The organism is Streptomyces sp. AHU1 (assembly GCF_045343905.1).
GTDB lineage: Bacteria > Actinomycetota > Actinomycetes > Streptomycetales > Streptomycetaceae > Streptomyces > Streptomyces triticiradicis.
Map to the genome: position 1 here is coordinate 5,136,312 of NZ_CP174283.1, position 112,034 is coordinate 5,248,345.

Consider the following 112,034-nt stretch of genomic DNA (forward strand, 5'->3'; position numbering starts at 1 on the left):
AGCCGTTCTCCAAGGCTTCCTGGGGTCAGAACCTCAAGGCTCTCAAGCCCGGCAGCGGAAACTTCGGCTTGGCGAAGAACGAACTCGCGGCTCGCGGAGGCAGAAGCGCCTTCAAGGGGCTCGGGAAGTCCTTCTCCATCGCGGACCCTGGAGTGGCGTCCGATCTCAAGTCCGTCAAATGGGGCACTTCGGCGCTGCACGGTCAGTTCGACGCCCATTCCCTCAACAAGATTTCCAAGGCAGCCACCCGACTGTCGGTGGTCGGTAGTGGGATCACGCTGGGCGGTCTGGGCCTGGACGACAACATCAACCCGCTTCTCTGAAGCTCACAACCATGCCTCGGCGCGAAAGGAAGGACATGACCACTCCGGACGAGGGCGCTCCCCTGGTGGAGGATTTCGAGTGCTGCTTCGAGTTCCAGCCCGGATGGATCGATCTGACCCTCCGCGAGGGGACCAAGGCCGAGGCCAAGGCACTGGCCACCCAAGTCGTGAACAGCCTGAACCCGCTGGCGCTGGAGATCGAGAAGAGCGCCGTCTTCGATGACATGGTCGATCGGGCCGTCGACCTGAACGACGACGCCCCCACTCTCGCGGCGGCCTACTACACCGAGAGCGGTGAGGCTCTGGCCAACCTCATGGTCGACTCGTACGGCGACGAGGGCGTGGAGCGTCCTACCCGGGAAGAGGTCCAGCCACTTTTGCTGGAGTGGGCGAACGGCGAGGTCACGGGGGATCCGCAGGTCTCCTATCTCGACCTGCCCGCCGGGCCCGCCGTGCGGGTGCAAGCGATGCTCCAGGTGAAACGCATGCTCGGCTTCGGTCGGAAGCTGACCGAGTTCATCAAGTACGCGGTCTTCCCGCCCGGTATGAAGAGCCTGGTCGTCATCACCGTGACGTGGGAGGCGATCGCTCGTACGGAGGAGATCGCCGAGCTCGTCGACGAGGCCGTACAGACACTCCGGCTCACCCCTCTCGCCACGGGTGACGGAGCGCCGATCACCGATGGGACCACCGAGTGAAGCGCGCAGCGGACTTCGCCTCCCCGCCGCAGGACTACAACATCGTCGTGCCGGACGGGTGGTTCCGACTGCGGCTCGATCCTGACGACCGCGACCGCGGCATCGTCGCTCTCGCCGAGCGCACGTTTCGAGGGGTGGACAACGCACCCCGCCTTCGGGACCAGTTCATGCGGGACTTGCAGCGCAAGGCCAAGGAGGCCCACAAGGTCGGCGGCATCGAGCTCTACCTGTCCACGCTGACGATCGGACCAGTGCCACTGGCGTCCTCCCTGTTGATCAGCCTTCCTGCCCCGGGCGAGTGGCCGGAGTGCGAGGACGCGGACGAACTGGCGGAGCATCTGGCCGACGGTGACGTGCGGGAGGACGCCGAACTGGGCGTCGTGGAGTTGGCGACGGCTGGAAGGGCGGTACGACACCGGCATCGTGAAGCCGCCGACCCTGCAACGCAGATGGGTAACACCCTCCCCACCACGAACCTGTCCTACTACGTCCGGATTCCGACGACGAAGAGCTGGTTGCTGCTCAACTTCTCCACACCCGTCGATCCCTTGGCTGATCGCATGGTGGAGCTGTTCGACACGGTTTCCGGAACGCTGCACTGGGCGTGAACGGCTTCAGGCACCGTCCGCGCACACCGCAGTGGCGGGTCACCGGTTGACCGACTGGATCTCCTGCACGGTGATGTCCTGGGTGGTCCCGAAGGTCCCGTCGGGCAGGTCGCCGCCGGCGCCTCCTGTGCCGGTCCAGGTGACGTTCCAGGTGATGGTGGCCCTGAGCTTGTAGGTTCCGTCGCCGGACGAGCGGAGGTATTTGATTCCGCAGGGCGGGGTCCGTCCGGCGTCGCCCTTGGCGTAGGGCTCGCCGATGGAGTGGTCGTCGTTCAGCCGGCACTCGCCGGAAGCCGGGTAGGTCTCGGCGTCGCTCGTGCCGGGCTCCAGTTCGAGCGAGACGGGTTTGGCGGTGGTGGTCGCCGAGATATTGAGCCCGGCGACATCGAGGGACGCGGTGACGGACACGTCCTTGAAGGTCGCCTTGTCCAGCCAGGCCCAGGTGGGGAGGTTGACCTTGGTGGTGTCCTCGGGGGCGAGAGTGACCTTGGTGTCGGGCACCTTGATGCGGCTGTAGGCGAGTTGGGCCAGGATCTCCGGTGTCACCGCATTCTTCACGGCCGGAGTCTCGCCGTTCTCCACCCAGAAGGTGGCGGTGTCGCAGGCAAAAGCGGCGGGGTCGCCGGATTCCTCGCGGCTCCGGTCGCGGACCGCGTCCCACCACATGCCCTTGCCCGTCTCCGACTTGTTGAAGTCCTTGTAGGGCTGCCCGTTCTTGTAGTGCTCCTCGGCCAGGTCGTGCGCCTCTCCGACGCCACTGGAGTGCGGGATGTCCCACTCCTTCTGGAACTCCTCGGCGAACTCGTCCGGTGTCCACTTGGGCTCGTACCAGCAGGCGGGAGGAGACCAGTCGCCGACAGGAGTGAATCCGCTGGAGCGTGTGCCGTGGGAGCCACCGGTGGAGCCGCTGTAGACGATCCGCGATTCGAGGGTCTTGCCGCCGTCCTGCTGGTTGCTGCCCTCGACATCGAACTGGGATCCCCCAGGACCCTTGGCGAAGGCCGTGGTGGGCACGGACAACGCGCAGGCGATCGCGAGCGCTCCGGCGGTGACGACCGTGCGGCGCCTGATCAGCGGACGCACGTCTTGCTCCCCCGGACAGAGGTTCCGTCGGACGTCTGCCACACGCCCCGACCGGTCTTCTCCAGGCGCGTGTTGTACAGGACGTAGGCGTCCTTTCCTGCGGGCGTCCTGTCGACCTTCTTCGTCTTCCGGTCCTTGTTGTACGCCTCGGTCTCATCGGCACAGTACGAGACACCCGCGGACTTGCTGTCGAAGATCTCGACCTTGGGGCTGTAGTAACGGGTGGTTCCCGTGTACGTGATGCCCGAGTCCAGCCATTTCTGCACCCATCGGGTGGAGGAGCTCAGCGCCTTGCCCTTGTAGTAAAAGGCCAATCCAGGGGTGTTCGGCGTGCCCTTGATGATGGCGTCGTTCGTCGCCGTCTGTGCCCGTCCCGCGTCCGCGAGGATCGCGTCCTTCGTCGCGTCCCCCGTCTTCCACCCCTCGAACTCGTCCTTCACGTCGCCCGGAAGGGTGATGTCGGGCCGGTCCGCGTCCTCCGAGGCGCTCGCGTCGGGGGAAGCCGAAGCGGGGGCGCTCGTGTCCGCTCCCTTGATCTTGTCGTTCGCCTTCGGGGTGCCGTCCCCGCCGCCACAAGCCGTCAGCAGCAGGGCTGTCGTCACGGCGAACGCGGTAGCAACGGGCAAAGAGCGGCGCTTCACAAAGGACTCCCCGTGGGACATCGGTTGAGCGAAGTCGGTCAAGGGCAATGACGGTATCCGTGGGGCTCCTGGTTTCGCCAGGCCGAAACCTCCTTCCGGACAGGGGCATATGGGCCTGTTCCCGCGCGAACCGGCGCTCCTCCGTCGCCCGATCGTGTTCCTGGCCACATCGGTCCGTGCGGTGACGGACTCGTCTCCGCACCGCACCCCCACTTTGCGTTCGGCACCTTCACGGGGTTCCGCGGGCGTGAACCTTGTGATGATGTCCTTCGTGAACTCCGAGCCCCTGGCCGTGTACCGGCTGATGCCGAGCGCGCGGAATCTGCGAACCCTCCGTCCGGACGACTCGCTCATCGACCTCAAGCGCTGGCAGTTCCAGGGCGATCGGGTGCCGCGGCCCACCGGGTTCGCGGCCGAGTGGACGGGTGACCCGAGGGCCCGCGAAGCCGAGTTCGCGTCCGACTGTCCCGGCGCTCCGATCCTCGGCGCCGGGCTCGCGGACCGGCTGCGGGAGGGCCTGGAGAAGTCGGGCGGCCTGCTTCCGGTCCGGGTCGAGGGGGCGCCCGCGGACGCGTACGTCCTCCATCTCGTGGACCAGGTCGTCGACTGCGTCGACATCCGTACGTCGTCCCGGCCGAAGAAGGCCACCGGCGAGATGCGGAAGACCGTCTTCAGGCCGGACGCGCTCCCGCTCGCCCTGCCCTCCTTCCGCGTGCCGCAGTTCCCCGTGGCGGTCCAGTGGAACGGCTGGGCCGTCGCGCGTCTGGTCGAGCTCCTCGGGTGCGACATCGAGGCCCGCCTCGTCTGGTCGGAGGATCCGGCCGCCGAGCCCCATCCCGATCCCTGGGGATTCTGAGCCCGGTCACTGTCACCGTCGACAAGGATTCGGTGTCCTCGTCCTGGTGTGGCCCGTCCCCCGTGTGGCTGAAAGATCACGTCCCGGCGGGCCCGTCCGTAAGCACCTCGTGCAGGCCTCGTGCGCACCGGGTGACGGACCGTCGGGAATGGGCACGTCAGAGATTCGCTGGCGCACAGGTGACCAAGCGGCCGGTTGCCGGTCTCAACGCGGAACCGAACAGGCCTCGTTGCGCGTCGATAACGTCGAGTCGCGTGTGCTTCAGGGGGCTTGAGGTGCCTTGAGGGGCTTATGCGCGGCTGATACGGTGCCATCGCTTGACACTCGCCCCGGCGCTGGCTATCCGGCCAGGTCGCGCGGTACGTCCCGTAAAGGGACCCGGGGGCGAAGTGTCCTGAATGGCAAGTGAATTGACAGGCATTTTCTTGGGTGTACGGGGAGCGGTCGCGTGAAGATCCAAGAGCGTACGGGGGCGGGCGACAACCGTTCCGTCACGTCGGCCCACCCGGCGACGGGTGAGCGTCTTCCCACCCCGCCTCGCGAGCGCAAACCCGCGCTGGCCGCCCTCGCGGTGCTCCTCATCCTCGTCGGCGCGCTCGGCGCCACCATGCTGGTGCTGCGCGCCGGCGACCGCGTCGAGGTCGTGAAGGTGACGAGCGACATCCAGGCCGGTGAGTCCGTGGGCGACCACGTGACCTCCGTGCTGGTGGCGGACGACTCCTCCATCCACTACGTCGGGTGGGGCCAGCTCGGGGAGCTCAAGAAGCTCAAGGCCAAGTCCACGATCTACAAGGGGACCGTGGTCGTCGGCGAGATGTTCGCCGAGGGCTCCTCGCTTCCCGCGGGCAAGGCCTCCGTGGGCGTCTCCCTCAAGGAGGGCCAGTACCCCGCGGGCATCAAGTCCGGTGACACGGTGGCGGTCTACCGCGTCGGTGACGCCGCTTCCGGCGGTCGCGGTTCGTCGGGTTCCCCGGGTTCGGGCTCGTCGAGCGCGGACGGTGCCCCCATCGTCGAGCGGGCGAAGGTCAGTTACGTACAGGACCAGGACGACAGCACGATCGGCAGCACCAACCTCCCGGTCACCCTCGTCGTGGACAGCGGCCAGGCGGCGTCCGTCGCCGCCGCGGCCTCGGCGAACCAGGTCGCCCTCGTCATCGTCCCCGGCAACTAGAGGCGAGTGAGTAGACGGACATGGCGCTCATCGCCCTCGCCGCAGACAAGGGTTCCCCCGGAGTCACCACCGCCGCCGTGGCGCTCGCGGCGGTCTGGCCCCGCAGGGTCCTGCTCGCCGAGACCGACCCGGCCGGCGGCGACCTCGTGTACCGCAGCGCGGCGGCCCACGGCGGCCCGTTGAACCCGAACACCGGCATGCTGTCGATCGCGGCGACCGCCCGGCGCGGCCTCGTCCCCGACCAGCTCTGGGACCACGTGCAGCCGTTGAGCGGCGGTCTCGACGTCCTGGTCGGACTCGGGATCTCCGAGCAGGCCGCCGGTCTCACCGGACTCTGGCCCACCCTGGGCCGCGCGTTCGCGCAGCTCGGTGACTCTCCGAACGCGCCCGCCGACGTCATCGCCGACTGCGGCCGGATCAGCGGGGACACCCCGGTGACCGAGCTGTTCCCGCACGCCGCCCTGGTGCTCCTGCTCGCCCGCACCGAGCCCGAGGCCATCGCGCGCGTCCGTGACCGTGCCGCCGCCCTCTCCGCCAAGCTGCACGGCGGTCCGCGCGGCGCCGGCGGACTCGCCACCCCGTTCATCGGCGTCATCCTCGTCGCCGACCCGGGCGACTCCGCCAAGCTCGTCCACCAGGTCAACGACATGCTCGTCGCGGCCCGGACCGGAGCCCTCGTCATGGGCACGATCGCCGACGACCCGGCGGGCGCCGCCCAGCTGGCCGGACGCAGGCGCGGCCGCCTCGACAAGTCGCTGCTCATCCGCTCGGCCCGCAAGGTGACCGCGGACCTGTACCAGCAGTACGGCGCCGCCTGGTCCGTACCCGCGGACGGACCCCGTGCCGGGCAGGGGCAGCCCGCCGCCGGAGCCGGCCGATGACCGCCGTCGACCACCAGCTGGTCAAACGGTTCCGGCAGGACGCCGGTGACCGCATCTCCGAACAGCGCCGCGAGGACCAGGTCCGCGGCGTCACCCCGATGTCCGGCGAGGACGAACGGCACTACGCCCGTGCCGTCATCGCCCAGATACTCGAAGACCACGCCCGTACCGAGATCAACCTCGGCCGCACCCCGCTCGACGCGGAGACCGAGGAGCAGTACGCGGCCGCCGTCCACGCGGCGCTCTTCGGCGTCGGCCGTCTCCAGCCGCTGCTCGACGACCCGGAAGTCGAGAACATCGACATCAACGGGTGCGACGAGGTCTTCATCGGCTATGCCGACGGCCGGGAGACGAAGGGGGACCCGGTCGCCGAGACCGACGAGGAGCTCGTCGAGCTGATCCAGGTCCTCGGCGCCTACTCGGGCCTGTCGTCCCGGCCCTTCGACTCCGCGAACCCGCAGCTCGACCTCAGGCTGCCGGACGGTTCCCGGCTCTCCGCCGTCATGGACGTGACCCGCCGGCCGGCCCTGTCGATCCGTCGCGCGCGCCTGGGCAAGGTCTTCATGTCCGACCTCGTGGGCAACGGCACCCTGACCCCCGAGGTCGCGCACTTCCTCGCCTGCGCCGTCCGGGCCCGCAAGAACATCATGATCGCGGGAGCCACCAACGCGGGCAAGACGACCCTGCTGCGCGCCCTCGCCAACGAGATCCCTCCGCACGAGCGCCTCATCACCGTCGAGCGCGCCCTGGAACTCGGCCTCGACACCTTCGCCGAACTGCACCCGAACGTCGTCGCGTTCGAGGAACGGCTGCCCAACTCCGAGGGCCAGGGCGCCATCACCATGGCCGAACTGGTCCGCCGTTCGCTGCGCATGAACCCCTCGCGCGTCATCGTCGGCGAGGTCCTCGGCGACGAGATCGTGACGATGCTCAACGCGATGTCGCAGGGCAACGACGGCTCGCTCTCCACGATCCACGCGAACAGCTCCAGCGAGGTCTTCAACCGCATCTCCACGTACGCGCTGCAGGCGACCGAGCGGCTGCCCATCGAGGCCAGCCAGATGCTCATCGCGGGCGCGGTGAACTTCGTGGTCTTCATCCAGCGGCGCAACGGCTACGAGTCCGGCGGACGCCTCCAGCGCATGGTGACCTCCGTGCGCGAGGTCAACGGCGTCGACGGGCGGGTGCTGTCCAGCGAGGTGTTCGCCGAGACCCCGGACGGCCGGATCGTCCCGCACGCGCCCATCGCCTGCCTCGACGAACTCGTCGCGCAGGGCTACCGGCTGCCCGGCAGCGGGAATTGGTGATGACGATGACCCAGGACATGACGGCGGCCGTGACCGCCGTGGTGCCGCACCCGACGGCGGCCGTGGCCCCGGGCGGGACCCCGGCCGTGACCCCGGGCACGACGGTGCTCGCGGCGTTCGACCCGCTCGGCTCCACGGGCGGACTGTTCTCGCTGCCCGTGCTGTACGCGCTCGGGTGCGGGATCGCCGTGGGCGGCGGCCTCGCGCTGCTCGTCGTCGCCGTGCGCGGACTGCCCGCCAGGCCCGAGCACGAGAGGCAGAGGGCGAGCGAGCGCGCGAACGAGCTGATCCGGTTCGCCGGACAGCGCGGATCGATCGCCGCCATCGCCGGTCTCGCCGTCCTCCTCCTCACCCGCTGGGCCGTCGCCGGTCTCGCGGTCGGCGTCCTCGTCTTCTTCTGGGACAAGCTCTTCGGCGGTGCCTCGGAGGAGCGGGCCGCGATGCGCCGCGTGGAGGCACTGGCGTCCTGGACCGAGTCGCTGCGCGACACCATCGCGGGCGCGGTCGGCCTGGAGCAGGCCATCCCGGCCTCGGCGCGCGCCTCCGCCCCCGTACTGCGACCGCATCTCGACGCGCTGGTGGACCGGCTGCGTTCCCGGACGCCGCTGCCCGAGGCCCTGCAGCAGCTGGCCGACGAGATCGACGACGCGTCCGCCGACATCATCGTGGCGGCCCTCATCCTCAACGCGCGGCTGCGCGGTCCGGGGCTTCGCCAGGTGCTGGGCGCGCTGGCCAAGTCGGCACGCGAGGAGGTCGACATGCGGCAGCGCGTGATGGCCCAGCGCGCCTCGACCCGCCGCTCGGTGCAGATCGTCGTCGCGGTGTCGATCGCCTTCGTCCTCGGACTGTCGATCTTCAACCGGCAGTTCGTCGAGCCGTACGGCACGGCGGTCGGCCAGCTCGTGCTCGCGTGCGTCTGCGGCCTGTTCGGCCTCGGCTTCTGGTGGCTGCGCAAGCTGTCCACGATCGAGACGCCGGAGCGGTTCCTGGTGCGGGACGAGTCGTCCGTGCGGTTCGTGCGGCCCCGTACACCGGTTTCCGGGAATGAGGCGGTACGCCGATGAACCTGACCACACCGATCCTGATCGGCGCCGTCCTGGGCCTGGGCGTCTACGTCCTCGTCCGCGCGCTCATGCCGTCGAAGCGCAGCGCGGTCGCGCAGGTCGCCCGCATCGACGCGATGCGGGCCCGCGGGACGGCGTACGAGTCCGCGCACCACGGACAGCGGGACAGCGGGCGGTTCGGCGGCCTGCGGGCACAGGTCGGCTCGCGCGTCGCCGAGCTCTACCTCCAGCAGGGCTGGGAACAGCGCTCGCTCCGTGCCGATCTCGCCGTCCTGGACCGGAGCTGGGAGGGGTTCCTCGCGACGAAGGTGCTGCTGGCCGCGGCCGGTGTCTTCTTCGGCCCGTTCCTCTTCGCCGTCGTCTGGACCCTCGGGGTCGGACGCAGCCCGATCATCCCGGTCTGGCTCGCGCTGCTGTTCGCGGTCGTCTTCTTCTTCCTCCCCGATCTGGAGGTGCGGCGGGACGCGGTGGACAAGCGGCGCGACCTGCGGCGCGTGATCGGCGCGTACCTCGACCTGGTGTCGATGAGCCTGGCCGGCGGCCGTGGTCTGCCGGAGGCGCTGATGGCCGCCGCCGAGATCTCCGACGGCTGGGCCACCCGGCGCATCCGCAACGCGCTCGCCGACGCCCGGATCACCGGCATCAGCCAGTGGCAGGCGCTCGGCGCGCTCGGCGAGGAACTCGGCGTCGAGGAACTCAAGGACCTGTCCGCCTCCCTGGCGCTGGTCGCGGACGACGGCGCGAAGGTGCGGGAGTCGCTCGCCTCGCGCGCCGAGACGATGCGCCACCGGGAGCTCTCCGAGATCGAGGGCAGCGCGGGCGAGAAGTCGCAGTCGATGCTCGTCGCCCAGCTGCTGCTGTGCGCGGGCTTCCTGGTCTTCCTGATCTTTCCAGCGGCGATGCGCGTGTTCCAGGTCTGATCGTCCGCGGTGCCCGAAGCCCCGCCGGCCGACCACCACTATCCTTCGAGAGGACAACTCACCATGAACGGACGGAACTTCAGCACCGGGATCCCGGGGGTGGACTTCCTGATCACCTTCCTCCAGGGCCGGGTGCAGCGCGCCCGCTCCGGCGAACTCGACCGGGGCGCGTCAGCGGTCGAGTGGGTCATCATCTCCGCCGTCGTCGTCGCCATCGTCGGCGTGGTCGCCGCGATCATCAGCAAGGCGCTGGACACCGGTGCGACGAAGGTCGGCAAGTGCATCGAGGGCACCACCGCCAGCAAGACCTGCTGAGTCCGTACGGGGATGAGAGTGCGCGAACGCCGAGGGGTACGCCGCTGGGTGCGCCGCAGGGTGGAGGCAGCCTCCGCCCGCGGTGACTCCGGCATGACCGCGATCGAGTTCGTGCTGCTCACCCCGGTGCTCTTCTTCATGATCTTCGCGACGGTGCAGTTCGCGCTGTACTTCTTCGCGGACCACGTCGCCCAGGCGGCGGCCCAGGCGGGCGCCCGCAAGGCCCGCGCCACCGCGGACGCGCGGCCCGGCGCGTGGCGCGGCGAGGCGGGTGACGTCGTCGACAGCTACATCCGCCAGCTCGGCCCGAAGCTGGTGCTGTCCCCGGACGTGACGATGCTCCAGCCGGAGCAGAACACCGTGGGCGTCGAGATCACGGCGAGGGTCCCCGCGGTCTTCCCGGGCCTGGACCTGACGGTGCACGCGCGGTCCGCGGGCCCGGTGGAGAGGTTCGTGAAGGAGGAGAGGCCGTGACGGGACCGAAGGCCCTGCTCGCCGCCCTCTCGGACCGTGTGTCCGGGCGCGGGCGCGACCGGGGGCTGTCCACCATCGAGGTGGTCATCCTCGCGCCGGTGATGATCCTCTTCATTCTGGTACTGGTGGCGTTCGGGCAACTGGTCGACGGGCGGGGGGCGTTGGACGGCGCCGCCCGGGACGCCGCGCGGGCCGGCTCGATCCAGAAGGACCCCGTGACGGCCATGGCCGAGGCGAGGAAGGCGGCCGAGGCCGATCTCGGGGACGTCTGCTCGGGGCCGGTGAACGTGACGCAGACCAGCGCGGGTTTCGTACCGGACACGCTCTTCACCGTCGAGGTGAGCTGCGAGGTGCGGGGCCTCGCGATGATCGGCCTCGATGTGCCCACCACCCTTCAGGCGTCCTTCAGTTCACCGCTCGACCCGTTCCGGAGGGCGGCATGAGGGCGAGCTCCTCCGCAGGGGAGGCCTCCGTCGTACGGAAGGGCGTGAAGCCGGCCTCTGTCGTAGGGAAGAGCGTGAAGCCGGTGCTCGCCGTGCGCGGCTGGGCCGCCGCGCGCCGGGAACGGCTGGACGACCGGGGATCGGGCGCCGGCGCGGTCATCATCTTCGCGCTGGTCTTCCTCTCGCTCTCGGCCTTCGTCATCGACGGCGGCATGTCCATCTCCAAGCGGGAGCGGGCCGCCGACATCGCGGAGCAGGCGGCGCGTTACGCCGCCCAGGACATCGACCTCGAGTCCCTCTACGAGAACGAGAAGGGCCCGGCGCCCATCAACTTCGAGAACTGCGGCGCCCGGGTGAAGGCGTTCGCCCGCGAGATGGGCATGTCCGGCGCCGACGTCGCCGCCACCCACTGCGTGAGCGCCGACGCCGAACAGGTCGAGGTGGAGGTCCAGTTGACCTACTCTCCGGTCTTCACGGGGATGTTCTACGGCGGGGACGTGACCGTCCACGGGCGGGCGGTGGCGGAGAACGAGGTGGGCTGAGCCCCCGGCCCGACGAGACCTGGGCCGATCCCCCGGCCCGGCGGGAGCCGCTCGGTCCACGCCGGTTCCGAGGTCAGACGTCGAACGTCCGGTCGTCGATCGGCAGGCCGCTGTCCGACCACGCCTTGATCGACCTGACCTCGCTCCGCTCGCCGTACTCCTTCTCGACGGCGAGCCGGCCGTTCGGGTGCCATTCCCGCCACCGGCCGTACGGGATGCCCCGTCGGCACTGCCCCTCCGCTCTGCCGGTCCCGTCCATGTACCACTCGCGCACGGGACCGTCCTCCAGTCCGTCGGAACAGGCGGTCACGGCGACAATCCGTCCCGTCCGGGAATTCTTCTCGACGGTCTCACCGGTGAACAACTCACCCCGGTAGGTCAGTGACAGGTCGAGTCCCCTGTCCAGTTCGGGGTCGTCGAGGTCGACGCGCACATGTGGACGGCTCCCGGACCGTTCTGGTGGGCGCACCCGGTCACACATCCTGTTCGTCGAAGGTGACGGGCTTGTACGTCTGTGCGTGAGCGGCGAGAAAACCGCGGGCTTCCTCGGGCAGGTCGAGGGGGACCGCGGCCACGTAGTCGAGAAGCCTTTTCGGTGGGTAGTAGTCGACGAAGCGGTACTCGACCCGGGCCAGACGGGCAGGATCGGAGTACCGGTGCGTCACTCCGAGGGCGCCGAGGAGGCCGGGAAGGTCGTAGTCGCCGACCTGGTCCCCGAGATCTGCGGGAAGCCGGTAGCGGGTCACGTCGGAGGGCGAGACCGGAACTCCGCCCGCGCCGATGACCCGGAGCTGGGAGAGGCCGAGGCCGAGCCAGGGACCGGTCCTCCGCACGACCGCCCAGCGGTCGGACACCCGGCTCTGGAAGATGTCGCATTCGTCGCCGGAGAAGACGGGGAACATTCCCAGGCCCATTCGTGTGAGGGGCGGGAGGGGCCCGTCCGGGCCCTCGATCTCCTCGTGTCCCGCCTGCACGAACCGGAGGAACTCGCTGTGGAACCGATCGCGGTTGCCGGATTCCTCCAGGCAGGAGAAGTGGAGGTTGCAGTCGAGGAAGGAGGGCGTGTCGGCCCAAGGGTCCCGGATCAGCCGGTAACCGATGATCTCTTCGCAGAAGCCCTCGATCGGAGGGGCCGCCTCACCGCAGATCCGGCAGCAATAGATGTCGTCCATGGGTCTCCTGGCAGGGTCGGCTCGGCGGGGACGGCGAGGCGCGGGCGACCTGTCCGGCAGCCGTCGCCGCCGGACTACTTCGCCCCGTCCTTCTCCTGGGTCTTCACTCCCTCGGAGACGTTCTTGGCCAGATCGTCGTCCAGTTTCCGGAACTCGCGGACGACGGCGTCGGACATCTTCGCGAGGGCGTCGAGGGACTGGCCGATGTCCTCGCGGCCGTCCTCCCAGCCGGACTCGAAGTCGCCCAGGGCGTCGTAGACGGTGTGGTCGCCGAGGTCGTCCTCGTACGACTCGAAGAGCTTCTTGGTGTGGTTCAGCCGGGTCTTGATGTCCCGCAGCCGCTCGCCGTAGTCCTCCAGCTCGCTCAGCGGGAGCGCGAGGTCGCTCTTGCCGCCACCACCCATGTCGGTTCCCCCTCCCGAGTCACCGGAGTCCCGGTCAGACGAACCGGAACGTGCCGGTGACCGCGTCGAAGATGTCGTGGAACGCCTCGGCCAGGTCGAGCACCGGGCTGGCTCCGGAGACGAGAACGACCTTGTCGGTGGTTCCCGGGACCGGGATGTACGTCTGGGTCAGCACCATGCGGAGGGTACGGGTGTCGCCCTGGGAGACCGGCACGTCCTCCACCCCGAACGCACGGGCGGCGGGACCGACTTCGGGGATGTCGACGGTCGCCACCGTGCGCCAGGCGTCCCCCTCGCGGCGGGCCGTGACGGGCCGCAGGCTCTCGGCGATCGCACGCGGGTCGGTCGACAGGGCCACGCCCCGCTGGTTCCCGGCGCCCAGCACCGACACGGTGAGGGTCGCGGTCAGCGGAACGCCGTCGAAGTTCTCCGCCATGCAGCCCATGTACACGGCTCCGGAGTCGTACGCGTCCTTGGCCATCCTGCGCAGTACGGCCGCCAGGTCACCGCGGTGATCGGCGAGTTCGGGAACCTCGCGGATCCGCTCGTCGACGAGCGCGCGGACGGTCGCGTCCCGTCCCTCCGGGCGGATGTCGAACTCCCACCAGGAGTCCGGTACGGACAGGGAGAAGCCTGATGACGAGCCCAGGTCGGCAGGTCTGTCGGGGCGCGCGGTCACGTGCTGATTCCTTCGGCGGTAGGTGGTTCTCTTCGCGTCGTCCGGCTGGACGTCGATCAGTCCATTTCGATCCCGAGGTCCTGTGTCAGGATCTCGACCAATCTGCTTTCCGGTACCTCCGGGACCTGGTGGCGGGCATTCCTCACCTGGGTGACGAAATCCGGGGGAAGGGAGACGTGATATTTCGCGAGATAGTAGGAGAGGTCTTGGCGCCACAGCCAGATCCCGTCCGTGTAGAGCGATCCGATACCCGAGAGTTCGGAAGCCTCCGGGTCCAGGACATCGGGACCCGCGCTCATTTCGCTCCAGATTCCGATACCGTTTCCGAGGTAGGAGATGATCTCCGCCTCGTCCGGTTCCCCTGCCGCGTTGACGGAATCCCGCATGGGCCCGTCGGTAGGGAACCCCCAGCCGGGGGCGAGTTCGGAAAAGAACCCGACAGGTCGAATCATCTGAGCTCCTCGGTCGTTCCCTGGCCTGTCACTGGGCCATCGGCAGGAAAGTCAGCCAACTTCCACCATCCTTGATCTTCGGCGTGAAGGGGCCCTCGCCGAAGCTCGGGACGCCCACCGCGTTGGTCGGGGCCTTGACCGGAACGCCCAGCGAATTGGCCATGTCCTGGATCACGTGAGGCTGAGCGGTCCCCGAATGGCAGGTGAGCATCCGGATGGGGCCGCCATCGTATCCAGGTATTCGCCTGATGGTATCAAGGACGTGATTCGGGTTAATGGTGTGACCGCCGGCCGCCTGGCCCGCGCGATTTGCCTCACCGGCCACCATTCGTCCGTCCGTGGTGCCGTGAATGATGACGTCCTGGTATCCCGGAAGTCTTTTCGCCACGTCGAAGTTGCGAAGGGTGGACGGGTCGTAGCCGATCGCGGTGGCCCCGTCCTTGTGGTAGATCGGGATGTCCGAGGGCAGTGCGTCGTCCGGTGTTCTGGTGGGAGGTCCGACGTGCGGTGAATCCGTCTTCCACCAACGGTTTCTGCCCATCATGCTGAAGGACGAGAAGCGCAGGTTCTTCATGCTGCGCACACTCTCCGCGAGGCCCCTCATGCCCCCGCCGATCCCCTTCATGAAGGCGCCGCCCAGCGCCCGCATGCCGCCCAGTTTCCAGAGCTTTCCCATCTTGGCGAGGCTCGTGAAACCCTTGGTGGCGGGGATGCAGTCGAGGACCGCGAAGATCAGATCGCCCCAGCCCGCCTGGCCTTTGAGCATCTTTCTCACCGTGTCCGCGAGCACGACGAGAGCCGCCGCGAAGACCAGCCAGCCCAGCGGGCCGCCCACGATCATCACGATGATGCCGACGATCGTCACGACCCACTTGCACACCGTGACGATCTCGTCCCAGTGGTCGGAGACCCAGTCGATGGGCTCCTCCCACCAGTGGCGGTTGTGGATGCCGGCGTCGGACGCCTCGTGCAGCTTCTTCACCGTGCGCCGGGCGGCCTCCTCGCGCAGCCCCTTCGCGTGGGCGGCCAGCTTCTTCGCCGCGTCCAGCAGCCCCTGGGCGTCGTCCACGTCCTTCTGCGCGGCGGTCTGCCGCTCCCTGGCGTGCTGGGCGTCACGGGTCGCGCGGCGGACGTCGGCCTCGTCCGGCGGGGGCACGTCCTTGCCGTGGTTCTTGTCCGGGTCGTAGGAGTCGGCCTTCGCGGTGGCCCGGTGCACCCAGTCGTCGGCGCCGGAGAGGGCCGTCCTGGCCGTGGACAGGTCCTGGCGGGCCTTGCGGCCGTCGCGCAGCGCCTTGTCCGCCTTCTGCTGGGCGTCGTCCAGGTCGGGCCAGTACGAGGCGAGCGCGTCGCCGGCGATGTCGTAGGACTTCTTGAGCTTCTTCAGCTGGCCGGGGACGTCCTCGAACTCCGAGGCGAAGGCGTCCGCCGTCTTGCCCGCCCACTTCAGGACCGCGTCGTCGTTCGCCAGTCCCTTGACGTCCCGCAGGATGCCCGCGACGTCGTCGGCGAAGTCGTGCAGCGAGCCCGCGAGCCTGCGCACGCGCTGTGGGTCGCCCGGCGTCGGATCGTGGTCCAGGTCGAGTATGTGCCAGTCCGTCGGCCTGTTCGACACGCGTTCCCCCGTAACACCCGCAACCCCTGCATCAGAACGTACGTGTGAACGTATCGCGCTGATCGTTGCGAGTGGAACGCCGAACAGGGCTTCGTCGAGGGGTTGTTACGTGCGGGGCGCGGTGACGGCCCCGGCGCGTATGGCGTGGAGGAGGTGGCCGACGGGGGCCGGGGTGGTGGTGAGGACGATGCCGGGGTCGTCGGACTCGCGGAGGTGCAGCGCGGTGGGGGAGGAGGCGAGCTCGACACAGGAGTCGCCGTCACCGGGCCCCGAGTAGGACGACTTCTGCCAGTTGTCGGGGGTGGTCATGGGTGCCACTCACAGCTCCTTCGTCAACCTGTGGATGAAGTCGCGGGACCGGTCGGCGTCCAGCGACACTTCCTCGACTTTATGGAAGAGCGTGCGGTAGGCGTTGAGTTGGGCCTCGGAGTCGATGAAGGCGGCGCCCTGGGGGGCGTCGCGCAGGACGGTGTCCAGCTTGGGGGTGAAGCCTCCCGCGTACGTCATGGCGCTCGTGGCGCCGCCGAAGCCCTCCAGGTCGAAGGGGATGACGCGCACGGTGATGTGCTCGGCCTCGGAGAGGGCGAGCACGTGGGCGAGCTGGTCCCTGGAGGTGGCGCGGCTGCCGGCCATGATGCGCAGTGCCGCCTCGTGGACGACGCCGTCGTACCGCTTGGGGGCGGGGCCTTCGAGCAGCGCCTTGCGCCGCATCCGGTGCCGGACGCGCAACTCGACTTCCTCGGGCGGAAGTTCGGGTACGCGGTAGGAGAAGACCGCGTGCGCGTACCGCTCCGTCTGGAGGAGTCCGGGCACGTGGAGGAACTGGACGTCCCGCAGGAACGTCGCGTGGTGCTCCAGTTCGGCGAGGTCGAGGAACGGTGTGGGCAGCAGACCGCGGTACTGCTCCCACCAGCCGCGCGTCCGGTCGGTGGCCATGGCGACCAGGGCGTCCACGAACTCCTCGTCCGTGCAGACGTACTGCGCCGCGAGCCGGCGCAGCCTCTTCTCGCTCACGCCCGCGAGACCGGCTTCGATCTGGCTGATCTGCGCGGGGCTCACTCCGAGCAGTGTGGCCGCTTCCCGCGACGTGAGTCCCGCCGCTTCACGGAGCCGGCGCAGCTCGACCGCCAGACGCGTCTGACGGGCTGTCGGGTCACGCCTCAGTGCCATCGGCTTCCCCTCTCGGCGTGCCCGTGGAAGGTGACTCGCTCGGGGGCAGATTACGCGACCGCCCGTTCTGATCCGGGCGACTTGATCCACCGTCGGTGACAGGCGTGTGGCTCTGCGCGTCCCAGGGCTCCGGAGGGGTGGCGCTCCGGGTCGCCGGCTGTGGACGCGATGCCAACAAAGCCCGGCGAACTGTTCATCGAGCGATAACGCCGACCGGGCGCCGGTCCGACAGTCTTGTCCCGGAAGTCCCGCCGGAATTCGGCAAGGCGGCGTCCCGGATTTGGTGCCGGCGGCAGCTCCGCGCCGAACGGAACGGCCGCCATCCAGTACACCTGCGACCTGCCCCCCCCGGGGGGAGCTGGACGAGGACCAGCAGTGGCTGTTCATCCTGGTTCCGGGAGCGACGGCCACGTACACCATCCGGAACATCGCGGGCAACAGGTGTCTGGCGATAGGCGGCGCGAGTCACACCACGGGCGCGAAGGCGATCGAGTGGACCTGCAACGGTGGCACCGAGCAGCAGTGGATCTACGGCAGCGCCTACCGGTTGAGGAACAAGGAGAGCAACCTCTGCCTCGCCATCCCCAGCGCCAGTCAGTCGAACGCGATCGAGGCCATTCAGTGGACCTGCGAGGACGTGAGCACCAACCCCGAGCAGAAGTGGAACCTGTGGTGACCATGACGCCAGGCAGCGATCGGGCGTGTCCGTCTCGCGCCTGAGGCGGGTGGCGGGTCTCTCAGGCCTGAGGCGGGCGGCGGGTTCCTCGGGCGTTCCCGGCGAGGGGCCCGCCGTGCCGATGGTCTGATAGTATCGATCTTGAGCCGGTCGGAGGAAGTCGCTCCGGTCGATCACGCGTTGGTGGTCCAAGGAAAGACGCCCCGCTTCCTGCGGGGAAATGCAGGTGCAAGGCCTGCCCGGCGCTCCATGAAGACCCTGTCCCGAATCCTCGGGGCAGGGTCTTTTTTTCGTTCGGATCCGGTCGCGGATGTGCGGATGGAGGGGGCGGCGGCCCGGGCCGACGGTGTCCGTCGACGTGCCGGGGGAGGGGGGGAAGCGGGGCGGACGCGCGCCGGTGGAGGCGGCAACTCGGCTCCGGCGGACGGGCGGTGACGAAACGGACGTTTGCTCCGACTGGCCCCTGTCCGGCCTTCGACACCCTCCCTAGACTCTCAGTAGGCTCGGTCCACCCCCGAACCCACATCCTCCCCATACGACCCCAGGACACCGCCATGGCGCGACGCACCAACTCCAGTCCGACGGGCGGCTCGCCGGGTCCGAGGAACCGGACGCCGCAGCCCCTGCCCCGGCGTCGTCGGACGTTCGGGGACTTCGTGAAGGCGTTCGGGGCGTTCGTCGCCCTGCTGGTGCTGCTCGTCGGCGTGCCCGGCGCGCTGGTGGTCGAAGTGGGCTGGCCGCTGCCGCACGGGGCGCCCTCGCTGGACTGGCTCCAGCAGGAGATCACCGTCGGCACGTTCGTCCACGTCCTGACGGTCCTCGTGTGGTTCGCGTGGGCGCAGTTCACCGCGTGCGTCCTCGTCGAGATGAAGGCCGCGCTCTCGGGCGTCGGGCTGCCGAACCGCGTACCGGGCGCCGGGCCGAGCCAGTTGCTCGCCCGTCAGCTCGTCGCGGCGCTCCTGCTCGTCGGCGCGGCCGCCGCGAGTTTCGCACCGGGCCTCTCCCAGCTCGGCCAGGGCCCCGAGGGCGACCGGCACGGCTCCGTCGTTGCGGCCGCCCGGCAGACCCCGGGCGGGCTGATCGGGCAGCAGCAGGAACAGGCCGCCGCCGACGCCGCCGCGGCGGTCGCCGAGCAGGCCGACGCCGCCGCCTCCCGGGCCGCCTCCCGGCCGGACGGCGGCGCCTCCGCCCGGCACGGCGACACGAAGTACTACCGGATCCAGCCCCCCGAGGGCCGTCACCACGACTCCCTCTGGGAGATCGCGCAGCGCCACCTCGGCGACGGGCGCCGGTACAAGGAGATCTACGAGCTCAACAAGGACCGTACGCAGCCCGACGGGTCCAAGCTGTCCGAGGCCAGTCTCATCCGGCCCGGCTGGATCATGGAGATGCCCGGCGACGCCCACGGCGGCGAGCTCGTCGAGATGCCCGACGCGAAGCCCGGGATCCCGGAGCAGGTCCAGCAGCAGATCCACGACTACGCGAGGACCGGCGACCACCGGCAGGCCGACGGCGAGCAGGGCGGCGGCGCCGGACGGCAGAGCGACCGGAACGACCAGGTCGACCGGGACACCGGGCACTTCCGCGTGCCCCAGCAGCGCGTCGGCGGTGACCACGGACAGGAACACGAGCACGCCCCCTCCGGGGAGGTCTCCGCGGACCCGCGCCACGGACAGGGGGCGCACACGGCCTCCGACGGGAGCGGCTTCGGGCTGCCCGAGGCCCTCGTCGGCGCCCCCCTCCTCGCCGCGGGCCTCCTCGGCGCCCTCGGCCGGCGCCGCCGCCAGGCCCTGTGGCAGTCGGCGCTCGGCGCCGTCGGCGGGCGGCGCGGCACGGAGCCGCCGGTTCCCACCGGATCCGCCGCGGACGCCCAGGACGCGCTGCTCGTCGGCGCCGACCCCGAGGGCGTACGCCTCCTCGACCTGTCGCTGCGCGGACTCGCCGCCTCCCTCGCCGCCGAGTCGCGCCCGCTGCCGACCGTCTACGCGGCCTGGCTCGGCGGCGACGGCGATCTGCACCTCCAGCTCGCCCAGCCGGCCGGGAAGCCGCCCGCGCCGTGGCAGCTCGGCCAGGACCAGACGTTCTGGATGCTGGCGCGCGCGGACGCCGAGCGGTACGAGGAGGCCGACACCGCCGCCCCCTACCCGGGCCTCGTCAGCCTCGGCACCATGGACGACTCACGGCTCCTGCTCAACCTGGAGGCCGTGCCCGGCATCGTCTCCCTGAGCGGAAGCGCGGCCGACCGCGCGGGCGTCCTCGCCTCCGTCGCCGCCGAACTGGCCACCAACGGCTGGTCGGACCGCATGACGATCACCCTCGTCGGCTTCGGCGAGGGCCTGACCCCGCTCGCGCCCAACCGGCTGCGCCACCTCGACGACGTCGAGGCGCTCGTGGAGACCCTGGAGGCCGAGACGCGGCAGCGGCGCGGCGCGCTGGGCGCCGCCGGACACGACTCCGTGCTCACCGGCCGCACCGGGCCGGCCCAGCACACCCGTTGGGCCCCGCACCTCGTCCTCCTCGCCACCGAACCGTCCTCCGCCGACGCCCTCCGGCTCGCCGAACTCGCCTCCGACGCCGCGCGGTTGGGGATCGGCTGTCTCGTCGGCACCGAGTCCGGCGAACTGCCGGGCGCGGCCTGGGAGATGGAGATCACCGGCGAGGGCAAGCTGCTCGCGCCCCTCCTCGGTCTCGAACTCGACGCGCAGACGCTGCCGGCCGCCCAGCAGCGGGCGGTCGTGGAGCTCTTCGTGGAGGCGGACCCGGAGGGCGGGCCCGACGGGCCGAACGACCCCCCGCCGTTCCTCGTCGACATCAGCGAGCAGGGGCGGCCCGCCGTGTACGCCCGGCTCGTGGGCTCGTACGAGATCATCGGCCTGGAGACGCCCGAAGGCGAACGCAGTCCGCTGCTGCACGAGGCGCTGGCGCTGCTCCTGCTGCACCGCGAAGGGGTGCACCCGCGCGTGCTGTCCTCCGCGCTGTGGCCGCGCGGTGTCACCGACGACGTGCGGGACGCGCTCGTCGAGCGGCTGCGCGGCTGGCTCGGCGACGACCCCGACGGCACGTCCCGGCTCGGCACCGACGCGACCGGACGGCTCACGCTCGCCAAGTCGGTCGTCTCCGACCTGGACGTGCTGCGCTCGCTCTACCACGAGGCGACGCAGGGCAAGGGCGTCGACAGCCGGGTGGTCCGCGGGCGGTTGCTCACCGACGCGCTCGTCCTCGTCCGCGGTCCGCTGCTCGCCGACCGTCCCGAGGGGCGTTACGGCTGGCTCACCCACGAGATCATCGACGCCCGGCTGCCGCTGCTCGTGGCGGACATCGGCCTCGCGCTCTCCGCGTTCCACCTGGAGAAGGGGCGGGCGGAGAAGGCGATCGAGGCACTGAACGCGTCGATGAACTCGGCGCCGACGGACGAGCGGCTGTGGAACGAACTGCTGCGCGCGACCCATGCGACGGGGGACGAGGACGAGGTGAAGCGGCTCGCCGCGGACCTGGTGGCCCGCAGCGGGGCGCGGGGGCTGCCGCCCCGGACGGAGGCGCTGCTCGACGAACTGCTGCCGACCTGGCGGAGCGGTGCGGCGGCGGTGAGCTGACGACCACCGATCCGGTCACCGGACCGGTCCGGCCGACGGGCCGGTCCGGCCACTGGACCGCCCGGCCACCGGATCCGTCCCGGTTGTCGGACTGGCCTGGCCGCCGGACCGCCCGGCCACCGGACCGCCCGGCCACCGGATCCGTCCCGGCTGTCGGACCGGTCTGGCTACCGGACCGGTCTGGCTGTCGGACCGCCCGGCCGCCGGATCCGTCCCGGCTGTCGGACCGCCCGGCCGCCGGATCCGTCCCGGTCACTGGACCGGCCTGGCCGTCGGATCCGCACCGCTACCGGATCCGCGACGGTCCCGGTCGAACCTGTACCGACGGCCGGCCGTACCCGTACCCGTGCCAGCGGCCGGTCGGGCTCGTACCGGCAGCCGGTGGAACGCGTACCGGCCGCCGACAAGATCATCGTCGGATGCCGGTGGAGCGCGTACCGGCCGTCGGCGGAACCCGTGCCGACGGCCGGCCGTACTCGTACCGTCGTCCGCAACCGGCGGCCGTGAGGCGGGCGTCGTGACCGTCGCCGCGGTTGTCGTAACCGGACTCGTCCTGGGGGAAAGCGTGGATCTCGATCTCTGGCTCACCGCCGCCGCCGCACTCTGGGGCGCGGCGGCGGGGCTCCTGGTGCCCCGACCCGCGTACCGCTTCGCCGTCGACCCGGACGAGCCGTGGCGGGACCGCTGCCCCGAGGGGCAGCCGATCACCGGGGTCGCGCGCGGGTGGCTGGGGCCCGCCCGTTCCCCGGGCGGAACCCGCTACGGCCCGAGCGTCCTGCTCGTCCCGCCGGTCACCGCCCTGCTCTGCGCCGGGCTCGCCCTCGCGACCGGTACGCGTCCGGAGTTGGGGGTCTGGCTGCTGCTGGCGCCGCTCGGCGTCCTGCTCGCCGTGGTGGACTTCCGGGTCCAGCGGCTGCCGGACGCGCTGACCCTGCCGCTCGCGGCGGCGGCGCTGCTGCTGCTCGGGTTGGCCGCCGCGCTGCCCGAGCACGCGGGGGAGTGGACGGCGGCGCTGTTCGGGGCGCTCGCGCTCGGGGGCGCGTACTTCGTGCTGTTCCTCATCAACCCGAACGGCATGGGCTTCGGCGACGTGAAACTGGCCCTCGGCCTCGGCGCGGTGCTCGGCTGGTACGGGTGGAGCGTGGTCGTCCTCGGGACCTTCGCCGGGTTCCTGTTCGGCGGGCTGTACGGGGCGGCGCTGGTGATCGCGCGGCGCGCGGGGCGCAGGACGTCGATCCCGTTCGGGCCGTTCCTGATCGCGGGGGCCTACGTGGGACTCCTGATCGGCGCCTACGCGGCCTGACGCGGCCGGTGGGCCTGGCGTCGGCCGGTGCGGTGGCCTGGCGTAGGGTGGTTGGGTCTGTCCACAACCCTTACGAAAGGGACGCTCCCGGTGACCGAGAAGGCCGACCTTCAGTCCGTGCTGGACCGTGCCGCCGAGGGTGGGCGGATCACTCCGGAGGAGGCGCTCGTCCTCTACCGCGACGCCCCGCTGCACGCGCTCGGCGCCGCCGCCGACGCAGTGCGCCGCCGCAGGTACGCGGGTACCGAGCACATCGCGACGTACATCATCGAGCGCAACATCAACTACACGAACGTGTGCGTCACGGCGTGCAAGTTCTGCGCCTTCTACGCGGCCCCCAAGGACACCGCCAAGGGCTGGACGCGCGACCTCGACGACATCCTGCGCCGCTGCGCGGAGACCGTCGAGCTCGGCGGCACGCAGATCATGTTCCAGGGCGGGCACCACCCGGACTACGGCGTCGAGTACTACGAGAAGCACTTCGCCGCGATCAAGGGCGCGTACCCCGAGCTGGTCATCCACTCCCTCGGCGCCTCCGAGGTCGAGCACATGGCCCGGATCTCCAAGGTGTCGGTGGAGGAGGCGATCACCCGCATCCACGCGGCCGGTCTGGACTCGTTCGCCGGCGCCGGCGCCGAGCTGCTCCCCGCCCGCCCGCGCAAGGCGATCGCCCCGCTCAAGGAGAGCGGCGAGCGGTGGCTGGAGATCATGGAGATCGCCCACGGGCTGGGGGTCGAGTCGACGTCCACCATGCTGATGGGTACCGGCGAGACCAACGCCGAGCGCATCGAGCACCTGCGGATGATCCGCGACGTACAGGACCGCACGGGCGGCTTCCGCGCCTTCATCCCGTACACCTACCAGCCCGAGAACAACCACCTGAAGGGCCGTACGCAGGCGACGCTCTTCGAGTACCTGCGGATGATCGCGATCGCCCGCCTCTTCCTCGACAACGTGGCCCACATCCAGGGCTCCTGGCTGACCACCGGCAAGGAGGTCGGCCAGCTCTCCCTGCACTACGGCGCGGACGACCTCGGCTCGATCATGCTGGAGGAGAACGTCGTCTCCTCCGCCGGCGCCAAACACCGCTCCAACCGTCTGGAGATCATCGACCTGATCCGCAAGGCGGACCGCGTCCCGGCCCAGCGGACCACGACGTACGAGCACATCGTCGTCCACGACGACCCGGCGAACGACCCGGTCGACGAGCGCGTCATGTCCCACATCTCCTCGACCGCGATCGAGGGCGGCACGGCGCACCCCGAGCTGAAGCTGCTGGCCTCCAACTAGCCGCGCCGTGCTGACACTTCACGTCGCCGAACAGTCGCCCGGGACGGCGGTCCTGGTCGACGGGGCGGCCGTCGCCGCCGTCGGCCCGTACGAGGAGCTGGCCGCCGCCCACCCGCGCGCGAGGGTGCGGCGCTGGCCCGGCGTCCTGACGCCGGGACTGCTGAACCCGTACGGCCCGGAGCTCCTGGAAGCCACGTACCACCCCGACCCGCGCGAGGCCGACACCCTCGGCACCGAGCCCGTCGGAGGGGAGCGGGCCCGGGCGATCTTCCGCGCCGACCCCGCGCGCCTCGGCGCGAGCGCCCGGCGCGGGGTCCAGCGGATGCTGGCGCACGGCACGGTGGCGGTGGCCGGGGAGCTGCGGTCGCGAGCGGTGGTCGACGCGGTGCGCAGGTCCGGACTCGCGGTGGGCCGGCGGCCGGACCGGCTGCCGGGTCCGGCGGCGCTGTCCCCGGTCCCGCTGGTCCTGCTGCCGGGGCTGGTCCCGGGCGGTCCCGCCCGGTTCGCCGTGTTCGACGTCGCGGACCGCGCCGAACTGGTCCGGCGCGGTGCGGGGACCTGCGTGGCGACCGTGATCGGCGGACGCCTGGTCTACCGCGGCCGCTGACCGCGACACGCCTCACGGGCTCGGTCCTGGGACGCCGTCGCGGACGTCCGGGGCGTGCCTCACCGGTTCGGTCCCCGGGACGCCGTCGCGGACGTCCGGGGCGTGCCTCGCCTGCTTGGTCCCGGGGAGGCCTTGGTGGACACCGGGCCACGTCTCACGGGCTCGGTCCGGGAGCGCCGTTGCGGACGTCCAGGGAGTGCCTCGCCTGTTCGATCCCGGGGCGCCTTCGCGGACATCGGGCCACGTCTCACGGGCTCGGTCCCGGGGGCGCCTTCGCGGACACCGGGCCGCGCCTCACGGGCTCGGTCCGGGAACGCCTTCACCGGCGCCCGGACCCCTGCCGCACGTGTGCCGTCCGGTCAGCCCGCGAACGCCTTCGCGAACGCCCCCGCGCTCTGCTTCACCCCGCTGCAGTCGGTCGCCGCGTCGTCCGCCGCGGCGTTGCCCTTCTCGCACTGCCGGTCCCGGAACGTCGACCACATCGACACCCAGGCCACCCCCTTCTCCTCGGCGAACTCCCGCACCTGCGCCGCGTCCGCGAGCCCGAACGTCTCGTGGTCCACGTCGTTGACGCCGATCATCGAGGTGAGCGCGAGCCCCTGCCAGGCGTCGGCGCCCGACAGCCCGAACACCTTCTTCAGCTGGTCGTGGGCCTTCTCGGCGGACGTGATCGCGTAGTCGCCCATGTCGCCGGCGTACGAACTGCCGTAGTTCATGGTCATGATGTTGACCGTGGAGACGTCCACGGAGTGGTCGTTGGCGGACTCCAGGAGGGCGAGGCCCTCGGCGTCGAGTCCGGACGGCATCACGGGCAGGGTGAAGGACACCGTCAGCCCGGGCCGCTTCCTCTGGAGCAGCGCGATGGCCTCGGAGCGCAGCGCGACCGAGTCGGAGTCGCCCAACCGGTCGCCCTCGACGTCGAAGTCGGCCTGTGTGGATCCGGCGGCGTCCAGCGCCGCGCCGTAGGCCGCGGCGAGGTCGGCCGCGCTGTCGCACGTCGACGCGAGTTCCTCGCCGGACGCGCCGCCGAACGACACCCGCACGCGCGCGCCGGACTTCCGGAGCGCCGATATCCGGGACTTCACGGCGGTGTCGCCGATCGCGGACACGCCGTCCCACGTCGGTGTGCAGCCGCTGCCGTCCGAGATCACGAAGGCCAGGTTGTAGGTGGTCGGCGATCCCGCCGAGTCGGTGTCGGCGGCGGTCGTGGCGCTCACGTACGGGGCGTACGAGGTGGCCGACGACCTCGTCGTGCCCGGGTCCGGTGACGCCGCCGCTGCCGTCGTCCGGCCGGGTCGCGCGGACGCCGGGTCCGAGGCGTCGCCGCCCGAGGAGCACCCCGCGCAGGCCAGGGCCACCAGACAGAGAACCCCCGCGGCCGGTTTCAGGAAACTCCGCATCGTGCGCGCACCCGCTCTCGTGACGTCTCGTGATGTCTGTCTCAGGACGGAAACAAAAGCCCGTTTCCCGACTGGGAATGTGTCACATCCGGAGCGGATCGCCGAACGGGCATCACGCAGGGAAACCGTGGGAGAAAATACCGACAAACGGGATGATATGGACTCTGAAACGGTGCATTTCTCTCATGTCCATCGGGTCCGAGCCGCGCGGGCATTTCCTGATTCTCATAGAGAAACTACAGGCTGGGGCGCCCCTCATGGGTCGCTCACACGGAATCCGGAGTTTCTGACACATAAACGCGTCCTACCGTCCGGGGAATGCAATCCGAGTCCGCCACCGAAAACCGTGCCCCCGTGCGTGGCCACCGCCGCAAGCGCGGCGGCGGGGCCGCGGACGGCCCCGTGTTCGTCGACAACTCCGGGCGCAGAGCCCGCCTGCTGAGCAGAATCGGCATGCTCGTCGGCGTCGGCTGCCTCGGCTACGCGGTCGTGCTCGGCATGGCCTTCATGGGCTGGGGCACCTCGCTGACACCGTCCTCGCTCCTCCCCTTCGACGGCGGCCGGGCCGGATCGGCGCCCGGCGGGGGCCCCTACGGGCGGCAGGGCGGAATCACCCCCGGCGCCCCGGGCCAGGGGGCCACCGGTGCCCCGTCCTCGGATCCGTCCACCGGGTCCGCGGCCTCCTCCGCCCCCACGACGACCGCCGGGGCGTCGGCCTCCACCGGCACCGGCTGACGGGGGCGCGGACACTCTCATGAACACGACGAAACCCGCGCGCGGCCGACGGCGCGCCCCCTCCAGGATGGAGCGGGCCGCCGGCCGGGCCGCGGCGCTGCAGAAACCCCGTGTCGTCCTCGCCCTGCTCCTCCTGCTGGCGCTCGTCAGCGTGATGCTGCTCGACGGCTATCTGCGCTCCGAGATCGGAAACGACGCCCGGGTGCGCGACGGCGCGGCCTACGACGAGGTCCCCCGGAAGATCCTCGACGGCGGGCCCATCCTGACGTTCGCCGACGGCACCGCGAAGACGCAGTCCGTGCCGAAGAAGACCATCGTGCTGACCTTCGACGACGGCCCGACCGCGAACTGGACGCCCCAGGTCCTCGAGGTCCTGGAGGAGAACGGCGTCCAGGGCACCTTCTTCATGGTCGGCTCGATGGTCTCCCGCTACCCGGACGTGGTGAAGACCCTGGTGGACCAGGGCAACGAGGTCGGCATCCACACCTTCACCCACGTCGACCTCTCCTACCAGAGCACCGCGCGCCTCCGGCGCGAGCTGAAGCAGACGCAGCTGGCCCTCGCGGGTGCGGCCGGTGTCACCACCACGCTGTTCCGCGCCCCGTACTCGTCGGAGATCAGCGCCGTCGACAACTACAGCTGGCCGGTCTACGAGGAGCTCGGCGGCCTCGGCTACACCAGCGTCTTCGTCGACACCGACAGCGACGACTGGAAGAAGCCGGGCGTCTCGAAGATCGTCCGGTGGGCGACGCCGAAGAACGGCCAGGGCGCCATCGTCCTCATGCACGACGCCGGCGGCGACCGCTCGCAGACGGTCGCGGCGCTCGGCGCCTACATCAAGAAGATGAAGGCGAAGGGCTACACCTTCACCACCGTCAGCGGTGCCCGGGCCGAGCTGGACCGGGCCGCGGCCGCGGCCACGACCGGGGCACGCGGCACAGGGGGAACCGCAGGGGCGCGTCAGGTTCCGGGGCGGCAGGCGGACGCGGCCGCCGGTGCCGGTGCCGGGGCGGACGCGAGCGGTGCCGCGCAGGCCGCCCAGCGGAAGGCCACCGGCGCGACCCTCTACGAGGGCAGGGCGCTCGTCTACGCCGTGGCGTTCGCCGAATGGGTCGTACCGGCGCTGTCCTGGTTCCTCGTCGTCGTCGGCGTCGCCGTCATGGGCCGGTTCGCGATGATGCTGGTCCTCGCCCGCCGTCACCACCGGCAGCGCAACCGCGGGCGCGGCCGGGGAGGCCCGTTCAGCTGGGGGCCGACGGTCACCCGGCCGGTGACCGTGATCGTGCCCGCGTACAACGAGAAGGAATGCATCGCCAACACCCTGAAGTCGCTCGCCACGAGCACGCACCCGATCGAGATCATCGTGGTCGACGACGGTTCCGAGGACGGCACGGCCGAGATCGCCGAATCGCTCGGCATGCCGAACGTCCGGGTCATCAGGCAGGAGAACGCGGGCAAGCCCGCCGCGCTCAACAACGGCGTCCGCAACGCCCGTCACGACATCGTCGTGATGATGGACGGCGACACCGTCTTCGAACCGGACGCCGTGCACCAGCTCGTCCAGCCCTTCGCCGACCCGGAGATCGGGGCGGTCGCGGGCAACGCCAAGGTCGGCAACCGCGACACCGTGATCGGCGCCTGGCAGCACATCGAGTACGTGATGGGCTTCAACCTCGACCGCCGCATGTACGACCTGCTGCGCTGCATGCCCACCATCCCGGGCGCGATCGGCGCGTTCCGCAGGGACGCCGTGCTGGAGGCCGGCGGCATGAGCGAGGACACCCTCGCCGAGGACACCGACATCACCATCGCCATGCACCGCGCGGGATGGCGGGTCGTCTACCAGGAGCACGCCAAGGCCTGGACGGAGGCGCCCGGTTCGCTCAAGCAGCTCTGGTCGCAGCGCTACCGCTGGTCGTACGGCACCATGCAGGCGCTGTGGAAGCACCGCAAGTCCCTCACGGACAGGGGGTCTTCGGGCCGGTTCGGGCGCGTGGGCATGCCCCTGGTGGTGCTCTTCCAGATCGTCACGCCGGTCTTCGCGCCGCTCATCGACGTGTTCACCGCCTACTCGATGGTCTTCATCGACTTCCGGGCCGCGCTGCTCGCCTGGCTGGCCGTCCTCGCGGTCCAACTGGTCTGCGCCGCCTACGCCTTCCGGCTCGACCGGGAGAAGTATCGCTACCTCGCGATGCTGCCGCTGCAGCAACTCGCCTACCGCCAGATGATGTACCTGGTCCTGATCCACTCCTGCGTCACGGCTCTGACCGGCGGCCGCCTCCGCTGGCAGAAGCTCAAGCGCACGGGCGAGGTCGGGACCCCGGCAGGAGTGAGCTAGATGAGCTGGGGCGCGGAACAGCAGGGGCAGGGGTACGACGGCGGGTACGGGTACGGCTCCGCGTACGGGTACGACCCCGGGCACGGGCTCCCGTACGGCCAGTCCCTGTCGTACGGGCAGCCGGTTTCCTACGGGCAGCCGACGGAGTACGGGCAGCCGGGGCCGTACGAGGAGCAGTGGCAGTACCAGTACGTTCCCGGGCCGGAGGAACCCGCCCCGGCGGAGACGGCGGAGGTGGAGGCGGCTGAGACGACCGGGCCGGTCCCGGTCCCGGCCCCGGTCCCGTCCCCGCCCCCTTCCCCCGAGAAGGGAGCGGGAGGCGCCCGGGACCGCTACTTCGACGCCCTGCGCGCCGTCGCCCTGGTCCGTGTCGTCACGTACCACACCTTCGGCTGGGCCTGGGCGGGACTGGTCTTCCCGTCGATGGGCGTGATGTTCGCGCTCGCCGGCACGCTGATGGCCAAGTCCCTGGAGCGTCCCGCGATCGGGGTGGTCCGGAGCCGGATGCGACGCCTGCTGCCGCCGTTCTGGCTCTGGGGTTCCCTCGTCGTGCTGGCGATGATGATCCACGGCTGGATGCCGGGCTGGCAGATCGTGTTCTGGGTCGTCCCGCTCGGGGACCCCCCGGGCGACGCGTGGGGCGCGCAGGCCTGGGAGATCCTCTGGTACCTGCGCGCGTACCTCTGGTTCGTGCTGCTCTCGCCCCCGCTGCTGAAGGTCTTCCGCAAGGCCCCGGTCCCGGTGCTGCTCGTCTCGCTCGTCCCGATCGTGGTCCTCCAGTACGGCTGGCAGCCGCCGGACGACCGCTTCGGCAGCGCCCTCACGGACCTCGCCACCTACCTCTTCTGCTGGCTCGTCGGCTTCGCCCACCGCGAGGGGGTGCTCCGGCGCCTGAGGCTGGCCGCGGTGGTCCCCGCCTCGCTGGCCGCCCTCGCGTACGGCGGCTGGTACGCCCTCGCGCACCGCTCGGAGTTCGGCACGTACGACCTCGACGAGATCCCCCTCGCCCAGGCCTTCTGGTCGGCGGGCTTCGTGCTGCTGCTCCTGTACTTCAAGGCGTACCGCGACGTCGACCTCGCCTGGCTCGCCCGCTTCGGGCGGCTCGACCGCACGGTGACGGTCTTCAACGCGCGCGCGGTGACGATCTACCTCTGGCACGAGATCGCGCTGGTCCTGGCCGTTCCGCTGATCGACCAGTTCTGGAAGGTGCCGGCCTTCGAGAAATGGCTGCCCTTGGAGAGCCAGTGGTTCATGTTCGCCGTCGGCTGGGTGCTGATCGGGATCGCGATCCCCCTGTTCGGCTGGGCCGAGGACCTGGCCGCCCGGAAGGGGCCCCGGCTGCTGCCGTAGCGGCCCGGACGCCGGTTCCGGGCGGTCCCCGGGCCGCTACGGGACCGGCGTCCGGGCCCGCCCGGAACCGGCGTCCGGATGCCCTGCGCAACCGGCGGCGGAAATCACCGCCGCGTCCGCGGCCGGGCGCCGGAGAGCCGTCCGGCCCCTGCTGCCACAATGGGACCGTGACCCGCGCATCCCTGGACAAGCAGCCGCACGAAGTCGCCTCGATGTTCGACGACGTGGCGGAACGGTACGACCTGACGAACGACCTGCTGTCGCTCGGCCAGGACCGGGCGTGGCGCAAGGAGGTCGCGAAGGCGGTCGACGCGCGCCCCGCGCAGAAGATCCTCGACCTCGCGGCTGGCACCGCGACCTCGTCGCTCCCCTTCGCCCGCACCGGCGCGTACGTGGTCCCCTGCGACTTCTCCCTCGGGATGCTCCGCGTCGGCAAGCGGAACCACCCCTGGCTGCCGCTGACCGCCGGTGACGCGACGAAGCTGCCCTTCAAGGACGACACGTTCGACGCCGTCACGATCTCCTTCGGGCTGCGCAACGTCCAGGACACCGACGCCGCGCTCCGCGAGCTGTACCGCGTGACCAAGCCGGGCGGGCGCGTCGTGATCTGCGAGTTCTCGCACCCCACCTGGGCGCCGTTCCGCACGGTCTACACCGAGTACCTGATGCGCGCGCTGCCCCCGGTCGCCCGGGCCGCCTCCTCCAACCCCGACGCGTACGTCTACCTCGCCGAGTCCATCCGTGCCTGGCCGACCCAGCCGGAACTGGCCCAGCGGCTGATCGGGGCCGGCTGGTCGAAGGTGGCCTGGCGCAACCTGACGGGCGGCATCGTGGCCCTCCACCGGGGCTACAAGCAGGCCTGACCCCCGTTCGCGGGACCACGGGCCACGGACGGCCGGTGTCCGGTCCCGCCCGGGCGGCCGGTGTCCGGTCCCGCCCCCCGGGGATCCTGCCGGCGGCGGCTATCCGATGACCTCGAACGGGTCGCCGGGCAGGTCGAGTTCGCGGCGCAGCCCGCCCGACGGCGGACGGGGCGGACGCGGTTCACGCACTCCGGCGCCGCCCTCCGCGTCCCCGAGGTCGAACCACACCGTGACGACGGCTCCGCGCGGCACCTCGGCCCCGGGCTGCGGAAATTGACGTACGACGTAGTCGACGACCGTCCGATGGAAATCGGGCCGGTCGGGCGCGGCGAGCAGAACACCGCGAGCCTCTGCCGTCTCACGCGCGTCCACGGCCATCAGACCGACGAGCCGCGGTACGCGCACTTCGGGTGTCTTGGGTGTTATGCGCACGGACGTCACCCCCAGCGGTACCGGAAGGGTAAGCCTCGCCCGTGCCCTTCCGGAAGCCATGAGGAGACGCGCCGGGCTCCGGCGCGGGGCCGGCCCCGGCGGCGGTCACAGGGCCAGCCGGTAGCGGTGCCCCTCCTGCCGGGACGAGGGCAGCGTGAACCGCTCCGCGAGTTCCATGCCGAGCCGCTTCGTCACCGCGATGGAACGGGCGTTGCCCGCGTTGACCATGGCGACGACGTCCGTGACGCCCGCCGCGCGGACCCGCTCCAGGGTGATGCTCGCCGCCGCCGTGACGTATCCCTTGCCCCAGTGCGCCCGCCCCAGCCGCCAGCCGATCTCGATCTTCCCGGCCGGACCCCAGGAATGCGGCCACGGCTGCGCGCCGGTGAAGCCCAGCACCTCGTCCCCGGGACCGAGCACCGTCCACAGGCAGAACCCGTGTTCCGCGTCGTGCCGCCGCTGGCGCGCCGTGAGTTCCTCGTAGACGGACCGCTCGGCCGCGCGGCCCCCGTGGAACTCCATGACCTCGGGATCGTCGAAGACCCGGTGCCATTCGAGGGCGTCCTCGTCGGTGGGGACGCGCAGTCGTACAGCGGGGAGAGCTCGGTTCACGGGGCAGCCCTTCAGCCGGGTGATCGGTACCGCTGCATAGACTGCCCATGTCCAGTGCCCGTCGGCACGTTGATTTCGAGTCTTGGGGAGACCCCGCCGTGACCGAGCCCCAGCCCCTCTCCGAGAACACCGCCGACGTCATCGTCGTCGGGGCCGGGCCAGCCGGCTCCACCACCGCCTACTACCTGGCGAAGGCGGGGCTCGACGTCCTGCTCCTGGAGAAGACGGCCTTCCCGCGCGAGAAGGTCTGCGGCGACGGGCTGACCCCGCGCGCCACCAAGCAGCTGGTGTCGATGGGCATCGACATCTCCGAGGAGGCGGGCTGGCTCCGCAACAAGGGCCTGCGCATCATCGGCGGCGGTGTGCGCCTCCAGCTCGACTGGCCGGATCTCGCCTCCTTCCCCGACTACGGACTCGTGCGCAAGCGGGACGACTTCGACGAGCAGCTCGCGCGGCAGGCGCAGAAGGCGGGCGCGCGGCTGTACGAGCGCTGCAACGTCGGAGCCCCGATCCTCGACGAGCGCACCGGCCGGATCGTCGGCGTGCACGCCAAGCTGGGCGACGCCGACTCCAAGGAGAAGCGGGAGGTGACCTTCCGTGCCCCGCTGGTGGTGGCCGCGGACGGCAACTCCAGCCGCCTCTCCCTCGCGATGGGCCTGCACCGCCGCGAGGACCGCCCGATGGGCGTCGCCGTCCGTACGTACTTCACCTCGCCGCGCCACGACGACGACTACCTGGAGTCGTGGCTGGAGCTGTGGGACCGCCGGGGTGCCGAGGACCGTCTGCTGCCCGGCTACGGGTGGATCTTCGGCATGGGCGACGGCACCTCGAACGTCGGCCTCGGTGTCCTCAACACCTCCGACTCCTTCAAGGAGCTCGACTGGCGCGAGGTCCTGAAGGCCTGGTGCGCCTCGATGCCGGAGGACTGGGGGTACACCCCCGAGAACATGACCGGCCCGATCCGCGGCGCGGCCCTGCCGATGGCCTTCAACCGCCAGCCGCACTACACCAAGGGCCTGCTGCTGGTGGGTGACGCCGGCGGCCTGGTGAACCCCTTCAACGGCGAGGGCATCGCCTACGCCATGGAGTCCGGCCAGATCGCGGCCGACGTCATCGTCCAGGCCCACGCGCGCGCCACCCCCGGCCAGCGCGAACTGGCCCTCCACCGCTACCCGCGCGTCCTGAAGGACACCTACGGCGGCTACTACACCCTCGGCCGCGCCTTCGTGAAGCTCATCGGCAACCCGAAGGTCATGAAGATCGCCACGCAGCGCGGTCTGACCCACCCGATGCTGATGAAGTTCACCCTGAAGATGCTCGCGAACCTCACCGACCCGACGGGCGGCGACGCGATGGACCGCATCATCAACGGCCTCTCGAAGGTGGCCCCGAAGGCCTGACCGCGCACGGGCCGCCCGAACGGTCACCCGGCGGCCCTCCGACCGCACGGGCCGCCGTCCGGGCGGTCACCGGGACGACCACGCCTCCTCGGCCTCGGATCCTCGGCCACGCCTTCTCGACGGCGCGACGGGTCACCACCCGCTCGCGCCGCCGGGTCGGCCGCGCCCCTGGAGCGCCCTTCCGCTCCCGCCGGGGAGCCGCCGCCGAAAGCCGCCGGGACCGGGCCCCGGACAGCCCGAAGGACCGCTCCCCGCACAGGAAGCGGCCCTCCGGGAGTCACGCGCGGGTCAGAGCACGCGCACCGCACCCGTGGCCGGGTAGCCCGAGAGGTCCTGGATCACGACGCCCTTGGAGGGGTTGGCCGCGTCGAGGTACTGCCCGTTACCGATGTACACACCGACGTGGTACGCCGAACCGGCCGCACCCCAGTACAGAATGTCGCCGACCTGGACATTGGACAGGGAAACCGGCGTACCGGACACCGACTGGTCCTGGGAGACGCGCGGCAGGTCGACGCCGACCTGCTTGAACGCCGCCTGCACCAGACCGGAGCAGTCCCACGCGTTGGGTCCGGTGCCGCCCATGACGTACGCGTCGCCGACCTGCGCCTTGAGGAAGGCGATGACGGTCGCGACACTGCCGCTGGCCGGGGCGGCGACGCTCGTGGACGAGGGTGCGCTCGCCGACAGGGCGGTCCGCGCCGAGGAACGGGAGACGGCGTCGGCCGCGGCGGCCTTGCGCGCGGCCTCCGCCGCCTTCTTCTTGGCCTCGGCCTTCTCCTTGGCGTCGGCCAGGTCGGCCTTGGCCTGCTTGGCGGCCTTGGCGGCGGCCGCGTCTCGCTCCGCCTGCAGCTCGTAGTCGGCCGCGGCCTGCTGGGTGGCGTCCGCGGACTGCGCGACCTGGGTGGCCAGGTCGGCCGTCAGGATCGGCAGCTCCGCGGTCTGGGCCACGGACTCGGCGGCGTTCGCCGAACCCGCTGCTGCGGCCACGGCCAGCGTGCTGAGGACGCCACCGGCGACTCCGGCGCGCATCGCGAGCGACGGGGCATTGCGACGCGGCTTCCGGTGGCTTCGTATGGGTGCGGTGTGGGACATGGGTACTAGCGGTACCAGGGGCTCCTCCATACCTTCAAGAAACGTGTGGTGCGCCACAGTTGTTCAATCGGCCGCCGAATTCGTCGCCCGTCACTCTTTATTGACGCCGTAACGGGCATTGCGGACACTGTCCATCAGGCCCGTGATCATGGCCTTTCAGTAATACGTCCGAATTGCCCGCCACCTACCACCGGTTGAAGAGGATGGCCAAGCCCGGCTTATCTGACCCATAGGTAGATGTGGCGCAGGTCACGGAACGGTCACCCTGGCGGCCGCGTCCCGCGCGTGAAGCCCGTCCTCTTCCGGGCCGCCCCCGCTCGTGAACGCGTGCACGTGTCCACATCGGTCCCCCCGGTCCCTCCGAAGTGTGAACGCGCCCCTCTATCAAGGGGGTGCGTCCAACGCCAATTTGCATGCGGAGGAAGTCTCTTGATATTGAGACGACCCTCCGGGCCTGCGGAGATGAACGAAAATGTCACGTCTGGTGATCGACCTGACGCTTCGCGTGTGAAGATCACCGCTCATCCGACTTCATGATCGTTCGTCAGGTGGTGGAGATCACAAAGCTAAGGGGATACCCCGTGTCGCAGATCACAGACCGCCAGGCATAAGATGCGAGGCAGTTGGGCTTGTGACCTGCTTCACATGTCCGCGATCTTCGCCGGGACGGGCGGTGTTCGCGGTGCTGGCGGGGCAGGGATGCGGGCCCGCCGAACGCCACCAGTCAGTGCCGACTGAGAGGAGCGAGGAGCGTGAACGCGTATGCGCCGATCCTCGTACTGGGAGCCCTCGGGGCAGGCTTTGCGATCTTCTCCGTGGTCATGGCCACGCTGATCGGTCCGAAGCGGTACAACCGCGCCAAGCTCGACGCGTACGAGTGCGGCATCGAGCCGACCCCCACGCCGGCCGGCGGCGGGCGTTTTCCCATCAAGTACTACCTGACGGCGATGCTCTTCATCGTCTTCGACATCGAGATCGTCTTCCTCTACCCCTGGGCCGTCACCTTCGACGCCCTGGGTGTTTTCGGGCTCGTGGAGATGCTGCTCTTCGTGCTCACCGTCTTCGTCGCCTACGCGTACGTATGGCGGCGCGGCGGCCTGGAATGGGACTGAGGGGCCTTTAAGCATGGGACTCGAAGAAAAGCTGCCGAGCGGATTCCTGCTGACGACCGTCGAGCAGGCCGCGGGCTGGGTGCGCAAGGCATCCGTCTTCCCTGCGACGTTCGGACTCGCCTGCTGTGCCATCGAGATGATGACGACCGGCGCCGGTCGCTACGACCTGGCGCGCTTCGGTATGGAGGTCTTCCGCGGGTCGCCCCGCCAGGCTGACCTGATGATCGTGGCCGGCCGGGTGAGCCAGAAGATGGCGCCGGTGCTGCGGCAGGTCTACGACCAGATGCCCAACCCCAAGTGGGTCATCTCCATGGGTGTTTGTGCGTCATCGGGCGGAATGTTCAACAACTACGCCATTGTGCAGGGAGTCGACCACATCGTCCCGGTCGACATCTATTTGCCCGGATGTCCGCCGCGGCCCGAGATGCTGATGGACGCGATCCTCAAGCTCCACCAGAAGATCCAGACCTCCAAGCTCGGTGTGAACGCGGAGGAAGCGGCCCGCGAGGCGGAGGAAGCGGCGCTCAAGGCGCTTCCCACCATCGAGATGAAGGGCCTGCTGCGGTGAGCGACGCGAACGGCAACGAGGTCAACCCCGAGAAGGACCTGAGCGCCTCCAACCTTCCCGGCCAGCGGGGCGACCGGGGCGAGGAGATCCGCGTCCAGCGCGGCATGTTCGGCGCCGACAACGGTGGCGACACCTCCGGCTACGGCGGCCTGGTCCGCTCGATCCGGCTGCCCGGCGCGGCCACCCGCCCCTACGGCGGCTGGTTCGACGAGGTGGCCGACGAGCTGGAGGGCGCCCTGGAGGAACAGGGACTCGTCCCCGAGAACGTCATCGACAAGACGGTCGTCGACCGCGACGAGATCACCTTCCACGTCGAACGCGAGTACCTGCTCCCCGTCGCCCGGACCCTGCGCGACGACCCGGCCCTCCGGTTCGAACTGTGCACCGGCGTCTCCGGCGTCCACCTCCCGCACGACAAGGGTCGCGAGCTGCACGCCGTCTACCACCTGCGCTCGATCACCCACAACCGGCTGATCCGGCTGGAGGTCAGCGCCCCGGACGCGGACCCGCACGTCCCCTCGCTCGTCACCGTCTATCCGACGAACGACTGGCACGAGCGCGAGGCGTACGACTTCTTCGGCCTGATCTTCGACGGCCATCCCGCGCTGACGCGGATCATGATGCCGGACGACTGGCAGGGCTTCCCGCAGCGCAAGGACTATCCCCTCGGCGGCATCCCCGTCGAGTACAAGGGCGCCCAGATCCCGGCTCCGGACCAGCGGAGGTCGTACTCATGAGCACGCAGACCCCTTCCGGGGCATCGGCCGCCTCGTCCCGCGAGACGACCGAGGGCACCGTATATACGGTCACCGGCGGCGACTGGGACGAGATCGCCCAGTCGGCGGCCAGGTCCGACGACGAGCGCATCATCGTCAACATGGGTCCGCAGCACCCGTCCACCCACGGCGTGCTCCGGCTCATCCTAGAGATCGACGGCGAGACGGTCACCGAGGCCCGCTGCGGCATCGGCTACCTCCACACCGGCATCGAGAAGAACCTCGAGTTCCGCACGTGGACCCAGGGCACCACGTTCGTGACGCGCATGGACTACCTGACGCCGTTCTTCAACGAGACGGCCTACTGTCTCGGCGTCGAGAAGCTCCTCGGGATCACCGATCAGATCCCCGACCGCGCCTCGATCATCCGGGTGCTCCTCATGGAGCTGAACCGGCTCTCCTCCCACCTGGTGTGCATCGCCACTGGCGGCATGGAGCTGGGCGCCACCACGATCATGATCTACGGCTTCCGCGACCGCGAGCTCATCCTCGACATCTACGAGCTGATCACGGGCCTGCGCATGAACCACGCGTTCGTCCGCCCCGGCGGACTCGCCCAGGACCTGCCCCCGGGCGCGGTGGACCAGATCCGCGAGTTCGTGAAGAAGATGACGAAGAACCTTCCCGAGTACGACAAGCTCGCCACCGGGAACCCCATCTTCAAGGCCCGCATGCAGGACGTCGGCTACCTCGACCTGGCCGGCTGCATGGCCCTCGGCGCCACCGGCCCCATCCTGCGCTCGGCCGGCCTGCCGCACGACCTGCGCAAGTCCCAGCCGTACTGCGGATACGAGACCTACGACTTCGAGGTCCCGACCGCCGACACCTGCGACTCCTACGGACGCTTCCTGATCCGCCTGGAGGAGATGCGCCAGTCGCTGCGGATCATCGAGCAGTGCCTGGACCGGCTGCAGCCCGGCCCGGTCATGGTCGCCGACAAGAAGATCGCCTGGCCCGCCCAGCTCGCGCTCGGCCCCGACGGTCTCGGCAACTCCCTCGACCACATCAAGAAGATCATGGGCACCTCCATGGAGGCCCTGATCCACCACTTCAAGCTGGTGACCGAGGGCTTCCGCGTGCCGCCGGGACAGGCGTACGCGGCGGTCGAGTCGCCCAAGGGCGAGCTCGGGGTGCACGTCGTCTCCGACGGAGGCACCCGCCCCTACCGGGTCCACTTCCGCGACCCGTCCTTCACCAACCTGCAGGCCATGGCGGCGATGTGCGAGGGCGGCCAGGTCGCCGACGTCATCGTCGCCGTCGCGTCCATCGACCCCGTGATGGGAGGCGTCGACCGGTGACCACCACCCCCGAGGGCGTCAGCCTGGGCATGCCCCAACTGCCCGCGCCCGACTACCCGGCCGACGTCCGGGCCCGGCTGGAGGCGGACGCGCGCGAGATCATCGCCCGCTACCCCGACTCCCGCTCGGCGCTCCTTCCGTTGCTGCACCTCGTGCAGTCGGAGGAGGGCCACGTCACGCGCACGGGACAGCGGTTCTGCGCGGAGGTCCTGGGCCTGACCACGGCCGAGGTCGCCGCCGTCGCGACCTTCTACTCGATGTACCGGCGCAAGCCGAGCGGTGACTACCAGGTGGGTGTCTGCACCAACACCCTGTGTGCCGTGATGGGTGGCGACGCCATCTTCGAGGCCCTTCAGGACCACCTGGGCGTCGGCAACGGGGAGACCACCGGTGACGGCAAGGTCACCCTGGAGCACATCGAGTGCAACGCGGCCTGCGACTTCGCGCCGGTCGTGATGGTCAACTGGGAGTTCTTCGACAACCAGACCGTGGACTCGGCCAAGCGTCTCGTCGACGACCTGCGCGCGGGCGCCGACGTCGACCCGACCCGCGGCGCCCGGCTGTGCACCTTCAAGGAGACCGCCCGGATCCTGGCCGGTTTCCCCGACGAGCGCGAGGGCGCGGTGGAGGCCGGCGGCAGCGCGGGCCACGCGTCACTGGTGGGGCTGCGCCTGGCCAAGGGGGAGGACGCCCCCGCGCGGGTGGTGCATCCGCGGGGCGAAGGAGCACCCCGGAACCAGCGGCCCGCCGAGCACCCGAGTTCGCACGACGCGCCGCAGGACACGTCGGCCTCCGACCCGTCCCACCCGGCGGGTCCTGTGGCAGAGGAGGGGGAGTGATGACCTTGGCAGCCGAGATCAACGAGACCAGTCCCGAAAAGCTGCTCGCACCCGTGCTGTCGGCCTTCTGGGACGAGGACCGGTCCTGGTCGCTGGACGTCTACCGAAGGCACGAGGGGTACGAGGGCCTGCGCAAGGCACTCGCCATGTCACCGGACGACCTGATCGCGTACGTCAAGGAGTCCGGGCTGCGGGGCCGCGGCGGAGCCGGCTTCCCGACCGGAATGAAATGGCAGTTCATTCCCCAGGGAGACGGCAAACCTCACTATCTAGTTGTCAACGCCGACGAATCGGAGCCGGGAACCTGCAAGGACATCCCGCTCCTCTTCGCGAACCCGCACAGCCTCATCGAGGGCATTGTGATCGCGTGCTACGCCATTCGGTCTTCGCATGCCTTCATCTATCTCCGCGGTGAAGTGGTCCCCGTACTGCGGCGGTTGCACGAGGCCGTACGTGAGGCCTACGCGGCGGGCTACCTCGGCGAGAACATCCTGGGCAGCGGGCTCGACCTCCAGCTCACCGTGCACGCGGGCGCGGGCGCGTACATCTGCGGTGAGGAGACCGCGCTGCTCGACTCGCTCGAAGGCCGCCGTGGTCAACCGCGGCTCCGTCCCCCTTTCCCTGCTGTCGCGGGCCTCTATGCGTGTCCGACTGTTGTGAATAACGTCGAGTCGATCGCGTCAGTTCCCGCAATTCTGCAAAAGGGCAAGGAATGGTTCAGGTCGATGGGCAGCGAGAAGTCCCCGGGCTTCACGCTGTACTCGCTCAGCGGCCATGTCGCCAGCCCCGGCCAGTACGAGGCACCGCTCGGCATCACCCTGCGTCAACTCCTCGACATGAGCGGCGGGATGCGCCCCGGCCACCGGCTGAAGTTCTGGACACCGGGCGGTTCCTCGACCCCGATGTTCACCGACGAACACCTCGACGTCCCTCTTGACTACGAAGGAGTGGGCGCCGCGGGTTCCATGCTCGGCACGAAAGCACTCCAGTGCTTCGACGAGACGACCTGCGTCGTACGCGCCGTCACCCGCTGGACCGAGTTCTACGCCCACGAGTCCTGCGGCAAGTGCACGCCCTGCCGCGAAGGAACGTACTGGCTCGTGCAGTTGCTGCGCGACATCGAGGCCGGCAAGGGCGTCATGTCCGACCTCGACAAGCTGAACGACATCGCCGACAACATCAACGGCAAGTCCTTCTGCGCCCTCGGCGACGGTGCCGCCTCGCCGATCTTCTCCTCGCTCAAGTACTTCCGCGAGGAGTACGAGCAGCACATCACGGGCCGCGGCTGCCCCTTCGACCCCGCCAGGTCCACGGCCTGGGCGGACAAGCACATGGAGGTGAACGCATGACAGTGACCACCAGCGCTCCCTCCGGAGGCGGGGAAGCGGCGGTCCCGCCGGAGGACCTCGTCTCGGTGACGATCGACGGCGTCGAGATGAGCGTGCCCAAGGGCACCCTGGTCATCCGGGCCGCCGAACAGCTCGGCATCGAGATCCCCCGGTTCTGCGACCACCCGCTCCTCGACCCGGCCGGCGCCTGCCGCCAGTGCATCGTCGAGGTCGAGGGCCAGCGCAAGCCCATGGCGTCCTGCACGATCACCTGTACGGACGGGATGGTCGTCAAGACTCAACTCACCTCCCAGGTGGCCGAGAAGGCACAGCACGGTGTGATGGAGCTGCTGCTCATCAACCACCCGCTGGACTGCCCGGTCTGTGACAAGGGAGGCGAGTGCCCCCTGCAGAACCAGGCGATGTCGCACGGCAACGCCGAGTCCCGCTTCGAGGGCAGGAAGCGGACCTACGAGAAGCCCGTTCCCATCTCCACACAGGTGCTCCTCGACCGCGAGCGGTGCGTGCTGTGCGCCCGCTGCACCCGCTTCTCGAACCAGATCGCGGGCGACCCCATGATCGAACTGGTCGAGCGGGGCGCGCTCCAGCAGGTCGGCACCGGTGACGGCGACCCGTTCGAGTCGTACTTCTCCGGCAACACGATCCAGATCTGCCCGGTGGGCGCGCTCACGTCGGCGGCCTACCGCTTCCGCTCGCGCCCCTTCGACCTCATCTCCTCGCACTCCGTGTGCGAGCACTGCTCCGGCGGCTGTGCGACGCGCACCGACCACCGGCGCGGCAAGGTCATGCGGCGCCTGGCGGCACCGGACGCCGAGGTCAACGAGGAATGGATCTGCGACAAGGGCCGGTTCGGGTTCCGGTACGCGCAGCAGCGCGACCGTCTCGACACCCCCCTGGTGCGCAACGCCGAGGGCGTCCTGGAGCCCGCTTCCTGGCCGGAGGCCCTTCAGGCCGCCGCCCAGGGGCTGACGGCGGCCCGCGGCCGGGCCGGTGTCCTCACCGGCGGCCGGCTCACCGTCGAGGACGCCTACGCGTACAGCAAGTTCGCGCGCGTGGCCCTCGACACGAACGACATCGACTTCCGCGCGCGCGTGCACAGCTCCGAGGAGGCCGACTTCCTGGCCGCCCGGGTCGCCGGACGCGGCCGGGACCTCGACCGTACGGGCGTCACGTACACCTCTTTGGAGAAGGCGCCCGCCGTCCTGCTGGTGGGCCTGGAGTCGGAGGAGGAGGCACCCGGCGTCTTCCTGCGGCTGCGCAAGGCCTGGCGCGGGCACGGGCAGAAGACCTTCTCCCTCGCCACGCACGCCACCCGCGGCCTGGAGAAGGCGGGCGGCACACTGCTGCCGGCCGCGCCCGGCACCGAGACCGAGTGGCTGGACGCGCTCGCGAGCGGCGTCGGCCTGGAGAGCGACGGCACCAAGGCCGCCGAGGCGCTGCGCGCCGAGGGCGCCGTGATCGTCGTCGGCGAGCGGCTGGCCGCCGTGGCGGGCGCCCTGACCGCCGCCGTGCGGACCGCCGCCGCCACCGGCGCCCACCTGGTGTGGATCCCGCGGCGGGCCGGGGAACGCGGGGCGATCGAGGCCGGCGCGCTTCCTTCGCTGCTGCCGGGCGGACGCCCGGCCACCGACCCGCGCGCGCGGGAGGAGGTCGCGGCCGCGTGGGGCGTCTCCGAACTCCCGCACCGCCACGGCCGTGACACCGGGCAGATCGTGGAGGCCGCCGCCGGCGGCGAACTGCGGGCCCTGGTGGTCGCGGGCGTGGAGGTCGCCGACCTTCCCGACCCGGCACGCGCGCGTGAGGCCCTGTCCGAGGTGGGCTTCCTGGTGTCGCTCGAACTGCGGCCCAGCGAGGTCACCGAGCACGCGGACGTCGTCCTTCCGGTCGCCGCGGTCGCCGAGAAGCCCGGAAGCTTCCTCAACTGGGAGGGCCGGGTCCGCTCCTTCGAGGCCGCCCTCAAGCCCGACCAGATGACCCGGCGCCTCGCGCCCGCCGACGCGCGCGTCCTGCAGATGCTGGCCGACGCCATGGACGTCCACCTCGGGCTGCCGGACCTGCGCACCGCGCGCGGGGAGATCGACCGGCTCGGCGCCTGGGACGGGCCGCGAGCCGGTGAGCCCGAGGAGACCGGGGTGCAGATGCCCCGGCCGGCCGCGGGCGAGGCCGTACTGGCCGGACACCGGCTGCTGCTCGACCAGGGGCGTCTCCAGGAGGGCGACAGCGCGCTCGCCGGGACGCGGCACGCCGCACGCGCGCGCGTGTCGGCCGCCACCGCCGCCGAGGCCGGGGTCAAGGACGGCGACGTCATCGCCGTGACCGGTCCCGCCGGAGCGGTCAAACTCCCCCTGCAGATCACCGAGATGCCCGACCGCGTGGTCTGGCTCCCGCTGAACTCGACCGGAGGGGGCGTCGCCTCCGACACCGGGGCGCTGCCCGGCGCACTCGTCCGCATCGGCCCGGCGACGACCGTCGCCGAGGCCCCCAAGGAGGTGGAGGCATGACGCCGTACCTCGCCGCTGAAGACCTCTCGATGTTCGGCCACGACCCCTGGTGGCTGGTCGTCGTCAAGGCGGTGTTCTGCTTCGCCTTCCTGATGGTGACCGTGCTCTTCTCCATCGTGTGGGAGCGCAAGGTCGTCGCCTGGATGCAGCTGCGCATCGGCCCCAACCGGCACGGGCCCTGGGGCATGCTCCAGTCGCTCGCCGACGGTGTGAAGCTGATGCTCAAGGAAGACGTCGTCGTCAAGCGCGCGGACAAGGTGGTCTACGTCCTCGCGCCGATCGTCGCGGCCGTCCCGGCCTTCATGGCGATCGCGGTGATCCCCTTCGGGCCCGCGGACAACGAGGTCTCGATCTTCGGCCAGCGCACCACGATGCAGCTCACCGACCTCCCGATCGCGATGCTCTACATCCTCGCGGTGGCCTCGGTGGGCATCTACGGGATCGTGCTCGCCGGCTGGAGCTCCGGATCCACCTATCCGCTGCTGGGCGGTCTGCGCTCCTGCGCCCAGATGATCTCGTACGAGATCGCCATGGGCGCCGCGTTCGCCTCGGTGTTCCTCTACTCCGGTTCGATGTCGACCTCGACGATCGTCGAGCAGCAGCAGGACCGCTGGTACATCCTCCTGCTCCCGGTCTCGTTCCTGATCTACGTCGTGACGATGATCGGCGAGACCAACCGGGCCCCCTTCGACATGCCGGAGTCCGAGGGCGACCTGGTCGGCGGTTTCAACACCGAGTACTCGTCCATCAAGTTCGCGCTCTTCATGCTCGCCGAGTACGTGAACATGGTGACGGTCTCGGCCGTGTCCACGACGCTCTTCCTGGGCGGCTGGCGGGCGCCGTGGCCGATCAGCAGCTTCTGGGAGGGCGCCAACCACGGCTGGTGGCCGATGCTCTGGTTCGTGGTGAAGGTGCAGCTGCTGCTGTTCTTCTTCATCTGGCTGCGCGGCACGCTGCCGCGCGTCCGCTACGACCAGCTGATGAAGCTCGGCTGGAAGGTGCTCATCCCGGTCTCCGTGGTCTGGCTGATGCTCGTCGCGACGGTGCGGACGCTGCGCAACGAGCACTACGGATTCTCGGACATCGCGCTGTACGTCGGCGGAGGCGTCCTCGCCCTCCTGCTGCTGTCGTTCGTGGCGGACATCTTCCGCGACAAGCGGGCCGAGGAGAAGACGCCCGCCGAGCCCGCCGCCTTCGACCCGATGGCCGGCGGATTCCCCGTGCCCCCGCTGCCCGGCCAGGAGCTGCCGCCGGTGCCGCGGCGCCGCCCGCGCCGCGAGCGGGAGCTGATTGTCAGTGGCGGATCCGATACTGCGAGTGATGGACCAGTCACCGGATCTCGTGACGGAAAGGAGGGGTCCGATGGCTGAGGAGCCGAAGGAGACCAAGCCCGGTTTCCAGAACCCCGTCGCCGGCTTCGGCGTGACCTTCAAGGCCATGTTCAAGAAGCGGCTGACCGAGCAGTACCCGGAACAGCAGAAGACCACCGCACCGCGGTTCCACGGCCGGCACCAGCTCAACCGCCATCCGGACGGCCTGGAGAAGTGCGTCGGCTGTGAGCTGTGCGCCTGGGCCTGTCCCGCGGACGCCATCTATGTGGAGGGCGCGGACAACACCGAGGAGGAGCGCTACTCCCCGGGCGAGCGCTACGGCCGCGTCTACCAGATCAACTACGCCCGCTGCATCCTGTGCGGCCTGTGCATCGAGGCGTGCCCCACGCGCGCGCTGACGATGACGAACGAGTTCGAACTCGCGGACAGCAGCCGCGCCAACCTCATCTACACCAAGGAGCAGCTGCTCGCCGGACTCCAGGAAGGCATGGTCGACACACCGCACTCGATCTTCCCCGGCACGGACGAGCAGGACTACTACCGGGGTCTGGTGACCGAGGCGGCGCCCGGCACCGAGCGCCAGGTGGCCGTCTCCAAGGGCGAGTTGCACCCCTCGGCGAGCCCGTCGGGCACGTCTGCCGGAGAGGGGGCGGAGGCATGACCGCCAACCTGGCCGCGTACTCCACCTCCACCGGGGAGGCCTTCCAGTTCTGGGTCCTCGGCACCGTCGCGGTGATCGGCGCCCTGTGCACCGTCTTCATGAGGAAGGCCGTGCACAGCGCGTTGTGCCTCGCCGGGACCATGATCGTCCTGGCGGTGTTCTACCTCGCCAACGGCGCCTACTTCCTGGGTATCGTCCAGATCGTCGTCTACACCGGCGCGATCATGATGCTGTTCCTCTTCGTCGTCATGCTCGTCGGTGTCACCGCGGCGGACTCGCTGAAGGAGACCATCAAGGGGCAGCGCTGGCTGGCCCTGCTCTGCGGACTCGGCTTCGGCATCCTGCTGTTCGCCGGCATCGGCAACGCGTCCGTCCAGGACTTCGACGGCCTGGCGAAGGCGAACGCGAACGGCAACGTGGAGGGCCTCGCCGCCCTCATCTTCACGAAGTACGTCTTCGCCTTCGAGATCACCGGCGCCCTGCTCATCACGGCCACCATCGGCGCCATGGTGCTCACCCACCGCGAGCGCACCGAGCGGGCCCGGACCCAGCGCGAACTGTCCGAGCAGCGGGTGCGCGAGGGCAAGCACGTCCCGCCGCTGCCGGCGCCGGGTGTCTACGCCCGGCACAACGCGGTGGACATCGCGGGCCTGCTGCCCGACGGCACCCCGTCCGAGCTGACCGTCAGCAAGACGCTGCGCGACCGCGGGCAGATCCGTGACGTGTCGGCCGACGCGCTGAAGGACCTCAAGGCGCTGGAGCAGCGTGCCGAGGAGCGCCTGGAGCGCACGAAGCCGGAGGAGGCGTCCAAGTGAATCCGGTCAACTACCTCTACCTCGCCGCTCTGTTGTTCACGATCGGCGCCACCGGTGTCCTGATCAGACGGAACGCGATCGTGGTGTTCATGTGCATCGAGCTCATGCTCAACGCCTGCAACCTCGCCTTCGTCGTCTTCTCCCGGATGCACGGCAACCTCGACGGCCAGATCATCGCCTTCTTCACGATGGTCGTCGCCGCCGCGGAGGTCGTGGTCGGGCTAGCGATCATCGTGTCGCTGTTCCGTTCCCGCCACTCGGCCTCGGTCGACGACGCCAGCCTGATGAAGCTGTAAGGGGTCGCTGAATCGTGGAGAACCTGATTGCGCTGCTCATCGCGGCGCCTCTGCTCGGAGCGGCCGTACTGCTGTGCGGCGGACGGCGGCTGGACGCCGTCGGCCAGTGGATCGGAACCGTGCTCGCGGCCGCCTCCTTCGTGATCGCCGTCGTGCTCTTCGCCGACATGCTGGGGAAGAGCCCGGAGGACCGGACGTTCACCCAGCATCTGTACAGCTGGATCGCCGTCGGGAACTTCCGGGCGGACGTCGGCTTCCAGCTCGACCAGCTGTCGATGACGTTCGTCCTGCTGATCACCGGCGTCGGCTCGCTGATCCACGTGTACTCGATCGGGTACATGGAGCACGACGAGCGCCGCCGCCGCTTCTTCGGCTATCTGAACCTGTTCCTGGCGGCGATGCTGCTGCTCGTCCTCGCCGACAACTACCTCCTGCTGTACGTCGGCTGGGAGGGCGTCGGTCTCGCCTCGTACCTGCTGATCGGCTTCTGGCAGCACAAGCCCAGCGCCGCCACCGCCGCCAAGAAGGCCTTCCTGGTCAACCGCGTCGGCGACATGGGCCTGTCCATCGCCATCATGCTGATGTTCACGACCTTCGGGACCTTCGCCTTCGGGCCGCTGCTCGGCACCGAGGGGCACTCCGGGATCGCCGGGGACGCCACCGAGGGCAAGCTCACGGCCATCGCGCTAATGCTGCTGCTCGCCGCCTGCGGCAAGTCGGCCCAGGTGCCGCTGCAGTCCTGGCTCGGTGACGCGATGGAGGGCCCGACCCCGGTCTCGGCCCTCATCCACGCCGCCACCATGGTGACCGCGGGCGTGTACCTGATCGTGCGCTCGGCCGCCGTCTTCAACGCGGCACCGGACGCCCAGCTCGTCGTCACCGTCGTGGGCGGCGTCACGCTCCTGTTCGGTGCGATCGTCGGTTGCGCGAAGGACGACATCAAGAAGGCCCTCGCCGGTTCGACGATGTCGCAGATCGGCTACATGGTGCTGGCGGCCGGCCTCGGCCCCATCGGCTACGTCTTCGCGATCATGCACCTGGTGACGCACGGCTTCTTCAAGGCCGGGCTCTTCCTCGGCGCCGGTTCGGTCATGCACGGCATGAACGACGAGGTCGACATGAGGAAGTTCGGCGGCCTCAGGAAGTACATGCCGGTCACGTTCGTGACCTTCGGCCTCGGCTATCTCGCGATCATCGGCTTCCCGGGCCTGTCCGGCTTCTTCTCCAAGGACAAGATCATCGAGGCGGCCTTCGCCAAGGGCGGCACCGAGGGCTGGATCCTCGGCGGCGTGGCCCTGCTGGGCGCCGCGATCACCGCGTACTACATGACGCGCGTGATGATCATGACCTTCTTCGGGGAGAAGCGCTGGCAGCCGGACGCGGAGGGCCACGACCCGCACCCGCACGAGTCGCCGAGCTCCATGACGATCCCGATGATCGTGCTGGCCTTCGGGTCGGTGTTCGCGGGCGGCTTCTTCAGCATTGGCGACCGCTTCCTGCACTGGCTGGAGCCGGTCACCGGCCACTCGGAGGGCGACTCGCCCGTGAGCGCCCTCACGGTCACCGCGGCCACCATGGTCCTCCTGGTCGTCGGCGCCGGCATCGCCTACCTCCAGTACGGACGCAGCCCGGTCCCGGTCACCGCCCCGCGCGGCTCCCTGCTCACCCGCGCCGCCCGGCGCGACCTGTACCAGGACGACTTCAACCACGTCGTGCTGGTCCGCGGCGGTGAGCACCTCACCCGCTCCCTGGTGTACGTCGACCACACCCTGGTCGACGGAGTCGTCAACGGGACGGCGGCCTCGGTGGGCGGCCTCTCCGGACGGCTGCGCAAGCTGCAGAACGGCTATGCGCGCAGTTACGCGGTCTCGATGTTCGGCGGCGCGGCGATCCTCGTCGCCGCGACCCTGCTGATGAGGGCGGTCTGATACCGATGTCCTTTCCCCTCCTGACAGCGACGGCGGTGCTCCCGGCCCTCGGGGCGATCGCCACGGCCGCCGTGCCGGCCGCGCAGCGCGTCGCGGCCAAATGGCTGGCGCTGCTCGTCTCCCTCGGCACGCTGGCGCTCGCCGCGGTCACCCTGGTGCGTTTCGACCCCGACGGCGCCCGTTACCAGCTCACCGAATCCCACGCCTGGATCCCGGACTTCGGGGTGCGCTACCAACTGGGCGTGGACGGCATCGGGGTGGCGCTCGTCGCGCTCACCGCGCTGCTGATCCCGTTCGTGATCCTCGCGGGCTGGCACGACGCCGACCCGATGGAGACCGGAAGCAGGCGCTGGCGTCCGACCCAGGGCTTCTTCGCCCTGATCCTGGCCGTCGAGGCGATGGTGATCATCTCCTTCGAGGCCACCGACGTCTTCCTCTTCTACATCTTCTTCGAAGCCATGCTGATCCCGATGTACTTCCTCATCGGCGGCTTCGGGGACCGTGCCCACGAGCACGGCGACGAGGCGGCGGCGACGCAGCGCTCGTACGCCGCGGTGAAGTTCCTGCTCTACAACCTGGTCGGCGGCCTGATCATGCTGGCCGCCGTGATCGGCCTCTACGTGGTGGCCGGGAGCTTCTCGCTCCAGGAGATCGTCCACGCGCGGGCCGACGGCTCGCTGCACATGGCGACCAGCACCGAGCGGTGGCTGTTCCTCGGCTTCTTCTTCGCCTTCGCGGTGAAGGCGCCGCTGTGGCCGCTGCACACCTGGCTGCCCAACGCCATGGGCGAGGCCACCGCGCCGGTCGCCGTGCTGATCACCGCGGTCGTCGACAAGGTCGGCACCTTCGCGATGCTCCGCTTCTGCCTCCAGCTCTTCCCGGAGGCGAGCAAGTGGGCGACGCCCGCGATCCTCGTCCTGGCGCTGATCAGCATCGTCTACGGAGCACTGCTCGCGGTCGGACAGCGGGACATCAAGCGGCTGGTCGCGTACGCGTCGATCTCGCACTTCGGGTTCATCATCCTGGGCATCTTCGCGTTGACCACGCAGGGCCAGTCGGGCGCGACGCTCTACATGGTCAACCACGGGATCTCGACCGCCGCCCTGATGCTGGTGGCCGGCTTCCTGATCTCGCGGCGCGGCTCGCGTCTGATCGCCGACTACGGAGGGGTGCAGAAGGTCGCCCCGGTGCTCGCGGGCACCTTCCTGATCGGTGGCCTCGCGACGCTGTCGCTCCCGGGGCTCGCGCCCTTCGTGAGTGAATTCCTGGTCCTGGTCGGCACGTTCACGCGCTATCCGGTGGCCGGCATCATCGCCACCTTCGGCATCGTCCTCGCCGCGCTCTACACCCTCGTCCTCTACCAGCGGACGATGACGGGCCCGGTCAAGGCCGAGGTGGCCGAGATGCCGGACCTCAGGGTGCGCGAGCTCCTGGTGGTCGCCCCGCTGATCGCCCTGCTGATCTTCCTGGGCGTCTACCCGAAGCCGATCACCGACATCGTCAACCCGGCGGTCAAGCAGACCATGTCAGACGTCCAGAAGACGGACCCCCAGCCCGAGGTGGAGGCGGCCAAGTGAGCGCATCAGCCGTCCACAGCCTGTGGACAACAGCGGCAACCGCGGCCGAGCCGATCTCCAAGATCGACGCACCGAAGATCGAGTACGCGCAGTTGTCGCCCACTCTGATCGTCATCGGCGCGGCGGTCGTCGGGGTCCTGGTCGAGGCCTTCGTGCCGCGCAAGTCCCGTTACTACGCGCAGGTGTTCGTCGCCGTCGTCGCACTGACCGCGGCCTTCTCCGCGGTCGTCGCCCTCGCGGCGAGCGGATACGGCACCACGAAGGCGCACATCGCGGCGATGGGCGCGATCGCGGTCGACGGACCGGCCCTGTTCCTCCAGGGCACGATCCTGCTCGCCGGAATCCTCGGCGTCTTCACCTTCGCCGAGCGGCGCCTGGACCCCGAGGCACACGGAAACCGGGTCGACGCGTTCGCCGCGCAGGCCTCGTCGGTGCCCGGCAGCGACAGCGAGAAGGCCGCGGTGAAGGCCGGATTCACCACCACCGAGGTGTTCCCGCTGCTGCTCTTCGCCATCAGCGGCATGCTGGTCTTCCCCTCGGCCAATGACCTGCTGACCCTGTTCGTCGCGCTGGAGGTCTTCTCCCTGCCGCTGTACCTCCTGTGCGCCGTGGCCCGCCGCAAGCGGCTCATGTCGCAGGAGGCGGCGGTCAAGTACTTCCTCCTCGGCGCCTTCGCCTCCGCGTTCACGCTCTTCGGCATCGCCCTGCTGTACGGCTACGCGGGCTCGGTGTCGTACGCGACGATCGCGCACGTCGTCGACGGCACGGTCACGAACGTCGACCCGGCCCTCGCCGGCACCATGGGCAACGACGTGCTGCTGCTCATGGGCATGGCCCTGGTCGTCATGGGCCTGCTCTTCAAGGTCGGCGCGGTGCCCTTCCACATGTGGACGCCCGACGTCTACCAGGGCGCGCCGACCCCGGTCACCGGCTTCATGGCGGCGGCGACCAAGGTGGCGGCGTTCGGCGCGCTGCTGCGCCTGCTGTACGTCGTCCTGCCGGGTATGCGCTGGGACTGGCGGCCGGTCATGTGGGCCGTGGCGATCGTCACCATGCTGGGCGGCGCGATCGTCGCGATCACCCAGACCGACATCAAGCGGCTCCTGGCGTACTCGTCGATCGCCCACGCCGGATTCATCCTCGCGGGCGTCATCGCGACCTCGCCGGACGGCGTCTCGTCGGTCCTCTTCTACCTCGGCGCGTACTCCTTCGTCACGATCGGTGCCTTCGCCGTCGTCACGCTCGTACGGGACGCGGGCGGAGAGGCCACGCACCTGTCCAAGTGGGCGGGGCTCGGACGCAGGTCCCCGCTGGTGGCCGCGGTGTTCGCGGTCTTCCTGCTGGCCTTCGCCGGCATCCCGCTCACCTCGGGATTCGCCGGAAAGTTCGCCGTGTTCAGGGCGGCGGCCGAGGGCGGCGCGGGCGTGCTGGTCGTGATCGGTGTGATCTCCTCGGCGATCGCGGCGTTCTTCTACATCCGCGTGATCGTGCTGATGTTCTTCAGCGAGCCGAAGCCCGACGGGCCGACGGTCGCCGTGCCGTCGCCGCTGACGATGACGGCGATCGCGGCGGGCGTGGCGGTCACGCTGGTGCTCGGTGTGGCACCGCAGTACTTCCTGAACCTGGCGAGCCAGGCCGGGGTCTTCGTGCGCTGAGCAGAGCCCCGCGCGGTCTCGGGCCCCGCCCCCTTCGGGGGAGCGGGGCCCGAGCCGTTCTCAGCGGGCGGCGCGAGCCTTGCCCGTGGACCCGGTGTGCGCGGCGGACGACGGGCCGGTGTGCGCCGTCGACGACGCGCCGGTGTGGGCCGGAGCGGCCGGGCACTTCACCCTGGGGTTCCAGCGGTCGAACAGCCCGTTGGGGTTCTGCTTCCAGAGCCAGACGTGCAGGTCGTAGTGGATCGGCATGCCCGGGTAGTGACCCGGCATCGGACCGTCGAACTTCTGGCCGCCGAACATCGACGGCCGGTCCTTGCTGGTCTTCAGGTTCTGGTCGGAGTCCAGCACGATCCACTCGACCCCGGCCAGCCGGCGCCTTCCGTCCTTGCCGTCCTCGAAGAGGAGGGCCGCGGGCTTCGCCGGATCGAGCGAGCCGTAGCGGGACTCGTTGAAGTAGTGGTAGCCCATGCTGCCGTGCCCCGCGGGGTCCGAGGAGCACTGGTGGGGGACGTATCCGTCGGCGAGGGCGACCTTCTCGTCGCGGTACTTGACGCTGGCCAGGTACGCCTTGACCAGATCCCGCATGGCCTTCGGATCGGCCGGGCGGTCCGCGGCAGGGGCGGGACCCGCGGCCAGGGCGAGCGACGCGGCGGTGGCCACGAGGGTGACGGCGGTCCTGAGGGGACGCTGGGGCATGCGAGGACTCCTAGAGACACGAGAGAGGCGTACGGACTGCACGGGTCCGTCGGCTGCGGGCCCCCTCCTCCCGCCCGAGCAGCATGGCCCTCGGCGCCGAAACGCCGCCATACGAGCGGGGCCAACGGGTTGAACCCGGCCGGGGCGCGCCGTGCAGGGGAGTGAGCCGGGGCGGGCGCCGGTACGTAGGGAAGCCGGTCCCTCGCAGCCTGTGGACAACTCTCGGACTGTCGGCGCGGACCCCTATCGTGGACGCAGTGGTCGAGGGGCGACGTACGGGGGACAGGACGATGGGCGGGACGGGTGTGATGACCGGAGCGGACGTGACGGAGAAGCTGGGTGGGAGCGAGGCACTGGCCACCCTCCACCGGGTCTTCGGGTACGACGCCTTCCGCGGCGAGCAGGAAGCGATCATCGAGCACGTGGTGGCGGGCGGTGACGCCGTCGTCCTGATGCCGACCGGTGGCGGAAAGTCCCTCTGCTACCAGATCCCTTCCCTGGTCAGACCGGGCACGGGCGTCGTGATCTCCCCGCTCATCGCGCTCATGCAGGACCAGGTGGACGCGCTGCGGGCACTGGGCGTGCGCGCCGGGTTCATGAACTCCACGCAAGACTTCGACGAGCGGCGCGTGGTCGAGGCGGAGTTCCTGACCGGAGAGCTCGACCTGCTCTACCTGGCCCCCGAGCGGCTGCGTCTCGACAGCACGCTGGACCTGCTGTCCCGCGGGAAGATCTCCGTCTTCGCGATCGACGAGGCCCACTGCGTGGCCCAGTGGGGCCACGACTTCCGTCCCGACTACCTGGCGCTCTCGCTGCTCGGCGAACGCTGGCCGGACGTCCCGCGCATCGCGCTGACGGCCACGGCCACGCGCGCGACGCACAGGGAGATCACCCAGCGCCTGGGCATGCCCGCGGCCCGCCACTTCGAGGCGAGCTTCGACCGGCCCAACATCCAGTACCGGATCGTCCCCAAGGCCGACCCGAAGAAGCAGCTGCTGTCCTTCCTGCGCGAGGAACACGCGGGCGACGCGGGCATCGTGTACTGCCTCTCGCGCAACTCCGTCGAGAAGACCGCCGAGTTCCTCTCCCGCAACGGCATCGAGGCGGTGCCGTACCACGCGGGCCTGGAGCCGGGCACCCGTGCCGCGCACCAGTCCCGCTTCCTGCGGGAGGAAGGCCTCGTGGTGGTCGCCACGATCGCCTTCGGCATGGGCATCGACAAGCCGGACGTCCGGTTCGTCGCCCACCTCGACCTGCCGAAGTCGGTCGAGGGCTACTACCAGGAGACGGGGCGCGCCGGCCGTGACGGACTTCCCTCCACGGCCTGGATGGCCTACGGCCTTCAGGACGTGGTCCAGCAGCGCAAGCTGATCCAGGGCTCGGAGGGCGACGAGGCGTTCAGACGCCGGGCCGCCTCCCATCTGGACTCGATGCTCGCCCTGTGCGAGACGGCACAGTGCCGGCGCTCACAGCTCCTGGCCTACTTCGGCCAGGACCCCGACACCCCGGCCTGCGGCAACTGCGACACCTGCCTGACGCCCCCGGAGACCTGGGACGGCACGGTCGCGGCGCAGAAGCTGCTGTCCACGGTGGTGCGCCTCCAGCGCGAGCGGGGACAGAAGTTCGGCGCGGGCCAGATCGTCGACATCCTGCTGGGGCGCAAGACCGCCAAGGTGATCCAGTTCGACCATGACCAGCTGTCCGTCTTCGGCATCGGCGAGGAGCTGGCGGAGTCCGAATGGCGCAGTGTCGTACGGCAGTTGCTGGCCCAGGGGCTGATCGCGGTCGAGGGCGAGTACGGCACGCTGGTGCTGACCGAGGCGAGCGGCACCGTGCTGCGGCGCGAGCGCGACGTGCCGCTGCGCAAGGAGCCGCCGAAGCCGACCGCGTCCCGGTCGTCGGCGTCCAAGGGTGAGCGCAAGACCAAGGCGGCGGCGGCCGAGCTGCCCGCCGAGCTCGTTCCCGCGTTCGAGGCGCTGCGCGCCTGGCGCGGCGAGCGGGCACGGGAGCAGGGGGTCCCGGCGTACGTCATCTTCCACGACGCCACGCTGCGGGAGATCGCCACGGTGTGGCCCACCTCCGTGAAGGACCTGGGCGGCATCAGCGGAGTGGGCGAGAAGAAGCTGGCCACGTACGGAGAGGGCGTCATCGGGGTGCTCGCCTCGCTGGGCGGCGGCACGTCCGAGGAGCCGCCCACCGGCGGCGGATCCGGGGCCGCACCGGTTCCGGCGGCCGCCGCGGGACCGGACCCGGACTGGCCCGAGCTGGACCAGGAGCCGGAGCCCGAGGACTGGATGTAGCGGGAGCCGTCGCGGGGCACGGTGGCCAGGGCCCTGGCCACCGTGACACGGACCGTCCCGTACCCCGCTGAAGAGGGCTACGGGGTGACGGCCGGGGTGATGCGGCCCCGGACCTCGCCGAGGCCCACCCGGGTGCCGCCCGGGCCGGGAGCCCAGGCCGTCAGGGTGACCTCGTCGCCGTCCTCGAGGAACGTGCGCTTGCCGTCGGGGAGTTCGAGGGCGTCGCGTCCGTTCCAGGTGAGTTCGAGCAGGGAGCCGCGCTCGCCCTCGGAGGCGCCGCTGACGGTCCCGGAGCCGTAGAGGTCGCCGGTGCGCAGGGAGGCGCCGTTGACCGTCATGTGGGCCAGCTGCTGGGCGGCCGTCCAGTACATGGTGGAGAAGGGGGGCTCGGAGACGACGTGGCCGTTGATGGCCACGGAGATCCGGAGGTCGTAGCCGCCCGGTTCCTCGGAGGCGTCTTCGAGATAGGGGAGAAGGGGGTGCGTACGGACGGGCGGGGCCACGAGGGCGTCGTCCAGGGCGTCGAGCGGGGTGATCCACGCCGACACGGACGTGGCGAAGGACTTGCCGAGGAAGGGACCGAGCGGGACGTACTCCCAGGCCTGGATGTCGCGCGCCGACCAGTCGTTGAGCAGGCAGAGGCCGAAGACGTGGTCGCGGTAGTCACCGAGGGGCACCGGTCGGCCATGTTCCGAGGGGGTGCCGACCACGAAGCCGACCTCCGCCTCGATGTCCAGGCGGATCGAGGGACCGAAGACCGGGGCGGCGTCGGCGGGTGCCTTGCGCTGGCCCGACGGGCGCACGACATCGGTGCCGGAGACCACGACCGTGCCGGAGCGGCCGTGATAGCCGATCGGCAGGTGCTTCCAGTTGGGCGTGAGGGAATCGGCGGCGTCGGGGCGGAAGATCTGGCCGACGTTCCGGGCGTGGTTCTCGGAGGCGTAGAAGTCGACATAGTCCGCGACGGTGAACGGGAGGTGCAGCGTCACGTCGGAGAGCGGGTGGAAATGGGGGGCGAGGGTCTCCCGGTGGGCGGGGACGGTCACCCAGGCCGTCAGCGCGCGCCGGACGTCCGACCATGCGGTGCGGCCGGCCGCGAGCAGCGGGTCGAGGGTCGGCTGGGCGAGCAGCCCGGCGTAGGGGGAGCCGAGCGCGTGGGCGGCGGCGCCCGCGTCGAGCACATGGTCGCCGAGCCGTACGCCGACGCGTCGCTCGGGGGCGCCGGCCGGGTCGGTCAGGGAGAACACGCCGTACGGCAGGTTGTGCGGGCCGAAGGGATCGCCCTCGGGGACATCGAAGGGGGGCATCGGTTGGTGCCTCGCTTTCGGATTCGTACTCGCCATGTGGTGCATGTGTTCCACGCGTTTTATGTGGTCGGGGCCCACGTTACGGGGGAGTGCCCCTGCCGTGGCAGAGCCTAAAGGGTTTGCGATGTCCGTATTGTCCTTGTCGGGTTCGGTAATTCCGGCTTGGTGTCGTTCGGGGGTGGCGGGAGGGCGAGGGGGAAGGGGGAGGGCCCCGGGAGGGGCCTCAAGGGCAGGTTCTCCGGAGGCGGGAGCTTCCGGGTGTGCGCCGGTCGACGCCGGCCGGGACCTTTCAGGCCGCCTCGCGTGCACGGCCGTGCCTTTGGCCGTTTCCTCGATCGTGCTCCCGGTCACGCCGTCGGATCGGCAGGTCGTGTCCGGACTTCCCTCTATCGCGCCGGAGTTGGAGCTGGCGGGCTCAATGGCGCTGTCCCGTACCGCACTTGTCGAGGCTTGCCGATGATGACTGCCCCGACCTGCGTCCGTGCCCAGGTGGCTCGTCGGCGAGTTGCCTTTGTTCCAGGGGGCGTTGGGGTGTTGTGGTCGGTCGTGTGCGGGAAAGTCGGTGTGGGCGGAAGCGGAGCCTGGGTGATCCAAAGCGGTCGCAACGCGCTTACCACCGTGCGGTGAACGGCGTTGCTGACGGGATACCGGACGTCGTCCGGTTCAGGCCGGGCCGATGGGTCGTTCGATCCGTATTCTTCGGATCATGGCCGCTCCGACTGCATATTCACTCATCGCCACTGACCTGGACGGAACGCTGCTGCGCGGCGACGACACGCTCTCCGACCGGACACGCGCCGCGTTGGCGAAGGTGACCGGGGCGGGCGTCCGGCATCTCGTGGTCACGGGCCGCCCCGCACCGCGCGTGCGACCGCTTCTCGACGAACTCGGCGGTGAGGGGCTGGCGGTGTGCGGGCAGGGGGCGCAGCTGTACGACGCCGGCGCGGACCGGATGCTGTGGTCGGTGACCCTGGACAGGGAACTGGCGGAGACGGCGCTCGGCAAGATCGAGGCGGAGGTCGGGCTGCTGTACGCGGCGGTCGACCAGGACGGCGTGGACGGGCTCACGCTCATCGAGCCGGGGTACGTGATGCCGCATCCCACGCTGCCGGCGGTGCGGGTGCCGCGCCGGGACGACCTCTGGGCGGAGCCGATCAGCAAGGTGTTGCTCCGCCACCCGTCCATGTCCGACGACGAGTTGGCGGCAACGGCGCGGGGGGTGGTCGGTTCGCTGGCGACGGTCACCATGTCCGGGCCCGGCACCGTCGAACTCCAGCCATGCGGGGTGACCAAGGCGACGGGCCTCGCTCTCGCCGCGGCGCACCTCGGGCTCACCCCCTGCGCGACGCTCGCCTTCGGTGACATGCCCAACGACATCCCGATGTTCGACTGGGCCGCCCGGGGCGTGGCCATGGCCAACGCCCACCCGGAGCTGAAGGCGGTGGCCGACGAGGTCACCCTGTCGAACGAGGACGACGGCATCGCGGTGGTCCTGGAGCGCGTCTTCGACTTCTAGCCACGTCGACGCACCCGCCGACGCACCCGCCGACGCACCCGCCGACGGGCCCGGAGGGCGCCGTCGGCGGGTGAGGGGGGAAGTCGGGGGTGCGGGGTGCGATCAGTAGGCGCCGTTGACGTTGTCGATGGAGCCGTACTTGTCGGCCGCGTAGTTGCAGGCGGCGGTGATGTTCGCGACCGGGTCGTAGATGTTCGTCGACGTGCCGGCGACGTGGTACGCCTGGAACGTGGGGTCGATCACCTGGAGCAGGCCCTTGGAGGGGATGCCCGCGGCGGCGTTGGAGTCCCAGTTGTTGATGGCGTTGGGGTTGCCGGAGGACTCGCGCATCACGTTGCGGTGGATGCCGTCGTAGCTGCCCGGGATGCCGGCCTTGGCCATGACGTCGAGGGATTCCTTGATCCAGCCGTCGAGGTTGTTGGCGTACGACTTGGCGACGGCCTGGGTGGCGGTGGTCGCCTTGGACTTGGCGACGGCGGGGGCCGCGTTCGCCGCGGTGCGGACGGTCGTCGACTTCAGCGTCTTCGTGCCCACGGTCAGCTTCAGGCCCGGACGGAGCGCGGCGGGGTTGTCGCCGATGACGGCGCGGTTCGCCGCGTACAGCTTCTTCCAGCCGCCGCTCTTGGGGTACTTCTTCGCGATCTTGGAGAGGGTGTCGCCCTTGACCACCTTGTAGGTGACGAGCTGCACGTTGGGCACCACCGCGGTGTGGGCGGTCTTCGTGACCTGGGGGGCCTGCGCCGGGGTGGCGGCGCTGGCGCCGGTCGCGCTCACGAGCGGGAGGGCGAGGGCGAGACCGCCCGTTCCGGCGGCGATCAGGCCACGGGTGATGACGTTGGACTTCATGTGACGGTGCTTGCCGCGTGCGGGCATGACGAATTTCCTCTCCGACGCCTGCGAGGTGAGCTGTCGGGTTCGGGCGGGAGATGCCCGGCCGCGCTGTGGGCGCGGCTTCACCCCTAGCCGTCCGGTGTGTCCGGATCGGCGGCTTACCTGTGGTTCCCCCGCTCCTGCCGTGCGTGGGTCGATGGGTTACCGGGCGGCGGCAGGATTCGGCGATCCGCCCGGGGTCGACCAGAACGTATGCGAGAGCACATGTCCGAAACAAGACGAGATTTGACTGCGAAGATCGCTTTCGCCTGGTTAATGAGGGGGTAAAAAGTCCGATTGTGCCGGAATTGAATCCTCAACTTGCCTTTGGTGAAGGGGTTCGTCGAGTGAGGGTGCGTGTCGACGGCCCGGTTCGCCGGTGACCCAATTCACGAGACCAAAGAGCACCAAGGTGGCATGAAGGGTAATTCGGGCATTGTGCTTGCGATGGCGGCGGCCATAGGGCCTCCGGAAGACGCCGAGCGGCCCTTCGTGCGGCGGGAATTGTGGCGCGGGACACGTCGGTGGGCGCGGCCCGGTGATCCGCTCTCCGGCCGCCGGGCCGCGCCGGTGTCCGGCAGGTTCTCCCGTCCCGGACGTCGCGCGGGACCGGTCCGGACGTGAGCCGATTCGGAGGGGGAGCGAAGTGAAGTGCGGCCCGCGTCAACGGTGTTCGGTGTACGCGCGTTGTATTGGCGCGGGACCGGGGCGTGCGGGGGTCGCGGGAAGTGAACTCCCTTGCCGGTAAGCCCTGTCGGCCTACCGTGCGCCGCGGGTGACGTCGGGGCCGTTCCGGCGTGGGTGTTCCGCGGTGGATCCGGACGGGATGGCCGGGGCCGACCGGGTCGAGCGGGCGCGGGCGGGCAGTGGGTCCGGCGTGCCGATCACGTATGCCTTCCCGACCTTTCCCAGCCCTCCGTCTCTTTCCGGCCCTTCTGTGGCTCCCCCTGCGCGTTCGGGACCGCCGAGGCGCACACGGGTGCCACCGCGACCGGAGCCGCTTCCCCTTCCAGTGCCAGGCGCCTCCGGCCGCTTCCGCCGCTCCGGCGGTGGGTTCCGTACAGGTGCGACACCGTGTCGCGGCGCGGACCGTGCCGATCGCCGACCGTGAGCCGGAAGGCCGACCGGAAAGCCGACCGGAAAGTCGGCCGGACGGCCGATCGGAAGGCCGATCGGGGGACCGCCTCCCCGCCGTCCGGCCCGGTCCCGGGTGTCCGCTCCCCTCGACGCTTCCTCCGCTCCTCCGCTCCTCCGCTCCTCCGCGTCGCCGTGCCCGGGTGGTGTCGTCGCTCACGCGGGGCCGTCCAGCCGGTCGGGTGGTGAGGGAGGTGCTCCACGAGGGGGCGGGTGCGGGCTCCTCGGCCGGGCCCGCCGGGTCCGGGCATACGGAAGGGTGCCGTCCGGGAGGGGGACAGGGGTGCCCTTATGAGTGGTCTCGTGAGGGAAGGACGTACGGATGTGCATGAACGTCATCTCTATGGATGGAAGACGCGGTGCGGCGCGGCCGGGCGGCGGGGGGCGCCGCGCTCCGGTCGGGCACGGGGCGGGTGCTGCTGCCGGACATGGCCGGTCGCCCCTTCCGGGCGCCTCCCCGCATGCCATGGCGAGTCGCTTCATCCAGCCCGATCATGTACATACGGTTGGTGACCGGGTGGTGTCCGCGAGGCGGGGTACCCGCCGTTGGGGCACGCAGGTGCTTCCCGTGTGCCTTCCGGGTGTACTCCCGCATACCTCCTGGCGGAGCGAAGTCGGCCGGGGGACGGTGGGCGCTCGCGGTGATCGAAACGTGACCGGATACGCTGACTTGAGTGATGGCAGCGACACATCGACAAACCGTGTCATCGACCGAATGATCGACCGAGTTCGCCATGTGATCGTCAGCAGACAGGAGAACCTCTCGTGACCGTCGTCGGGCCGTTCGGACTGAGCGTGCGGGACCAGGCTCTCGAAGCCGATGTCCAGGCCGGATTGGCGGCTGTCGAGGAGGGTTTGCTCGAAGCCACCAAGAGCGAGGTCCCCTTCATCACGGAAGCTGCCCAGCACCTCGTGCGGGCCGGCGGGAAGCGGTTCAGGCCGCTGCTCGTGATGCTCGCCGCACAGTTCGGCGACCCCTACGCGCCGGGTGTCGTGCCCTCGGCCGTGGTCGTCGAGCTGACCCATCTCGCCACGCTGTACCACGACGACGTGATGGACGAGGCCGAGGTCCGGCGCGGGGTGGCCAGCGCCAACGCCCGCTGGGGCAACTCGCTGGCCGTCCTCACCGGCGACTTCCTCTTCGCCCGCGCCTCGTACATCCTGGCCGACCTCGGACCCGAGGCCGTCCGGATCCAGGCCGAGGCGTTCGAGCGGCTGGTGACCGGGCAGATCCTGGAGACCGCGGGGCCGCGCGACGGCCGCGATCCGGTCGACCACTACCTCGACGTGCTCGGCGGCAAGACCGGGTCGCTGGTCGCGGTCGCGTGCCGGTTCGGCGCGATGATGTCGGGCGCCGACGAGACGGTCGTGGACGTGCTGACCCAGTACGGGGAGCGGCTGGGCGTCGCCTTCCAGCTCGCGGACGACGTCCTCGACATCGCGTCCGACTCGCACGAGTCCGGCAAGACGCCGGGCACGGACCTGCGCGAGGGCATCGCCACGCTGCCGGTGCTGCGGCTGCGCGAGCGCGCGGAGCGGCTGGGGCTCGCCGAGGACATCGCGCTGTGCGAGCTGCTGGAATCCGACCTGACGGACGACGCGCGGCACGCGGAGGCGCTGGCCCGGCTGCGGGAGCACCCCGCCCTGGAGCAGGCGCGCCGGGACACCGTGCGCTACGCCGAGGAGGCGCGCGCCGCGCTGGCCCCGCTGCGCGAGTGCGACGCGAAGGCCGCGCTGGTCGAGCTGGTGGACGCCGTGGTGCACCGGGCGGGCTGAGACGCCCCCGCGTGGATCACGGTTCACGGACCGGCTGAGACGCCTCCCGCGCGCCGGTCACCGGGCCGACCTGGTCCGTTCCCGTGCCTCCGACCGGTCGATTCCGTCCCCGGGCTGACCTGGTCTGTCCCCGTGCCTCCGACCGGTCGATTCCGTCCCCGGGCCGACCTGGTCCGTTCCCGTTCCCCCGAGCCGATCGGGACCGTCCCCGTGTCACCGGGTCGGCCGAGTCCGCCCCTCCCGGGACCACCGGTACGGACCGGACCGGCCCCGTGCGTGCCGGGTGCCGGGTGCCGTCGGGCTCGGCTCCGTGATCGCCCGGGTGCGGTGGGCGGCCGTCAGTACCCTCCGCCGCCTCCCGTGCCGGTGGTGGCCGGGGCCGGTGCCGACGACGTCGAGACGGGTGTGGTGATCTTCGCTCCGGTGGGCGTGACGGCCCACCACGTTCCGTCCACTCCCTGGCCGTACGGCTCCTTCGGCTCGTCGTCCTTGGCGTACCGGTAGAGGGGCCAGCCGGCGAGGGTGATCTGGGTGCTGCCGTCGTTGCGCTTGACCGTGGAGACCATGCTCTTGTCGATGCCCTTCGTGGTCACTGAGCCCTGGCCCGTGGTCGTGGCCGCGGGCCAGAGCGCGGCGCAGGTGCTGTAACAGGTGACCTTGGTCGGGTTCGCCGAGTCCGCGTCGAAGCGGTACAGGACGTACCCCTTGCCGTCGGTCACGACCGTGCCCAGTTTCGCGATGTGGGCGGTGGTCAGCATCGACGTCGCCGATCCCGTGGTGGCTTTCTGCGTCGAGCCGCTGTTCTGCGGGGTGCTGGTTTTGCTGCTGCTGCCGCTTCCGCCACCTCCCCCTCCGCATCCGGCGAGCGTGAGAGCCAGGATGGCGGCGCCCATGGCGGCGTATCCCGTGACGTGCCTGATGGCGATCATGGCGGTTCCTCGATCCTTTGGTCCTCTGGTCCTTCGGTCCTTTGATCCCTGGAGTGCCGGACGATCCGATCGCTGCCACCCGTAAGTACGGATTCGAGCCGTTTTCTACTCGAATGGCCGTCGTATTCGAAGGTTTCGATCGACGAAGAGTGATGTGACCGGTGCCACAAGATTGCGATGAGTGCCGGATCGGATCGTTTCCGTAATCACGCACGGAAGCTGACGCAAGGTACGTCGGCCGATGTACGGGGAGGAACCGGAATCATGGGATCGAACACCACGTTCAGGACGCGTCGCGCCGGCGCGGTCCTGGCCGGTGCCGCGATGGCCGCCGCGGTGGGAGTCGCCGCCGCCGTCGTCCCGGCGACCGCCGCCGGCCACGGCACTCCCGGCGGGAGCGAGGGACGGACCGTCGTCACGAGTCACGCGGTCATGGGAGGCAGCGGCGGCACCGTCCTCGCCGCGAGCCTGCGCGGTGCCGCCGAAGTGCCCGTCCCGGGCGGCCCCGCCGTCGGTGACCCGGACGGCACGGCGCTGGAGTTCATCAAGGTCGAGGGCGACAGGGTGTCCGTCGCCGTTACCTGGCGCGGTACCGGGAGGCCCACGCTGCTCCACATCCATCAGGGAGCCAAGGGCGCCGACGGCGACGTGAGGATCGACTTCAGCGGGCTGCTCGACCGGATCAAGGGCCACAGTGTCGTCGGGACCGTCGAGGTGGAGGACACGGGCCTGCTCGACGAACTGAAGACCGACCCCGGTTCCTTCTACGCCAACCTCCACACCACGAAGTTCCCTGGTGGAGCCGTCCGCGGACAGCTCCACAAGGTGACGGGCGCCTTCGACTTCCGCAACGCCCTGCACAACTTCCAGGCGTCCGTGGTCGAGGGCGAGCAGATCTACGAGTGCAAGGCGGCCGGGTCGGGCGGCTACGCCTTCGCCCAGCGCGATGTGGCCGCACGGCTCGGCGGTCATATCGCTCACTCGTTCGTGAAGCCCAACTCCGGTACCCCGCAGTGGATCGCGCCCGACCGCAGCGCCGTCACCGGGGCGCTGATCGCGAAGACCCCTAACGGCGCGGCGAACATCCCCGAGCTCGACCTCGGGGCCACGCAGTCCGGCCGGGGGCGCGGCCTGCTGGCCGGCACGCAGGAGATCCTGCGCCTGAACACCGTGGGCGGCGTCGCCCCGGGCGGCTCCTGCACGCCGGGCACGGTCGTGGGCGTCCCCTACCGCGCGGACTACGTGTTCGTGCAGCGCTGAGCCGGTCCGCCGGTCCGCCGCGGATCCGGTCACGGCGGTGTCTCCCCCGCGAGCGACCCCTACGGGTCCGGTGGAGGCACCGCCCTCTCACGTCATACCGCAGGACTACGCGGAGTTGAGCCCGGGGGTTGACGCTTTCATCCGGCGTATTTGGTCAGATGGAGAACACCACTCCTCACCGGACCGGGTGAGAATGGCGGCTTGGGAGTGGAACACGGAACGAGGGCAGGGCCGCCGCCGACGACGGAGGTAAGGCACACATGGCACCGTACGAAACCGACGACAGCGCGAGGGCCGCGGAGGCCGACGACAGGCTCGCCGGGCGACGCAAGGCCGCGCGGTACGTCGTTCCGGTCGCGGTGGTGGGGGTGGCGGCGGCGACGATCGGACTCGTCCCGGCGCTCGCCGACTCCGGGGACCCCGACCTGCCGAAGATCAGCGCGCAGCAACTCATCCAGAAGATCGCCGAGTCGGACGTCCAGCAGCTGTCCGGCACGGTCAAGATCAGCACCGATCTGGGGCTGCCCGACCTGGGCGGTCTGGAGAGCGGCCTGCTGTCCGGCGCGGCCGAGGGGCACGGCGGTTCCTCCGCCGACCCGCAGTCCAAGCTGCTCGAACTGGCCTCGGGCACGCACACGCTCCGCGTCGCGGCCGACGGTCCGGACAGGGGCAAGGTCTCCCTCCTGGACAACGCCGCCGAGTACAGCGTCATCCACAACGGCAAGGACGTGTGGGGGTACGACAGCAAGTCGAACGAGGTCTTCCACTCGACGTCACCCGAGTCCGGGCACGCCGGCGAGGGTGCCGAGGGCAAGGCGCCGCGGGACGTCCCGGCCACCCCCAAGGACTTCGCCGACGAGGCTCTCAAGTCCGTGGACGACACGACCTCCGTGACGGTCGACGGCACCGCGCACGTCGCGGGCCGCGACGCCTACAAGCTGGTCATCAAGCCCCGGCAGTCCGGCACCACGGTCGGCGCCATCAGCATCGCGGTGGACGCGAAGACCGGTCTGCCGCTGAAGTTCACGCTGACCCCGGCGAGCGGGGGCGCGGCCGTCGTGGACGCGGGCTTCACCCAGGTCGACTTCTCCCGGCCGGCCGCGTCGACGTTCGCCTTCACCCCGCCGAAGGGCGCGAAGGTCACCGAGGGCGACGACCTGAAGGACGCGAAGGGCGGCGAGCCGAAGGACACGAAGGACGACGGTCCGAAGCGCCTGGAGAAGGAATGGCGGAAGGGCCACGAGGGGACGGCCGACGCCCCCGGCGGTCCGAAGACCATCGGCGAGGGCTGGAACTCGATCATCGTGCTCGAGACCGGCGGCAAGGGCGTGCCGACGGGCGCGTCCGGTTCGACCGGCAACAGCGACGTCGACGGGTTCCTGAACTCCCTCGGCGACCACGTCACCGGTAAGTTCGGCTCGGGCACGGTCTTCTCGACCCGCCTGGTCAACGCGCTGATCACGGACGACGGCAAGGTGTACGCCGGTGCCGTCACCAAGGCCGCGCTGGTGAAGGCGGCGAACGCGGCCCAGTAGGTCCAGTCAGGCGAACCGAACCGAGGGAGCCCATGGAGGAGCTGTCCGCCGACGAGCCCGGTCCGGCGCGGGCCACGGGCGCCGCCGTCCCCGCAGGGCGGACGGGGAGCGCCCGTCCGGAGCCGGAGCCGGACCGGGAGCCGGGAGGCGCCGACGCCGTGCCCGCCGAGGACGCGGTGATCGCCACCCGCGCGCTGAGCAAGCGGTACCGCGGCGGACAGCTCGCCGTCGACGGCCTGGACCTCACCGTCCCGGCGGGCAGCGTCTTCGGCTTCCTCGGACCCAACGGCTCGGGCAAGACCACCACCATCCGGGTGCTGATGGGCCTGATCGAGCCGACCTCGGGCACGGCGAGCGTGCTGGGGCGCCCCATGCCCAGGTCCGCGCGTGCCGTGCTCCCGCACGTCGGGGCGCTGATCGAGGGCCCCGCCCTGTACGGCTTCCTCTCCGGGCGGGACAACCTCCTCCGGTACGACGCCGCGGACCCGACCGCCGATCCCCGGACCCGCAGGGCACGCGTCGAGGCCGCGCTGGACCGGGTCGGACTGTCCGCCGCGGCGGGGAAGAAGGCGAAGGCGTACTCCCTGGGCATGAAACAGCGGCTCGGACTCGCCGCCGCACTGCTCCAGCCCCGCCGCCTGCTCGTCCTGGACGAGCCGACCAACGGCCTCGACCCGCAGGGGATGCGGGAGATCCGCACCCTGGTGCGGGAGCTGGCCTCCGACGGCACGACCGTCTTCCTCTCCTCGCACCTGCTCGACGAGATCGAGCAGGTCTGCACCCACGCGGCCGTGATGGCCCAGGGGCGGCTCATCGTCCAGGGCCCGGTGGCCGACCTCGCGGCCGGTGCGCGGAGCCGGCTGGTGGTGACCACCCCGGACACCGGGGACGCGGCCCGGATCCTCAAGGAACAGGGCGTCACCGATCTCGTCGTGACCGAGACGGGAGTGACCGCGGAGCCCCCCGACCGCGAGCCCGCGGAACTGAACGCGGCGTTGGTCACGGCAGGCGTCCGGGTCCGCGGCTTCGGGATCGAACGGGCCTCGCTGGAGGACGCGTTCGTGGCGCTGACCGGGGAGGGTTTCGATGTCGCGGGCTGAGAGTCCCCCGAAGCGGGACGCAGAGACGAAAAGCACGGAACCGATGGCGACACCGACGGACCCGGGAGCGGCCCGGAAGGCGGGCCCGGAGCCGAGGACCGGACGTGGGCCGAGCCCGCTGTGGACACTCGGACTCTTCCGCGACGAACTCGTCACCACCTTCCGCCGCTGGCGGACGATCGCGCTGCTCGGCGTGCTCGCGGCCGTGCCGGTCCTCATCGGTGTCGCCGTGAAGATCGAGACGAGAGACGGCTCGAGCGCGGGCGGTGGCGGCGGTGAAGGCCCCGCGTTCATCGCGCAGATCACCAACAACGGCCTGTTCCTGGTGTTCACCGGGCTGGCCGCGACCCTCCCCTTCTTCCTGCCGATGGCGATCGGTGTCATCGCGGGAGACGCGATCGCCGGCGAGGCCAACGCCGGCACCCTGCGCTACCTCCTCGTCGCGCCCGCGGGCCGCACGCGGCTGCTGCTCACGAAGTACGCGACGACGATGACGTTCTGCCTGGTGGCGACCCTGGTGGTGGCGGTCTCGGCGTTCGCGGTGGGCGCCCTGCTGTTCCCGCTGGGCGAGCTGACGACGATCTCCGGGACCCGCATCGGCTTCGCCGAGGGGCTCGGCCGGGCGTTGCTCATCGCCCTCGTCGTCGCCGCGTCACTGACCGGTGTCGCCGCGCTCGGCCTGTTCGTCTCCACCCTCACCAACAGCGGCATCGCGGCCATGGCGACGACGGTCGGTCTCCTGATCACCGTCCAGATCCTCGACCAGATCCCCCAGCTGCACGTGCTCCAGCCGTACTTCTTCTCCCACTACTGGCTGTCCTTCGCCGACCTCATGCGCGACCCCGTCTACTGGGACGACCTGGTCCGCGACCTCGGCCTCCAGGGCCTGTACGCCGCCGTGTTCGGGTCGGCCGCGTGGGCGCGGTTCACGACGAAGGACATCACCGCCTGAACGGCGCGTCACCTCCTGCGCGCCGGGCGCCTCACCGCTCGTACGGGAAACGGGCGAGCGGTGCTTCCTGCGCGAAGAAGGTCTTCGCGCGCGCCAGCGCCCCGGTGTCGTCCAGCACGTCGCCGCGCTTGCTGCCGTTCCCGAGCAGGACTCCGCCGAAGCGCATCTTCATGTACGCCGCGGAATGGTGCAGCGTACCGACGAGGGGGTCGGCGACCGCCTGCTCCTCGTGCGCGAGAGCGGTGACGCCCCACAGGGTGCGCCCGGCCAGGGTGGCCTTGAAGTCGAGGCCGGGCGTGCGCAGCCAGCCCGACCAGTAGTCCAGATAGCGCTTGGTCAGCCCGGACACCGAGTACCAGTACAGCGGCGAGGCGATCACGATGTCGGTGGCGTCGAGCGTGGCGTCGAGCAGCAGGGCCTCCGTGCCCGCGGCGGGAGGGCGCACGTGATCGCTGTCCCGGCGCAGGTCCACGAAGTCGGGGAGCGGGTGCTCGGCCAGGGACAGCCAGCGCTGCTCCGTGTCGGGGGGCAGTTGTTCGGCGGCCTTGCGGGCCAGGGTCTCGGTGTTGCCGCCGGTGCGGCTGCTGCCGAGCAGGAACAGGAATCGGCGGGTCATGGTTCCCCCTGAGATACGTCGGCGCCATTACTTGCGTGAACAATATATGCGCGCGCATCTATATGTCCAAGGCCCCGCCAGGCCCCGGGCGAGAGCCCCATCCAGCCCGCTCCCGTACCCAACAGCTTCTTTTCGCCCCCTCCGCCCCTACCCGACCCGTACCCGGGAGCTCCGCCCCCGGACCCCCGCTCCTCAAACGCCGGAGGGGCTGAAAGTCACGCCGATGAGGGGCTGCGCCCGCACCACATCGCACCCGCGGCCGGGATCCGGCCGGAGGCGCCGCACCCGAGCCACCGTTCACCCGCAGTCGGCCACGCACGGGAGGGGCCGTGCCGGTACATCGAATGCCCGCAGGCCGGACGGATCGGAACCGACCCGCACTTCTCGACCCCGGGGGGATCCGTTCGGATGCGGGCGGATGTACCGGCGCGGCCCCGACCCACCCGCCGGTCTCACCGCCCCGGTCGCGGCGGCTGCGGCGGCCGCGGTGCCCGAGGGACCGGCACCGAGCCGGGCACACCCCCACCGGGGGAGGCGGTGCGACGACCCGACTGGAGACGGGCCGCGTTCGCGACCGGGTTGGCCGCCCCGCCGGAGGCCGTCGACCCCGCCACGGCCGGCCTGCCCCAGCTCTCCGGAACGGACGCGTGCCGCTCCACCGTCCCCCGCGCCCGCGCCTCCGCGAGCCGAGCCGTCTGCTCCGCCACAGGAGCGAACCCCGGAGCCGCGTTGCCGCTCTGGGAGGGCACCTGGCGGACGGCCATGGCGGTCAGCGCGGCCTGGGTGTCCCGGGGGAACACGTCCCGGGGCAGCAGCTGCGAGGCCGCGCCGGTCACCTCGACGCGATGCTGCCTGCCCCCCGCCTCGAAGGTGACGCCGTAGCCGAGGTACTGCCGGTCCCGGTCGAACATCAGGTCCCCCCGCACCTGCCCGCCCCCGGCCCGCGTCCCCTCGCTCAGCCCCCGGAGAGCCTCCGGCATCGGCGCGGTCCTCCCGAGGCTCGCCACATACGCGTCCGCCTCCACCCGCCCCTCCCGGAACCGCGGCTTCCCGTCGGGCCCGAGGGACATCTGCACGGCACCGACCCGGTTGTCGGGGTGGATGTCGATGGTGAGGCGGCCGTCACCGCCGTACTCGCTGACGAACCGCTCCCGCAGCGCCGTGAACTGCACCTGGTTCTCCAGCGCCGGAGGCAGGTTGGGCCCGTAGATGGTGACCCGCGCCTCGGGATCGGCCTCCAGGATGATCTCGGCGTTGGCCACGCCCGTGCCGCCCGCGCCCGCGACCAGCCACGTCTTCGGGGCGCCCTCCGCACTCGCGGCCCTCGCGTCGAAACGGCCCTCGGCGATCTCGTCCCCGATGAAGACGCGGCCGGGCGCGGCGGCCCTGGCCCGCTCCCACCGGGCGGTCGCGTCGAGCGTCTGGAGCGCGGCCCGCGCCCCGCCGTCCGAGCGCAGCCCGTCCAGCACCCCTTCCTCCCGCAGCACCTGGAGCGCCCGCTCCGCGCCGACCTCCCCGGTCAGCCGGGCGTGCGCCGGTGAACCGGCGGGCAGCTGCCCGCGTACGGCGTCGAGGGCCTCCGGCAGATCCACCGCGTCCCGGCGGTCGACGCCCGGCACCATCTCCGGGGGCAGCCCGGTGGCCACGGTCGGCGTGCCCTCGACCTTCACGTAGAGGTCGGGGGAACCGTCGGCGGGCCGGATGTGCGTGTAGAGCCGGCCGTCCTGTCCCGGGAGCAGAGCGGCGGTCCCGTCGACGACCGGTCCGCGTACGGCGAGCTGGTCCTCCCACAGGCGCACCGCGTCGCGCGGCACCCGTGCGGTCGGGTCGGCGAACTGGTGGGCGTCGCCCATCCCGTTGGCCCGCATGTCCCTCGTCTGGTCGGGGGACTGGACGATGCCCTCGCCCGGGTCCAGGTGCCAGCGGCCGCGGGCGTCGACGAGCAGGGCCTCGGGGTCGCGCCCGACGAGGCTGGCGCCCCCGCCGACGACGACCCGGCGGGCGGGCCACTCGCCGGTCGTGGCGATCTCCGCGCGCAGCTGGTCCAGGGTGGCGGCACCGGCCCGGGTGCGCTGCTCGGCCGCCCGGGTCGCCGCCGCGGCGAGCTCCTCGCGCGGGAGGGGGGAGCCGTCGGGCCGAAGCCCCGGCATGACCGGGGCGCCCACGGATGCTCCGATGGGGCGGGCGTGCTCGGCCCGCGCCCGGAACTCCCGCAGCTCGACGGCATCGGCCGCGCCCAACCGCTCGACGGGTACGGCCAGTTCGCGCAGGGCGCCGGCCGCCGCCGGGGTCAGGTGGGGGTCGACGATGTCGCGGCGGACGTCGGCGGCCTGGAGCTCCGGCGCGTAGTGGCCGGAGTCGGCCGGGACCCGTGGCCGCAGCCCGAGGTGGTCGACGAGTGCCGACAACTCGCCACGGGATTCGGCGCGTTGGCCGGCGTCGAGCGTGGCGTCGTTCATGCGGGCGGCCAGATAGTTCAGTTCGCCGACCCGGCCGAGGTCCTCCTCGGTGAGGCTCAGGCGCCGCTCCGCGCTCCCGAGTCCGCCGCGGGCCAGGACGTCCTGGCGGTTCGGCGCGACCCCCGCGACCTCGGGGTCGCCGGCGGCGGCACGGGCCGCCCGGTCGCGCACCGCGAGCAGTTCACCGACCTCGTGGCTCAGCGCCCGGCCCACCTGGCGCGGGTCCATCCGGTCGGAGAGCTGGACGACGTGCTGGTCGGAGGTGGTGTTGACATGGGTCCGCGCGACCGTGCCGGAGGGGAGCGGTACGGCGTCCAGACGCAGGGTGAGGTCCCTGCCCCGGTCGTCGGTGAGCGCGAAGAAGCGGTCGCCCGCGGCGCCGGACCGCAGCTCGACCGAGCTCAGCCGCTGCGCGTACAGGCTCTGCACCACCATCGGCAGGGTGCTCTCCGCCTGCGCGACGACGGCCGCCTGCCGTCCCGGGTCGGGCGCGGTGCCGGTGCCCGAGACGAAGCGGCTGCCCGCGACGTCGGTCGCGGTGATGACGACGGGCTCCGCGCGCGGCACCGCACCCGCGGCGGAAGGGTCCGGCCGGGCGTCCGGCGGGATGTCCCCCCGGTCATCCCGCCGGGCGTCCGCCCGGTCGGAACGGCCGGCGTTCCCGCGGTCGAGCGGTTCCTGGTCCACTGGCACTTTCCCCCTTGGACGGCCTTGCGGCACGTAAGATCTCGGCATGCTGATCGCCCGTTCGACGCAGGAAGCACACCTCTACATGGACCTGCACGCGTGTGCGTGCGGGGCGGAGGGCTTCGAGCGCGAGCACCGTCTCGACGAGCGTGACGGTGTCCTGGTGGCGGTGTACGAGGGCGTCTGTCCCGAGTGCGGCCGCGCCCGTTCCTTCGCGTTCCGGCTCACCGACGAACTTCCGCCCGCGCCACCGGCGTTCGGCGGATCCGAACCCTCGCGGATCATCGACCCCGGGGAATTCCTGTGGGTCGGCGACCAGGTCGCCACGGACGCCGGACTGCGACTGCTGCACACGCCGCCCGCCGAGCGGCACGAGCAGCGCGAGGGCTCCGCGTTCGCGCTCGCCGCGGTCGAGGAAGTCCTCAAGTTCCTTCCGCAGGGCCTCGACCGGATCCCCGAGGAACTGTTCACCTCGGAGCGCGGACGCGAGGTGTACGCCAGGACCCCGCACCGCTTCGAGCGGGCCGCGCTCCTCGAGAACATCGCCCGCAAGCGCCGCATCCTGGAGAGCCTCGACCACGTCGGTCCGCAGCCAGGCGCGTAGCCGCCCGCCGGAGCACCCGGAGCTCACGGCGTTCGCGGGGGCCGGGGCGCCGGGCGCGGTACCGCCGCGGCGGCCGGCGACGCGGCTCCTGGCGCGCCCGCCGTCCGTCCGGCCGCCGGGGCGGTGCTCCCGCCGCCGGACCGCAGGCGTGCCGCGGTGGCGACCCGGATCGTGGCGTCGCCCTGCCGATGACCGGCCGAGACGCCGGCCCCCGTCACCGCACCCCCCGACACCGCACCGGCCGAGACGCCTGGCCCCGGCCCCGCACCGACCGAGGCGCCCGGCCCCGCACCCGCCGGGACACCCGGCCCCGCACCCGCCGAGGCGCCGTGCCCCGGCGCCGGGGTCGAACCCGTTCCCCGCCCGGCGGGGAACACACCCCGGTCCGAGGTGATCAGCGCGGTGGCAAGACCCCCCTCGACCAGCTTCTCCGCGTTCTCGCGGCCGATGGAGAAACCGCGCCCCGAGGTGCTCCGCGCGTACAGGTCCTCGATCATGACCTCGGGGGCCATGCGCCCGCCGTACCGGTCACGGCCCGCGTCGAACTCGGTGCGGCCGTGCTGCCAGCGCGCGGCGTTCTGGGCGAGGCACTGCTCGACGGGGACCTCGACCGAGAGCAGGACGCGCCGGTCGTAGCCGTCGGCGCGCAGATCGCCGAGGAGCTTCTCGTTCCAGCGCTGGTCGCGCAGGGTCGCGTCGTAGAGGAGGTTGTAGCCCTCGGCGCGCGCCCACTGCTCGAAGACGTCCTGCAGGAAGGCCGACTCGCGGTGGGTGAGCGAGGCCGTCTCGGAGGGCGCGAGCCGACGCCCGTCGGGCAACTCGCGTGCGTGGGGCGGGAGAAGGGGCGATCCGCCGTGCTCGAAGATCGCGACCTTGAATTCGTCCGGGTCCAGGACCACGTAGTCGCGCACGTCGACGCCGTGCGCCCGCTTCAGGGCCCGCCCCAGTTCGTCGTCGCGCCCCTGCCACTCGCCGAGCCCGCGCAGCGCGCCGCCCTTCCCGGCGCCGGGCGCCCCGGCGGTGAGCAGGGCGGCATGACCGTCGCGCGGCCGGCCCGCGCAGCGCGCCTTGAACTCCTCCAGGATCGCGGAGTGCATCCGTTCGCGGTCCGGCGTCCACAGCGCACCGCGCCGGAACTGTCCGAACGTATCCGTGCCGCCCGGCGCGAGGTCGCCGCCCGGTGACATCCGGGTCTGCAACTCCCGGTACAGCGCGCGGTATTCAGGTCTGAGCCCCGCCTCCGGCCTCTCGCCCGTCGTCATGGCCGCCGCTCGGCCCCGTCCGCCGGACCGTCCGGCCGGCCGTCGATCCTGCGCTGGATCTCCTCCACGTCCTCGCGGGTCACCTGTCCGAGCAGGCGCGCCGCGGCGAGGACGGAGAGCGTGTTGTCCTGGTGGGTCGGCTCGGGGTGGCCCTCGTCCAGGCCCTCCTCGGCCTCGAAGGGCCAGGCGGCGACGGTCGCGATCATCTGCTCGCGCTCCACGAATCCGGCGGCGTAGAGGCCGAGGTAGGCGCGCAGGGAGGGAGCCGGTCCGGCGCCGGGTGCGGGGGTGTCGTTCATGGGTGGGGTGTTCCTCCTCTACCAGAGACTGGTCTCGTACGGATCCGGGTCGGGCTGCCGGGACGCGGCGACGGCGTCCTCGTACGACTCGGTCACGGGTGGTGTCTTCGGGCGGTGGCCGCCGCTCTTGCACCCTGCGAACGGGCCGCCTGGGGAACGGAGTTCCGACAGTACGGCGCCGAGGTGGTCCCGGTGCCAGACGGCGGGTCCGGACGGTCCCGCCGCCGGGTCGGTGTACTCCTGCCAGGCCAGCCACAGTCCGTGCAGCCGGGCGACCGCCTCCGGGTGCTCCCACCAGCGGGGGCACCAGGGCTGCTGCGAGGTGACCTCGCGGCCGTAGACGGGAAGGAGCAGGTCACCCACCCAGACGGCCAGCCGGCTCATCTCCTCGGCGTACTCGGGGCCGTCGAGGAAGAGGATGAACGGCGGGGCGTCGGCGGGCTGTTGCTCGGCGGGGACGGTCGTCATCGAGAACGCTTCCTTCCGGTGGCTGTGGCGGCTGTCATCGGGCAGTGATCCTCTCGGCCGCGCGTGCCGTGATGGCCTTGACCTCCGCCTGGGCCGCCGTCGCGATGCGGTCGGCGCCCGGTTCGGCGTACCAGGGGCGGAGCCGGACCAGGGCGGGCCTGACGCCGGTGGCTAGGAGCAGGGCGGTGCCCTTGGGCAGCGCGCGGATGCGGTCGGCGGGCAGGATGCGCTCCAGGCGGTACGAGGTCGACCGGGACCGTCCCTCCTTGCCCCTGGACCAGCTGACCGTCGACACGTCGTGCTCGCCGACCAGCCGGGAGACCTTCTCCACGAAGTCGGCGTCGTCCAGTCCCGCGCCGAGCAGCTTGATGGTCGCGGCCGACCAGAGCGCGTCCATGCCCGACTCGCCCCAGACCCGTGAGCCCTGGCGGTAACTCTGCAGCAGGGTCACGATGTTGATCCCACGTGAGCCGAAGTGCGAGTACAGGTCGGGGAGGTCGGAGATCCGGCAGACGTTCGCCGCCTCGTCGAGGACCGCGGTCATCGGCGGTTCGAGGCGTCCGCCCATCCGTTCCGCGGCGACGACTCCCGCGCGCAGCACGGAATCCGCGGCCGCCGCGACGACACCGGCCGCCGAGCCGCCGCCGTCCTTGGACAGCAGGTAGAGCGTGTCGCGGGACAGGACGTGCCGGTCGGGGAAGAACTGGGGCAGTGCGGGATCCGGGGTCACCCACGCGGCGATCGCCGGGTCGAGCAGACAGGCCACGCACTGGCGGCTGGTCTCGTAGATCCCGTCCCGGGTCTCCACCGCACCCTGCACGGTGCCCTGCAGCTGGTCCGCGAGCGCCGTCATCCCGGCGTCGCGCAGCAGGTCGACGGGGGTGCGGTCGGCCGGGTCGGCCAGCCAGGCGAGGACCTCCCCGATCGGCCGCCCGCCGCGCTGGGCCGCGTGGAAGAGGGCGGTGAGGGTGTTCTGGGCGGCCGAGATCCAGAAGTCGCGGCGGGAGGCGTCGTCGTTGACCGCGCCGACGAAGTGCCCGGCCAGCCGGCGGGCGCCCTCGATCGTGGCCGCCTCCGCGAGCATGTCCCACCACAGGCCGCGCGGGGTGTGGGCGATGCCCTGGGGGTCGAACGCCCAGACCCGGCCCACCCGTTCGCGTTCCGCCCGCGTCACGCTGTACACGTCCGCCTTGTTCGAGGTCAGCAGCACGCTGCCGCGGGCGCGCAGGACGCGCGGGACCGCGATGCCGGTCGACTTGCCCGCGCGGGGCGCCATCAGATCGAGCTCGACGTCCTCGTAGCTGGAGCGCAGTTCGGGGCCGCGGGGTTCCAGGTTGCCGAGCAGGTTCCCGGTGTCGTCCGGGGTGATCTTCCCCAGCTTGGCCAGCCCCGGCCGCAGTTCGCGGGCCCGCCGCGCGGCGCCCTTGGGCAGCAGGCCGGCCAGTTCCTTGCGGCCGGCGAGACCGGTGGGCGCGGTCAGGCGGCGGCGTACGAGCGCGATCAGGACGGTGATCACCGCCACGACTCCGCCGAAGACCGTGGCCATGCCCGCGGCGAGCGCGGTCGGTGAGGCCGTCGGCCAGAGCGGGCCGGGACCCTCCTTCACCAGGGTCGAGAGGGTGGACAGCGCGAACGGCGGCGGGTGCCAGCCGGCGCCGCTCACCGCCGCGCCCAGTGTTCCGCCCAGCCAGGCGCCGAGGAACATCGTGCCGATGAGGAACGCGGCCCCCGGCACGATCCAGGGGAGGAGGTCCTCCCCGGCTCCGGGTCCGGCCCCGGGTCCCGTCCTGCGTGTGCTGCTCATCTCTGCTCCCCCGTTGATGGTTCTCGCCCCCGCCGCCCCTACCCGTCCCGTCCCGGGGGCGTGGCCCCCGGACCCCCTCCGCGCTCCGCACGGGTCCTCAAACGCCGGACGGGCTGGAATTTCCCCTCTGCCCTCAAGTCCCGGACGGGCCGGAACTTCCCCTCTGCCCTCAAGCCCCGGACGGGCCGAAATGTGGGCCGGGCCCCTTGTGCAGGGACGGCTTGCCCGCCTCCGACCAGCGGGTGTTCGTGTTGTGCAGCGCCCGCTCGGTGTCCGTGATGGACACCTTGATCGGGATGCCGGGGCGCCCGCCCACCTTGATCAGGAAGCGTCCGCGTCCGGGCGGCTCCTCGTTGCCGCCGGTGCTCGCCCAGCCGGGCGGGGACGACCAGGAGGACACGAGCTCGATCTCGCGCTCGGACATGCCGACGATCTCGCCGAGTTCCCGCATCTCCGACCGCGGGAGACCGGCGCAGACGACCATGCCCGCCCGCTCCACGAAGCCCCGCGCCTTCGCCCGGTCGGCCTCGCTGCCGAGTGCCTCGGCGTCCTTCAGCGTGTGGGTGATCTTCGCGTCGCCGAGGCCGAGCGAGCGGTTCAGCCGGGTCAGCGCGTCGATCCGTTCCACGATGCCGGAGGCGGCCCGCAGCGGACGCCACAGCTCGTCGAGGACGGTGAAGAACCAGCGCTGCGGAGCGAGCCCGGCGTCCGCGAGGGCGTGCGCCGCGGCCACCGTGCCGAGCCCGTCCGACCAGGCCGCGAGCATCGCGGCGGCCGTGAGCTGGGTGTCCGCCTCGCCGATCCGGGAGATGTCCACGCAGACGGCGGGCGACGCCGGGTCGATCCGGGTGGAGGTCTCGTCGGCGAAGGTGTCGCCGAGCGGGCCGTCGAGCACGCCGAGCAGCGAGCGGTGCAGCGGGTCCACGGCCTCCTGGTAGCGGGCCACGTTCCCGCGGTCCAGCGTCACCGCGCGGACCCGGTCGGGACCCTCGTCCAGCACCTTCAGCAGATCCGGCAGCAGCGGTGCCCGCCCCGGCTTCGTACGCTCCGCGAGATGGTGCAGACAGGCGGACAGCACCGACTGTTCGTGGTCGTCCATCGGACGCCCGCGCACGATGGTGATCAGCGCCGCGACCATGTTGAGCACCCGGCCGTGCGCCTCCGCGGCCAGGATCCGGCCGCGCTCGCCGCCGATCCGGGCCGCCGCCTCGCCCATCGCGCCCGGGTCGAGGACGTTGATGCCGCCGACCCCGCGCCCGATGGAGATCACCTGGCCGCCCAGCGCCCGCACGGTGTCGGCGTAGTCGGGCTTCAGGTCGCCGAGGACCAGCGGCGTGATGCCCGTCGCGGACATCCCGATCAGCATGCGGTTGACCAGGGTCGACTTGCCGAGGCCCGGCATGCCGAGCATGAACAGCGACGGGTTGGAGATGTAACGGGCCCGGGTGAACCAGGAGATGGGGTCGCCGCACACCGTCGCTCCGGTGTGCAGGTGCTGTCCGAGCGGGACCCCGGTCATCGGCGCGCCGGAGCCGGCCGCGAACGGCCACAGCCCGCACGCCTGCACGGTGGTCGCGCGCCACAGCGCGGGCGGGTCGACGTGCCCGACCTGGCCGCCCGCGGGGCCGTACCAGCCGCGCGGCGGCGCGGTGAGCGGGCTCCCCTGCATCTGCTGCCTGCTCACAGTGCCTCCCTGATCTGGTACGGGACGAGGGTGTGCTCCCACGGGAGCAGGCCGACCGGCAGCGTGCAGGTGAAGGCGGCGGCCTGCATGCGGTCGGCGGGGCGCATCAGGATGCGGGACGAGGCCTGGAGGTTGCGCACGGTGATGCCCGCGTCCTGCAGCTGTTCCTCGTCGTCCACGGTGACCGTCACCATCAGCGAGAACTCCACGAGCCCCGCGCCCGCCGCCTCCTCGGCCGCGGTCTGCTCGGCGGCCTGCATCTCCGAACTGGCCCGCGCCTGGACGAGACCGCGCTTCGAGCCCGCCATGAAGTGCGCGGTGCGCCGGTCGGACTCGACGATGCGGGCCGAGGTCGCCGGGTCGATGGGCCGGTAGATCAGGGAGACCCGCTTGCGCCGGGTGCCCGGAGCCGGTTCGAGGAGCCCGCGCAGCACGCTGGAGCGGACGGTGCCGCGCGGCGCGAGCGTCAGCATCCAGGTGCGCGAGACACCCGAGTCGTGCTTGTACGAGGTGACGGTCTCCACGGCCGCGGCCGGGCCCGCGTCGGCCCACTCCACCCCGGTCGTGGCGTGCTCGGCGCGGGCGCTGAGCACGTCGGGGGCGATGGCGGGGTCGTACGCCACCCGGACGATCTCGGCGAGCCGGTCGGCCGCCAGCGGGTAGGCGCTGCCGCCGCCCGCCGCGACCAGGCCGGACAGCAGTCCGGGCAGCCGCATCGACAGATCGGTGACGATGTCGTCCGTGCCGCGCTTGGGGCCGCCCGTCGGACCGTAGGTCAGGGCGATGTACGTGTGCATCTCGGAGGACGCCGACGGATAGCGCTCGACGACCTCCTCCATCACGGCGCGCGCGGCGGCCGGCGCGTCGGGGGAGATCCGGGGGAGCACCTCGGCCGCGAGCCGGGTCCCGGTGTCGGGGGCGGTCTCCACGACCACCTGGGCGCCGCGCAGGCCCGGCTCGTGCGAGAGCCGCGCGAGCCAGTCGCCCCAGGAGGCCACCCAGATGTCGACCTGGGAGGGGTCGACCAGCGAACCGCCGTCCGGTTCACAGGCCAGGACCACCGTGTACAGGCCGCGGCCCGGGTGGTGCAGCACGCCGAAGGGGCGGTTGTAGGCGTCGCGGCCCTCGTGCATCCGGGTGCGCGCGAGCAGTCCGGGCGGCTGGTAGCGGCCGCCGGGGCGCTTGGACAGCGGCCCGGAGAGGTAGGTGTGCGAGCCGGACGACTTGCGCCGCGCCCAGCCGACGCGGATCGCGAGGACCTGGTAGACGTTGCGGCCGTCGACCGTGCGCAGCGCCAGCGGGGCGAGGAACAGCCCGACCGGCACCAGTACGACGATCGCGGCGCTCAGCGAGACCAGCGAAGCCAGCAGCGCCACCAGCAGTCCGCCGAAGGCGACGACGGTGCCGAGCAGACCCAGCGGACCGAGTCCGGGACGGCGGGGCCTGCGCCAGTTCCCGTACGTGGGACGCGTCATGGCGTCGGTGGACATGGGGTTCCTTCTTCCGGCTCGAAGCGCTGGATACGTGACTGGGTGGGGTTCCGGGGCGGCGGCCGGCCCTGTGACGGCGGCCCGCGCACCACCCCGGAACTCCCGGAGCCCGGTGGCTCCTCGGCCTCCCGGCCGTTACTGGTTGTGGCCCTTCATCCCGTCGTTGTCGTTCAGGGAGTTGGCTACCTCGCTGGCCGCCGCGACACCGGTCTGCACGGCGACCGCCGCTGCCTGCACGGCGAGGGTCGCGCCGCCGGTGGCCGCGCCCGCGGCGGCCGCACCACCCGCGGCCGCCGCGCCGCCGGCCGCACCGGCACCGCCCGCACCGCCGCTCGCGGAGGTTCCGGCACCCGCGGACGGCGAGCCCTGCGGACCGGGGGCGCCGCCGCCCCCGCCGCCCCCGGCACCGCCCGCGGCGATGCTGACGGCGCCGGTGGCGACGTTGTTGACCGCGTTCAGGGTGACCGTGCCGCCCGAGGTGCCGCCCAGTGCCGCCGTCGCCGGGACGATCAGCTTGAGCAGGGCGGGCAGGGCGAACACCGCCATGATCAGCATGCCCATGCCGGCGATGGTCTGGTCGAGTTTCTTGGTGTCCTGGGTCATCGACGTGGCCGAGTAGATGATCAGCGCGGCCGCCGGTTTGTACAGCAGCCAGGCCGAGAGCCAGCCGATGTGCTTCTTCCACCAGCCCTCGCCCCACCCGGTCATGGAGGAGACCGCGGCCAGCGGCAGTGTGCCGACGAGCATGATCAGGACGCCGATGCGGATGTACATCAGACAGATCTGCACGAAGCTCGACAGCATCACCAGCAGACCGAAGACGATGATGAGGCCCGGCTGTTCGAGGGCCAGCACACCGAGCATCTCGGACGCCGGCTTGCCGAGATTGGCCCTTCTGTACACGTCCTCCGCGTACAGGTCGGAGGCACGGGTGAGCGCCTGGACCACCGGCACGGCGACCGCTCCGACGAGGATGACCTTCCACATTCCGAGGAACGCCTGCTTCATCGGCTGGCCCTTGCGGTCCAGCGCCATGCGGATCGCCGCGATCAGCAGCGAGGCCACGGCCACGTAGCCGACGAGCCAGTCCACCTCCGTGTTGATCTTGGCGATGGGTCCGGAGGAGTCTTCCAGGTTGACGTCCAGCCACACGCCGTTGAGCGCTTTGAGCACTTCCGAGGTCGCGTCGCCGATCGCCTTGGCGAAGGCCACGACGGCACCGTCGGTGAGCTGGGAGCCGACCTCGTCGATCACGCAGTCGTACACCCGCCAGGAACAAGCCATCTCACGCCTCCCAGGTGACGAAGCCCTTGGTGCCGCTGACCTGCGACACGCCCGAATAGACGGTCCCGTCGGCGTCGGGCGCGAGTTTCCAGTCGCCGTCCAGCCAGCGCAGCGTCACCGACGCGGTGCCGTAGGAGTCCTTGCCGGAGACCCGCACCACGAACATCACGGTCGACTTCTCCTTGTCGTACGACAGGACGGTGAAGCCGGCGTAGCCACCCCCGTCCGCCTCGCCCGAGGTCGGCCTGTCGCCCGCCGCGGTACGGCTCGCGACGAGCGCGTCGCGGCCCGCGCCGGGGACGACCTGCCGGTCGACGACCTCGCGCCAGCCCGGGAAGCTCAGATGGTCGGTGATGGTGTGGGCGGCCATGACGGAGCCCATCGGCGTGTGGGCGAAGCAGGACCAGACCGGTCCGTCGAACGTGAGCGGGCCCACCGTCTTCGAGACCGGCACCAGGCCCGTCCCGTCGGCCTTCCACGTGAAGTCCTTCGGGACCCGGGTGGGCTTGGCCTGGTCGCTGTCGTCGGTGCGGCAGCCGGCGGGACGGGTGTCCGGCCGGCCGCCGCGGTCCCGGTCCGCGTCCGCGGACGGGGTGGGCCTGTCGTCGCCCGAGGCGTCCGCGGGCGTCCCGTTGCCTCCGCTGAGCATCGTGACGCCGGCGAGCACGAGCAGCACCAGCAGGAACCCGGCCGACAGGACCCAGCTCCGCTGCTGCCAGAACGGCTGTTCCCACTCCCCGCTGCCCCCTTGGGGACGGCCGGAGTTCAGCATGGTTGCGCTCCCTTCGCTCAGGCTCTGACGCGGAGTCGGTCAGGCGAAGACGAAGGTGACGACGGGGCCCGCGGTGGCCACCAGGACACAGCCGCCGAGCACCATGCCGAGGCGGCCCATGTGCTCCGAGCCCTCGCCGCGGCGCATCGAGATCGCCATCATGGCGCCGGTGATGAGCACACCCGCGACGCCCGCCGCGGTGCCGGCCCAGGCGAGGATGCCGAGGACGGTGTCGACCTTGCCGGTCAGCGCGCCCGGCGCGTTCCGGTCGGGGTCGGGGACCTTGCCGTCCGCCAGGTAGACGTACTGGTGGGCCTTGGCTGCTATCGCCTTGAACATGGTTTCTCCCCGATGTGGCCGGCCGTTCGCGCGACACGTCCGGGACGGACGCGGAACCCGCCGGGTCTGAGCGGCACTTGCTCGGTACGAGCGGTACGTGCTTGCTGCGAGCGGTACTTGGGGGCGGTGAAGATCCGTGGGACGCCCCGTGTTTCCCGGTGCACAGTGAGCTTGGCGACTCCCGTGGGCCGGGGCCAAGCGATGTAGGAGACCAGCACCTGTCGGTGACGTGTCCGTGACACACGGGAAGAGACCGTCACGAAAGGCGAGGTGGGAGGCGCGGAAAGAGCCGAGGCGCCATCAGACGTGATGGCGCCTCGGAAGATCTCCGCGACGCGCGCGGGCGTCGGGCGGGGTCCGGCGGCGGCCGGCGGACGGCACGCGGGCGTTTACCGGGCGGGCGTCCGCCGGGCGGTGGACGGTCTCCGCCGGACGACCTCTGTCGGGCGGTGGACGGTCTCCGCCGGACGACCTCTGTCGGGCGGTGGACGGTCTCCGCGGACGGCGTCTGCCGCACGGCCTCCGCGGGGCGGTGGGCCGCCTTGCCGGGCGGCGGGCGGCTCAGAGCACGAAACCGACGATCGGTCCCGCCGTGGCTCCGATCACGCAGGCGCCCAGCACCATCAGGAACTGGCTCAAGTGCTCCTCGAACTCACCTGTCTTGACGGCCAGGGCCATGCGGGACCCCACCATCATCAGGCCTGCCACACCGGCGGCCGTGACGAGCCAGGCGATGATGCCGAGGACCTTGTCGAGCTGATCGGTGACGCCCGCGGTCACGGCCAGCTGGGTGGCGGCGAGCGTGTGCAGGGTGTTCACGGCGCGGTCCTTCCCGTCAGGCGGGCCAGGGAGGCGGCCTCGCGCGGCAGCGGTCCGGTGAGGTCACCGGTGCGCCACGCGGGCATCCACGGCACCCGGTAGACGTCGACGACCGAGTTGATCACCTTGATGCGCTGGGCGAGCTGACGCGGCAGCCGGCCGGGTGCGTCCGCGACCAGGACGATGGCGTCGAGATCGAGTCCCGGCGGCGCGTCGCCCCGGCGGAAGATGTCGAGGGTGTGCGACACGGCGTCCAGACCGGCCGCGTGCGTACGGCCGACGAGCAGGACCGAGGCCGGATCGCCCCGGTCCGGCCGGGGCCAGTCGCGGCCCGCGTCATGGCCGCCGAAGACGGTGGCGAGCGTGGAGGAGCCCGCTCCGCCGTGCGTGGCGACCCAGGAGAACTGCCGTGCCTGTACGACGGGTCGGTGGTCCTCCTCGTACCGCCGCGACGGCTGTTCCGGTTCTCCGACCGCCCCGCGTATCCATATCTCGGGGCCGTCCGGCCCGTTCCCGTACGGCGCCGCGCCGTCGCCCGCGTGCGACGGTGCTCCCTCGCTCCCGCGCGCGGCCACCCTCTCGTTCGTCCGCATCGCCACCCCCTCGATCCCCTGCATGGGTGCTCTCTCCTCCTCGTCGGTCCACCGATCCTCCCGGCGCCGGGAGGAATTGGGTAACGGGGCGTGAGTTCCTGGGACGAGTCTGTGACGCCGTGGTGACGCGGGAATCGGGTGGGAACCGAGAGACTCGACTTCATGTACACGACCGGAACATGAGGCTGAGGGGGGCCGATGTCCAACGGGGGCGGATCCACCATGACCTGGGTGGTCGGCGGCTGCCTGGCCGCCGTGATGGTGCCGCTGGTCATGATGGTCGCGGTGAGCGGGGCGTCGAGCGAGGAGGACCCGGGATCGGGCTCGGGCGCGGGCGGGGGACTGAAGGACGGTGCCGTGCCCGCGAGTTACGTTCCCTGGGTGCTCAAGGCGGGAGCCATGTGCGACGTCATCAAGCCGGCGGTCGTCGCCGCGCAGATCGAGGCCGAGTCGGGATGGAACCCCAACGCCCGTTCTCCGGTGGGAGCCGAGGGCCTGTCGCAGTTCATGCCGGGGACCTGGCCGAACTGGGGCAAGGACGACGACGGCAACGGCCGGGCCTCTCCGTACGATCCCGGTGACGCGATCATGGCCCAGGGACGTTACGACTGTGCCCTCGCCAAGACGGTCGAGGGGTACAAGAACCGCGGCGAGGCGAGCGGCGAGACCCTCGACCTCGCGCTCGCGGCGTACAACGCGGGCCCCGGAGCGGTGCACCAGTACCACGGCATGCCGCCGTACACCGAGACCCGCAACTACGTCGCCCGCATCAAGTCCCTGATACCCAAGTACGAGTCGGTGGACGATCCGCCGGGCAAGATCCCCGCCGGGCAGGAGCTGGCGATGCCGCTCTCCGGCCACCCGCGCATCACCTCGCCGTACGGCATGCGCATGCACCCGATCAAGCACGTCTACAAGCTGCACACCGGCATCGACTTCGCCGCGCCGCTGGGGACGCCGTTCAAGGCGGCCCGGGACGGCGTCGTCACCTTCGCGGGCTGGTCCAACGGATACGGAAACCGCGTGGTCATCTCGCACGGGACCATCAACGGGGACAGGATCTCGACGACTTACAACCACATGCGGACCCGTCCCGAGGTGAGCGTCGGCCAGCACGTGCGGGTCGGCCAGAGAGTCGGCGAGGTGGGCTCCACCGGCCTCTCGACCGGACCGCACGCGCACTTCGAGGTCATGCAGAACGACAAGTACGTGGACCCGGCCCCCTGGCTGGGACTGAAGTGAGGAGGGAGGCGAGGATGAGGACGACACGGACGGGTACGGACACCGGCACGCGGGTGGACGCGGGTGACGCGGGTACGGACGGGCGTACGGCGGCCCGTGCCGGGACGGGCCGGAGGACGTTCGCCGCGCTGGCGGTCGTGTCCGTGACCGGGGTCCTGGCGTTGACGGGCTGTGGTCTGCGGGATCATCGTGATGACGTGGGCGCGCCGGGTTCGTCGTCCTCCGCGGTGCCGTCCGTGGCGCCGAAGGCGCCCCTCCCGTCGGGCAGGCCGCTGGACGCGGACGCACACGTGCCGAGCCCGTCGGGTGTCGACGGGACGGACGCGACGGAAGTATCGGAGGCGTGGGCGGAGGTGGCGTACGGCTATGACACGAAGTACGACTACGGCCCCCACGACGCCGTGCTGCGTTCCACCCGCTGGTTCACCCCGGCCAAGGCCGCGGCCGAGCGGTCGTACCACCCCGCGAGCGGGGCGGGCGCCGCGTGGAACACCTGGGCCGGTCACCGGGCCTGGACCACGGTGACCGTGACCGCGGACGACGACGCCGACGGCCCCGCCGACACGGCCGTCCTGGCCTACCGCGCCCTCTTCGTGGAGGGCACGGCGCACGGCCGCGACGGCTGGACGGGCACGGGTCCGCGCGCGAACGTCTACCTCAAACTCACCCGGGCGGGTGGCGGCCGGCCGTGGCGCGTCGCCGAGGTGGAGACCGTGGAGGCGGCGGACCCGCTTCCCTCGTCGTCAACCTCCGAGCCCGCGCTCCCGCCCTCGACGTCGGCCTCGCCCACGGCGCCGATGATGTCCTCGAACCCGTCCTCGACCACCCCTTCGTGAGGGAACCGATGTCTCGACTCAGCCGCGAACAGAAGCGGGAACTCAAGCGGCAGCGCTCGGCGGCCGGTGCCGGAGGGCAGCAGGCCACCGGGATGACGCCGATCGAGGTGCACGTACCGGCGTCGGCGGACGCGGCGACCGGGGCCGTGACGCCCGGTGCCGCGGGAGCTCCGAGCTGTGCCACGGTCGGCGGGATGCCGGTCGTGGCCGCGCCCGGCGAGACGGTCCAGGGCGCGATCCTGAACTACCTCCACCGGCTCGCCCTCGCCACCGGCCACCCGGTCCTCGCCAGCATCCACGACGAACGCATCGGCTACGTCGTACCGCTCCAGGTGCACGTCGACGGTTCCAGCCGCTACACGGCGGAGCCGGCACGCGTGGCACCGCCCGCGCAGCCGCAGCCGCAGTCGCAGCCGCAGTCGCAGTCGCAGTCGCACGAGCGGCGTCCGCACCTTCCGGCCCAGGAACACCGGCACTCCCCGGCCGAGGGCCACTCCCGGCCCCCGGCCGGGAACTTCACCGAGCCCCCGGCCCAGGAGCGCCGCCCGCAGCCGCCGGCTCCGGAACACCGGCCGCAGCCGCCCGCCCAGGAGCGCCGGCACTTCGAGGCCGAGGAGCACCCGCGGCAGCCGGCCCAGGCGTACCGCCCGCAGCCCCAGGCTCCGGAGCGGCTCCCGCAGCCGCCGGCCCAGCGGCGTCCGGAGCAGCCGGCTCCGCCGCTTCCGCCCGTCCCGGTGTCCCCCGAGGTCCCGGCACAGGCTCCGGAGGCACCGGCCGTTCCGCGCCGGGACAAGGCGACGTACGTCCTGCGCGCGGTACCGGAGCCGAACGCGCGACCGGTCCCGGGACCGGAGGGCGGAACCTCCTCGCCCCCGGCGACGCCCGCGCCCGAACACCCGCCCACGACACCACCCGCCCCTGAGCCGCCGGTCCGCCCGGAGTCCGGGCCCGCGCCCGTGCCGGTGCACAGGCCGGAGCCTGCGGTGACGGCCGAGTTCGTGCCGCAGCCCGCCCCCGAGTCGCTGGTCCGCCCGGAGTCCCGGCCCGCGCCCGCGCCGGTGCGCGGGCCGGAACCTGCGGTGACCGCCGAGTTCGTGCCGCAGCCGCAGCCCGCGCCGACGGCATCCCCGGAATTCGCTCCCGCCCCGGCGGCGCCGCCCGCGCCCGAGCCGGCCGGCGCCGCGGTGTCCGCCCCGACGGGGGAGTTCGGCCCGGCTCCGGTGACCGGACCTGCCCCGGAGCCGATGGTGACGGCGGAGTTCGTGCCGCAGCCGATGCCCGAGCCGCCGGTTCGTCCCGAGTACAGGCCCGCACCCGCACCCGCACCCGCGCCGGTGCGGGGGCCGGAGCCGGCGGTGACCGCCGAGTTCGTGCCGCAGCCGCAGCCGCAGCCCGTGCGCGAGGCGCCGGTGTCCCCGGAATCCGCTCCCGCTCCCGCGGCGGTGTCCGAGCCGGTCGCCCCGGCGGACTCCGGCGGGTTCGCCGGTACGGGGGCCGCCCCGGCCCCGGACCAGGTGCCCGCGGCCGAGCCCGTCGCGCCCGGCACTCCCACGCCGTCCACCTTCGTGCTGCGGGCGGTACCGGAACCGAGGCCGCTGCCCGGGGCCGCGTCGACGCGTGTCCTGCGGGCGGTGCCCGAGTCGGCCGGCGCCGCGGTGTCCGCCCCGACGGGGGAGTTCGGCCCGGCTCCGGTGACCGGACCCGCCCCGGAACCGGAGCCCGCCCCCGAGGCGCGGGCCTCCGCTCCGGAGCGCAAGCCCGCTCCCGCGATGGAGGCCCTGTCGCTGCTGGGGTCGGAGCCGGACCCGGACCCGGACCCGGACCCGAAGCCCACTCCCGCCCGCGGCTTCGACGCCGTCGCCGAGGCGGTGCTCGCGCCGAGTTCCCAGGAGCCGGCCGCGCAGGGGGACCCCGCGTCGGCGTTCCTCGCGGAGCCCGTCGCCCGGATCAACGAGGCCGTGAAGATGGGCCGCATCGAGGCCGCCGCGGGCATGGCCGAGCGCGCCGTCGCGGAGGCGGCGCGGTCGCTGGGCCAGGAACACCCCGAGGTGCTGAAGCTGCGGGAACTGACCGCGTACATCGCCTACCTGGCCGGTGACGCGCTCAGGTCGTTCCACCTGTCGCTGGATCTCGCGAGGGTCCGCAGGCGCCACCGGGACAGCGGGGCCGCCTACGGCAACGTCCAGAGCGCGGCCGCCGCGTGGCGCGCGGTCCGCGATCCCCTCCAGGGCCTGCACCTCGGGCGCGACCTGATCGGGCTGTGGGCCGAGCTCGCGGCCGACGACGGTCCCGCCGCCGACGACCTCGAACAGCTCGAGTCGGCCCGGACCCGCATGGTCCGCCTCGCGGAACGCGCCCGCGCCGCCGCGGACAACCCCTACAACAGGACGCCCCGCGCCCACGGTGAGTGAGGAGCGGCGCGGCCGGGACGGAACCCGCGCCGCGCCGCCGCGTCCCCGGTGCCGGCGTCCCCGGTGTCAGTGGACGCAGAACTCGTTTCCCTCGGGGTCCGTCATCACGACCCACGCGCCCGCGGGTTCCGCCACCTCCCGCAGCACGCTCGCCCCCAGCGACGTCAGCCGCTCCACCTCCCCGGCACGGCGCCCCTCGCCGGGGTGCAGATCGAGGTGGAGCCGGTTCTTGCCCGTCTTGGGCTCGGGAACCCGCTGGAAGAGCAGGCGCCGCCCGAGGCCGGTGCCGCGTTCCTCGTCGTACGGGTCCTCGGGATGCCGTACGGCGATCAGGTCCCGGAAGGCCGGGCGGCCGTGGAAGTCGACGGTGGCCCCGGCCGGCAGGGCGCCGAGCCCCAGCAGCCGCTCGATGAAGGCGCTGTTGTCCTCGACCGTGTAACCGAGCGCGGCCGACCAGAAGTCGGCCTGCGCGTGCGGATCGGCGGAGTCGATGACGAGCTTCCAGTGGACGGGTGCGGGCGCGGGCACGGGAGTCGGCGTCATGGAGCCACTCATAGTGGTTCCACGACCGGGCGGGCAAGGTCACTCGCCGGGGCCGGCCCTCATGCCGTACGAGGACGGGCCCGGACGGTCCGCCCCGACCGGGGCCGCCCGCCCGTCACGAGGTGCCGGGCGAACCCGCCGGACCGGCGGACACGACGGCACCCGCGACTGCTCCGGCGGTACCCGCGGCGACGCCGGCGACTCCCGCGACTCCGCCGGGGACGGGGACGGTGTCCACGGCGGCCGTCGCGGCCCCGGCCGCGCGGGCCGCCTCCCGCAGCGCCCGCGCGCCCCGCCGCGCGGCGCGCAGCGCGTCGAAGGTCAGGAGCGACAGCGCGAGCCACACCAGCGCGAACCCGGCCCACCGCTCGGCCGGCATGGCCTCGTGGAAGTAGAGGATGCCGAGGAGGAACTGGAACACGGGGGCCATGTACTGGAGCAGGCCCAGGGTGGACAGCGGCACCCGGATCGCGGCGGCGCCGAAGCAGATGAGGGGGACCGCGGTGACCACGCCGGTCGCCGCGAGCAGCGCCGCGTGCCCCGGTCCCTGCGTGGTGAACGTCGCGTCGCCCCGCGAGCCCAGCCACAGCAGGTACACCAGCGCCGGCAGGAACTGGATCGCGCTCTCGGCGGCGAGCGATTCGAGGCCGCCGAGGTTGACCTTCTTCTTCACCAGGCCGTACGTGGCGAAGGAGAAGGCGAGGCAGAGGGAGATCCACGGCGGCTGGCCGTAGCCGATCGTCAGCACGAGGACGGCCGCGGCGCCGACGCCCACGGCGGCCCACTGCACCGGCCGCAGCCGCTCCTTGAGGAGCAGCACGCCCATCGCGATGGTGACCAGGGGGTTGATGAAGTAGCCGAGGGACGCCTCGACCACGTGCCCGGAGTTGACCGCCCAGATGTAGACGCCCCAGTTGACGGTGATGACCGCCGCCGCGACCGTGATCAGCGCGAGCTTGCGCGGCTGCCGCAGCAGCTCGCCCGCCCAGGACCAGCGCCGCATCGCCAGCAGGACGATCCCGACCACCGCCAGGGACCACACCATCCGGTGGGCGAGGATCTCGACCGCCCCCGCGGGCTTCATCAGCGGCCAGAAGAGGGGGACGAGCCCCCACATCCCGTACGCCGCGAAGCCGTTCAGCAGACCTGTGCGCTGCTCGCTCCTCGACTTCCCGGCCACCGGCGTCTCCTTCTCCCACGGTCTCGGACGCCTGTCGCGTCCCGCGTTCCGGAGTTCCCGGCGGTCGGGAAACTTCCGTGCATCGTGAAGCAAGGTAGCGCCTGTACCCCTGCCTGTCATGCCCGTATCGCCATACGGTCATGACAGGCAGGGGTGCGCGGGACGGGCGCCCGGAGCCCGCGGGAACGTCGGGCCCGGTCCGCCGGGAGGTCAGCCCTTCAGCGCCGCCGCGACGGACTCGGCGATCGGAGTGGTCGGACGGCCCGTGAGGCGGGACAGGTCGCCGGTGGTGACGGCCAGCTCGCCCTTCTCGATGGAGACGTCGACGCCCGCGAGGATCCCGGCGAAGGCCTCGGGCAGCCCGGCCCCGGTCAGGATGGAGGCGAGGGCCTCGGGGGAGACGGCGTTGTAGGCGATCTCCTTGCCGGTCTGCCGACTCAGCTCGGCGGCGTACTCGGCGAAGCCCCACGCCTCGTCGCCGCTCAGCTCGTACGTCTTGTTCTCGTGTCCCTCGCCGGTCAGCACCGCGACCGCGGCGGCCGCGTAGTCGGCGCGCGAGGCGGAGGCGACCCGGCCCTCGCCGGCGGCCTGGACGACGGCTTCGTGCGCGAGCACCGGGGCCAGGTTCTCGGTGTAGTTCTCGTGGTACCAGGCGTTGCGCAGCAGCGTGTAGGGCAGTCCGGAGGCGAGCAGGACCTCCTCGGTGGCGCGGTGGTCGTCGGCCAGCGCGGCCGTCAGGCCCCCGGGGGCGCTGGTGTAGGCGAGCAGGGAGACCCCGGCGGCCTTCGCCGCGTCGATGACGACCCGGTGCTGCTGGACGCGGCCCTTGTCGAACTCGTTGCCCGAGATCAGCAGCACCTTGTCACCGGCGGCGAACAGGCCGTCGAAGGTCTCGGGCGTGTTGTAGTCGGCGACCGCGAGCCGTACGCCGCGGGCCGCGAGGTCGGCGGCCTTGGACTCGTCCCGCACGACGGCGGTGATCTGCTCGGCGGGGACCTTCTCCAGCAGCTGCTCGACCACGTGACGGCCGAGGTGTCCGGTGGCTCCGGTGACGACGATGCTCATGGCGTACATCTCCTTGTGGGGTGCGGATGCACTCACCCTAGGAGCTGCACTAACTGTTGGAAAGTACCCACCTTGAAGTAAGGTACTGATATGGCCGTAAGCATCAAGGCAGCGGACGGGTACGACGCCGGCGAGGCGATGTGCCCCTACCGCCTGGTCCTCGAACACGTCACCAGCCGCTGGGGCGTCCTCGTCCTGATCGAGCTCCTGGAGCGTTCGTACCGCTTCAGCGAGCTGCGCCGGGCGATCGGCAGGGTCGGGAAGGGGGTCAGCGAGAAGATGCTCACCCAGACCCTGCAGACCCTGGAGCGCGACGGGCTCGTCCACCGCGACGCCAAGCCGGTCATCCCGCCGCGCGTCGACTACTCCCTGACCGACCTGGGCCGCGAGGCCGCCGAGCAGGTGCGGTCGCTGGCGCTGTGGACCAACGAGCGCATGGCCGACGTGGAGAAGGCCCGCAGCGCGTACGACGAGGCCCGGGGACTCGGGCCCCGGGCCTCGTAGAACCGTTCTCGGACGGGGTCAGCCGACGACCGTCCAGGTGTCGCCGCCGGCGAGGAGGGCGGCGAGGTCGCCCTTGCCGTTCTGTTCGACGGCGGCGTCGAGCTGGTCGGCCATCTGGGTGTCGTAGACCGGCCGGTCGACCGACCGGAACACGCCGATGGGGGTGTGGTGCAGGGTGTCGGGGTCGGCGAGCCGGGACAGCGCGAACGCGGTGGTCGGGGACGCGGTGCGGGCGTCGTGCACCAGGACCTGGGAGGCGTTGTCGTCGGTGACGGTGACGACCTTCAGGTCGCCGGTGGCCGCGTCCCGTACGACGCCGCGCGCACCGTCGGCGCCGAAGCGGATGGGCTGTCCGTGTTCGAGGCGGATGACGGCTTCCTCGGCCTGCTGGCGGTCCTTGAGGGCCTCGAAGGCGCCGTCGTTGAAGATGTTGCAGTTCTGGTAGATCTCCACCAGGGCGGTGCCGGGGTGGGCGGCGGCCTGGCGCAGCACGTCGGTGAGGTGTTTACGGTCGGAGTCGATGGTGCGGGCCACGAAGGAGGCTTCCGCGCCGATGGCCAGGGACACCGGGTTGAAGGGTGCGTCCAGGGAGCCCATGGGCGTGGACTTGGTGATCTTCCCGATCTCGGAGGTGGGGGAGTACTGGCCCTTGGTGAGTCCGTAGATGCGGTTGTTGAAGAGCAGGATCTTCAGGTTCACGTTGCGGCGCAGGGCGTGGATGAGGTGGTTGCCGCCGATGGACAGGGCGTCGCCGTCACCGGTGACGACCCACACGGACAGGTCCCGGCGCGAGGAGGCGAGCCCCGTGGCGATCGCGGGGGCGCGGCCGTGGATGGAGTGCATCCCGTAGGTGTTCATGTAGTACGGGAAGCGGGAGGAGCAGCCGATGCCCGAGACGAAGACGATGTTCTCCTTCGCCAGGCCGAGTTCGGGCATGAAGCCCTGGACGGCGGCGAGGATCGCGTAGTCACCGCAGCCGGGGCACCAGCGCACTTCCTGATCGGACTTGAAGTCCTTCATGGACTGCCTGGCCTCGGCCTTGGGGACGAGCGAGAGCGCCTCGATCGTGCCCGGGCCTTCCGTTGACGTGTCAGCCATCGATGGCCTCCTTGAGAGCCGTGGCGAGTTGCTCGGCCTTGAAGGGCATGCCGTTGACCTGGTTGTAGGAGTGCGCGTCCACCAGGTATCTGGCCCGCACCAGGGTGGCGAGCTGACCGAGGTTCATCTCGGGGATCACCACCTTGTCGTAACGCCCCAGCACCGCGCCGAGGTTGCGCGGGAAGGGGTTGAGGTGGCGCAGATGGGCCTGGGCGATGTGCTCCCCGGCGGTGCGCAGCCGGCGGACCGCCGCGGTGATGGGCCCGTACGTCGAACCCCAGCCGAGTACGAGCGTGCGCGCGTTGCCCGTGAGGTCGTCGACTTCCAGGTCCGGCACGTCGATGCCGTCGATCTTGGCCTGCCGGGTGCGGACCATGAAGTCGTGGTTGGCGGGGTCGTAGGAGATGTTGCCGCTGCCGTCCTGCTTCTCGATGCCGCCGATGCGGTGCTCCAGGCCCGGGGTTCCGGGAATGGCCCAGGGGCGGGCGAGGGTGTGCGGGTCGCGCTTGTAGGGCCAGAACACCTCGGTGCCGTCGTCCAGGGTGTGATTGGGCCCCTGGGCGAACTGCACGCGCAGGTCTGGCAGTTCGTCCACCTCGGGGATGCGCCAGGGCTCGGAGCCGTTGGCCAGGTAGCCGTCGGAGAGCAGCAGGACGGGGGTGCGGTACGTCAGCGCGATCCGGGCCGCCTCCAACGCCGCGTCGAAACAGTCGGCCGGGGTTCTCGGCGCGACGATCGGCACCGGCGCCTCGCCGTTGCGCCCGTACATGGCCTGCAGCAGATCGGCCTGCTCGGTCTTGGTCGGCAGCCCGGTCGAGGGTCCGCCGCGCTGGATGTCGACGACGAGCAGGGGCAGTTCGAGGGAGACGGCGAGCCCGATCGTCTCGCTCTTGAGGGCGACACCCGGACCGGAGGTCGTCGTCACCGCCAGCGAGCCGCCGAACGCCGCGCCCAGCGCCGCGCCGATGCCCGCGATCTCGTCCTCGGCCTGGAAGGTGCGTACCCCGAAGTTCTTGTGCTTGCTCAGCTCGTGCAGGATGTCGGAGGCCGGGGTGATGGGGTAGGAGCCCAGGTAGAGCGGCAGATCCGCCTGCTTCGACGCCGCGACCAGACCGTACGACAGCGCCAGGTTCCCGGAGATGTTGCGGTAGGTGCCGGTCGGGAAGGTCTTCGAGGCCGGCGCGATCTCGTAGGAGACGGCGAAGTCCTCGGTCGTCTCGCCGAAGTTCCAGCCGGCCCGGAACGCGGCGAGGTTGGCGGCCGCGATGTCGGGTTTCTTGGCGAACTTGGTCCGCAGGAACTTCTCGGTGCCCTCGGTCGGCCGGTGGTACATCCACGACAACAACCCGAGCGCGAACATGTTCTTGGAGCGCTCGGCCTCCTTGCGGGAGAGCTCGAAGTCCTTCAGCGCCTCCACCGTCATCGTCGTGAGCGGGACGGGATGGACGTTGTAGCCGTCCAGCGAACCGTCCTCCAGCGGGCTGGCCGTGTAGCCGACCTTCTGCATCGCCCGTTTGGTGAACTCGTCCGTGTTGACGATGATCTCGGCGCCGCGCGGCACGTCGGCGATGTTCGCCCTCAGGGCCGCCGGGTTCATGGCCACGAGGACGTTGGGCGCGTCGCCGGGCGTGAGGATGTCGTGGTCGGCGAAGTGCAGCTGGAAGCTGGACACGCCCGGCAGGGTGCCCGCGGGCGCGCGGATCTCGGCGGGGAAGTTCGGCAGGGTCGAGAGGTCGTTGCCGAAGGAGGCGGTCTCCGATGTAAAGCGGTCGCCGGTGAGCTGCATACCGTCACCCGAGTCCCCCGCGAACCGGATGATGACCCGGTCGAGCCGACGGACGTCCTTCGCCCCCGGCGGTTTGCGCTGTTCTCCTACGACGGCTTCGTCGGCCTGTTCCGTTGGGCTGCTGACCTTGCTCGTCACTGAACTGGACCTCCTTTGAGGCGGCTGTCCGGGAGTGGCCTTCCCGCAGACCCTTCCTTTTCCAACCCTACGTCGGTAAGGGTCGCCTTCCTTCGGCCATTCGCATGATGGACGCCGTTCCGAGACGTCCTGATATGCTTATTTGTTATGATTTTTCTGCCGTCGGGCCCTTCTCCGAGAGACCTCCCCCCGCTCGCCCTCCGGTCCCGCTCGGCAACTGACAGCCTGTCAGTGCCGTCAGGAATTCAGGTATGTGAGGACAGCCAGAACGCGCCGGTGATCCCCGTCGCTTTGTGACAAGCCGAGCTTCTGGAAGATGTTGCTGACGTGCTTCTCGACGGCACCGTCACTGACCACCAGCTGACGGGCGACGGCGGAGTTCGTCCGGCCCTCGGCCATGAGCCCGAGGACCTCCCGCTCCCTGGGCGTCAGCCCGGCCAGTACGTCCTGCTTGCGGCTGCGGCCCAGCAGCTGCGCCACGACCTCCGGGTCGAGCGCGGTACCCCCCTGGGCCACCCGTACCACCGCGTCCACGAACTCGCGCACCTCGGCGACCCGGTCCTTGAGCAGATAGCCGACGCCACGGCTCGAACCGGCCAGCAGCTCGGTGGCGTAACGCTCCTCCACGTACTGTGACAGCACGAGCACGCCGAGTCCCGGATGGGCCTTGCGCAGCTGCACGGCGGCCCGCACGCCTTCGTCGGTGTGCGTCGGCGGCATCCGTACGTCCGCGACGACGACGTCCGGCAGCGCGTCCCGCGCCGCGAACTCGGTGATGGTCCTGATCAGCGCGTCGCCGTCCCCGACCCCTGCCACGACATCGTGCCCGCGGTCGGTCAGCAACCGGGTCAGGCCCTCCCTGAGCAGCACTGAATCCTCGGCGATGACCACCCGCACCCTGTCCTCCACGATTCCTCGGCCCCCCAGAGCCCACCCCGGCCGCCCCCGGTCCCGCCGGGTTCGTGCCCGCTCGTACGACAGGCCCCAGCATTCCAGCATTCGGATCCGGCCGCGCCCGGGCGGCGTGAAGAAGAGGGGTCCTGGAGGGGGTCTGGACCGGGCCTGGACAGGCCCGGAAGGGTGCTGCTCGAAGGGTTGGTTCTTTCTGTTCCGGCCGCCCGGCTGTTCCCCGGCGGCCCCGTCCGGGCCTCGCGCCCTGATCACGCGCCCGGGCCCCGCGCCCGGACCGCCTCTTCGGGGCGGGTGCGGCTGTCCCGCGGGGTACCGCGCGGCGGGCCGCCCCGAGGGCATTCCCCGGTGGGGTACGCGGCGCGGGCAGCCGGCCGCACGCGGAGGCCCCGGCGCACCCCGCCGGGGCATCCGCGTGCGTGCGCGGGGCGTCTCAGCCCCGCCAGGGCAGCTCCGCGGTGACGCGGGTGGGACCGGCCACCGGCGAGTCCACCACCAGGATCCCGTCCACCGCGTCGAGCCGTTCCGCGAGCCCCGCCAGGCCCGACCCCCCGGAGACACCGGCCCCGCCGACCCCGTTGTCGCAGACCTGGATCATCAGCCGGTTCTCCACCCGCCACACGTCCACGCTCGCCCGCGTCGCACGGGAGTGCTTGCTGATGTTCTGCAGCAGCTCGGAGACGGTGAAGTAGGCGATCCCCTCGATCGCGGGCGCCGGCCGCGCCGCCAGGTCCACCTCGACCTGCACCGGCACCGTGCACCGCGAGGCCACCGCGGACAGCGCGGCGTCGAGCCCGCGGTCGGTCAGCACCGCCGGATGGATACCGCGTGCGAGGTCCCGCAGCTCCTGCAGCGCCGTCTTGACCTCGCCGTGCGCCTCGTCCACCATCCGGGCCGCGGCCTCGGGGTCCTCGGCCAGCTTCTCCTTGGCGAGCCCCAGGTCCATCGCGAGGTTGACGAGCCGGGCCTGCGCCCCGTCGTGCAGGTCGCGCTCGATGCGGCGCAGATCGGCGGCGGCCGTGTCGACCACCACCCCCCGGTCCGACTCCAGCTCCACCACGCGCGTGGCCAGCCGCGAGGGGCCGAGCAGCCCGCGCACCATCAGCCGGTCCACGGTCGTCAGCGCCCGCACGATCCAGGGGGTCGCCATCGTGAAGAGCAGCCCCACCAGCGCGGTCACCGTGATCTCGAACGGGTTGTCCAGGTAGATCGAGTGCGTGTCGTCGCCGTACAGCTGCAGTCCGTCCTGGCCGCCGTACATCGGGAAGACCCAGAACCACAGCGGATACGTCAGCAGGGCCCATCCGTACGCCCAGAAGTTCAGCGCGACGACGAAGGAGAACACCGACCACGGGAACTGGACCACCGCGTACAGCAGGTGCCGCCACGACGCGCCGCTCTTGAGCACGGCGCCCATCCACGCCATCGCCCCGTGCTTCCTCGTCCTCAGCGGCTCGGGCTCGGCCACCTCCACACCGAGCAGCCCGCGCGCCCGCGCCCGCTCCAGCGAGCCGAGGCCGCGGCAGCCGGCCAGCGCGGCGGCGAGCACCGGAACGCCCAGGAAGGTGATCAGCAGGCCCGCGCCGAGCGAGACCATCGTGACGGCGAACGTGAACATGAGGATCCCGAGCGGCAGGCCCAGCATCACATAGCCGAACTCGCGCCAGCTGCGCGCCTCGAACGGCGCCCGCAGCGGCGCCGGGAGGCGGTGCCGCCACCCGTCGGCGCCCGCCCCGCGGAATCCGGACCCGCCGCGGTGCCCGTATCCGTGTCCGTACTCCGTGGCCATCGGTCCGTCCGTTCTCTCGTCTCGTCCTGCGCCTCGGCTTCTTCCGCGCGGCGACTCGTTCCGCGCGTCGGCTGCTTCCTCAAGCCTGCCGTCCGGGAGGCCCGCCGGACATGGAGCGGATCGGCGTCTTGGGCGGGGGGTTTTCCCTACCCCGACGGGCCGGCGCCGGGCCCCGCGAACGGGCGGGGGCCGACGCCGGCCCGTCGGGGCGGGCCCCGCGAACGGGCGAGGGCCCGGGACCGGGGACCACCGCTCGGGGTCCTCGCTCCCGGGCCCTCCACGCGCGGCCCGTCGGCCGGGGCCTCCTTCGAGTGAACCCCGGGCTCCTCGCGGCGCTTACCGCACGGGCTCGTTCTGGCGGTCCCGCCACGGCAGTTCGGCCGTGATGACCGTCGGGCCGCCCACCGGCGAATCGACCACGAACAGTCCGTCCACCGCGCCGAGCCGGTCCGCGAGCCCCGCCATGCCCGTACCGCCGTCGACACCGGCCCCGCCGCGGCCGTCGTCCCGGACCTGGATGAGCAGACGGTCGTCCGTCCGCCAGACGTCGACCGACGCGGACCTCGCCCCGCTGTGCTTGCTGACGTTCTGGAGCAGTTCGGAGACGGTGAAGTACGCGATGCCCTCGATGGCGGCGGCCGGCCGCGTCTGAAGTTCGGTGGTCACCTTCACCGGCACGGTGCACCGCGAGGCGATCGAGGACAGGGCGGCGTCCAGCCCCCGGTCGGTGAGGACCGCCGGGTGGATGCCCCGGGCCAGATCGCGCAGCTCCTGAAGGGCGAGCTTCACCTCGCCGTGCGCCTCGTCGACCATCGACGCCGCGGCGTCGGGGTCCTCCAGGAGCTTCTCCTTCGCCAGGCCGAGCCCCATCGCGAGGTTGACGAGCCGGGCCTGTGCCCCGTCGTGCAGGTCGCGCTCGATGCGGCGCAGATCGGCGGCGGCCGTGTCGACCACCACCCCCCGGTCCGACTCCAGCTCGGCTATGCGCCGCTCCAGCTCGTCGGAGGGCGACAGCAGCCCGCGCACCAACGCCCGGTCCACGTTCGTCAGCCCGCGCGCGATGAACGGCAGCACCGGCCACAGCACGAACAACGACACGAGCGTGATCGTGAAGGTGGCGATGCCCCAGGGAAGCCGTATGAGGTCGTACAGCACCGCCCGCCAGCCCACCGGGTCCTTCAGGCTCGACCACAGCCAGCCGAAGAAGCCGGTCCGGCGCACCGGCAACGGGCTCGGCTCGTCGATCCGCAGCCCCAGCAGCCGCCGTGCCCGTGCCCGCTCCAGCTTGCCCAGCTGCCGCGAACCCCGCAGCCCGGCCGCGAGCAGCGGCAGTCCGACGACGGTCACGGCGAGCCCCGCGCCCGTGGCGAGCATCGTCACCACGTACACGAACCCGATGATCGAGGCCGGCAGGTTCACCAGGAGATGGGAGATCTCCTTCCAGGTCACCGGGTCCAGGGCGGGGCGTACGGCGGGCGGCCGGTCACCGTCGGACGGGCCGTCCGACGGACCGGCGGGCATGATGCGTTCGGTCATATCCGCTACCCTGCCCGGCGGCGCGCCGCCGCGCCATGAGGTGGGCCGCCGCGATGCACTGGGGATAACCCCACCCCCAGGGGACTCCTGGGGAAACCCTGGAGACGAGGAGCGGACAGGAGGCCGACCCGGCAGGGGCCGGCGCGGGTGGGGACGGGTCGGCGCGGGCCGGGACGGGCCGACGGAGCACCACGGGGCCGTGTTCACACCGTGAGACGTGAACACGTCACCGAGGGCCGAGGAATGGTCGACGTGTGACGGGCTGCTTACGCTCTCTTTAGCAGGCCCTAGACTCCCGTCCGTACAGATCGTCGAACATGGCGCGTCACAGAGTGCGCGACGGCGCACGACGGGGCGCAACGAGGTCAGGGAGCGAGGGACCGACGTGCCGGAACCGACCGGTGTCACGGCGACCGGGACCGTCGTCGCGGCGGACTACTTCCAGTCCTACTCGGTCGTCGGGCTGCTCGCCGTCGTGGGCGTGCTGTTCGTCGCCGTCGCCTTCGGGGCGGGCCGCCTGCTGCGGCCCGTGGTACCGACCCCCGAGAAACTGCTGACGTACGAGTGCGGCGTCGACCCCGTCGGCGAGGGCTGGGCCCACACCCAGGTCCGCTACTACGTGTACGCCTTCCTCTACGTCATCTTCGCCGTCGACTCGATCTTCCTCTTCCCCTGGGCCACGGTCTTCGCCGCTCCCGGCTACGGCGCCGCGACGCTCGTCGAGATGTTCATCTTCCTCGGCTTCCTGGCCGTGGGCCTGCTGTACGCATACAAGAAGGGCGTCCTGACATGGACGTGACCCCCTCCGCCCCGGAGCAGCCGACGCCGGTGCCGCTGCCCGAGCCGAAGCGGCTCGGCGTGCTCGCCCGCCTCGCCCCCGAGCCCATGAAGGTGGTCCTGAACTGGGGCCGCCGCTATTCGCTCTGGGTCTTCAACTTCGGCCTCGCCTGCTGCGCGATCGAGTTCATCGCCGCGTCGATGGCCCGCCACGACTTCATCCGCCTCGGCGTGATCCCGTTCGCGCCGGGGCCCCGCCAGGCCGACCTGATGGTGGTGTCGGGCACGGTCACGGACAAGATGGCGCCCGCCGTCAAGCGCCTGTACGAGCAGATGCCCGAGCCGAAGTACGTCATCTCCTTCGGTGCCTGCTCCAACTGCGGCGGCCCTTACTGGGACTCCTACTCCGTCACCAAGGGCGTCGACCAGATCATCCCCGTCGACGTCTACGTCCCCGGGTGCCCGCCCCGCCCCGAGGCCCTGCTCCAGGGCATCCTCAAGCTCCAGGAGAAGATCGCCCGGGAGTCGCTGGGGGAGCGGTACGGGTCCGACGCGCCGCGCCCGTCGGCCGCGGCGCTCCAGAGCGGCCTGGTGAAGCCGCCGGCCCCCGCGGCGACGACCGCTCCGGGGACGGATCCGGCCATCCCCGGTGAGGAGGACCGATGACCGTCGGCTGGCTTCCCGGCCCCGCCGAGGAACTCTTCGGCCCCGACGCCACGGCCGAGGAGTCCTACGAGGTCCTGACGGTCGACGTACCGCCGGCCTCCTGGACCGCGGCCCTGGAGACGGCCCGCTCCACCCTGGGCTGCACCTACTTCGACTGGCTGAGCGCCGTCGACGAGCCCGGCACGGGCTTCCGCGTCTCGGCCCACGTCGTGGCCCTGTCCCCGGTGCGCCGCCTCCTCGTCCGCACGACCGTCCCGCACACGGCCCCGGCCCTGGAGTCGGCGGTCTCCGTCTACGCGGGCGCCGCCTGGCACGAGCGCGAGACCCACGAGATGTTCGGGGTGACCTTCGAGGGCCACCCCGGCCTCGACCCCCTGCTCCTGCCGGAGGGCTTCGAGGGCCACCCCCTCCGCAAGGACTTCGTCCTGGCCGCCCGCGTCGCCAAGGCCTGGCCGGGCGCGAAGGAGCCCGGCGAGTCCGAGCACGGCGGCCCCAAGCGCCGTCAGATGCTGCCGCCCGGCGTCCCCGACCCCAACGAGTGGGGCCCTCTCAAGGGCCAGCTCCCCCCGGCTCCGGCCCGCCCGGCCCGTGGCGCGGCCCGCCCCGCCGGCGAGCGCCCGGTCCGCAGGGCCCGTACGGCGGGCGAGGGCTCGGCGAGCCAGACACCGGCCCCCGCCGCGGCGGCGGGCACCACGGCCCCCGCCGCGACCGCGGGCACCGGCGCCACGGGAGCGGACGCCGCGTCCGCCGCGGCGGGTGCCGCCCCCGGCACCGAGGCCGCGCGTCCCGCACGCCGGTCCCGCAGCGCGAGCCAGGGCTCCGCCAGCCAGCGGGACCGGCAGGCGACCCCTCCGGCCCCGACGCCCGCCTCACCGACGGCGGCCGGGAACGAGCAGGCGGCCGCGCCGGAAGCAGCCGTCCCGAACGAGCCGGTGGCCACGACGGAACCGGTGGCCGCGACGGAACCGACGGCCTCCTCCGGACCGACCGCTCCGGCGAGTGCCTCACGGGCAGCCGAGCCCGACGCGGCGACGAGGCCCGCCAGGAGACCCGCCCCGTCGCGCGGCTCGGACGCACCGTGGCACCAGCCGAAGCCCGCGTTCGACGACTCGGAACCGAAGCCCGACCGGGCGCCGGAACCGAAGCCGGAGACGCCCCCGGCGCCGGCCCAGTCCCCTGCGCCGGAGCCCGAGACGGAGACCGACCGGACCCCTGCGCCGGAGCCCGAGCCGGAGTCCCGGCCGAAGGCGAAGTCCGAGTCCGACCCGGAGCCCGGGGCAGGGACCGCCCGGACCCCCGGGACGGAGTCCGAGCCCGAGCCGCAGACGAAGGCTGAGCCCCAGCCCCAGCCCCAGCCGGAGTCCACGCCCGCTGCGGGCGAGGACTCCGAGCCCGACCCCAACCCCGACGACCCCTCCGGAGGCGCGCAGTGAACGACGCTCTCGACGTCGCCCTACGCCTCCTCGTCGTCTTCGTCGTGTTCCTGACGTTCCCCCTGATCGTCGGTCAGACCGAGCACAAGGTGATGGCCCACATGCAGGGCCGCCTCGGCCCGATGTACGCGGGCGGCTTCCACGGCTGGGCCCAGCTCGTCGCGGACGGCGTGAAGTTCGCGCAGAAGGAGGACGTCGTCCCCGCGGGCGCGGACCGGCGCATCTTCCAGCTCGCTCCCGCGGTGGCCCTCCTCCCGTACCTCCTGGTCCTCCTCGCCATCCCGATCGGCCCGGGTGAGGGCGCGGTCGGCGAGGTCGTCGACGCGGGGATCTTCTTCGTCCTCGCCGTCATGGGCGTGGGCGTCCTCGGCTCGCTCATGGCGGGTTGGGCGTCGGCCAACAAGTTCTCCCTCCTCGGCGGCCTGCGCACCGCCGCCCAGCTCCTCGCGTACGAGCTCCCCATGCTCCTGACCGCGGCCTCGGTCGCGATGGCGGCGGGCACGGTCTCGCTCCCCGGCATCGTGGACGCCTTCCGGTGGTGGTGGCTGCCCTGGCAGATCGTCGGCGCGATCGTGTTCTTCGTCGCCGGCCTCGCCGAACTCCAGCGGCCCCCCTTCGACATGCCCGTCGCCGACTCCGAGATCATCTTCGGCGCGTACACCGAGTACACGGGCCTGCGCTTCGCCCTGTTCCTGCTCGCCGAGTACGCCGGCATCGTCGTCCTGTGCGGCCTGACCACCGTCCTCTTCCTGGGCGGCTGGCACGGTCCCTGGGGCGCCGACGGCCTCGGCTGGGTCTGGACCCTCCTGAAGGCCGCGATCCTCGCCTTCGTCGTCATCTGGCTCCGCGTCACCTACCCCCGCCTGCGCGAGGACCAGCTCCAGAAACTCTCCTGGACCCTCCTCGTCCCCCTGTCCCTCGCCCAGATCGCCCTCACCGGCATCGTCAAGGTGGTGATCGCGTAACCATGGCCCCCATTCCTGGCTCCGGCCTCGCCAAGGGCCTGGCCGTCACCCTCCGCACGATGACGAAGAAGACCGTCACCGCGCAGTACCCGGACGTCCAGCCCGAGCTCCCGCCCCGCACCCGTGGTGTCATCGCCCTCTTCGAGGAGAACTGCACGGTCTGCATGCTGTGCGCCCGCGAGTGCCCGGACTGGTGCATCTACATCGACTCCCACAAGGAGACGGTCCCGCCCGCCGCCCCGGGCGGCCGCGAGCGCAGCCGCAACGTCCTCGACCGCTTCGCCATCGACTTCTCCCTGTGCATGTACTGCGGTATCTGCATCGAGGTCTGTCCTTTCGACGCGCTGTTCTGGACCCCGGAGTTCGAGTACGCGGAGACCGACATCCACGAACTCACCCACGAGCGCGACAAGCTCCGCGAGTGGATGTGGACCGTCCCGCCCCCGCCCGCCCTGGACCCCGGCGCCGAGGAGCCCAAGGAGATCGCGGCCGCACGCAAGACCGCCGACAAACTGGCGGCCGAGCAGGCGGCCGAGGCCGAGCGAGCGGCCCAGGCGCCGCGGGCCGAGGAAGCCGGGCAGCCGGACTCTCCGGCCGCACCCCCCTCCGGCCCGCAGGAGGGACGGTCGTGACCTTCGCAGCAGCCACGGCCGCGTCCACGGCGGCCCGCGCGGCCACCACCGTCGCCGCCGGACACCACGGCTTCCTCTCCCCGACCGGCGTCGAGATCGCCTTCCTCCTCGTCGGCCTGCTCACCTTCGGCGCCGCGGTCGTCACCGTCACCACCAAGCAGCTGGTGCACGCCGCCCTGTGGCTGGTGGTCGCCCTCGGCGGCCTCGCCGTCGAGTACCTCCTGCTGACGGCCGAGTTCATCGCCTGGGTACAGGTCCTCATCTACGTCGGTTCCGTCGTCGTCCTCCTCCTGTTCGGCCTGATGCTCACCAAGGCCCCGATCGGCCGCTCCCCGGACGCCGACTCCGGGAACCGCTGGGCCGCCCTGACCGTGGCCGTCGCCTCGGCCGGCGCCCTGGTCTGGGTCGTCGTCGACGCCTTCCGCACGACCTGGGTCGACCTGGACGGTGCCCCCGCCGGTTCCACCGAGGTGACCGGGGCGAGCCTCTTCCAGAACTGGGTCCTTCCCTTCGAAGCGCTCTCCGTCCTCCTCCTCGCCGCCCTGGTCGGCGCGATCGTCCTCTCCCGCAAGGCACAGGCGGACACCGCCGCGGCGGCCGCCACCCCGCGCGTCCCCGGAAGCCGTGACGGCGAGCGGGACGAGGAAGGTGTCCGCTGATGCACCTCGCCTATCCCGCCGTGCTCGCCGCCCTCCTGTTCTGCACGGGCCTGTACGGAGTCCTGGCGCGCCGCAACGCGATCCTGGTCCTGATGTCGGTCGAGCTGATGCTCAACGCCGTCAACCTGAACCTCGTCGCCTTCGACGTCTGGCTCTCCAGGGCCGCCCGCGACACCCTGCACTCCGGCCAGGCCCTGACCCTGTTCACCATCGCCATCGCCGCCGCCGAGATCGGCATCGGCCTGGCGATCGTCCTTGCCGTGTACCGCAACCGCGGCACCTCGGACATCGACAAGCTCCGCGACACCGCCGAGGGCCACGGCCCCGACGACCCCGACGCCCCCGCGGCCGAGAAGGCTGAGGCCGCCGCGTGACCACGACCACCCTCGCCTTCCTCGTTCCCCTCCTTCCGTTCCTCGGCGCCGCCGCCGGACTCCTCCTCGGCCGTACGGCCCCGGGCTTCGTCCGCCCGCTCGCCGTCCTGCCGGCCCTCGCCTCGCTCGCCCTCGCCGTGACGGTCGCGGTACGCCAGGGCGGCGGCCAGGCCATCGACTCGCACACCGAACTCACGCCGACCGGCTCGGTCCCCATCGAACTGGGCCTGCACATCGACGGCTTCGCCGCCCTCGTCGCCGTACTCGTCGGCGTCGTCGCCACCTGCGTGCAGATCTACTCGACGGGCTACCTGCACGACGACCCGCGCTACCCCTCGTACGCCGCCCTCGTCTCCCTGTTCACCTCCGCGATGCTGCTCGTCGTCTACTCCGGCGACCTGATGGTGCTCCTGGTCGGCTGGGAGATCATGGGCATCTGTTCGTACTTCCTGGTCGGCCACTACTGGGAGACCCCGGAGGCCCGCGCCGCCTCGCTCAAGGCCTTCCTGGTCACCAAGCTCGGCGACGTCCCCTTCCTCATCGGTCTGTTCGCGCTGGCCACCGACGCCGGCTCCTTCCGGATCACCACGGTCCTCGGCACCGTCGCGAGCGGCGGGCTGCACCACCCGACCGTCGTCGCCCTGCTGCTCCTCGCGGGCGTGGCGGGCAAGTCGGCGCTGTTCCCGCTGCACACCTGGCTGCCCGACGCGATGGCGGGCCCCACACCCGTCTCCGCGCTGATCCACGCCGCGACGATGGTCGCCGCCGGCATCTACTTCGTCGCCCGGCTCCTCCCCGTCTTCCAGGCCTCCGCGGCCGCGATGGTCGTCCTCGCCGTCATGGCCGGTGTCACGATGGTCGGTTCGGGACTCGCGGCGCTCGCCCAGGACGACATCAAGCGGGTCCTCGCCTACTCGACGATCGGCCAGCTCGGCTACATGGCCGGTGCCCTCGCCGTCGGCGACCGCGGTGCCGCCGTCTTCCACCTCCTCGCGCACGGCGCCTTCAAGGCGCTGCTGTTCCTCGCCGCAGGCGTGATCATCCACGCCTCCGGCACCAACTCGCTGGCCGTCATGTCCCGGATGAAGGACCTGCGCACCCGGGTTCCCGACGCCTTCTGGACGATGACCGTGGCGCTGCTCGCACTCGCCGCGATCCCTCCCTTCAGCGGCTTCTTCTCCAAGGAGGCCGTCCTCGGCGCCGCCGAGCACGTCGCCGCCGGCCACACCGAGCACGCCCCCGGCGCCGCGGGCTGGATCGTCCTGATCACCGGTCTGGTCACCGCCGTCCTCACCGCCGCGTACGCCACCAGGCTGTGGCTGCTGGCCTTCCGCGGTCATGGAGCCGAGGCACCCGACCACGGCAGGCAGCCGCTCAGCATGACGGCCGTGCTCTGGGTGCTCGCCGTCCCCTCGCTCGCCTTCGGCCTGGCGTTCGGCCCGCTGCCCGACTGGTTCGACGGCCGCGACCTGACGCCGGTCCTCACCACCTCGGTGCTCGGCACGGGACTCGCCCTGGTCGGCGGGATCGTCACCTACGGGGCCTGGCGGCACACCACCGCCCTGGCGCTCCGCGTCCCCCTGGGGGCGGTCGCGGCCCACCCGGACGCCGATGCCGGACAGGTCGAGGCCGAGGCCATCGCCGCGCACGAACCCGCCTTCGGGGACGTCGCCCGGGCTCCCGACCCGGCGGACCCGGGCCGGCTGCTGCTCGGTCCGCTGCACCGCCACGCGGCCGTCGGCTTCCACCTCGACGCCGTGTACTCCGCGTTGTTCGTCCGCCCGGTCCGGGCCGGAGCCTCGCTCGTCCGGTTCCTCGACCGGGAGGTCGTCGACACCTACGTACGCGGCGCGGGCGCCCTACCCCGCTGGCTCGGCACCGCCGTACGGCGGGCGCAGACCGGCAATGTGCAGACCTATGTGAGCGCGCTGCTCGCCGGCACCGTCGTCCTGGTGGTCGCCGCCCTCCTCGTCGCCACGGGAGCGTGAGCAGGCGTGATCGATATCAGTGAATCCGTGATGCAGATTCTTCTCGCGTTGATCGTCGTCGGCCCGCTCATCGGGGCCGCCGCCGCCCTTCTCCCGGCCCCGCCGGGACTGAAGGGGAAGTCGCCCGAACAGGCGGTGCTGCGGCACGGCGTGACCGTCACGGGCGTGGTGCTCATCGCCGCGATCGTCCTCGCGCTCGGCTTCGACCACGACCACCCGTCGAAGATGCAGGCCACGACGGACATCAGCTGGATCCCCGCACTCGACGTGCGGATCCACCTCGGCGTCGACGGCATTTCCCTCCCCCTTCTGGTCCTGACCGCGCTGCTGACCTTCCTCTGCGCGCTGTACTCCTACTTCAAGATGCCTTCGGGTCCGACCCCGAAGGCGTTCGTCGCACTGCTGCTCGTCCTCGAGTCCGGCACGCTCGCGACCTTCGCCGTCCTCGATCTGCTGCTGTTCTTCCTCGCGTTCGAGACGGTGCTCGTCCCGATGTACTTCCTCATCGCACGGTGGGGAGGCGCCCAGCGCCAGGCCGCGGCCTGGAAGTTCATCCTCTTCACCCTGCTCGGTTCCGTGGTCATGCTGCTGGGCCTGCTCCTGATCGGAATCAAGGCGGGCACATTCGACATGGTGGCACTCGCCACTGACAACGGCCGGTCGCTGAGCACATCCGTGCAGGTCACCGCCGTTCTGGCGATCGGGATCGGGCTCGCGGTCAAGACGCCGATGTGGCCGCTGCACAGCTGGCTGCCCGACGCCCACACCGCCGCCCCGACCGTCGGCTCGGTCCTGCTGGCGGGCGTCATGCTGAAGATGGGCACGTACGGGTTCGTCCGGATCCTGCTGCCCGTCACACCCGACGGCTTCCGCACCTTCGCCCCCTACCTCGCCGCCTTCGCCGTGGTCGGGATCATCTACGGCTCCCTGGCCTGCCTGGCCCTCGCCAGACAGGGCGCGAAGGGCGACCTCAAGCGGCTCATCGCCTACTCCTCCGTCGGCCACATGGGCTTCGTCCTGCTCGGCATCTCGACGATGGACGCGACCGGCGTGAACGGCGCGCTGTTCGCCAACATCGCCCACGGCCTCATCACCGGCCTCCTCTTCTTCCTCGTCGGAGCGCTGAAGGACCGCACGGGCACCACCGACCTCGACACCCTCGCCGAGGAGTCCGGAGCCGCGCTGTACGGCAAGGCACCGCACCTCGGTGGCCTGCTGGCGTTCGCCGCCGTCGCCTCGCTCGGGCTGCCCGGCCTCGCCGGGTTCTGGGGCGAGATGCTGGCCATGTTCGGCGCGTTCGAGCCCGCCGCCGGCCTCAGCCGTCCCGCCTATCTGACGTTCATGACGATCGCCGCCTTCGGCACGCTGCTCACCGCCGCGTACATGCTCATCGTCGTACGCCGCGTCTGCATGGGCGCGGCCCCCCGGGAGACGCCGGAACTCCTCGACGTCCAGACCTACGAGTTCGCCGCCTGGACGCCGCTCGTCGCCCTCACCGTCGTCGCCGGTCTGTGGCCCCGGGCCCTGCTCGGCCTGACCGACCCGGCCGTACAGCAGCTCCTCGCAGGAGGCACCCGATGAGTTCCCTGGTCCAGTCCGTCGACTGGCTCGCCATCGCGCCGCCCACCCTCGCGGCGGTCGTCGGACTCGTCGTGCTCGTCGCCGATCTCTTCATCGGCGACGCGCGCAAAGCCGTACTCGGCTGGACGTCCGTGGCGGGTCTCGCCGCGTCCGCGCTGTTGCTGCTGCCCCTCCGCGCCGGCGACCGGGCCACGTTCTGCCTGACCGGCGCCACCGACACCTGCAGTTACGTGGCGGACGGCTTCACCCTGGTCGTCCAGCTCCTGGTGCTCGGCGGCGCGCTCCTCGTCGCCCTGCTGTCGGTCACCGCCCTGAAGGACGCCGACCGGGAACTCCCCGAGGGGGAGTACTGGTTCCTGCTGCTCTCCTCCGCCGCGGGCGCCGCCCTCCTGCCCGCCTCCCGTGACCTCGCGACCCTCATCGTCGCCCTGGAGGTCGCCTCGCTGCCCGCCTTCGCGCTCGTCGGCATCAGACGCGGCGACAAGAAGTCCTCGGAAGCGGCCCTGAAGTTCTTCCTGTCCTCCGTCACCGCGACCGCGGTCAGCCTCATGGGCGTCAGCTTCGTCTACGCGACGACAGGCACCCTGTACCTCACCCGGATCGCGGACGGGATCCAGCACGTCGACGGACAGTTCCACACCCTCGCCCAGACGGGCGTCGTCCTCACCCTCGTCGGCTTCGCCTTCAAGACGGCCGCCGTGCCCTTCCACTTCTGGGTGCCCGACACCTACGTGGGGGCACCCCTGCCGATCGCCGCCTACCTGTCGGTCGTCGGCAAGGCGGTCGGATTCTCCGGACTCGTCCTCGTCACCGTCGTCGCCTTCCCCTCGTACGCGGACGTCTGGGGCCCGGCGCTGGCGGCCCTGGCAGCCCTCACCATGACGGTCGGGAACGTCGGCGCCCTGCGACAGCGGTCCACGCGCGCGTACAGCGCGGTGCGGCTGCTCGCCTGGTCCTCCGTCGGCCAGGCCGGCTACCTCCTGGTCCCGATCGCGGCCGCCGCCTACTCCGAGGACGCCCAGCAGGCCATCGGCTCCACGCTCGCGTACGCCCTCATGTACGCCGCCGTGAACCTCGGCGCCTTCGCCGTGGCCGCCCTGGTGGCCCGCCGCAGCCCCCTGAACCGCATCAGCGACTACCGCGGCCTGTACGCCGAGAGCCCCCTGTCCGCACTGGTCCTCGGCTTCTTCCTGCTCTGCCTGGCCGGCCTGCCGCCGGGCGTCATCGGCCTCTTCGCCAAGGTGACCGTCTTCTCGGCGGCCGTCGACGCGGGGCTCGGCTGGCTGGCCGTCGTCATGGCCGTCAACGTGGTGATCGCGCTCTTCTACTACCTCCAGTGGACGGCGCTGCTCTTCCGCTCTCCCGAAGGCGAACCGGGCACGCACCGCGCACCGGCTCCGCTCACCGCGGCCATCGTCCTGACGGCCGTCCTGGGCGTCGTGCTGTCCGGGGCTCCCCAGCTGATCCTCCGCTTCTCGGAGACCGTCCTCTTCTGAAACCGAAGCACCACCCCCGGGGGGCTCTTCAAGGGCACGCGCGCGTGGACGGCCGTCCGAATCACCCGGACGGCCCACGCGTCAGGCAGTGCGCACAAGGGAACTAGTGCTTCCCGTCTGGCGTTGACCAGTACGGGAGGGTCCACTGAAGAGTGGAAGCAGAGCATCAGCAAGCAAAGGGTTCCCCCGCCGCACGACTTGGAGGGCGTACCGTGCACCGCCGGCACAACGGGCTCAGGACAGCCGTACTTCTCGGGGGACTGTCCGCACTCATCATCGTCATCGGCAGTTTCTTCGGGCGCACAGGCCTGATCGTCGCCCTGTTCATCGCGGTCGGCACGAACGCGTACGCGTACTGGAACAGCGACAAACTGGCTCTACGCGCGATGCGCGCCCGCCCGGTGAGCGAGTTCGAGGCCCCCGCCCTCTACCGCATGGTCCGTGATCTCTCGACCCAGGCCCGCCAGCCCATGCCGCGCCTGTACATCTCACCGACGGAGGCGCCGAACGCCTTCGCGACGGGCCGCAACCCGCGCAACGCGGCCGTGTGCTGCACCGAGGGGATCCTGCGCATCCTGGACGAGCGCGAGTTGCGCGGTGTCATCGGCCACGAACTCAGTCACGTCTACAACCGGGACATCCTCATCTCGTCCGTGGCCGGCGCCCTGGCTTCCGTGATCATGTTCCTGGTCAACTTCGCCTGGCTGATCCCCGTCGGCCGGTCCAACGACGACGACGGTCCCGGCATCCTCGGACTGCTCCTGGTCATGATCCTGGGCCCGATCGCCGCTTCCCTCATCCAGCTCGCCATCAGCCGCTCCAGGGAGTACGAGGCGGACGCCTCCGGCGCCCAGCTCACCGGCGACCCCCTCGCCCTTGCGAGCGCGCTGCGCAAACTCGACGCGGGCACGAAGCAGCTGCCGCTGCCTCCCGAGCCGCGCATCGAGACCGCGAGCCACATGATGATCGCGAACCCATTCCGTCCGGGACAGGGAATGTCGAAGATGTTCTCCACGCATCCGCCGATGGCGGAGCGCATCGCCCGGCTCGAGCAGATGGCAGGCCGTCAGCAATGAAGACAATCCTGAACGTCATTTGGCTCGTCCTGAGCGGCTTCTGGCTGTTCCTCGGGTACCTCGCCGCAGGCATCATCCTCTGCATCACCATCATCGGAATCCCGTTCGGCATCGCGTCGTTCCGCATCGGTATCTACGCGCTGTGGCCGTTCGGCTATACGACGGTGGAGCGTCACGACGCCGGAGCGCCGTCCTGCGTCGGCAACGTCCTGTGGCTGGTCCTCGCGGGCTGGTGGCTCGCCCTGGCGCACATCGCCACGGGCATCGCCATGTGCATCACGATCATCGGCATTCCCTTCGGCATCGCCAACTTCAAGCTCATCCCGATCTCGCTGTTCCCGCTGGGACGCGAAATCGTGCGCACGGACGAGCCGTTCGCCGGGCGTTAGCCGAACGGGCCCCTTCCTCGCGCTCCTTGCCGGTACGGGGTCCATCCCGTTCCGGCGAGGGTTTTCCACAGGCTGCCCGATTGTCAGCGGCGCGCTGCATCATGAATCCATGACCGAGACCGAGCAATTGCTGGCACGGGTCGCCACGGAGGCCCGCAACACCCGTCCATGGGGCTGGTCCTCGCTTCCCGCGCCCGTGGACCCGGCGGAGGTCACCCGCGCCGAGGCCACCCTCGGCTTCCCTCTGCCCGCGCTGCTCACCTCGCTCTACCTGCGGATAGGGGACGGTGGATTCGGTCCGGAATACGGCCTGTTGCCCTTGCTGGACGGCCCGCCGTCGGGCGAGCCGGCGGCCGTTCCGCAGTACCTCGCCAGCCGCCGGAGCGGTCGCAAGGACCCCGACTGGCCATGGCCCGAGGGCGTCCTGCCGATATCCCACTGGGGCTGCGGAATGTACGCGTGCGTGGACTGCCAGAGTCCCGACGGCACGGTCCTGCTCTTCGATCCGAACGCCGACCACGCGGACCACGCCTGGTACGTGGACGCCCCCGACCTCGCGACCTGGCTGCGCGCCTGGCTGGAGGGAACGGGCTGGTACGAGGAGTCCAACGACGGCGGGGACCTGCCCCCTTGGCCCGACTTCCGCATACGTACGACGACGCCCCGGGCTTCCTGACCCGCTGAACGCCCGAACACGCCCAGGGCGGCGGCCCCCGCCTCGCAGTGTTCGGAGTCCGGCACCGAGACCGAGCGCCGATCCACGGGGGATCTCGGGGCAGCCCTCAGCGAGAGGCCGCCCGCAGCCGTACGCCGTACGCCGCCGCCCCCACCGCGAGGACGGCCGCGCCCACGGCCACCGAGACGCCCGGCAGGGCACAGGCGAGCGTCACACAGCCGAGGAGTCCCAGCACCGGCACGACCCGCGACGCCGGGGCCGGACTCAGCGTCCAGGCGGAGGCGTTGGCGATCGCGTAGTACGCCAGCACACCGAAGGAGGAGAAGCCGATCGCGCCGCGCACGTCCACGGTCGCGGCCAGCGCGGCGACCACCACGCCCACGGCCAGTTCCGCCCGGTGCGGGACCTGGAAGCGGGGATGCACGGCGGCCAGGGCGCCCGGCAGATGACGGTCACGGGCCATGGCCAGCGTGGTCCGCGAGACACCCAGGATCAGGGCGAGAAGAGAGCCGAGCGAGGCCACCGCGGCCCCCACCCGCACGACGGGCACGAGCCCCGGCAGCCCGGCCGCCCGCACGGCGTCCGCCAGTGGAGCCGGGGCGAGCCCCAGACCCTCCGATCCGAGCACCGAGAGGACAGCGACGGCGACCGCCGCGTACACCGTGAGCGCGATGCCCAGAGCCAACGGGATCGCGCGCGGAATGGTGCGCGCGGGATCGCGTACCTCCTCGCCGAGCGTCGCGATCCGCGCGTATCCCGCGAACGCGAAGAAGAGCAGACCGGCCGCCTGGAGCACCCCGACCGCGCCGGACGACAGTCCGATGCCCAGCCGCCCGGCACCGGATGCGTCGGACCCGAGACACCCCACCACCACGGAAGCGAGGACCGCCAGGACCACCGCCACGATCACCCGCGTCAGCCAGGCCGACCTCTGGACGCCGCCGTAGTTCACGGCGGTCAGGGCGACCACCGCGGCGACGGCCACCGCGTGCCCGTGCGAGGGCCAGACGTACGCGCCCACGGTGAGCGCCATGGCCGCGCAGGAGGCCGTCTTGCCGACGATGAACGACCAGCCCGCCAGATACCCCCAGAAGGCTCCCAGCCGCTCGCGCCCGTAGACGTAGGTGCCGCCGGAAGCGGGATACAGGGCGGCGAGCCGGGCCGAGGACGTCGCGTTGCAGTAGGCGACGACCGCGGCGACCGCGAGTCCGAGCAGGAGCCCGGATCCGGCCGCCCGCGCGGCGGGACCGAGCGCGGCGAAGATGCCGGCGCCGATCATCGAGCCGAGCCCGATGACCACGGCGTCACCGACTCCCAGCGTGCGGCGCAACTCGGGACTGGACAGCGTCATGTGCCGCACCCTACTGATCGCCGCAACCGGCTGGAGCCACGGCGACGTCCTGTTCATCGGCACGGTGTCGACACGTCATCGGCGGACGTGACCCGTGCCGGACACGGACAGCGCGCGCACGGCCCGCCCGGACCGAAGTCACAGGACCGGGACAGCGTGAGCGCAGGACGGAAGGGCAGGCTCAGGACATGGGCATCATCAGCTGGATCATTCTGGGACTGCTGGCCGGCGCCATCGCCAAGTTCCTGCTCCCGGGGCGTGACCCGGGAGGCTTCGTCGGGACGACCGTCATCGGTGTCGTGGGCGCGTTCGTCGGCGGCTGGATATCGGCCCGCTGGCTGGACCACCCCGTCAGCAAGCACTTCTACGACGGCGCCACCTGGGTCGCCGCCATCGGCGGCTCGCTCGTGCTGCTGATCCTCTACCGCATCCTGTTCGGCGACTCGCGCCGTTGAGCCCACGACGCCGGGGCCGCGGCCGGCGGACGAGAAGGGCGGACACCCCGGGTGCCCGCCCTTCCTCAAGCCGCCTGCCGCTCCCGCGGCCGCTTCACGCCGCCTGCCGGGCGTTCTACCGGTAGTTCACGAACTGCAGGGCGAAGTCGAAGTCCTTGCCCTTGAGGAGGGCCTGAACGGCCTGCAGGTCGTCACGGCTCTTCGAGCTGACACGCAGCTCGTCGCCCTGCACCTGGGCCTTCACGCCCTTGGGGCCCTCGTCGCGAATGATCTTCGCCACCTTCTTGGCGTTCTCCTGGGAGATGCCCTCCTCGATCGTCGCGAAGATCTTGTACTCCTTGCCGGAGAGCTGGGGCTCACCGGCGTCCAGCGACTTCAGCGAGATGCCGCGCTTGATCAGCTTGGTCTCGAACACATCGAGGATGGCCTTCACCCGCTCCTCGGAGTTCGCCTCCATGAGGATCTTCTCGCCGGACCAGGAGATGGAGGCGCCGACGTTCTTGAAGTCGTAGCGCTGAGAGATCTCCTTGGCGGCCTGGTTGAGGGCGTTGTCGACCTCCTGCCGCTCGACCTTCGAGACGATGTCGAAACTGGAGTCGGCCATGTCCTGTGGCTCCTTGTATCGGGGTGCGTAGGGGCGGCCGTCGAGCCCGGCGTAGGCCTCCGGCCGCATCCGCATAAGCCTAGCCACCCCCCTCCCTCCAAGCGT

The 112,034-nt window shown here is 71.3% G+C and carries 104 protein-coding genes and 1 riboswitch (1 of these 105 only partly in view); of the genes, 63 read left to right on the forward strand and 41 right to left on the reverse strand.

What is annotated here, in order from left to right; genetic code table 11:
• The 3 genes in view from ACICHK_RS22955 to ACICHK_RS22965 are tightly spaced (at most 35 nt apart) and all read left to right on the forward strand, a layout consistent with a single transcriptional unit that may run on beyond the window.
• Positions 1 to 323, forward strand: partial view of a hypothetical protein gene (locus ACICHK_RS22955; RefSeq protein WP_406838370.1) — the final stretch only. 1,066 nt of this gene lie to the left of the window's left edge; the window shows 323 of its 1,389 coding nt (coding positions 1,067–1,389); the start codon falls outside the window, past its left edge; the stop codon is at positions 321 to 323.
• 35 nt (positions 324 to 358) lie between these two features.
• Positions 359 to 1,021, forward strand: a complete 663-nt coding sequence (locus ACICHK_RS22960) for a hypothetical protein (RefSeq protein ID WP_406838371.1) — start codon at positions 359 to 361, stop codon at positions 1,019 to 1,021.
• Positions 1,018 to 1,629, forward strand: a complete 612-nt coding sequence (locus tag ACICHK_RS22965) for a hypothetical protein (protein WP_406838372.1) — start codon at positions 1,018 to 1,020, stop codon at positions 1,627 to 1,629. Before ACICHK_RS22960 ends, ACICHK_RS22965 begins: the two co-directional genes overlap by 4 nt.
• Before the next feature lie 39 nt (positions 1,630 to 1,668).
• Here ACICHK_RS22965 and ACICHK_RS22970 read toward each other — a convergent pair whose 3' ends face one another.
• Both ACICHK_RS22970 and ACICHK_RS22975 read right to left on the reverse strand, forming a co-directional pair.
• Complete coding sequence (locus ACICHK_RS22970; protein ID WP_406838373.1) at positions 1,669 to 2,712, reverse strand: hypothetical protein; 1,044 nt, start codon at positions 2,710 to 2,712, stop codon at positions 1,669 to 1,671.
• Positions 2,700 to 3,314: a hypothetical protein gene (locus ACICHK_RS22975; RefSeq protein WP_406838374.1), complete on the reverse strand. Its 615-nt coding sequence runs from the start codon at positions 3,312 to 3,314 to the stop codon at positions 2,700 to 2,702. Before ACICHK_RS22975 ends, ACICHK_RS22970 begins: the two co-directional genes overlap by 13 nt.
• Positions 3,315 to 3,615: 301 nt before the next feature.
• On the opposite strand from ACICHK_RS22975, the gene ACICHK_RS22980 reads away from it, so the two are divergent.
• The 10 genes from ACICHK_RS22980 (at position 3,616) to ACICHK_RS23025 (ending at position 11,326) form a co-directional block, all read left to right on the forward strand.
• Positions 3,616 to 4,209 (forward strand): hypothetical protein, encoded by a 594-nt coding sequence (locus ACICHK_RS22980; RefSeq protein ID WP_406841291.1) that lies wholly within the window; start codon positions 3,616 to 3,618, stop codon positions 4,207 to 4,209.
• A 448-nt stretch (positions 4,210 to 4,657) separates the two neighbouring features.
• On the forward strand, positions 4,658 to 5,380 hold the full coding sequence (locus ACICHK_RS22985; RefSeq protein ID WP_406838375.1) for a hypothetical protein: 723 nt from the start codon (positions 4,658 to 4,660) through the stop codon (positions 5,378 to 5,380).
• Positions 5,381 to 5,400: 20 nt separating this feature from the next.
• Positions 5,401 to 6,261: a hypothetical protein gene (locus tag ACICHK_RS22990; protein WP_151470695.1), complete on the forward strand. Its 861-nt coding sequence runs from the start codon at positions 5,401 to 5,403 to the stop codon at positions 6,259 to 6,261.
• The gene (locus tag ACICHK_RS22995; protein ID WP_151470694.1) at positions 6,258 to 7,568 is read left to right on the forward strand and encodes a CpaF family protein; all 1,311 of its coding nucleotides are present in this window, start codon (positions 6,258 to 6,260) and stop codon (positions 7,566 to 7,568) included. The genes ACICHK_RS22990 and ACICHK_RS22995 overlap by 4 nt, the downstream gene beginning before the upstream one ends.
• A gap of 86 nt (positions 7,569 to 7,654) precedes the next feature.
• On the forward strand, positions 7,655 to 8,632 hold the full coding sequence (locus ACICHK_RS23000; RefSeq protein ID WP_406841292.1) for a type II secretion system F family protein: 978 nt from the start codon (positions 7,655 to 7,657) through the stop codon (positions 8,630 to 8,632).
• Positions 8,629 to 9,552 carry a type II secretion system F family protein gene (locus ACICHK_RS23005; protein WP_151470693.1) on the forward strand — a complete coding sequence of 308 codons (924 nt, stop codon included), beginning with the start codon at positions 8,629 to 8,631 and terminating at the stop codon, positions 9,550 to 9,552. The genes ACICHK_RS23000 and ACICHK_RS23005 overlap by 4 nt, the downstream gene beginning before the upstream one ends.
• 63 nt (positions 9,553 to 9,615) lie before the next feature.
• Complete coding sequence (locus ACICHK_RS23010; RefSeq protein WP_406838376.1) at positions 9,616 to 9,867, forward strand: hypothetical protein; 252 nt, start codon at positions 9,616 to 9,618, stop codon at positions 9,865 to 9,867.
• A gap of 93 nt (positions 9,868 to 9,960) precedes the next feature.
• Complete coding sequence (locus ACICHK_RS23015) at positions 9,961 to 10,341, forward strand: TadE family protein (RefSeq protein ID WP_406841293.1); 381 nt, start codon at positions 9,961 to 9,963, stop codon at positions 10,339 to 10,341.
• Positions 10,338 to 10,784, forward strand: coding sequence for a TadE/TadG family type IV pilus assembly protein (locus tag ACICHK_RS23020; RefSeq protein ID WP_406838377.1), 447 nt, complete (start codon positions 10,338 to 10,340; stop codon positions 10,782 to 10,784). The genes ACICHK_RS23015 and ACICHK_RS23020 overlap by 4 nt, the downstream gene beginning before the upstream one ends.
• Positions 10,781 to 11,326: a TadE/TadG family type IV pilus assembly protein gene (locus ACICHK_RS23025; protein WP_406838378.1), complete on the forward strand. Its 546-nt coding sequence runs from the start codon at positions 10,781 to 10,783 to the stop codon at positions 11,324 to 11,326. Before ACICHK_RS23020 ends, ACICHK_RS23025 begins: the two co-directional genes overlap by 4 nt.
• 73 nt (positions 11,327 to 11,399) lie before the next feature.
• Here the strand turns inward: ACICHK_RS23025 and ACICHK_RS23030 are convergent, their stop codons facing one another.
• The 8 genes from ACICHK_RS23030 to ACICHK_RS23065 form a co-directional block, all read right to left on the reverse strand.
• Complete coding sequence (locus ACICHK_RS23030) at positions 11,400 to 11,759, reverse strand: toxin-antitoxin system YwqK family antitoxin (RefSeq protein WP_406838379.1); 360 nt, start codon at positions 11,757 to 11,759, stop codon at positions 11,400 to 11,402.
• A gap of 40 nt (positions 11,760 to 11,799) precedes the next feature.
• Positions 11,800 to 12,498: a hypothetical protein gene (locus tag ACICHK_RS23035; RefSeq protein WP_406838380.1), complete on the reverse strand. Its 699-nt coding sequence runs from the start codon at positions 12,496 to 12,498 to the stop codon at positions 11,800 to 11,802.
• 74 nt (positions 12,499 to 12,572) lie between these two features.
• Positions 12,573 to 12,902, reverse strand: coding sequence for a hypothetical protein (locus ACICHK_RS23040; protein ID WP_406838381.1), 330 nt, complete (start codon positions 12,900 to 12,902; stop codon positions 12,573 to 12,575).
• Between the two features lie 34 nt (positions 12,903 to 12,936).
• Positions 12,937 to 13,581 (reverse strand): hypothetical protein, encoded by a 645-nt coding sequence (locus tag ACICHK_RS23045; protein ID WP_406838382.1) that lies wholly within the window; start codon positions 13,579 to 13,581, stop codon positions 12,937 to 12,939.
• A 56-nt stretch (positions 13,582 to 13,637) separates the two neighbouring features.
• Complete coding sequence (locus ACICHK_RS23050; protein WP_192582485.1) at positions 13,638 to 14,033, reverse strand: hypothetical protein; 396 nt, start codon at positions 14,031 to 14,033, stop codon at positions 13,638 to 13,640.
• Positions 14,034 to 14,061: 28 nt separating this feature from the next.
• The gene (locus ACICHK_RS23055) at positions 14,062 to 15,645 is read right to left on the reverse strand and encodes a putative T7SS-secreted protein (RefSeq protein ID WP_406838383.1); all 1,584 of its coding nucleotides are present in this window, start codon (positions 15,643 to 15,645) and stop codon (positions 14,062 to 14,064) included.
• A gap of 105 nt (positions 15,646 to 15,750) precedes the next feature.
• Positions 15,751 to 15,954, reverse strand: coding sequence for a DUF397 domain-containing protein (locus ACICHK_RS23060; protein ID WP_406841294.1), 204 nt, complete (start codon positions 15,952 to 15,954; stop codon positions 15,751 to 15,753).
• Positions 15,955 to 15,963: 9 nt separating this feature from the next.
• Positions 15,964 to 16,815: a helix-turn-helix domain-containing protein gene (locus ACICHK_RS23065; protein ID WP_406838384.1), complete on the reverse strand. Its 852-nt coding sequence runs from the start codon at positions 16,813 to 16,815 to the stop codon at positions 15,964 to 15,966.
• A 283-nt stretch (positions 16,816 to 17,098) separates the two neighbouring features.
• Between ACICHK_RS23065 and ACICHK_RS23070 the strand changes: the two genes are divergently transcribed.
• The 5 genes from ACICHK_RS23070 (at position 17,099) to ACICHK_RS23090 (ending at position 24,284) form a co-directional block, all read left to right on the forward strand.
• On the forward strand, positions 17,099 to 17,491 hold the full coding sequence (locus ACICHK_RS23070; RefSeq protein WP_406838385.1) for an RICIN domain-containing protein: 393 nt from the start codon (positions 17,099 to 17,101) through the stop codon (positions 17,489 to 17,491).
• A gap of 554 nt (positions 17,492 to 18,045) precedes the next feature.
• Positions 18,046 to 21,084 carry a BTAD domain-containing putative transcriptional regulator gene (locus ACICHK_RS23075; protein ID WP_406838386.1) on the forward strand — a complete coding sequence of 1,013 codons (3,039 nt, stop codon included), beginning with the start codon at positions 18,046 to 18,048 and terminating at the stop codon, positions 21,082 to 21,084.
• A gap of 565 nt (positions 21,085 to 21,649) precedes the next feature.
• Positions 21,650 to 22,387 carry a prepilin peptidase gene (locus ACICHK_RS23080; RefSeq protein WP_406838387.1) on the forward strand — a complete coding sequence of 246 codons (738 nt, stop codon included), beginning with the start codon at positions 21,650 to 21,652 and terminating at the stop codon, positions 22,385 to 22,387.
• A 90-nt stretch (positions 22,388 to 22,477) separates the two neighbouring features.
• Complete coding sequence (mqnC, locus tag ACICHK_RS23085) at positions 22,478 to 23,677, forward strand: cyclic dehypoxanthinyl futalosine synthase (RefSeq protein ID WP_151470681.1); 1,200 nt, start codon at positions 22,478 to 22,480, stop codon at positions 23,675 to 23,677.
• Between the two features lie 7 nt (positions 23,678 to 23,684).
• Positions 23,685 to 24,284 carry an imidazolonepropionase-like domain-containing protein gene (locus tag ACICHK_RS23090; protein ID WP_406838388.1) on the forward strand — a complete coding sequence of 200 codons (600 nt, stop codon included), beginning with the start codon at positions 23,685 to 23,687 and terminating at the stop codon, positions 24,282 to 24,284.
• Between the two features lie 359 nt (positions 24,285 to 24,643).
• On the opposite strand, the gene ACICHK_RS23095 is transcribed toward ACICHK_RS23090, so the two are convergent.
• Entirely contained in the window at positions 24,644 to 25,684 is a 1,041-nt protein-coding gene (locus tag ACICHK_RS23095) for a chitinase (protein ID WP_406838389.1), read from the reverse strand.
• Between the two features lie 318 nt (positions 25,685 to 26,002).
• On the opposite strand from ACICHK_RS23095, the gene ACICHK_RS23100 reads away from it, so the two are divergent.
• The 4 genes from ACICHK_RS23100 (at position 26,003) to ACICHK_RS23115 (ending at position 30,970) form a co-directional block, all read left to right on the forward strand.
• The gene (locus tag ACICHK_RS23100) at positions 26,003 to 26,419 is read left to right on the forward strand and encodes a hypothetical protein (RefSeq protein WP_406838390.1); all 417 of its coding nucleotides are present in this window, start codon (positions 26,003 to 26,005) and stop codon (positions 26,417 to 26,419) included.
• A 19-nt stretch (positions 26,420 to 26,438) separates the two neighbouring features.
• On the forward strand, positions 26,439 to 28,757 hold the full coding sequence (locus tag ACICHK_RS23105) for a bifunctional polysaccharide deacetylase/glycosyltransferase family 2 protein (protein ID WP_406838391.1): 2,319 nt from the start codon (positions 26,439 to 26,441) through the stop codon (positions 28,755 to 28,757).
• Positions 28,758 to 30,107 (forward strand): acyltransferase, encoded by a 1,350-nt coding sequence (locus ACICHK_RS23110; RefSeq protein WP_406838392.1) that lies wholly within the window; start codon positions 28,758 to 28,760, stop codon positions 30,105 to 30,107.
• 167 nt (positions 30,108 to 30,274) lie between these two features.
• Positions 30,275 to 30,970 (forward strand): demethylmenaquinone methyltransferase, encoded by a 696-nt coding sequence (locus ACICHK_RS23115; protein ID WP_151470675.1) that lies wholly within the window; start codon positions 30,275 to 30,277, stop codon positions 30,968 to 30,970.
• 99 nt (positions 30,971 to 31,069) lie between these two features.
• On the opposite strand, the gene ACICHK_RS23120 is transcribed toward ACICHK_RS23115, so the two are convergent.
• Both ACICHK_RS23120 and ACICHK_RS23125 read right to left on the reverse strand, forming a co-directional pair.
• On the reverse strand, positions 31,070 to 31,402 hold the full coding sequence (locus ACICHK_RS23120; protein ID WP_406838393.1) for a PASTA domain-containing protein: 333 nt from the start codon (positions 31,400 to 31,402) through the stop codon (positions 31,070 to 31,072).
• Between the two features lie 105 nt (positions 31,403 to 31,507).
• Positions 31,508 to 32,014, reverse strand: a complete 507-nt coding sequence (locus ACICHK_RS23125) for a GNAT family N-acetyltransferase (protein ID WP_406838394.1) — start codon at positions 32,012 to 32,014, stop codon at positions 31,508 to 31,510.
• 98 nt (positions 32,015 to 32,112) lie between these two features.
• Between ACICHK_RS23125 and ACICHK_RS23130 the strand changes: the two genes are divergently transcribed.
• On the forward strand, positions 32,113 to 33,414 hold the full coding sequence (locus tag ACICHK_RS23130) for a geranylgeranyl reductase family protein (RefSeq protein WP_151470672.1): 1,302 nt from the start codon (positions 32,113 to 32,115) through the stop codon (positions 33,412 to 33,414).
• Positions 33,415 to 33,702: 288 nt separating this feature from the next.
• Here ACICHK_RS23130 and ACICHK_RS23135 read toward each other — a convergent pair whose 3' ends face one another.
• Complete coding sequence (locus tag ACICHK_RS23135; RefSeq protein WP_151470671.1) at positions 33,703 to 34,539, reverse strand: C40 family peptidase; 837 nt, start codon at positions 34,537 to 34,539, stop codon at positions 33,703 to 33,705.
• Positions 34,540 to 35,261: 722 nt separating this feature from the next.
• On the opposite strand from ACICHK_RS23135, the gene ACICHK_RS23140 reads away from it, so the two are divergent.
• The 14 genes from ACICHK_RS23140 to nuoN are packed head-to-tail and all read left to right on the forward strand — an operon-like array spanning position 35,262 to position 51,215.
• The gene (locus ACICHK_RS23140; RefSeq protein WP_129307483.1) at positions 35,262 to 35,621 is read left to right on the forward strand and encodes an NADH-quinone oxidoreductase subunit A; all 360 of its coding nucleotides are present in this window, start codon (positions 35,262 to 35,264) and stop codon (positions 35,619 to 35,621) included.
• Between the two features lie 13 nt (positions 35,622 to 35,634).
• On the forward strand, positions 35,635 to 36,189 hold the full coding sequence (locus ACICHK_RS23145; RefSeq protein WP_003998928.1) for an NADH-quinone oxidoreductase subunit B family protein: 555 nt from the start codon (positions 35,635 to 35,637) through the stop codon (positions 36,187 to 36,189).
• On the forward strand, positions 36,186 to 36,926 hold the full coding sequence (locus ACICHK_RS23150) for an NADH-quinone oxidoreductase subunit C (RefSeq protein WP_406838395.1): 741 nt from the start codon (positions 36,186 to 36,188) through the stop codon (positions 36,924 to 36,926). Before ACICHK_RS23145 ends, ACICHK_RS23150 begins: the two co-directional genes overlap by 4 nt.
• Positions 36,923 to 38,263 (forward strand): NADH-quinone oxidoreductase subunit D, encoded by a 1,341-nt coding sequence (locus ACICHK_RS23155; RefSeq protein WP_151470669.1) that lies wholly within the window; start codon positions 36,923 to 36,925, stop codon positions 38,261 to 38,263. Before ACICHK_RS23150 ends, ACICHK_RS23155 begins: the two co-directional genes overlap by 4 nt.
• Before the next feature lie 29 nt (positions 38,264 to 38,292).
• On the forward strand, positions 38,293 to 39,102 hold the full coding sequence (nuoE, locus tag ACICHK_RS23160) for an NADH-quinone oxidoreductase subunit NuoE (protein ID WP_406841295.1): 810 nt from the start codon (positions 38,293 to 38,295) through the stop codon (positions 39,100 to 39,102).
• Positions 39,099 to 40,451, forward strand: a complete 1,353-nt coding sequence (nuoF, locus tag ACICHK_RS23165) for an NADH-quinone oxidoreductase subunit NuoF (RefSeq protein WP_406838396.1) — start codon at positions 39,099 to 39,101, stop codon at positions 40,449 to 40,451. Before nuoE ends, nuoF begins: the two co-directional genes overlap by 4 nt.
• Positions 40,448 to 42,952 (forward strand): NADH-quinone oxidoreductase subunit G, encoded by a 2,505-nt coding sequence (locus ACICHK_RS23170; RefSeq protein WP_406838397.1) that lies wholly within the window; start codon positions 40,448 to 40,450, stop codon positions 42,950 to 42,952. Before nuoF ends, ACICHK_RS23170 begins: the two co-directional genes overlap by 4 nt.
• Complete coding sequence (gene nuoH, locus ACICHK_RS23175) at positions 42,949 to 44,322, forward strand: NADH-quinone oxidoreductase subunit NuoH (RefSeq protein WP_406838398.1); 1,374 nt, start codon at positions 42,949 to 42,951, stop codon at positions 44,320 to 44,322. The genes ACICHK_RS23170 and nuoH overlap by 4 nt, the downstream gene beginning before the upstream one ends.
• Complete coding sequence (nuoI, locus tag ACICHK_RS23180; protein WP_103548329.1) at positions 44,315 to 44,944, forward strand: NADH-quinone oxidoreductase subunit NuoI; 630 nt, start codon at positions 44,315 to 44,317, stop codon at positions 44,942 to 44,944. The genes nuoH and nuoI overlap by 8 nt, the downstream gene beginning before the upstream one ends.
• Positions 44,941 to 45,759: an NADH-quinone oxidoreductase subunit J gene (locus ACICHK_RS23185; protein WP_103548330.1), complete on the forward strand. Its 819-nt coding sequence runs from the start codon at positions 44,941 to 44,943 to the stop codon at positions 45,757 to 45,759. The genes nuoI and ACICHK_RS23185 overlap by 4 nt, the downstream gene beginning before the upstream one ends.
• Positions 45,756 to 46,055, forward strand: a complete 300-nt coding sequence (gene nuoK / locus ACICHK_RS23190; protein WP_009190046.1) for an NADH-quinone oxidoreductase subunit NuoK — start codon at positions 45,756 to 45,758, stop codon at positions 46,053 to 46,055. The genes ACICHK_RS23185 and nuoK (ACICHK_RS23190) overlap by 4 nt, the downstream gene beginning before the upstream one ends.
• Positions 46,056 to 46,069: 14 nt before the next feature.
• Positions 46,070 to 47,983, forward strand: coding sequence for an NADH-quinone oxidoreductase subunit L (gene nuoL, locus ACICHK_RS23195; RefSeq protein ID WP_406838399.1), 1,914 nt, complete (start codon positions 46,070 to 46,072; stop codon positions 47,981 to 47,983).
• 5 nt (positions 47,984 to 47,988) lie between these two features.
• Positions 47,989 to 49,560 carry an NADH-quinone oxidoreductase subunit M gene (locus tag ACICHK_RS23200; protein WP_151470664.1) on the forward strand — a complete coding sequence of 524 codons (1,572 nt, stop codon included), beginning with the start codon at positions 47,989 to 47,991 and terminating at the stop codon, positions 49,558 to 49,560.
• Positions 49,557 to 51,215: an NADH-quinone oxidoreductase subunit NuoN gene (gene nuoN / locus ACICHK_RS23205; RefSeq protein WP_406838400.1), complete on the forward strand. Its 1,659-nt coding sequence runs from the start codon at positions 49,557 to 49,559 to the stop codon at positions 51,213 to 51,215. Before ACICHK_RS23200 ends, nuoN begins: the two co-directional genes overlap by 4 nt.
• A 60-nt stretch (positions 51,216 to 51,275) precedes the next feature.
• On the opposite strand, the gene ACICHK_RS23210 is transcribed toward nuoN, so the two are convergent.
• Positions 51,276 to 51,911, reverse strand: a complete 636-nt coding sequence (locus ACICHK_RS23210) for a hypothetical protein (RefSeq protein ID WP_406838401.1) — start codon at positions 51,909 to 51,911, stop codon at positions 51,276 to 51,278.
• A gap of 290 nt (positions 51,912 to 52,201) precedes the next feature.
• Between ACICHK_RS23210 and recQ the strand changes: the two genes are divergently transcribed.
• Positions 52,202 to 54,211, forward strand: a complete 2,010-nt coding sequence (gene recQ / locus ACICHK_RS23215; protein WP_406841296.1) for a DNA helicase RecQ — start codon at positions 52,202 to 52,204, stop codon at positions 54,209 to 54,211.
• 77 nt (positions 54,212 to 54,288) lie between these two features.
• Here recQ and fahA read toward each other — a convergent pair whose 3' ends face one another.
• Entirely contained in the window at positions 54,289 to 55,518 is a 1,230-nt protein-coding gene (gene fahA / locus ACICHK_RS23220; protein WP_406838402.1) for a fumarylacetoacetase, read from the reverse strand.
• A gap of 706 nt (positions 55,519 to 56,224) precedes the next feature.
• On the opposite strand from fahA, the gene ACICHK_RS23225 reads away from it, so the two are divergent.
• A complete protein-coding gene (locus tag ACICHK_RS23225) occupies positions 56,225 to 57,034 on the forward strand; it encodes an HAD family hydrolase (protein WP_151470660.1) in 810 nt (269 codons plus the stop codon).
• 102 nt (positions 57,035 to 57,136) lie between these two features.
• Here ACICHK_RS23225 and ACICHK_RS23230 read toward each other — a convergent pair whose 3' ends face one another.
• A complete protein-coding gene (locus ACICHK_RS23230) occupies positions 57,137 to 57,907 on the reverse strand; it encodes a transglycosylase SLT domain-containing protein (RefSeq protein WP_406838403.1) in 771 nt (256 codons plus the stop codon).
• Positions 57,908 to 57,910: 3 nt separating this feature from the next.
• A riboswitch (cyclic di-AMP (ydaO/yuaA leader) is annotated at positions 57,911 to 58,102 on the reverse strand.
• A gap of 1,701 nt (positions 58,103 to 59,803) precedes the next feature.
• Here ACICHK_RS23230 and ACICHK_RS23235 point away from each other — a divergent pair.
• On the forward strand, positions 59,804 to 60,814 hold the full coding sequence (locus ACICHK_RS23235; RefSeq protein ID WP_103548339.1) for a polyprenyl synthetase family protein: 1,011 nt from the start codon (positions 59,804 to 59,806) through the stop codon (positions 60,812 to 60,814).
• Between the two features lie 338 nt (positions 60,815 to 61,152).
• Here the strand turns inward: ACICHK_RS23235 and ACICHK_RS23240 are convergent, their stop codons facing one another.
• Complete coding sequence (locus ACICHK_RS23240; protein ID WP_406838404.1) at positions 61,153 to 61,743, reverse strand: hypothetical protein; 591 nt, start codon at positions 61,741 to 61,743, stop codon at positions 61,153 to 61,155.
• A 264-nt stretch (positions 61,744 to 62,007) separates the two neighbouring features.
• Here ACICHK_RS23240 and ACICHK_RS23245 point away from each other — a divergent pair, with 264 nt between their 5' ends.
• From ACICHK_RS23245 to ACICHK_RS23260, 4 genes are all read left to right on the forward strand, one after another.
• Positions 62,008 to 63,003, forward strand: a complete 996-nt coding sequence (locus tag ACICHK_RS23245; protein WP_406838405.1) for a CHRD domain-containing protein — start codon at positions 62,008 to 62,010, stop codon at positions 63,001 to 63,003.
• A gap of 260 nt (positions 63,004 to 63,263) precedes the next feature.
• A complete protein-coding gene (locus ACICHK_RS23250) occupies positions 63,264 to 64,538 on the forward strand; it encodes a LolA family protein (protein ID WP_406838406.1) in 1,275 nt (424 codons plus the stop codon).
• Positions 64,539 to 64,570: 32 nt separating this feature from the next.
• Positions 64,571 to 65,638: an ABC transporter ATP-binding protein gene (locus tag ACICHK_RS23255; protein ID WP_406838407.1), complete on the forward strand. Its 1,068-nt coding sequence runs from the start codon at positions 64,571 to 64,573 to the stop codon at positions 65,636 to 65,638.
• Positions 65,639 to 65,681: 43 nt separating this feature from the next.
• Positions 65,682 to 66,590, forward strand: a complete 909-nt coding sequence (locus ACICHK_RS23260) for an ABC transporter permease (protein ID WP_406838408.1) — start codon at positions 65,682 to 65,684, stop codon at positions 66,588 to 66,590.
• A 31-nt stretch (positions 66,591 to 66,621) separates the two neighbouring features.
• On the opposite strand, the gene ACICHK_RS23265 is transcribed toward ACICHK_RS23260, so the two are convergent.
• Positions 66,622 to 67,206 (reverse strand): flavodoxin family protein, encoded by a 585-nt coding sequence (locus tag ACICHK_RS23265; protein WP_406838409.1) that lies wholly within the window; start codon positions 67,204 to 67,206, stop codon positions 66,622 to 66,624.
• 452 nt (positions 67,207 to 67,658) lie between these two features.
• Positions 67,659 to 70,352, reverse strand: coding sequence for a hypothetical protein (locus tag ACICHK_RS23270; RefSeq protein WP_406838410.1), 2,694 nt, complete (start codon positions 70,350 to 70,352; stop codon positions 67,659 to 67,661).
• 46 nt (positions 70,353 to 70,398) lie between these two features.
• Between ACICHK_RS23270 and ACICHK_RS23275 the strand changes: the two genes are divergently transcribed.
• Positions 70,399 to 70,956, forward strand: coding sequence for a hypothetical protein (locus ACICHK_RS23275; RefSeq protein WP_151470651.1), 558 nt, complete (start codon positions 70,399 to 70,401; stop codon positions 70,954 to 70,956).
• A 23-nt stretch (positions 70,957 to 70,979) separates the two neighbouring features.
• On the opposite strand, the gene ACICHK_RS23280 is transcribed toward ACICHK_RS23275, so the two are convergent.
• The 11 genes from ACICHK_RS23280 to ACICHK_RS23330 form a co-directional block, all read right to left on the reverse strand.
• Positions 70,980 to 72,218, reverse strand: coding sequence for a zeta toxin family protein (locus ACICHK_RS23280; RefSeq protein ID WP_406838411.1), 1,239 nt, complete (start codon positions 72,216 to 72,218; stop codon positions 70,980 to 70,982).
• Positions 72,215 to 72,517: a hypothetical protein gene (locus tag ACICHK_RS23285; RefSeq protein ID WP_151475035.1), complete on the reverse strand. Its 303-nt coding sequence runs from the start codon at positions 72,515 to 72,517 to the stop codon at positions 72,215 to 72,217. The genes ACICHK_RS23280 and ACICHK_RS23285 overlap by 4 nt, the downstream gene beginning before the upstream one ends.
• Positions 72,518 to 72,535: 18 nt before the next feature.
• Entirely contained in the window at positions 72,536 to 72,985 is a 450-nt protein-coding gene (locus ACICHK_RS23290; RefSeq protein ID WP_406838412.1) for a DUF4913 domain-containing protein, read from the reverse strand.
• Positions 72,986 to 73,019: 34 nt separating this feature from the next.
• Positions 73,020 to 74,789 carry a type IV secretory system conjugative DNA transfer family protein gene (locus tag ACICHK_RS23295; RefSeq protein ID WP_406838413.1) on the reverse strand — a complete coding sequence of 590 codons (1,770 nt, stop codon included), beginning with the start codon at positions 74,787 to 74,789 and terminating at the stop codon, positions 73,020 to 73,022.
• Between the two features lie 169 nt (positions 74,790 to 74,958).
• Positions 74,959 to 76,458 (reverse strand): ATP/GTP-binding protein, encoded by a 1,500-nt coding sequence (locus ACICHK_RS23300; RefSeq protein ID WP_406841297.1) that lies wholly within the window; start codon positions 76,456 to 76,458, stop codon positions 74,959 to 74,961.
• An 11-nt stretch (positions 76,459 to 76,469) separates the two neighbouring features.
• Complete coding sequence (locus tag ACICHK_RS23305) at positions 76,470 to 77,963, reverse strand: SCO6880 family protein (protein WP_406838414.1); 1,494 nt, start codon at positions 77,961 to 77,963, stop codon at positions 76,470 to 76,472.
• Positions 77,964 to 78,098: 135 nt separating this feature from the next.
• Positions 78,099 to 79,247 carry a hypothetical protein gene (locus tag ACICHK_RS23310; RefSeq protein WP_406838415.1) on the reverse strand — a complete coding sequence of 383 codons (1,149 nt, stop codon included), beginning with the start codon at positions 79,245 to 79,247 and terminating at the stop codon, positions 78,099 to 78,101.
• Position 79,248: 1 nt separating this feature from the next.
• Positions 79,249 to 80,019, reverse strand: a complete 771-nt coding sequence (locus ACICHK_RS23315; protein WP_151473556.1) for a hypothetical protein — start codon at positions 80,017 to 80,019, stop codon at positions 79,249 to 79,251.
• 39 nt (positions 80,020 to 80,058) lie between these two features.
• Complete coding sequence (locus tag ACICHK_RS23320) at positions 80,059 to 80,358, reverse strand: hypothetical protein (RefSeq protein ID WP_151473555.1); 300 nt, start codon at positions 80,356 to 80,358, stop codon at positions 80,059 to 80,061.
• A gap of 561 nt (positions 80,359 to 80,919) precedes the next feature.
• Positions 80,920 to 81,177, reverse strand: a complete 258-nt coding sequence (locus ACICHK_RS23325; RefSeq protein WP_406838416.1) for a hypothetical protein — start codon at positions 81,175 to 81,177, stop codon at positions 80,920 to 80,922.
• Positions 81,174 to 81,794 carry a hypothetical protein gene (locus ACICHK_RS23330; protein WP_406838417.1) on the reverse strand — a complete coding sequence of 207 codons (621 nt, stop codon included), beginning with the start codon at positions 81,792 to 81,794 and terminating at the stop codon, positions 81,174 to 81,176. Before ACICHK_RS23330 ends, ACICHK_RS23325 begins: the two co-directional genes overlap by 4 nt.
• A 198-nt stretch (positions 81,795 to 81,992) precedes the next feature.
• Between ACICHK_RS23330 and ACICHK_RS23335 the strand changes: the two genes are divergently transcribed.
• The 3 genes from ACICHK_RS23335 to ACICHK_RS23345 are packed head-to-tail and all read left to right on the forward strand — an operon-like array spanning position 81,993 to position 86,259.
• Positions 81,993 to 83,012, forward strand: coding sequence for a peptidoglycan DD-metalloendopeptidase family protein (locus tag ACICHK_RS23335; RefSeq protein ID WP_406838418.1), 1,020 nt, complete (start codon positions 81,993 to 81,995; stop codon positions 83,010 to 83,012).
• Positions 83,013 to 83,026: 14 nt separating this feature from the next.
• Positions 83,027 to 83,848, forward strand: a complete 822-nt coding sequence (locus ACICHK_RS23340; RefSeq protein WP_406838419.1) for a hypothetical protein — start codon at positions 83,027 to 83,029, stop codon at positions 83,846 to 83,848.
• An 8-nt stretch (positions 83,849 to 83,856) separates the two neighbouring features.
• Positions 83,857 to 86,259, forward strand: coding sequence for a hypothetical protein (locus tag ACICHK_RS23345; protein ID WP_406838420.1), 2,403 nt, complete (start codon positions 83,857 to 83,859; stop codon positions 86,257 to 86,259).
• A 66-nt stretch (positions 86,260 to 86,325) separates the two neighbouring features.
• Here the strand turns inward: ACICHK_RS23345 and ACICHK_RS23350 are convergent, their stop codons facing one another.
• From ACICHK_RS23350 to ACICHK_RS23360, 3 genes are all read right to left on the reverse strand, one after another.
• Entirely contained in the window at positions 86,326 to 86,802 is a 477-nt protein-coding gene (locus ACICHK_RS23350) for a VOC family protein (protein WP_151473551.1), read from the reverse strand.
• A 115-nt stretch (positions 86,803 to 86,917) separates the two neighbouring features.
• The gene (gene rarD / locus ACICHK_RS23355; RefSeq protein ID WP_406838421.1) at positions 86,918 to 87,982 is read right to left on the reverse strand and encodes an EamA family transporter RarD; all 1,065 of its coding nucleotides are present in this window, start codon (positions 87,980 to 87,982) and stop codon (positions 86,918 to 86,920) included.
• 210 nt (positions 87,983 to 88,192) lie between these two features.
• Complete coding sequence (locus ACICHK_RS23360) at positions 88,193 to 89,047, reverse strand: SDR family oxidoreductase (RefSeq protein WP_406838422.1); 855 nt, start codon at positions 89,045 to 89,047, stop codon at positions 88,193 to 88,195.
• Between the two features lie 90 nt (positions 89,048 to 89,137).
• Between ACICHK_RS23360 and ACICHK_RS23365 the strand changes: the two genes are divergently transcribed.
• Positions 89,138 to 89,551 carry a winged helix-turn-helix transcriptional regulator gene (locus ACICHK_RS23365; RefSeq protein WP_406838423.1) on the forward strand — a complete coding sequence of 138 codons (414 nt, stop codon included), beginning with the start codon at positions 89,138 to 89,140 and terminating at the stop codon, positions 89,549 to 89,551.
• Positions 89,552 to 89,569: 18 nt separating this feature from the next.
• Here ACICHK_RS23365 and ACICHK_RS23370 read toward each other — a convergent pair whose 3' ends face one another.
• From ACICHK_RS23370 to ACICHK_RS23390, 5 genes are all read right to left on the reverse strand, one after another.
• Positions 89,570 to 90,649, reverse strand: a complete 1,080-nt coding sequence (locus ACICHK_RS23370; protein WP_406838424.1) for a 2-oxoacid:ferredoxin oxidoreductase subunit beta — start codon at positions 90,647 to 90,649, stop codon at positions 89,570 to 89,572.
• Positions 90,642 to 92,573 carry a 2-oxoacid:acceptor oxidoreductase subunit alpha gene (locus ACICHK_RS23375; protein ID WP_151473546.1) on the reverse strand — a complete coding sequence of 644 codons (1,932 nt, stop codon included), beginning with the start codon at positions 92,571 to 92,573 and terminating at the stop codon, positions 90,642 to 90,644. Before ACICHK_RS23375 ends, ACICHK_RS23370 begins: the two co-directional genes overlap by 8 nt.
• Positions 92,574 to 92,810: 237 nt before the next feature.
• On the reverse strand, positions 92,811 to 93,470 hold the full coding sequence (locus tag ACICHK_RS23380; RefSeq protein ID WP_406841298.1) for a LuxR C-terminal-related transcriptional regulator: 660 nt from the start codon (positions 93,468 to 93,470) through the stop codon (positions 92,811 to 92,813).
• A 445-nt stretch (positions 93,471 to 93,915) separates the two neighbouring features.
• A complete protein-coding gene (locus ACICHK_RS23385; RefSeq protein ID WP_406838425.1) occupies positions 93,916 to 95,271 on the reverse strand; it encodes a sensor histidine kinase in 1,356 nt (451 codons plus the stop codon).
• A gap of 336 nt (positions 95,272 to 95,607) precedes the next feature.
• Positions 95,608 to 96,807 (reverse strand): sensor histidine kinase, encoded by a 1,200-nt coding sequence (locus ACICHK_RS23390; protein ID WP_406838426.1) that lies wholly within the window; start codon positions 96,805 to 96,807, stop codon positions 95,608 to 95,610.
• Positions 96,808 to 97,192: 385 nt separating this feature from the next.
• Here ACICHK_RS23390 and ACICHK_RS23395 point away from each other — a divergent pair, with 385 nt between their 5' ends.
• The 13 genes from ACICHK_RS23395 to ACICHK_RS23455 all read left to right on the forward strand — a co-directional run bounded on the left by ACICHK_RS23395 (position 97,193) and on the right by ACICHK_RS23455 (position 109,519).
• A complete protein-coding gene (locus ACICHK_RS23395; RefSeq protein WP_151473542.1) occupies positions 97,193 to 97,606 on the forward strand; it encodes an NADH-quinone oxidoreductase subunit A in 414 nt (137 codons plus the stop codon).
• Entirely contained in the window at positions 97,597 to 98,250 is a 654-nt protein-coding gene (locus ACICHK_RS23400; protein ID WP_406838427.1) for an NADH-quinone oxidoreductase subunit B, read from the forward strand. The genes ACICHK_RS23395 and ACICHK_RS23400 overlap by 10 nt, the downstream gene beginning before the upstream one ends.
• Complete coding sequence (locus tag ACICHK_RS23405) at positions 98,247 to 99,683, forward strand: NADH-quinone oxidoreductase subunit C (protein WP_406838428.1); 1,437 nt, start codon at positions 98,247 to 98,249, stop codon at positions 99,681 to 99,683. Before ACICHK_RS23400 ends, ACICHK_RS23405 begins: the two co-directional genes overlap by 4 nt.
• Positions 99,680 to 100,648 carry a complex I subunit 1 family protein gene (locus ACICHK_RS23410; RefSeq protein ID WP_151473539.1) on the forward strand — a complete coding sequence of 323 codons (969 nt, stop codon included), beginning with the start codon at positions 99,680 to 99,682 and terminating at the stop codon, positions 100,646 to 100,648. The genes ACICHK_RS23405 and ACICHK_RS23410 overlap by 4 nt, the downstream gene beginning before the upstream one ends.
• A gap of 2 nt (positions 100,649 to 100,650) precedes the next feature.
• Complete coding sequence (locus tag ACICHK_RS23415) at positions 100,651 to 101,280, forward strand: NuoI/complex I 23 kDa subunit family protein (protein ID WP_406838429.1); 630 nt, start codon at positions 100,651 to 100,653, stop codon at positions 101,278 to 101,280.
• On the forward strand, positions 101,277 to 101,939 hold the full coding sequence (locus ACICHK_RS23420) for an NADH-quinone oxidoreductase subunit J (RefSeq protein ID WP_406838430.1): 663 nt from the start codon (positions 101,277 to 101,279) through the stop codon (positions 101,937 to 101,939). The genes ACICHK_RS23415 and ACICHK_RS23420 overlap by 4 nt, the downstream gene beginning before the upstream one ends.
• Positions 101,939 to 102,313, forward strand: a complete 375-nt coding sequence (nuoK, locus tag ACICHK_RS23425; protein ID WP_406838431.1) for an NADH-quinone oxidoreductase subunit NuoK — start codon at positions 101,939 to 101,941, stop codon at positions 102,311 to 102,313. Before ACICHK_RS23420 ends, nuoK (ACICHK_RS23425) begins: the two co-directional genes overlap by 1 nt.
• Positions 102,310 to 104,301, forward strand: a complete 1,992-nt coding sequence (locus tag ACICHK_RS23430) for an NADH-quinone oxidoreductase subunit L (protein WP_406838432.1) — start codon at positions 102,310 to 102,312, stop codon at positions 104,299 to 104,301. The genes nuoK (ACICHK_RS23425) and ACICHK_RS23430 overlap by 4 nt, the downstream gene beginning before the upstream one ends.
• A gap of 6 nt (positions 104,302 to 104,307) precedes the next feature.
• A complete protein-coding gene (locus tag ACICHK_RS23435; protein WP_151473534.1) occupies positions 104,308 to 105,882 on the forward strand; it encodes a NuoM family protein in 1,575 nt (524 codons plus the stop codon).
• Positions 105,879 to 107,378: an NADH-quinone oxidoreductase subunit N gene (locus ACICHK_RS23440; protein ID WP_406838433.1), complete on the forward strand. Its 1,500-nt coding sequence runs from the start codon at positions 105,879 to 105,881 to the stop codon at positions 107,376 to 107,378. The genes ACICHK_RS23435 and ACICHK_RS23440 overlap by 4 nt, the downstream gene beginning before the upstream one ends.
• Positions 107,379 to 107,590: 212 nt before the next feature.
• Positions 107,591 to 108,454 carry a zinc metalloprotease HtpX gene (htpX, locus tag ACICHK_RS23445; RefSeq protein ID WP_406838434.1) on the forward strand — a complete coding sequence of 288 codons (864 nt, stop codon included), beginning with the start codon at positions 107,591 to 107,593 and terminating at the stop codon, positions 108,452 to 108,454.
• Positions 108,451 to 108,843 (forward strand): YccF domain-containing protein, encoded by a 393-nt coding sequence (locus tag ACICHK_RS23450; RefSeq protein WP_406838435.1) that lies wholly within the window; start codon positions 108,451 to 108,453, stop codon positions 108,841 to 108,843. The genes htpX and ACICHK_RS23450 overlap by 4 nt, the downstream gene beginning before the upstream one ends.
• Before the next feature lie 109 nt (positions 108,844 to 108,952).
• Complete coding sequence (locus tag ACICHK_RS23455; protein ID WP_406838436.1) at positions 108,953 to 109,519, forward strand: SMI1/KNR4 family protein; 567 nt, start codon at positions 108,953 to 108,955, stop codon at positions 109,517 to 109,519.
• Positions 109,520 to 109,625: 106 nt separating this feature from the next.
• Here ACICHK_RS23455 and ACICHK_RS23460 read toward each other — a convergent pair whose 3' ends face one another.
• Entirely contained in the window at positions 109,626 to 110,870 is a 1,245-nt protein-coding gene (locus tag ACICHK_RS23460) for an APC family permease (protein ID WP_406838437.1), read from the reverse strand.
• Positions 110,871 to 111,058: 188 nt separating this feature from the next.
• Between ACICHK_RS23460 and ACICHK_RS23465 the strand changes: the two genes are divergently transcribed.
• Positions 111,059 to 111,325 (forward strand): GlsB/YeaQ/YmgE family stress response membrane protein, encoded by a 267-nt coding sequence (locus ACICHK_RS23465; RefSeq protein WP_103554853.1) that lies wholly within the window; start codon positions 111,059 to 111,061, stop codon positions 111,323 to 111,325.
• Positions 111,326 to 111,440: 115 nt separating this feature from the next.
• Here the strand turns inward: ACICHK_RS23465 and ACICHK_RS23470 are convergent, their stop codons facing one another.
• Positions 111,441 to 111,929, reverse strand: coding sequence for a YajQ family cyclic di-GMP-binding protein (locus tag ACICHK_RS23470; RefSeq protein ID WP_037627493.1), 489 nt, complete (start codon positions 111,927 to 111,929; stop codon positions 111,441 to 111,443).
• Between the last annotated feature and the right edge of the window lie 105 nt (positions 111,930 to 112,034).

What these genes read in the sequence shown, in the direction of transcription:
- ACICHK_RS23390 (WP_406838426.1), bottom strand. Translation starts at nt 96,807, where the DNA reads ATGACCGAACGCATCATGCCCGCCGGTCCGTCGGACGGCCCGTCCGAC.
- ACICHK_RS23250 (WP_406838406.1), top strand. Translation starts at nt 63,264, where the DNA reads ATGGCACCGTACGAAACCGACGACAGCGCGAGGGCCGCGGAGGCCGAC.
- ACICHK_RS23280 (WP_406838411.1), bottom strand. Translation starts at nt 72,218, where the DNA reads ATGACGACGGGCGAGAGGCCGGAGGCGGGGCTCAGACCTGAATACCGC.
- ACICHK_RS23245 (WP_406838405.1), top strand. Translation starts at nt 62,008, where the DNA reads ATGGGATCGAACACCACGTTCAGGACGCGTCGCGCCGGCGCGGTCCTG.
- nuoH (WP_406838398.1), top strand. Translation starts at nt 42,949, where the DNA reads ATGACGCCGTACCTCGCCGCTGAAGACCTCTCGATGTTCGGCCACGAC.
- ACICHK_RS23450 (WP_406838435.1), top strand. Translation starts at nt 108,451, where the DNA reads ATGAAGACAATCCTGAACGTCATTTGGCTCGTCCTGAGCGGCTTCTGG.
- ACICHK_RS23275 (WP_151470651.1), top strand. Translation starts at nt 70,399, where the DNA reads ATGCTGATCGCCCGTTCGACGCAGGAAGCACACCTCTACATGGACCTG.
- ACICHK_RS23225 (WP_151470660.1), top strand. Translation starts at nt 56,225, where the DNA reads ATGGCCGCTCCGACTGCATATTCACTCATCGCCACTGACCTGGACGGA.
- nuoI (WP_103548329.1), top strand. Translation starts at nt 44,315, where the DNA reads ATGGCTGAGGAGCCGAAGGAGACCAAGCCCGGTTTCCAGAACCCCGTC.
- ACICHK_RS23405 (WP_406838428.1), top strand. Translation starts at nt 98,247, where the DNA reads ATGACCGTCGGCTGGCTTCCCGGCCCCGCCGAGGAACTCTTCGGCCCC.
- ACICHK_RS23260 (WP_406838408.1), top strand. Translation starts at nt 65,682, where the DNA reads ATGGCGACACCGACGGACCCGGGAGCGGCCCGGAAGGCGGGCCCGGAG.
- ACICHK_RS23440 (WP_406838433.1), top strand. Translation starts at nt 105,879, where the DNA reads ATGAGTTCCCTGGTCCAGTCCGTCGACTGGCTCGCCATCGCGCCGCCC.
- ACICHK_RS23040 (WP_406838381.1), bottom strand. Translation starts at nt 12,902, where the DNA reads ATGGGTGGTGGCGGCAAGAGCGACCTCGCGCTCCCGCTGAGCGAGCTG.
- ACICHK_RS23010 (WP_406838376.1), top strand. Translation starts at nt 9,616, where the DNA reads ATGAACGGACGGAACTTCAGCACCGGGATCCCGGGGGTGGACTTCCTG.
- ACICHK_RS23255 (WP_406838407.1), top strand. Translation starts at nt 64,571, where the DNA reads ATGGAGGAGCTGTCCGCCGACGAGCCCGGTCCGGCGCGGGCCACGGGC.
- ACICHK_RS23240 (WP_406838404.1), bottom strand. Translation starts at nt 61,743, where the DNA reads ATGATCGCCATCAGGCACGTCACGGGATACGCCGCCATGGGCGCCGCC.
- ACICHK_RS23265 (WP_406838409.1), bottom strand. Translation starts at nt 67,206, where the DNA reads ATGACCCGCCGATTCCTGTTCCTGCTCGGCAGCAGCCGCACCGGCGGC.
- ACICHK_RS23050 (WP_192582485.1), bottom strand. Translation starts at nt 14,033, where the DNA reads ATGATTCGACCTGTCGGGTTCTTTTCCGAACTCGCCCCCGGCTGGGGG.
- ACICHK_RS23100 (WP_406838390.1), top strand. Translation starts at nt 26,003, where the DNA reads ATGCAATCCGAGTCCGCCACCGAAAACCGTGCCCCCGTGCGTGGCCAC.
- ACICHK_RS23155 (WP_151470669.1), top strand. Translation starts at nt 36,923, where the DNA reads ATGAGCACGCAGACCCCTTCCGGGGCATCGGCCGCCTCGTCCCGCGAG.
- ACICHK_RS22960 (WP_406838371.1), top strand. Translation starts at nt 359, where the DNA reads ATGACCACTCCGGACGAGGGCGCTCCCCTGGTGGAGGATTTCGAGTGC.
- ACICHK_RS23005 (WP_151470693.1), top strand. Translation starts at nt 8,629, where the DNA reads ATGAACCTGACCACACCGATCCTGATCGGCGCCGTCCTGGGCCTGGGC.
- ACICHK_RS23065 (WP_406838384.1), bottom strand. Translation starts at nt 16,815, where the DNA reads ATGGCACTGAGGCGTGACCCGACAGCCCGTCAGACGCGTCTGGCGGTC.
- ACICHK_RS23210 (WP_406838401.1), bottom strand. Translation starts at nt 51,911, where the DNA reads ATGCCCCAGCGTCCCCTCAGGACCGCCGTCACCCTCGTGGCCACCGCC.
- nuoE (WP_406841295.1), top strand. Translation starts at nt 38,293, where the DNA reads ATGCCCCAACTGCCCGCGCCCGACTACCCGGCCGACGTCCGGGCCCGG.
- recQ (WP_406841296.1), top strand. Translation starts at nt 52,202, where the DNA reads ATGGGCGGGACGGGTGTGATGACCGGAGCGGACGTGACGGAGAAGCTG.
- ACICHK_RS23170 (WP_406838397.1), top strand. Translation starts at nt 40,448, where the DNA reads ATGACAGTGACCACCAGCGCTCCCTCCGGAGGCGGGGAAGCGGCGGTC.
- ACICHK_RS23370 (WP_406838424.1), bottom strand. Translation starts at nt 90,649, where the DNA reads ATGGCTGACACGTCAACGGAAGGCCCGGGCACGATCGAGGCGCTCTCG.
- ACICHK_RS23015 (WP_406841293.1), top strand. Translation starts at nt 9,961, where the DNA reads ATGACCGCGATCGAGTTCGTGCTGCTCACCCCGGTGCTCTTCTTCATG.
- ACICHK_RS23185 (WP_103548330.1), top strand. Translation starts at nt 44,941, where the DNA reads ATGACCGCCAACCTGGCCGCGTACTCCACCTCCACCGGGGAGGCCTTC.
- ACICHK_RS23060 (WP_406841294.1), bottom strand. Translation starts at nt 15,954, where the DNA reads ATGACCACCCCCGACAACTGGCAGAAGTCGTCCTACTCGGGGCCCGGT.
- ACICHK_RS23400 (WP_406838427.1), top strand. Translation starts at nt 97,597, where the DNA reads ATGGACGTGACCCCCTCCGCCCCGGAGCAGCCGACGCCGGTGCCGCTG.
- ACICHK_RS23105 (WP_406838391.1), top strand. Translation starts at nt 26,439, where the DNA reads ATGAACACGACGAAACCCGCGCGCGGCCGACGGCGCGCCCCCTCCAGG.
- ACICHK_RS23465 (WP_103554853.1), top strand. Translation starts at nt 111,059, where the DNA reads ATGGGCATCATCAGCTGGATCATTCTGGGACTGCTGGCCGGCGCCATC.
- ACICHK_RS22980 (WP_406841291.1), top strand. Translation starts at nt 3,616, where the DNA reads ATGTCCTTCGTGAACTCCGAGCCCCTGGCCGTGTACCGGCTGATGCCG.
- ACICHK_RS23320 (WP_151473555.1), bottom strand. Translation starts at nt 80,358, where the DNA reads ATGTTCAAGGCGATAGCAGCCAAGGCCCACCAGTACGTCTACCTGGCG.
- ACICHK_RS23300 (WP_406841297.1), bottom strand. Translation starts at nt 76,458, where the DNA reads ATGCAGGGGAGCCCGCTCACCGCGCCGCCGCGCGGCTGGTACGGCCCC.
- ACICHK_RS23075 (WP_406838386.1), top strand. Translation starts at nt 18,046, where the DNA reads ATGGCGCGACGCACCAACTCCAGTCCGACGGGCGGCTCGCCGGGTCCG.
- ACICHK_RS23295 (WP_406838413.1), bottom strand. Translation starts at nt 74,789, where the DNA reads ATGAGCAGCACACGCAGGACGGGACCCGGGGCCGGACCCGGAGCCGGG.
- ACICHK_RS23230 (WP_406838403.1), bottom strand. Translation starts at nt 57,907, where the DNA reads ATGCCCGCACGCGGCAAGCACCGTCACATGAAGTCCAACGTCATCACC.
- ACICHK_RS23025 (WP_406838378.1), top strand. Translation starts at nt 10,781, where the DNA reads ATGAGGGCGAGCTCCTCCGCAGGGGAGGCCTCCGTCGTACGGAAGGGC.
- ACICHK_RS23365 (WP_406838423.1), top strand. Translation starts at nt 89,138, where the DNA reads ATGGCCGTAAGCATCAAGGCAGCGGACGGGTACGACGCCGGCGAGGCG.
- ACICHK_RS23385 (WP_406838425.1), bottom strand. Translation starts at nt 95,271, where the DNA reads ATGGCCACGGAGTACGGACACGGATACGGGCACCGCGGCGGGTCCGGA.
- ACICHK_RS23455 (WP_406838436.1), top strand. Translation starts at nt 108,953, where the DNA reads ATGACCGAGACCGAGCAATTGCTGGCACGGGTCGCCACGGAGGCCCGC.
- ACICHK_RS22990 (WP_151470695.1), top strand. Translation starts at nt 5,401, where the DNA reads ATGGCGCTCATCGCCCTCGCCGCAGACAAGGGTTCCCCCGGAGTCACC.
- ACICHK_RS23135 (WP_151470671.1), bottom strand. Translation starts at nt 34,539, where the DNA reads ATGGAGGAGCCCCTGGTACCGCTAGTACCCATGTCCCACACCGCACCC.
- ACICHK_RS23285 (WP_151475035.1), bottom strand. Translation starts at nt 72,517, where the DNA reads ATGAACGACACCCCCGCACCCGGCGCCGGACCGGCTCCCTCCCTGCGC.
- ACICHK_RS23350 (WP_151473551.1), bottom strand. Translation starts at nt 86,802, where the DNA reads ATGACGCCGACTCCCGTGCCCGCGCCCGCACCCGTCCACTGGAAGCTC.
- ACICHK_RS23335 (WP_406838418.1), top strand. Translation starts at nt 81,993, where the DNA reads ATGACCTGGGTGGTCGGCGGCTGCCTGGCCGCCGTGATGGTGCCGCTG.
- ACICHK_RS23460 (WP_406838437.1), bottom strand. Translation starts at nt 110,870, where the DNA reads ATGACGCTGTCCAGTCCCGAGTTGCGCCGCACGCTGGGAGTCGGTGAC.
- ACICHK_RS23035 (WP_406838380.1), bottom strand. Translation starts at nt 12,498, where the DNA reads ATGGACGACATCTATTGCTGCCGGATCTGCGGTGAGGCGGCCCCTCCG.
- ACICHK_RS23345 (WP_406838420.1), top strand. Translation starts at nt 83,857, where the DNA reads ATGTCTCGACTCAGCCGCGAACAGAAGCGGGAACTCAAGCGGCAGCGC.
- fahA (WP_406838402.1), bottom strand. Translation starts at nt 55,518, where the DNA reads ATGCCCCCCTTCGATGTCCCCGAGGGCGATCCCTTCGGCCCGCACAAC.
- ACICHK_RS23310 (WP_406838415.1), bottom strand. Translation starts at nt 79,247, where the DNA reads ATGGCTTGTTCCTGGCGGGTGTACGACTGCGTGATCGACGAGGTCGGC.
- ACICHK_RS23145 (WP_003998928.1), top strand. Translation starts at nt 35,635, where the DNA reads ATGGGACTCGAAGAAAAGCTGCCGAGCGGATTCCTGCTGACGACCGTC.
- ACICHK_RS23315 (WP_151473556.1), bottom strand. Translation starts at nt 80,019, where the DNA reads ATGCTGAACTCCGGCCGTCCCCAAGGGGGCAGCGGGGAGTGGGAACAG.
- ACICHK_RS23330 (WP_406838417.1), bottom strand. Translation starts at nt 81,794, where the DNA reads ATGCAGGGGATCGAGGGGGTGGCGATGCGGACGAACGAGAGGGTGGCC.
- ACICHK_RS23095 (WP_406838389.1), bottom strand. Translation starts at nt 25,684, where the DNA reads ATGCGGAGTTTCCTGAAACCGGCCGCGGGGGTTCTCTGTCTGGTGGCC.
- ACICHK_RS23110 (WP_406838392.1), top strand. Translation starts at nt 28,758, where the DNA reads ATGAGCTGGGGCGCGGAACAGCAGGGGCAGGGGTACGACGGCGGGTAC.
- ACICHK_RS23470 (WP_037627493.1), bottom strand. Translation starts at nt 111,929, where the DNA reads ATGGCCGACTCCAGTTTCGACATCGTCTCGAAGGTCGAGCGGCAGGAG.
- ACICHK_RS23305 (WP_406838414.1), bottom strand. Translation starts at nt 77,963, where the DNA reads ATGTCCACCGACGCCATGACGCGTCCCACGTACGGGAACTGGCGCAGG.
- ACICHK_RS23415 (WP_406838429.1), top strand. Translation starts at nt 100,651, where the DNA reads ATGGCCCCCATTCCTGGCTCCGGCCTCGCCAAGGGCCTGGCCGTCACC.
- ACICHK_RS23200 (WP_151470664.1), top strand. Translation starts at nt 47,989, where the DNA reads ATGTCCTTTCCCCTCCTGACAGCGACGGCGGTGCTCCCGGCCCTCGGG.
- ACICHK_RS23360 (WP_406838422.1), bottom strand. Translation starts at nt 89,047, where the DNA reads ATGAGCATCGTCGTCACCGGAGCCACCGGACACCTCGGCCGTCACGTG.
- ACICHK_RS22995 (WP_151470694.1), top strand. Translation starts at nt 6,258, where the DNA reads ATGACCGCCGTCGACCACCAGCTGGTCAAACGGTTCCGGCAGGACGCC.
- ACICHK_RS23340 (WP_406838419.1), top strand. Translation starts at nt 83,027, where the DNA reads ATGAGGACGACACGGACGGGTACGGACACCGGCACGCGGGTGGACGCG.
- nuoK (WP_406838431.1), top strand. Translation starts at nt 101,939, where the DNA reads ATGCACCTCGCCTATCCCGCCGTGCTCGCCGCCCTCCTGTTCTGCACG.
- ACICHK_RS23290 (WP_406838412.1), bottom strand. Translation starts at nt 72,985, where the DNA reads ATGACGACCGTCCCCGCCGAGCAACAGCCCGCCGACGCCCCGCCGTTC.